General features: G+C 70.9%; 102 protein-coding genes, 1 pseudogene and 1 riboswitch (1 of these 104 only partly in view). Of the genes and pseudogenes, 40 read left to right on the forward strand and 63 right to left on the reverse strand.

Annotated features, from left to right (window positions below; translation table 11 throughout):
• The 6 genes from ACGFK0_RS15635 to ACGFK0_RS15660 all read right to left on the reverse strand — a co-directional run.
• A partial coding sequence (locus ACGFK0_RS15635) for a DUF222 domain-containing protein (protein ID WP_392905169.1) occupies positions 1–495 on the reverse strand: 495 nt, incomplete at its 3' end.
• A gap of 803 nt (positions 496–1,298) precedes the next feature.
• A complete protein-coding gene (locus ACGFK0_RS15640) occupies positions 1,299–3,260 on the reverse strand; it encodes a protein kinase (RefSeq protein WP_392905171.1) in 1,962 nt (653 codons plus the stop codon).
• 53 nt (positions 3,261–3,313) lie between these two features.
• Positions 3,314–3,535: a hypothetical protein gene (locus ACGFK0_RS15645; RefSeq protein ID WP_392905174.1), complete on the reverse strand. Its 222-nt coding sequence runs from the start codon at positions 3,533–3,535 to the stop codon at positions 3,314–3,316.
• 61 nt (positions 3,536–3,596) lie between these two features.
• Positions 3,597–4,586, reverse strand: coding sequence for a malate dehydrogenase (locus tag ACGFK0_RS15650; RefSeq protein ID WP_392905177.1), 990 nt, complete (start codon positions 4,584–4,586; stop codon positions 3,597–3,599).
• 290 nt (positions 4,587–4,876) lie between these two features.
• A complete protein-coding gene (locus tag ACGFK0_RS15655) occupies positions 4,877–6,094 on the reverse strand; it encodes an NADP-dependent isocitrate dehydrogenase (protein WP_392905180.1) in 1,218 nt (405 codons plus the stop codon).
• 152 nt (positions 6,095–6,246) lie between these two features.
• Positions 6,247–6,732 (reverse strand): DUF3017 domain-containing protein, encoded by a 486-nt coding sequence (locus ACGFK0_RS15660; RefSeq protein ID WP_392905183.1) that lies wholly within the window; start codon positions 6,730–6,732, stop codon positions 6,247–6,249.
• A gap of 406 nt (positions 6,733–7,138) precedes the next feature.
• Here ACGFK0_RS15660 and ACGFK0_RS15665 point away from each other — a divergent pair, with 406 nt between their 5' ends.
• On the forward strand, positions 7,139–7,852 hold the full coding sequence (locus ACGFK0_RS15665; protein WP_392905185.1) for an FHA domain-containing protein: 714 nt from the start codon (positions 7,139–7,141) through the stop codon (positions 7,850–7,852).
• 179 nt (positions 7,853–8,031) lie between these two features.
• Here ACGFK0_RS15665 and ACGFK0_RS15670 read toward each other — a convergent pair whose 3' ends face one another.
• Positions 8,032–8,883: a bifunctional methylenetetrahydrofolate dehydrogenase/methenyltetrahydrofolate cyclohydrolase gene (locus ACGFK0_RS15670; RefSeq protein WP_392905188.1), complete on the reverse strand. Its 852-nt coding sequence runs from the start codon at positions 8,881–8,883 to the stop codon at positions 8,032–8,034.
• Between the two features lie 64 nt (positions 8,884–8,947).
• Positions 8,948–9,033: riboswitch (ZMP/ZTP riboswitch) on the reverse strand.
• A gap of 95 nt (positions 9,034–9,128) precedes the next feature.
• On the opposite strand from ACGFK0_RS15670, the gene ACGFK0_RS15675 reads away from it, so the two are divergent.
• Positions 9,129–9,734, forward strand: coding sequence for a GNAT family N-acetyltransferase (locus tag ACGFK0_RS15675; RefSeq protein ID WP_392905190.1), 606 nt, complete (start codon positions 9,129–9,131; stop codon positions 9,732–9,734).
• Between the two features lie 43 nt (positions 9,735–9,777).
• Here the strand turns inward: ACGFK0_RS15675 and ACGFK0_RS15680 are convergent, their stop codons facing one another.
• The 3 genes from ACGFK0_RS15680 to purN form a co-directional block, all read right to left on the reverse strand.
• Positions 9,778–9,957 (reverse strand): hypothetical protein, encoded by a 180-nt coding sequence (locus tag ACGFK0_RS15680; RefSeq protein WP_392905192.1) that lies wholly within the window; start codon positions 9,955–9,957, stop codon positions 9,778–9,780.
• A 186-nt stretch (positions 9,958–10,143) separates the two neighbouring features.
• Positions 10,144–11,706 (reverse strand): bifunctional phosphoribosylaminoimidazolecarboxamide formyltransferase/IMP cyclohydrolase, encoded by a 1,563-nt coding sequence (gene purH / locus ACGFK0_RS15685; protein WP_392905194.1) that lies wholly within the window; start codon positions 11,704–11,706, stop codon positions 10,144–10,146.
• Positions 11,687–12,373, reverse strand: coding sequence for a phosphoribosylglycinamide formyltransferase (gene purN / locus ACGFK0_RS15690; protein ID WP_392905197.1), 687 nt, complete (start codon positions 12,371–12,373; stop codon positions 11,687–11,689). The genes purH and purN overlap by 20 nt, the downstream gene beginning before the upstream one ends.
• A 132-nt stretch (positions 12,374–12,505) precedes the next feature.
• On the opposite strand from purN, the gene ACGFK0_RS15695 reads away from it, so the two are divergent.
• Positions 12,506–12,976: a hypothetical protein gene (locus ACGFK0_RS15695; protein ID WP_392905199.1), complete on the forward strand. Its 471-nt coding sequence runs from the start codon at positions 12,506–12,508 to the stop codon at positions 12,974–12,976.
• 13 nt (positions 12,977–12,989) lie between these two features.
• Here ACGFK0_RS15695 and ACGFK0_RS15700 read toward each other — a convergent pair whose 3' ends face one another.
• The 3 genes from ACGFK0_RS15700 to sucC form a co-directional block, all read right to left on the reverse strand.
• Entirely contained in the window at positions 12,990–14,786 is a 1,797-nt protein-coding gene (locus ACGFK0_RS15700; protein WP_392905201.1) for a DUF6350 family protein, read from the reverse strand.
• Between the two features lie 131 nt (positions 14,787–14,917).
• The gene (sucD, locus tag ACGFK0_RS15705) at positions 14,918–15,823 is read right to left on the reverse strand and encodes a succinate--CoA ligase subunit alpha (protein ID WP_392905203.1); all 906 of its coding nucleotides are present in this window, start codon (positions 15,821–15,823) and stop codon (positions 14,918–14,920) included.
• A 3-nt stretch (positions 15,824–15,826) separates the two neighbouring features.
• Positions 15,827–17,002 (reverse strand): ADP-forming succinate--CoA ligase subunit beta, encoded by a 1,176-nt coding sequence (gene sucC, locus ACGFK0_RS15710; RefSeq protein WP_392905205.1) that lies wholly within the window; start codon positions 17,000–17,002, stop codon positions 15,827–15,829.
• Positions 17,003–17,294: 292 nt separating this feature from the next.
• Between sucC and ACGFK0_RS15715 the strand changes: the two genes are divergently transcribed.
• The gene (locus tag ACGFK0_RS15715) at positions 17,295–18,851 is read left to right on the forward strand and encodes a glycoside hydrolase family 15 protein (RefSeq protein WP_392905208.1); all 1,557 of its coding nucleotides are present in this window, start codon (positions 17,295–17,297) and stop codon (positions 18,849–18,851) included.
• A 115-nt stretch (positions 18,852–18,966) separates the two neighbouring features.
• Here the strand turns inward: ACGFK0_RS15715 and ACGFK0_RS15720 are convergent.
• A pseudogene (locus tag ACGFK0_RS15720) lies at positions 18,967–19,511 on the reverse strand (GNAT family N-acetyltransferase).
• A gap of 347 nt (positions 19,512–19,858) precedes the next feature.
• Between ACGFK0_RS15720 and ACGFK0_RS15725 the strand changes: the two are divergent.
• The gene (locus ACGFK0_RS15725; RefSeq protein WP_392905210.1) at positions 19,859–20,494 is read left to right on the forward strand and encodes a hypothetical protein; all 636 of its coding nucleotides are present in this window, start codon (positions 19,859–19,861) and stop codon (positions 20,492–20,494) included.
• Positions 20,495–20,507: 13 nt separating this feature from the next.
• On the opposite strand, the gene pcrA is transcribed toward ACGFK0_RS15725, so the two are convergent.
• The gene (pcrA, locus tag ACGFK0_RS15730; protein ID WP_392905212.1) at positions 20,508–22,763 is read right to left on the reverse strand and encodes a DNA helicase PcrA; all 2,256 of its coding nucleotides are present in this window, start codon (positions 22,761–22,763) and stop codon (positions 20,508–20,510) included.
• A 354-nt stretch (positions 22,764–23,117) separates the two neighbouring features.
• Here pcrA and ACGFK0_RS15735 point away from each other — a divergent pair, with 354 nt between their 5' ends.
• The gene (locus tag ACGFK0_RS15735; protein ID WP_392905214.1) at positions 23,118–24,578 is read left to right on the forward strand and encodes a hypothetical protein; all 1,461 of its coding nucleotides are present in this window, start codon (positions 23,118–23,120) and stop codon (positions 24,576–24,578) included.
• 34 nt (positions 24,579–24,612) lie between these two features.
• Positions 24,613–24,966 carry a hypothetical protein gene (locus ACGFK0_RS15740; protein ID WP_392905216.1) on the forward strand — a complete coding sequence of 118 codons (354 nt, stop codon included), beginning with the start codon at positions 24,613–24,615 and terminating at the stop codon, positions 24,964–24,966.
• A gap of 32 nt (positions 24,967–24,998) precedes the next feature.
• Here the strand turns inward: ACGFK0_RS15740 and dhaM are convergent, their stop codons facing one another.
• From dhaM to dhaK, 3 genes are read right to left on the reverse strand one after another with little or no spacing between them, the layout of a single operon-like run.
• Positions 24,999–25,385, reverse strand: a complete 387-nt coding sequence (dhaM, locus tag ACGFK0_RS15745; protein WP_392905219.1) for a dihydroxyacetone kinase phosphoryl donor subunit DhaM — start codon at positions 25,383–25,385, stop codon at positions 24,999–25,001.
• Between the two features lie 5 nt (positions 25,386–25,390).
• Complete coding sequence (gene dhaL / locus ACGFK0_RS15750; RefSeq protein WP_392905221.1) at positions 25,391–26,047, reverse strand: dihydroxyacetone kinase subunit DhaL; 657 nt, start codon at positions 26,045–26,047, stop codon at positions 25,391–25,393.
• On the reverse strand, positions 26,044–27,039 hold the full coding sequence (gene dhaK / locus ACGFK0_RS15755) for a dihydroxyacetone kinase subunit DhaK (protein WP_392905224.1): 996 nt from the start codon (positions 27,037–27,039) through the stop codon (positions 26,044–26,046). The genes dhaL and dhaK overlap by 4 nt, the downstream gene beginning before the upstream one ends.
• Before the next feature lie 112 nt (positions 27,040–27,151).
• On the opposite strand from dhaK, the gene ACGFK0_RS15760 reads away from it, so the two are divergent.
• The 3 genes from ACGFK0_RS15760 to ACGFK0_RS15770 all read left to right on the forward strand — a co-directional run bounded on the left by ACGFK0_RS15760 (position 27,152) and on the right by ACGFK0_RS15770 (position 29,538).
• Complete coding sequence (locus ACGFK0_RS15760; protein WP_392905226.1) at positions 27,152–28,117, forward strand: nucleoside hydrolase; 966 nt, start codon at positions 27,152–27,154, stop codon at positions 28,115–28,117.
• Between the two features lie 149 nt (positions 28,118–28,266).
• Positions 28,267–28,950, forward strand: coding sequence for a PIG-L deacetylase family protein (locus ACGFK0_RS15765; RefSeq protein ID WP_392905967.1), 684 nt, complete (start codon positions 28,267–28,269; stop codon positions 28,948–28,950).
• A gap of 132 nt (positions 28,951–29,082) precedes the next feature.
• Positions 29,083–29,538 (forward strand): SRPBCC family protein, encoded by a 456-nt coding sequence (locus ACGFK0_RS15770; RefSeq protein WP_392905229.1) that lies wholly within the window; start codon positions 29,083–29,085, stop codon positions 29,536–29,538.
• Positions 29,539–29,672: 134 nt separating this feature from the next.
• On the opposite strand, the gene ACGFK0_RS15775 is transcribed toward ACGFK0_RS15770, so the two are convergent.
• The 3 genes from ACGFK0_RS15775 to ACGFK0_RS15785 all read right to left on the reverse strand — a co-directional run bounded on the left by ACGFK0_RS15775 (position 29,673) and on the right by ACGFK0_RS15785 (position 32,524).
• The gene (locus ACGFK0_RS15775; RefSeq protein ID WP_392905232.1) at positions 29,673–30,431 is read right to left on the reverse strand and encodes a DUF4190 domain-containing protein; all 759 of its coding nucleotides are present in this window, start codon (positions 30,429–30,431) and stop codon (positions 29,673–29,675) included.
• Between the two features lie 247 nt (positions 30,432–30,678).
• Positions 30,679–31,308, reverse strand: coding sequence for a LuxR C-terminal-related transcriptional regulator (locus ACGFK0_RS15780; RefSeq protein WP_392905234.1), 630 nt, complete (start codon positions 31,306–31,308; stop codon positions 30,679–30,681).
• Between the two features lie 13 nt (positions 31,309–31,321).
• On the reverse strand, positions 31,322–32,524 hold the full coding sequence (locus ACGFK0_RS15785) for a PspC domain-containing protein (protein WP_392905968.1): 1,203 nt from the start codon (positions 32,522–32,524) through the stop codon (positions 31,322–31,324).
• Between the two features lie 195 nt (positions 32,525–32,719).
• Between ACGFK0_RS15785 and ACGFK0_RS15790 the strand changes: the two genes are divergently transcribed.
• The 3 genes from ACGFK0_RS15790 (at position 32,720) to ACGFK0_RS15800 (ending at position 35,061) form a co-directional block, all read left to right on the forward strand.
• Positions 32,720–34,048, forward strand: coding sequence for a PspC domain-containing protein (locus tag ACGFK0_RS15790; RefSeq protein ID WP_392905237.1), 1,329 nt, complete (start codon positions 32,720–32,722; stop codon positions 34,046–34,048).
• Entirely contained in the window at positions 34,041–34,292 is a 252-nt protein-coding gene (locus tag ACGFK0_RS15795; protein ID WP_392905240.1) for a hypothetical protein, read from the forward strand. The genes ACGFK0_RS15790 and ACGFK0_RS15795 overlap by 8 nt, the downstream gene beginning before the upstream one ends.
• A 70-nt stretch (positions 34,293–34,362) precedes the next feature.
• A complete protein-coding gene (locus ACGFK0_RS15800; protein ID WP_392905242.1) occupies positions 34,363–35,061 on the forward strand; it encodes a TetR/AcrR family transcriptional regulator in 699 nt (232 codons plus the stop codon).
• Here ACGFK0_RS15800 and ACGFK0_RS15805 read toward each other — a convergent pair.
• Complete coding sequence (locus ACGFK0_RS15805; protein WP_392905244.1) at positions 34,998–35,489, reverse strand: cysteine dioxygenase; 492 nt, start codon at positions 35,487–35,489, stop codon at positions 34,998–35,000. The genes ACGFK0_RS15800 and ACGFK0_RS15805 overlap by 64 nt on opposite strands.
• A 268-nt stretch (positions 35,490–35,757) precedes the next feature.
• Between ACGFK0_RS15805 and ACGFK0_RS15810 the strand changes: the two genes are divergently transcribed.
• The 6 genes from ACGFK0_RS15810 (at position 35,758) to ACGFK0_RS15835 (ending at position 42,031) form a co-directional block, all read left to right on the forward strand.
• Positions 35,758–36,063, forward strand: coding sequence for a hypothetical protein (locus tag ACGFK0_RS15810; RefSeq protein ID WP_392905247.1), 306 nt, complete (start codon positions 35,758–35,760; stop codon positions 36,061–36,063).
• Between the two features lie 411 nt (positions 36,064–36,474).
• Positions 36,475–36,966 (forward strand): (2Fe-2S)-binding protein, encoded by a 492-nt coding sequence (locus ACGFK0_RS15815; RefSeq protein WP_392905249.1) that lies wholly within the window; start codon positions 36,475–36,477, stop codon positions 36,964–36,966.
• Positions 36,963–39,386 (forward strand): xanthine dehydrogenase family protein molybdopterin-binding subunit, encoded by a 2,424-nt coding sequence (locus ACGFK0_RS15820; RefSeq protein ID WP_392905252.1) that lies wholly within the window; start codon positions 36,963–36,965, stop codon positions 39,384–39,386. Before ACGFK0_RS15815 ends, ACGFK0_RS15820 begins: the two co-directional genes overlap by 4 nt.
• Positions 39,383–40,240 carry an FAD binding domain-containing protein gene (locus tag ACGFK0_RS15825; RefSeq protein WP_392905255.1) on the forward strand — a complete coding sequence of 286 codons (858 nt, stop codon included), beginning with the start codon at positions 39,383–39,385 and terminating at the stop codon, positions 40,238–40,240. The genes ACGFK0_RS15820 and ACGFK0_RS15825 overlap by 4 nt, the downstream gene beginning before the upstream one ends.
• Positions 40,241–40,445: 205 nt before the next feature.
• The gene (locus ACGFK0_RS15830; protein ID WP_392905258.1) at positions 40,446–41,237 is read left to right on the forward strand and encodes an SRPBCC family protein; all 792 of its coding nucleotides are present in this window, start codon (positions 40,446–40,448) and stop codon (positions 41,235–41,237) included.
• 92 nt (positions 41,238–41,329) lie between these two features.
• Positions 41,330–42,031: a class I SAM-dependent methyltransferase gene (locus ACGFK0_RS15835; protein ID WP_392905260.1), complete on the forward strand. Its 702-nt coding sequence runs from the start codon at positions 41,330–41,332 to the stop codon at positions 42,029–42,031.
• Here the strand turns inward: ACGFK0_RS15835 and ACGFK0_RS15840 are convergent.
• The 6 genes from ACGFK0_RS15840 to ACGFK0_RS15865 form a co-directional block, all read right to left on the reverse strand.
• Positions 41,984–45,607: a CDP-glycerol glycerophosphotransferase family protein gene (locus ACGFK0_RS15840; protein ID WP_392905262.1), complete on the reverse strand. Its 3,624-nt coding sequence runs from the start codon at positions 45,605–45,607 to the stop codon at positions 41,984–41,986. The two genes, ACGFK0_RS15835 and ACGFK0_RS15840, sit on opposite strands and share 48 nt — an antisense overlap.
• A 21-nt stretch (positions 45,608–45,628) precedes the next feature.
• Positions 45,629–49,072, reverse strand: coding sequence for a CDP-glycerol glycerophosphotransferase family protein (locus tag ACGFK0_RS15845; RefSeq protein ID WP_392905265.1), 3,444 nt, complete (start codon positions 49,070–49,072; stop codon positions 45,629–45,631).
• Between the two features lie 143 nt (positions 49,073–49,215).
• On the reverse strand, positions 49,216–50,145 hold the full coding sequence (locus tag ACGFK0_RS15850) for a LysR substrate-binding domain-containing protein (protein WP_392905267.1): 930 nt from the start codon (positions 50,143–50,145) through the stop codon (positions 49,216–49,218).
• Positions 50,146–50,257: 112 nt separating this feature from the next.
• Positions 50,258–51,541 (reverse strand): PQQ-binding-like beta-propeller repeat protein, encoded by a 1,284-nt coding sequence (locus tag ACGFK0_RS15855; protein WP_392905269.1) that lies wholly within the window; start codon positions 51,539–51,541, stop codon positions 50,258–50,260.
• Complete coding sequence (locus ACGFK0_RS15860) at positions 51,534–52,754, reverse strand: PQQ-binding-like beta-propeller repeat protein (protein WP_392905271.1); 1,221 nt, start codon at positions 52,752–52,754, stop codon at positions 51,534–51,536. The genes ACGFK0_RS15855 and ACGFK0_RS15860 overlap by 8 nt, the downstream gene beginning before the upstream one ends.
• Before the next feature lie 35 nt (positions 52,755–52,789).
• Positions 52,790–54,595 carry a DUF6745 domain-containing protein gene (locus ACGFK0_RS15865; protein ID WP_392905273.1) on the reverse strand — a complete coding sequence of 602 codons (1,806 nt, stop codon included), beginning with the start codon at positions 54,593–54,595 and terminating at the stop codon, positions 52,790–52,792.
• Between the two features lie 241 nt (positions 54,596–54,836).
• Between ACGFK0_RS15865 and ACGFK0_RS15870 the strand changes: the two genes are divergently transcribed.
• Complete coding sequence (locus tag ACGFK0_RS15870) at positions 54,837–55,766, forward strand: ankyrin repeat domain-containing protein (protein ID WP_392905275.1); 930 nt, start codon at positions 54,837–54,839, stop codon at positions 55,764–55,766.
• Positions 55,767–55,833: 67 nt separating this feature from the next.
• Here the strand turns inward: ACGFK0_RS15870 and ACGFK0_RS15875 are convergent, their stop codons facing one another.
• Genes ACGFK0_RS15875 through ACGFK0_RS15885 form a run of 3 tightly spaced genes read right to left on the reverse strand, consistent with a single transcriptional unit; the run spans position 55,834 to position 57,536 of the window.
• A complete protein-coding gene (locus ACGFK0_RS15875; protein WP_392905279.1) occupies positions 55,834–56,076 on the reverse strand; it encodes a DUF397 domain-containing protein in 243 nt (80 codons plus the stop codon).
• Positions 56,051–56,248, reverse strand: a complete 198-nt coding sequence (locus tag ACGFK0_RS15880; RefSeq protein ID WP_392905281.1) for a DUF397 domain-containing protein — start codon at positions 56,246–56,248, stop codon at positions 56,051–56,053. The genes ACGFK0_RS15875 and ACGFK0_RS15880 overlap by 26 nt, the downstream gene beginning before the upstream one ends.
• The gene (locus ACGFK0_RS15885) at positions 56,226–57,536 is read right to left on the reverse strand and encodes a Scr1 family TA system antitoxin-like transcriptional regulator (protein WP_392905284.1); all 1,311 of its coding nucleotides are present in this window, start codon (positions 57,534–57,536) and stop codon (positions 56,226–56,228) included. Before ACGFK0_RS15885 ends, ACGFK0_RS15880 begins: the two co-directional genes overlap by 23 nt.
• Before the next feature lie 408 nt (positions 57,537–57,944).
• Between ACGFK0_RS15885 and ACGFK0_RS15890 the strand changes: the two genes are divergently transcribed.
• Entirely contained in the window at positions 57,945–58,499 is a 555-nt protein-coding gene (locus tag ACGFK0_RS15890) for a peroxiredoxin (RefSeq protein WP_392905287.1), read from the forward strand.
• A gap of 2 nt (positions 58,500–58,501) precedes the next feature.
• Positions 58,502–59,044: a carboxymuconolactone decarboxylase family protein gene (locus ACGFK0_RS15895; RefSeq protein ID WP_392905289.1), complete on the forward strand. Its 543-nt coding sequence runs from the start codon at positions 58,502–58,504 to the stop codon at positions 59,042–59,044.
• Between the two features lie 210 nt (positions 59,045–59,254).
• Here ACGFK0_RS15895 and guaA read toward each other — a convergent pair whose 3' ends face one another.
• The gene (gene guaA, locus ACGFK0_RS15900) at positions 59,255–60,862 is read right to left on the reverse strand and encodes a glutamine-hydrolyzing GMP synthase (RefSeq protein WP_392905969.1); all 1,608 of its coding nucleotides are present in this window, start codon (positions 60,860–60,862) and stop codon (positions 59,255–59,257) included.
• Between the two features lie 220 nt (positions 60,863–61,082).
• Between guaA and ACGFK0_RS15905 the strand changes: the two genes are divergently transcribed.
• Entirely contained in the window at positions 61,083–62,042 is a 960-nt protein-coding gene (locus ACGFK0_RS15905) for a zinc metalloprotease (protein ID WP_392905292.1), read from the forward strand.
• Here the strand turns inward: ACGFK0_RS15905 and ACGFK0_RS15910 are convergent.
• Positions 62,030–62,761, reverse strand: coding sequence for a DNA alkylation repair protein (locus ACGFK0_RS15910; protein ID WP_392905295.1), 732 nt, complete (start codon positions 62,759–62,761; stop codon positions 62,030–62,032). The two genes, ACGFK0_RS15905 and ACGFK0_RS15910, sit on opposite strands and share 13 nt — an antisense overlap.
• A gap of 147 nt (positions 62,762–62,908) precedes the next feature.
• Here ACGFK0_RS15910 and ACGFK0_RS15915 point away from each other — a divergent pair, with 147 nt between their 5' ends.
• Positions 62,909–63,811, forward strand: a complete 903-nt coding sequence (locus tag ACGFK0_RS15915) for a zinc metalloprotease (RefSeq protein ID WP_392905297.1) — start codon at positions 62,909–62,911, stop codon at positions 63,809–63,811.
• 155 nt (positions 63,812–63,966) lie between these two features.
• Here ACGFK0_RS15915 and ACGFK0_RS15920 read toward each other — a convergent pair whose 3' ends face one another.
• Together ACGFK0_RS15920 and ACGFK0_RS15925 are read right to left on the reverse strand one after the other, a co-directional pair.
• Positions 63,967–65,718, reverse strand: a complete 1,752-nt coding sequence (locus ACGFK0_RS15920) for an FAD-dependent oxidoreductase (protein WP_392905300.1) — start codon at positions 65,716–65,718, stop codon at positions 63,967–63,969.
• A gap of 9 nt (positions 65,719–65,727) precedes the next feature.
• Positions 65,728–67,308 (reverse strand): succinic semialdehyde dehydrogenase, encoded by a 1,581-nt coding sequence (locus ACGFK0_RS15925; RefSeq protein WP_392905303.1) that lies wholly within the window; start codon positions 67,306–67,308, stop codon positions 65,728–65,730.
• A 279-nt stretch (positions 67,309–67,587) separates the two neighbouring features.
• Here ACGFK0_RS15925 and ACGFK0_RS15930 point away from each other — a divergent pair, with 279 nt between their 5' ends.
• Positions 67,588–68,235, forward strand: coding sequence for a TetR/AcrR family transcriptional regulator (locus ACGFK0_RS15930; RefSeq protein ID WP_392905305.1), 648 nt, complete (start codon positions 67,588–67,590; stop codon positions 68,233–68,235).
• 138 nt (positions 68,236–68,373) lie between these two features.
• Here ACGFK0_RS15930 and ACGFK0_RS15935 read toward each other — a convergent pair whose 3' ends face one another.
• The 3 genes from ACGFK0_RS15935 to guaB all read right to left on the reverse strand — a co-directional run bounded on the left by ACGFK0_RS15935 (position 68,374) and on the right by guaB (position 73,170).
• Positions 68,374–70,107, reverse strand: a complete 1,734-nt coding sequence (locus tag ACGFK0_RS15935) for a glycerol-3-phosphate dehydrogenase/oxidase (RefSeq protein WP_392905307.1) — start codon at positions 70,105–70,107, stop codon at positions 68,374–68,376.
• 97 nt (positions 70,108–70,204) lie between these two features.
• Positions 70,205–71,320, reverse strand: a complete 1,116-nt coding sequence (locus ACGFK0_RS15940; protein WP_392905971.1) for a GuaB3 family IMP dehydrogenase-related protein — start codon at positions 71,318–71,320, stop codon at positions 70,205–70,207.
• Between the two features lie 353 nt (positions 71,321–71,673).
• Entirely contained in the window at positions 71,674–73,170 is a 1,497-nt protein-coding gene (guaB, locus tag ACGFK0_RS15945) for an IMP dehydrogenase (protein ID WP_392905310.1), read from the reverse strand.
• A gap of 231 nt (positions 73,171–73,401) precedes the next feature.
• Here guaB and ACGFK0_RS15950 point away from each other — a divergent pair, with 231 nt between their 5' ends.
• Complete coding sequence (locus ACGFK0_RS15950) at positions 73,402–73,791, forward strand: DUF5319 domain-containing protein (protein WP_392905312.1); 390 nt, start codon at positions 73,402–73,404, stop codon at positions 73,789–73,791.
• A 21-nt stretch (positions 73,792–73,812) separates the two neighbouring features.
• Here the strand turns inward: ACGFK0_RS15950 and ACGFK0_RS15955 are convergent, their stop codons facing one another.
• The 4 genes from ACGFK0_RS15955 to groES all read right to left on the reverse strand — a co-directional run bounded on the left by ACGFK0_RS15955 (position 73,813) and on the right by groES (position 77,761).
• Complete coding sequence (locus ACGFK0_RS15955; RefSeq protein ID WP_392905314.1) at positions 73,813–74,748, reverse strand: hypothetical protein; 936 nt, start codon at positions 74,746–74,748, stop codon at positions 73,813–73,815.
• A complete protein-coding gene (locus ACGFK0_RS15960; RefSeq protein WP_392905973.1) occupies positions 74,745–75,332 on the reverse strand; it encodes a sigma-70 family RNA polymerase sigma factor in 588 nt (195 codons plus the stop codon). Before ACGFK0_RS15960 ends, ACGFK0_RS15955 begins: the two co-directional genes overlap by 4 nt.
• A gap of 406 nt (positions 75,333–75,738) precedes the next feature.
• Entirely contained in the window at positions 75,739–77,364 is a 1,626-nt protein-coding gene (groL, locus tag ACGFK0_RS15965) for a chaperonin GroEL (RefSeq protein WP_392905317.1), read from the reverse strand.
• An 85-nt stretch (positions 77,365–77,449) separates the two neighbouring features.
• Entirely contained in the window at positions 77,450–77,761 is a 312-nt protein-coding gene (gene groES / locus ACGFK0_RS15970) for a co-chaperone GroES (protein ID WP_205717442.1), read from the reverse strand.
• Positions 77,762–78,003: 242 nt separating this feature from the next.
• Here groES and ACGFK0_RS15975 point away from each other — a divergent pair, with 242 nt between their 5' ends.
• The 3 genes from ACGFK0_RS15975 (at position 78,004) to ACGFK0_RS15985 (ending at position 82,702) form a co-directional block, all read left to right on the forward strand.
• Positions 78,004–79,224, forward strand: coding sequence for an SAM-dependent methyltransferase (locus ACGFK0_RS15975; RefSeq protein WP_392905320.1), 1,221 nt, complete (start codon positions 78,004–78,006; stop codon positions 79,222–79,224).
• Between the two features lie 672 nt (positions 79,225–79,896).
• Positions 79,897–81,546 (forward strand): hypothetical protein, encoded by a 1,650-nt coding sequence (locus tag ACGFK0_RS15980; protein WP_392905322.1) that lies wholly within the window; start codon positions 79,897–79,899, stop codon positions 81,544–81,546.
• A 211-nt stretch (positions 81,547–81,757) separates the two neighbouring features.
• Positions 81,758–82,702: a phosphotransferase family protein gene (locus tag ACGFK0_RS15985; RefSeq protein WP_392905324.1), complete on the forward strand. Its 945-nt coding sequence runs from the start codon at positions 81,758–81,760 to the stop codon at positions 82,700–82,702.
• Here ACGFK0_RS15985 and tsaD read toward each other — a convergent pair.
• The 8 genes from tsaD to ACGFK0_RS16025 all read right to left on the reverse strand — a co-directional run bounded on the left by tsaD (position 82,699) and on the right by ACGFK0_RS16025 (position 90,678).
• Positions 82,699–83,733 (reverse strand): tRNA (adenosine(37)-N6)-threonylcarbamoyltransferase complex transferase subunit TsaD, encoded by a 1,035-nt coding sequence (gene tsaD, locus ACGFK0_RS15990; RefSeq protein WP_392905327.1) that lies wholly within the window; start codon positions 83,731–83,733, stop codon positions 82,699–82,701. The genes ACGFK0_RS15985 and tsaD overlap by 4 nt on opposite strands.
• Positions 83,730–84,200: a ribosomal protein S18-alanine N-acetyltransferase gene (gene rimI / locus ACGFK0_RS15995; protein ID WP_392905974.1), complete on the reverse strand. Its 471-nt coding sequence runs from the start codon at positions 84,198–84,200 to the stop codon at positions 83,730–83,732. The genes tsaD and rimI overlap by 4 nt, the downstream gene beginning before the upstream one ends.
• A gap of 20 nt (positions 84,201–84,220) precedes the next feature.
• On the reverse strand, positions 84,221–84,901 hold the full coding sequence (tsaB, locus tag ACGFK0_RS16000) for a tRNA (adenosine(37)-N6)-threonylcarbamoyltransferase complex dimerization subunit type 1 TsaB (RefSeq protein ID WP_392905329.1): 681 nt from the start codon (positions 84,899–84,901) through the stop codon (positions 84,221–84,223).
• A 67-nt stretch (positions 84,902–84,968) separates the two neighbouring features.
• The gene (locus ACGFK0_RS16005) at positions 84,969–86,144 is read right to left on the reverse strand and encodes a hypothetical protein (protein WP_392905332.1); all 1,176 of its coding nucleotides are present in this window, start codon (positions 86,142–86,144) and stop codon (positions 84,969–84,971) included.
• Between the two features lie 130 nt (positions 86,145–86,274).
• The gene (gene tsaE, locus ACGFK0_RS16010) at positions 86,275–86,739 is read right to left on the reverse strand and encodes a tRNA (adenosine(37)-N6)-threonylcarbamoyltransferase complex ATPase subunit type 1 TsaE (RefSeq protein ID WP_392905334.1); all 465 of its coding nucleotides are present in this window, start codon (positions 86,737–86,739) and stop codon (positions 86,275–86,277) included.
• Positions 86,740–86,741: 2 nt separating this feature from the next.
• Positions 86,742–87,809 (reverse strand): alpha/beta fold hydrolase, encoded by a 1,068-nt coding sequence (locus ACGFK0_RS16015; protein WP_392905337.1) that lies wholly within the window; start codon positions 87,807–87,809, stop codon positions 86,742–86,744.
• Positions 87,810–87,820: 11 nt separating this feature from the next.
• Positions 87,821–88,945: an alanine racemase gene (gene alr / locus ACGFK0_RS16020; RefSeq protein WP_392905341.1), complete on the reverse strand. Its 1,125-nt coding sequence runs from the start codon at positions 88,943–88,945 to the stop codon at positions 87,821–87,823.
• A gap of 245 nt (positions 88,946–89,190) precedes the next feature.
• Positions 89,191–90,678 carry an NAD(P)H-hydrate dehydratase gene (locus ACGFK0_RS16025; RefSeq protein WP_392905343.1) on the reverse strand — a complete coding sequence of 496 codons (1,488 nt, stop codon included), beginning with the start codon at positions 90,676–90,678 and terminating at the stop codon, positions 89,191–89,193.
• A gap of 256 nt (positions 90,679–90,934) precedes the next feature.
• On the opposite strand from ACGFK0_RS16025, the gene ACGFK0_RS16030 reads away from it, so the two are divergent.
• From ACGFK0_RS16030 to ACGFK0_RS16040, 3 genes are all read left to right on the forward strand, one after another.
• Positions 90,935–91,795, forward strand: a complete 861-nt coding sequence (locus ACGFK0_RS16030; RefSeq protein ID WP_392905346.1) for a helix-turn-helix domain-containing protein — start codon at positions 90,935–90,937, stop codon at positions 91,793–91,795.
• A gap of 38 nt (positions 91,796–91,833) precedes the next feature.
• A complete protein-coding gene (locus tag ACGFK0_RS16035) occupies positions 91,834–92,055 on the forward strand; it encodes a DUF397 domain-containing protein (RefSeq protein WP_392905348.1) in 222 nt (73 codons plus the stop codon).
• Between the two features lie 245 nt (positions 92,056–92,300).
• Positions 92,301–92,507, forward strand: a complete 207-nt coding sequence (locus tag ACGFK0_RS16040; RefSeq protein WP_392905350.1) for a DUF397 domain-containing protein — start codon at positions 92,301–92,303, stop codon at positions 92,505–92,507.
• A gap of 161 nt (positions 92,508–92,668) precedes the next feature.
• On the opposite strand, the gene ACGFK0_RS16045 is transcribed toward ACGFK0_RS16040, so the two are convergent.
• The 3 genes from ACGFK0_RS16045 to glmS form a co-directional block, all read right to left on the reverse strand.
• Positions 92,669–93,658 (reverse strand): ABC transporter permease, encoded by a 990-nt coding sequence (locus ACGFK0_RS16045; protein ID WP_392905352.1) that lies wholly within the window; start codon positions 93,656–93,658, stop codon positions 92,669–92,671.
• 7 nt (positions 93,659–93,665) lie between these two features.
• Positions 93,666–94,613 (reverse strand): ATP-binding cassette domain-containing protein, encoded by a 948-nt coding sequence (locus ACGFK0_RS16050; protein ID WP_392905354.1) that lies wholly within the window; start codon positions 94,611–94,613, stop codon positions 93,666–93,668.
• 101 nt (positions 94,614–94,714) lie between these two features.
• On the reverse strand, positions 94,715–96,559 hold the full coding sequence (gene glmS / locus ACGFK0_RS16055; RefSeq protein WP_392905357.1) for a glutamine--fructose-6-phosphate transaminase (isomerizing): 1,845 nt from the start codon (positions 96,557–96,559) through the stop codon (positions 94,715–94,717).
• A 137-nt stretch (positions 96,560–96,696) separates the two neighbouring features.
• Between glmS and ACGFK0_RS16060 the strand changes: the two genes are divergently transcribed.
• Positions 96,697–97,902 carry an RNA-guided endonuclease InsQ/TnpB family protein gene (locus ACGFK0_RS16060; protein ID WP_392905359.1) on the forward strand — a complete coding sequence of 402 codons (1,206 nt, stop codon included), beginning with the start codon at positions 96,697–96,699 and terminating at the stop codon, positions 97,900–97,902.
• Positions 97,903–97,927: 25 nt separating this feature from the next.
• Positions 97,928–98,872: a type I pantothenate kinase gene (coaA, locus tag ACGFK0_RS16065; protein WP_392905361.1), complete on the forward strand. Its 945-nt coding sequence runs from the start codon at positions 97,928–97,930 to the stop codon at positions 98,870–98,872.
• Between the two features lie 70 nt (positions 98,873–98,942).
• On the opposite strand, the gene ACGFK0_RS16070 is transcribed toward coaA, so the two are convergent.
• Together ACGFK0_RS16070 and ACGFK0_RS16075 are read right to left on the reverse strand one after the other, a co-directional pair.
• Positions 98,943–100,313: an alkaline phosphatase PhoX gene (locus ACGFK0_RS16070; RefSeq protein ID WP_392905364.1), complete on the reverse strand. Its 1,371-nt coding sequence runs from the start codon at positions 100,311–100,313 to the stop codon at positions 98,943–98,945.
• Between the two features lie 140 nt (positions 100,314–100,453).
• The gene (locus ACGFK0_RS16075; RefSeq protein WP_392905367.1) at positions 100,454–100,939 is read right to left on the reverse strand and encodes a MarR family winged helix-turn-helix transcriptional regulator; all 486 of its coding nucleotides are present in this window, start codon (positions 100,937–100,939) and stop codon (positions 100,454–100,456) included.
• Positions 100,940–100,989: 50 nt separating this feature from the next.
• Here ACGFK0_RS16075 and ACGFK0_RS16080 point away from each other — a divergent pair, with 50 nt between their 5' ends.
• Both ACGFK0_RS16080 and ACGFK0_RS16085 read left to right on the forward strand, forming a co-directional pair.
• Positions 100,990–101,583, forward strand: coding sequence for a YitT family protein (locus ACGFK0_RS16080; protein WP_392905370.1), 594 nt, complete (start codon positions 100,990–100,992; stop codon positions 101,581–101,583).
• The gene (locus ACGFK0_RS16085) at positions 101,568–102,446 is read left to right on the forward strand and encodes an LLM class flavin-dependent oxidoreductase (protein WP_392905372.1); all 879 of its coding nucleotides are present in this window, start codon (positions 101,568–101,570) and stop codon (positions 102,444–102,446) included. The genes ACGFK0_RS16080 and ACGFK0_RS16085 overlap by 16 nt, the downstream gene beginning before the upstream one ends.
• Positions 102,447–102,467: 21 nt before the next feature.
• On the opposite strand, the gene ACGFK0_RS16090 is transcribed toward ACGFK0_RS16085, so the two are convergent.
• The 4 genes from ACGFK0_RS16090 to ACGFK0_RS16105 are packed head-to-tail and all read right to left on the reverse strand — an operon-like array spanning position 102,468 to position 106,001.
• Positions 102,468–103,184 carry an ABC transporter permease gene (locus ACGFK0_RS16090; RefSeq protein ID WP_392905375.1) on the reverse strand — a complete coding sequence of 239 codons (717 nt, stop codon included), beginning with the start codon at positions 103,182–103,184 and terminating at the stop codon, positions 102,468–102,470.
• Positions 103,181–104,128 carry an ABC transporter ATP-binding protein gene (locus tag ACGFK0_RS16095; protein WP_392905378.1) on the reverse strand — a complete coding sequence of 316 codons (948 nt, stop codon included), beginning with the start codon at positions 104,126–104,128 and terminating at the stop codon, positions 103,181–103,183. The genes ACGFK0_RS16090 and ACGFK0_RS16095 overlap by 4 nt, the downstream gene beginning before the upstream one ends.
• Before the next feature lie 53 nt (positions 104,129–104,181).
• Positions 104,182–105,060, reverse strand: a complete 879-nt coding sequence (locus ACGFK0_RS16100; protein ID WP_392905380.1) for an ABC transporter permease — start codon at positions 105,058–105,060, stop codon at positions 104,182–104,184.
• Positions 105,057–106,001 carry an ABC transporter ATP-binding protein gene (locus ACGFK0_RS16105; RefSeq protein ID WP_392905383.1) on the reverse strand — a complete coding sequence of 315 codons (945 nt, stop codon included), beginning with the start codon at positions 105,999–106,001 and terminating at the stop codon, positions 105,057–105,059. The genes ACGFK0_RS16100 and ACGFK0_RS16105 overlap by 4 nt, the downstream gene beginning before the upstream one ends.
• Positions 106,002–106,172: 171 nt before the next feature.
• On the opposite strand from ACGFK0_RS16105, the gene ACGFK0_RS16110 reads away from it, so the two are divergent.
• On the forward strand, positions 106,173–106,865 hold the full coding sequence (locus ACGFK0_RS16110; protein ID WP_392905386.1) for an HNH endonuclease family protein: 693 nt from the start codon (positions 106,173–106,175) through the stop codon (positions 106,863–106,865).
• On the opposite strand, the gene glmM is transcribed toward ACGFK0_RS16110, so the two are convergent.
• From glmM to rplM, 3 genes are all read right to left on the reverse strand, one after another.
• Positions 106,862–108,205, reverse strand: coding sequence for a phosphoglucosamine mutase (gene glmM, locus ACGFK0_RS16115; RefSeq protein ID WP_392905388.1), 1,344 nt, complete (start codon positions 108,203–108,205; stop codon positions 106,862–106,864). The two genes, ACGFK0_RS16110 and glmM, sit on opposite strands and share 4 nt — an antisense overlap.
• 239 nt (positions 108,206–108,444) lie before the next feature.
• Entirely contained in the window at positions 108,445–108,963 is a 519-nt protein-coding gene (gene rpsI, locus ACGFK0_RS16120; RefSeq protein ID WP_392905391.1) for a 30S ribosomal protein S9, read from the reverse strand.
• Positions 108,964–109,063: 100 nt separating this feature from the next.
• Entirely contained in the window at positions 109,064–109,516 is a 453-nt protein-coding gene (gene rplM, locus ACGFK0_RS16125; protein WP_358448831.1) for a 50S ribosomal protein L13, read from the reverse strand.
• A 602-nt stretch (positions 109,517–110,118) separates the two neighbouring features.
• Here rplM and ACGFK0_RS16130 point away from each other — a divergent pair.
• The 3 genes from ACGFK0_RS16130 to ACGFK0_RS16140 all read left to right on the forward strand — a co-directional run bounded on the left by ACGFK0_RS16130 (position 110,119) and on the right by ACGFK0_RS16140 (position 113,884).
• Positions 110,119–111,042, forward strand: coding sequence for a CAP domain-containing protein (locus ACGFK0_RS16130; protein ID WP_392905394.1), 924 nt, complete (start codon positions 110,119–110,121; stop codon positions 111,040–111,042).
• 118 nt (positions 111,043–111,160) lie between these two features.
• Complete coding sequence (locus ACGFK0_RS16135) at positions 111,161–112,198, forward strand: hypothetical protein (protein ID WP_392905396.1); 1,038 nt, start codon at positions 111,161–111,163, stop codon at positions 112,196–112,198.
• A gap of 24 nt (positions 112,199–112,222) precedes the next feature.
• Positions 112,223–113,884: a hypothetical protein gene (locus tag ACGFK0_RS16140; protein WP_392905398.1), complete on the forward strand. Its 1,662-nt coding sequence runs from the start codon at positions 112,223–112,225 to the stop codon at positions 113,882–113,884.
• On the opposite strand, the gene truA is transcribed toward ACGFK0_RS16140, so the two are convergent.
• Positions 113,881–113,889: the 3' portion of a tRNA pseudouridine(38-40) synthase TruA gene (gene truA, locus ACGFK0_RS16145; protein WP_392905401.1), read on the reverse strand. 879 nt of this gene lie beyond the right edge of the window; only the last 9 of its 888 coding nucleotides appear in the window; its start codon lies beyond the right edge, outside the window; its stop codon occupies positions 113,881–113,883. The two genes, ACGFK0_RS16140 and truA, sit on opposite strands and share 4 nt — an antisense overlap.

Genomic DNA, 113,889 nt, shown 5'->3' on the forward strand with positions numbered 1-113,889 from the left:
GATCTTGTTGCCGAATGCGGCGACCTTCCCGGCGGAGAATCCCTGCCCGGCGAGGTCGAGCAGGATCTGTTCGGCCGCCGCGCAGTCCTCGTCGTGCAGGCGGACGACCGCACCGGCGATGGTGGCGGCGTACCCGTGGGACAACTCTCCGGCGGCCAGTCTCCGGGTGAGTTCGGGAAGGCGGTCGCGTTGACGGGCCAGGTTGATGCGCTCCTTGGCGCGCGCCTCGCGCATTCCCATGTGAGAGCGTAGCCATGCGCGCGTGGATGGCAGGCCCCAGCGGCGCATCTCTCCCGAGGCGTCCACCCGCCCGATCAAGAGGGCGAGGGCGCTTTCGTGCAGGTCGGTGGCGCGGGCCAGGGTTTCGGCGTCTTGCATGCAGGCGGCCGCCGATGCGGGCGCGTCCCGCTGTGCGAGCTCGGCCGCGATCAGCGCCGCCGCGTCCACCAGCTCACCGGTGGACATCGACGCCACGTCGATCCCAGTCGAACACATGACTCCATGTTATCGAACACTCACACTCCGTCTCACAGTTTCCGGGTGAGAATATTGACACCCTCCGGACAGCCGACAACCGAGCCAGATCAGGCATTTGTCCTGCGCCTGAGGGAACCACCGGGACACGATGCCTCGGGGGCCGTGGCTCGTATCGGTCCGGCCCAGCGTGGTCGCGCCGTCCACAACGAAGGCTCCTTCTCCTGGAGGAGCCGTCGACCTCGCCCGAGCGCGCGTTCGCCTACGGCGAGGCCCGGCGTGGGTTCGGGGGCGAGACTCTGATCACCTCAGATTCGCAACTGGAGAGGTCCTCGCCGAGGAGGGCAAGGTCACCATCAGCCCGCACGGGATGGAGAAACTCCGCGAAGCCATCACCGCCGACCGCTTCCCGCATCTCGCCCCCATCATGGCGGCCGGAGGCTACGTCACCGGTGACGAGCCGGCGACCGAACCGGGCCTGGACCCCGAGTACGAGTTCGGCCTCGACATGCTCATCGCCGGCTCGAATCCCTGGAACAGCGACGCCACCCGAAGTAGACCGACCGCCTCCCCAGGGTCAGGGGAACGTCCTCGCTTGCGCGCACGTCTGATGCACCCTCGACCACGAACCGATCTTGGAGCGCGGACGATGAGCTTCGACCTTTGCGTGTGGCGCGAGAACCGCCCCATCCGGTTCGCCGGGCTGGAGCACCGGACCGGGCTCACCACCACCGACCTCACCCCAACCGGGTCCCGGAAGTGCAGGGCTCACTCGCCAGATGAACTGCCTCGAAAGCATCAGCGCCTCGTGGACAGTGTTCGTGTCATGAGACCTCCTCCAGTCGCCACAACCGCACGGTGTCGTCGTGACTGCCGCTGGCCAGGAGCTTGCCGTCCGGGCTGAACGCCACCGAGTTGACGCGAGCGGTGTGGTCGGTAAGGGAACGGCCGATGGGGCGGCGGGAAGCCACGTCCCACAACCGCACGGTCTCGTCACTACTGGCGGTGGCCAGAACCTTCCCGTCCGGACTGAACGCCACAGAGCCGATGCCGTCGTGGTGACCGGTGAGGGGGTGGCCGATAGGGGTGCGGGTGGCCACGTCCCACAACCGCATCGTCCCGTCATCGCAGCCGGCGGCCAGGAGCTTCCCGTCCGGGCTGAACGCCAGGGAGTAGACGTAGCCGGTGTGGCCGGCGAGGGGGCGGCCAGTAGGGGTGCGGGTAGCCACGTCCCACAAACGCACGGTGTCATTTTCGTCGGCGGCCAGAATCCTGCCGTCTGGGCTGAACGCCACCGCGAAGACGAGCCCGTGGGGGCCGTGCTTGACTCGGGGGCGGCCAATGGCTGTGCGGGCTGCCACGTCCCACAACCACACTGTGTCGTCATCTGCGACGGCCAGGATTTTGCCGTCTGGGCTGAACGCCAGGGAGTGGACGGAGTCGGTGTGGCCGGTGAGGGGACGGCCGACGGGGATGTGGGTGGCCACGTCCCACAACCGGACGGTGGTGTCATTGCCCCCGACAGCCAGGAGCTTGCCGTCCGGGCTGAACGCCACCGCGTTGACAGTGTCCGTGTACCCGGTGAGGGGCCGGGCGATGGAGCGGCGGGTGGCCACGTCCCACAACCGCACGGTTTCGTCGTTGCTGCAACTGGCCAGGAGCTTGCCGTCCGGACTGAACGCCACCGAGCGGACGGCGCCGGTGTGGTTGTTGAGGATCTGAGGGGCGTTGCTGTCTTCCCTGGTGAGGATGTCGCGCGTGGCGGCCGGCAGGATGGCGACCAGGCCTGCGGTCCCCAATCCGGCGCCGAGTACGGTGAGCAGGTGGCGGCGGGTCAGGATCCGGTGCGGCGCGGCAGCGACGTGGATCCGCGTTGGGGCGTCGAAGCGGGCCGACGTGGGGGGCGGAGTCTGCGGGGGCGCCTGGCTGGGGGCGGTCGCGCCGGTCTCGATGGCCTGTCGCATCGCCGCGGCGTCCCGGTAGCGCTGCTGCGGGTCTTTGGCCAGCGCGGTCGCCAGCACCTGATCCCAGAAGAAATCCAGAACCGAGTTCAACTGTGAAGGCGGCGGCGGGGTCTTGTTCAGGTGCTGGAAGAGCACGACGCTGTGCGAGTCGCCCGTGAAGGGCGGTCGGCCGGTGAGCATCTCGTACAACACGCATCCGGTGGAGTACAGATCGGAGCACGCATCGGCGGCCTCGCCATCGGCCTGCTCGGGCGACATGTAGGACGGGGTGCCGATCACCAATCCGGTGGCGGTCAACCGGGTCGCGGTCTCCGACATGAGCTTGGCGATCCCGAAATCCAGCACCTTCGCTCGCATCCGGCCGCCGACGCGGCGAACCATGATGTTGACGGGCTTGATGTCGCGGTGCACCACCCCTCGCCCGTGGCTGTGCTCCAACGCCTCTAGGACCGCCACCGCGATCTGCCCGGCCTCTGCAGGGGTAGGCGGCGCCTCGCGCAGCAGATCGGCCAGCGTCCTTCCCTCCACCAGCTCCATGACCAGATACGGAACCGGCCTTTCACCCTCGTCATCCTCGCCGCTGTCGTGGATGACCGCGATATTGGGATGCGACAAGCCCGCCACCGCCCGCGCCTCCCTCCGGAACCGGGCCCGGAAACCCTCGTCGCGCAGCATCTGAGCAGGCATCACCTTGACGGCCACGAGCCGATCCAACCGCTGGTCACGCGCCCGATACACCACCCCCATACCGCCGCGCCCCAACGGCTCCAGGAGCTCATAACGCCCCGACAACACCCCCACCACACTCTCCCTGCCATCCACCCCCTAATCATGATCAAAACCCCGACGATCCACCAGCCGTACGCGCCGGGTGTTTACTCGCGTTCGGAGAGGTCGGTGCCGGTTCGTTCGAGGACCGGGCTTGCCGTCCGGTCGGAGGTCAGGAAGGCTAGCGCGCCCAGGGCCAGGAGGCCCGTGAAGAAGCCGCTCACCCGGCGGGCCGCCTCCACCTCACGGACGAACCGCCGCCGAAACCCTGGATCTTCCGCGAGCCCGGCCCAGACCACCTTCACCGCGACCGCACGCCCTCCATCCATCCATAGCAAAGAAGAAAAGAGCCCCGGACCACACACCGGTCCGGGGCGCACCTTGGGAAACTCAGATGAGGCCGAGCTTGCGGACGGCGTCGCGCTCCTCGGACAGCTCGTTCACGGACGCGTCGATGCGGGTGCGGGAGAAGTCGTTGATGTCCAGGCCCTGGACGATCTCCCACTTGCCGTTCTCGGTGGTGACCGGGAACGACGAGATGAGGCCCTCGGGCACGCCGTAGGAGCCGTCCGACACGACGGCCATGGACGTCCAGGTGCCGTCGGCGGTGCCGTTCACCCAGGTGTGCACGTGGTCGATCGCGGCGGACGCGGCGGACGCGGCCGACGACGCGCCCCGCGCCTCGATGATGGCGGCGCCGCGCTTGGCGACGGTCGGGATGAAGTCGTTCTCCAGCCACGCCTGGTCGTTCACCGTCTCGGCGGCGTTCTTGCCGGAGATCTCGGCGTGGAAGATGTCCGGGTACTGGGTGGCCGAGTGGTTGCCCCAGATCGTCAGCTTGCGGATGTCGGCGACCGACACCCCCGCCTTCTTCGACAGCTGCGCGAGGGCGCGGTTGTGGTCGAGGCGCGTCATCGCGGTGAAGCGGCCGGCCGGGACGTCCGGGGCGTGCTGCTGCGCGATCAGGGCGTTGGTGTTGGCCGGGTTGCCGACCACCAGGACCTTGATGTCGTCGGCGGCGCCGGCGTTGATGGCCTCGCCCTGCGGCTTGAAGATGCCGCCGTTGGCCTCCAGCAGGTCGCCGCGCTCCATGCCCTTCGTCCGGGGCCGCGCCCCGACCAGCAGGGCCACGTTGGCGCCGTCGAACGCCTTGGTCGCGTCGTCGAGGATGTCGATGCCGGACAGCAGCGGGAACGCGCAATCGTCCAGTTCCATCGCGGTGCCCTCGGCGGCCTTCACCGCCTGCGGAATCTCCAACAGCCGCAGGCGTACGGGTACGTCCGCGCCCAGGAGGTGCCCGGACGCGATGCGGAACAGCAGCGCGTAGCCAATCTGGCCCGCGGCGCCGGTAACGGTAACGGTGACTGGGGTGCGAGTCATGCGTCCTTCTCCTGCTGCTGGTGACCTGGAGCCCGCCGCCGCGCGGGATCTCTCGCCGTCGAGATATTTCCGTGCCACAGGCTATCGCGCACCCCCTACCCGCCATCGCCCAGGTGCACCAACCGGCATGGCGAACACGCGAAAGGCCGCCCCGGACGCATCCGGGACGGCCTTAACCCTGCGTGCGCGGGGAGCACAGCGTCCGGGCGAACTCGCTCACCTCGGGCTGGGGGTCACCCTCGCATCAGCAAGGAGCATTCGCACGAACACTAACAGTGCTGAGAGGCGTATCAGCCGTTGATCTTCTTCTGGAGGTTGGTGTCGAGGGCCTCCAGAAATTCCTGCGTGGTCAAGAAGGGCGTGTCGCGGCCGACGAGGAGGGCCAAGTCCTTGGTCATCTGGCCGCTCTCGACGGTCTCGATGCAGACCCGCTCGACCTGCTGCGCGAAGTTGGTGACTTCGGGCTGGTTGTCGAGCTTGCCGCGGTGCTCGAAGCCGCGGGTCCAGGCGAAGATCGACGCGATGGGGTTGGTCGACGTCGGCTTGCCCTGCTGGTGCTGCCGGTAGTGCCGGGTCACCGTGCCGTGCGCGGCCTCGGCCTCGACGGTCTTGCCGTCGGGGGTCATGAGGACGGACGTCATGAGGCCGAGGGAGCCGAAGCCCTGCGCGAGGGTGTCGGACTGGACGTCGCCGTCGTAGTTCTTGGCGGCCCAGACGAACCCGCCCTCCCACTTGAGCGCCGCCGCGACCATGTCGTCGATGAGGCGGTGCTCGTAGCTGAGCCCCTTGGACTCGAACTCGGCCTTGAACTCGCTCTCGTAGATCTCCTGGAAGAGGTCCTTGAAGCGGCCGTCGTAGGCCTTGAGGATCGTGTTCTTCGTCGACAGGTACAGCGGCATCCCGCGCTCCAGCGCGTACCGCATCGTCGCCCGCGCGAAGTCGCGGATCGAGGCGTCGTAGTTGTACATGCCCATGGCGACACCGCCGCCGGTGAACTTCGCGACCTCCATCTCGATGGGCTCGCCGCCGTCCTCGGGGGTGTAGGTGAGCATCACCGTGCCGGGGCCGGGGACCACGAAGTCGGTGGCCTTGTACTGGTCGCCGTGCGCGTGGCGGCCGATGATGATCGGCTTGGTCCAGCCGGGGACGAGCCGGGGGATGTTGGAGCAGATGATCGGCTCGCGGAACACCACGCCGCCCAGGATGTTGCGGATCGTCCCGTTGGGGGACCGCCACATCTTCTTCAGGCCGAACTCCTCGACGCGCGCCTCGTCGGGGGTGATGGTCGCGCACTTGACACCGACGCCGTGCTCGCGGATCGCGTTGGCGGCGTCGATCGTGACCTGGTCGTCCGTGGCGTCACGGTGTTCCATTCCCAGGTCGTAGTACTTAAGGTCCACATCGAGGTAAGGCAGGATCAGCTGGTCCTTGATGAATTTCCAGATGATCCGCGTCATTTCGTCGCCGTCGAGTTCGACGACCGGGCCCGCTACTTTGATCTTGGGCATGCTGCTGCTGTCCCTTTCCTACACCTGGCCAGCGGTGAGCCCTCACATCCCCGGTGGGCGTGGCGGTGTCGGGCCGCCGGGACACCCCGGACGCAAGGGACTCGGTCCTTGTAAGGCTCAACTGGCAAGGCTAGCCGAGGCGTTCGGGAGGTCTAGACCTGACCCGGCGGTTCCGGACGTCCATGACCGCCCTCACCTGGGGCGACGTCTCCGCCCTGCGGACCGGCCCGGCGTCCGGTGATGAGAAGCTTCACACCGCGCGCCACCAGGGTGAGCAGGATCAGCACCCCGAAGGCGCCCGCGAGGACGAGCCCGGTCTTGTTCATCGGCGGCACGCTCAGCGACACGAACGCGACCATTTCGCCGAGGATCACGAGCGTCCAGCAGTCGATGGACCTGCTGCGGACGGCGAGCGGGCCGAGCTGGGACTCCGGCAGCAGGAGCCGGGCGAGCGCGCCGATGAGCAGCGCGGCCGCCATCAGGCCCGATCCCTTGCGGAAGTAGTTGAAGGCGCAGAGCGTGAGGCCGGCGCCGACGCCGCTGAGCACGATCAGGTAGGGCAGTTGCGCGAGCCAGTGCGGCGCGGCGCCTCTGCCGCGCGGCGCCCTGCGCCTCCGCCGGTGCACCTCGGTGCTCATGGTCCGTCCTCCAGCCCCCACCCGCCGCCATTCAACGGACGAGCTCCGCTCGGCTCACCGTCCTCCAGCCCCCACCCGCCGCCATTCAACGGACGAGCTCCGCTCGGCTCACGGTATCGGCATCCGGGGCTCGGCACGACTCGTCCGGTGGGCCTCTTCCGGTGGGCGGCGTTCGTCCGCCGCCGCACATCGCGGGGATCATCCGCAGGTCCGGGGGTGCCGGGCTTGTCGGACGGGACGGAAAAGTGGGCGGGACGGAAGGGGCCGCAGGGATGCCCGAGAGGCCCGAATGCCCTGCGCCATCGGTGCTACTCGCCAGTAGGAGGGTGTGACGGTGACGCGCCCGGGTAACCCGGCAGACAGGGGTCGCTAACTAGCTGGGAGGACTGCCGTGGAGGGGCCGTTCATGCGGATCGAGGACAGCGGGCTGGTGGTGCCGCTGCGCCCCGACGTGACGACGGTCGGGAGAGGGAGAGGAGTCGACGTACGCCTCGACGACCCGAGTGTGTCCCAATTGCACGCAGAGATCGTCCGACGTGGTCCGTACATCTACGTGGTGGACATGGGCCTGTCCCGTAACGGGACCCGAGTTAACGGCAGGCCGATCGCCCGCCGTGTCCTGGAGGACGGTGACGTCGTCAGCTTCGGCACGGCGCGCTGCCGGATGGGGGGCATCCCCCGTGAGGAGGTCGACCCGGACGTCGAACTGAGGCGTGCCGTCGCACCCGAGCTCACCCGCCGCGAGGTCGACGTGCTGACCTCGCTCTGCCGTCCCGCACTCTCCGACGAGGCGTTCGTGGCCCCCGCCACGGCACGCGACATCGCCGGCGAGCTCGTGGTGACGGAGGCGGCCGTCAAGCAGCATCTGCTGCGCCTCTACCAGAAGTTCCGGATCCCCGAGGGCGCCAACCGGCGCACGCGGCTCGCCAACGAGGTCATCGCCATGGGCCTCGTCCGGCCGCTGCCGCCGGTGCACGTCCCGCAGGGCCGCCCGCCGATGGACGGGCGGGTCCCGGGGGTCCGCGGCACGGCCGAGACCCGCAGGACGGGCACGGGACACGGCCATGCCACCGCCCCGAATCGTGCGGCGCCGAGCGCGGCGGGACGGAGGGCGAGCTGAGATGAACCTGCGGTCGCCCTCTCCGGCAGCGCGACACGAGGGCGATCGCTGAACCGGCCCGTACGGGGCCGCGCATGTGACGGCGCGGCTCCGTCCGGCGCAGTATCGGCGGAGGCCGCCACCGGGGTGCTGGTGGCGGCCTCCGCTTGCCGGGCACGGGACGTGCGTCGCGCCGCGTGTCAGGCGGGCCGCCGCTCGGCGGCCTCCACGACGTTCGCGAGCAGCATCGCGCGGGTCATCGGGCCGACGCCGCCCGGGTTCGGCGCGACCCAGCCGGCGACGTCGCGGACGTCGGCGGCGACGTCCCCGGCGAGCTTGCCGTCCACACGGGACACGCCGACGTCCAGGACGGCGGCGCCCGGCTTGACCATGTCGCCGGTGATGAGGCCGGGGACACCGGCGGCGGCGACGACGATGTCGGCCTTGCGGGTGTGCTCGGCCAGGTCGCGGGTGGCGGTGTGGCAGAGGGTGACGGTCGCGTTCTCGGTGCGGCGGGTCAGCAGGAGGCCGAGCGAACGTCCGACGGTGATGCCGCGGCCGACGACGGTGACCTCGGCGCCCTTGATCGGGACGTCGAAGCGGCGCAGCAGCTCGATGATGCCCTTCGGCGTGCACGGCAGCGGGCCGGGCTGCATGAGGACGAGCCGCCCGAGGTTCGTCGGGTGCAGGCCGTCGGCGTCCTTGGACGGGTCGATCCGCTCCAGGACGCGCTGCTCGTCCAGGCCCTTCGGCAGCGGAAGCTGGACGATGTAGCCGGTGCAGGCCGGGTCGGCGTTCAGTTCGGCGACGGCGCGTTCGACGTCGTCCTGCGCGGCGGTGGCGGGCAGGTCGCGGCGGATGCTCTCGATGCCGACCTCGGCGCAGTCGCGGTGCTTCATGCCGACGTAGGAGTGGCTGCCGGGGTCGTCGCCGACGAGGACCGTGCCGAGGCCGACGGTCACGCCGCGGTCGCGGAGCGCCTCGACGCGTACCTTGAGGTTCGAGCGGATCTCGGCGGCCGTGGCCTTGCCGTCCAGAATCTGTGCCGTCATGCGTTCCTCCGCGTGGGGTCTCACCAGGGCCCGGGCCCGGCTTGGAGCCCGGCCGCCATGGGGTCCCGTCCACCCAGGCGCGCGGTGTCCGGACTGTCGTTCGCTCCCCGGTGGTGATCCACCTTGACCGCGCCAGTCGCGTGAAGAATCCATGGTATCCGGCCCACCCGCGGCCGAGTGGCACGCGGAAATCAGCGTCAGGTGGCTCTGCCGGGTACCGCCCCCGTGCTTTTAGCGTGATCCGCATGAGTCATGGCACGCGTCACGAATGGTTCGAGCGCCCCGTCCTGAGCGGGCGGTACGTCCGGCTGGAGCCGCTGTCCCCCAGGCACGCCGAGGGGCTGTTCGAGGCGTCCAAGGACCCCGCCGTCTGGACGTGGCTGAGCGAGCGGCAGCCCGCGACCGCGGACGACATGTGCGCACTGGTCGGCAAGGCCCTCGCGCGCCACGAGAAGCGCTTCCAGCTTCCGTGGGCGCAGATCGACGCGCAGACCGGGGAGGTCGCCGGGATGACGTCGTACTACGAGGTCACGCCGTCCCATCGGGCACTGTGCATCGGGCACACCTGGCTCGGCGCGCGGTGGCACCGGTCCGGTGTCAACACCGAGGCGAAGCTGCTGCTGATGGGACGCGCGTTCGACGAGCTGGGCGCGATCCGGGTCGGCTGGCACACCCACGCGGGCAACGGGCGGTCACGTGCGGCGATCGAGCGTCTCGGGGCGACGTTCGAGGGGATCCACCGCAAGCACCGGATCCGGGAGGACGGGTCGATCCGCGACACCGCCGCCTACGGGATGACGGACGACGACTGGCCCGCCGCGGCCGAGGCGCTGCGGGCGCGGCTCCGCTGAAACACCCGCCATCCGTCCGGGGCCGCCGGGTCTTCGGGGTCGGTCAGTCCTCGGAGGAGCCCTGCCGCCAGGCGATCAGGCGGTCGGTGCCGTGCCAGCCGAGCTGGGCGGCGAGGACCGCCGCGAGGAAGGCGGCGAGCAGGCCGATCATCTGCCGAGACTCCATCAGCAGCGTGTCCGCCCGGTAGACCACGCCCAGCATGAGCGACAACAGCACGTCCATGGCGCCAGCCCTTCAACAATGGAACGGTCGCGCCGGAGTCAAGAAGCGGTCATGAGGCGCGGCCCAGCCGAGGCTACCCGCACCGAACCGGGAAGGCGACGACTCAAACCCGATGCGGCGGTGTTCTCCGCCACACCGGGTCCGCGCCCGATCAGCGCCCGATCAGCGCCCGACCAGCGGGGCTGCTCAGTGGAAGAAGTGGCGCACGCCGGTGAAGTAGAGGCTGATTCCGGCCTTCTCCGCGGCGGCGATCACCTTGTCGTCGTTGACGGACCCGCCGGGTTCCACGATCGCCCGCACACCCGCCTCGGCGAGCACCTCAAGGCCGTCCGGGAAGGGGAAGAACGCGTCGGACGCGCCCACGGCGGACGCGGCCCGCTCCTCCCCGGCCCGCGCGACCGCGAGTTTGGCGGAGTCGACGCGGTTGACCTGGCCCATGCCGACGCCGACGGTGGCGCCGTCCGCGGCCAGCAGGATCGCGTTGGACTTCACCGAGCGGACGGCCCGCCAGGCGAACGCGAGGTCGGCGAGCACGGCCTCGTCCGCGGCGGGGCCGGTCTTCAGCTCCCAGGTGGACGGGTCGTCGCCGGCGGCGTCCACGCGGTCGACGCCCTGCAGCAGGACACCGCCGTCGATCCGCCGGTACTCGGCCTGGTTCGCGGGGCCCTGCGGGCAGCGCAGCAGCCGGATGTTCTTCTTGCGGGTCAGGACGTCGAGGGCGCCGTCCTCGAACGCGGGCGCGACCAGCACCTCGGTGAAGATCTCCGCGACCTGCTCGGCCATCGCGACGGTGACCGGCCGGTTCACCGCGATCACGCCGCCGAACGCCGACAGCGGGTCGCAGGCGTGCGCCTTGCGGTGCGCCTCGGCGACGTCCGCGCCGACCGCGATGCCGCACGGGTTGGCGTGCTTGATGATCGCGACGGCGGGTTCGGTGAAGTCGTGGGCGGCGCGGCGGGCGGCGTCCGCGTCCACGTAGTTGTTGTACGACATCTCCTTGCCGTGCAGCTGCTCCGCCCCGGCGAGACCGCCGCCGGACGCGTCGGTGTAGAGGGCGGCGCGCTGGTGGGGGTTCTCGCCGTAGCGGAGGACGTTCGCGCGCTCCCACGTCACGCCGAGGAAGTCGGGCCACTGCGCTTGCGCGGCCGTCTCGTCCGGCGCGTAGCTGCTCGCGAACCACGACGCCACGGCCACGTCGTAGGACGCGGTGTGCGCGAAGGCCCGCGCGGCCAGGCGGCGCCGCTCCTCCAGCGTGAAACCGCCGCCCTTCACGGCGTCCAGGACGGCGCCGTAGGCGGACGGGTCGACGATGACGGAGACGCTCGCGTGGTTCTTCGCGGCGGCGCGGACCATCGTCGGGCCGCCGATGTCGATCTGCTCGACGCACTCGTCGGGCCTGGCGCCCGAGTCGACCGTGTCGGCGAACGGGTACAGGTTCGCCACGACCAGGTCGAACGGCTCGACGGCCAGGTCGTCCAGCTGCTGGAGGTGGTCCTCTTTGCGGCGGTCGGCGAGCAGGCCCGCGTGCACCTTCGGGTGCAGGGTCTTGACCCGGCCGTCCAGGCACTCGGGGAACCCGGTGAGCTTCTCGACCCTCATCACCGGGACGCCGGCGGAGGAGATCCGCCCCGCCGTCGACCCGGTCGAGACGATCTCCACACCCGCCTCGTGCAGGCCGCGGGCCAGCTCCTCCAGCCCGGTCTTGTCGTACACGCTGATCAGCGCGCGCTTAATCGCCACCCGACTCACCGGCCGAGCTCCCCTCTTCATCGGACGAACCACTCTCGGACGCATCACCACAGGTCCTGCACTTCATCGAGACCCGCCTGCCGTGCGCGGTCCAGCCGTCGCGGGCGAGCCGTCCGACGACGTCGACCAGGAGCCGGCGCTCCACCTGCTTGATCCGCTCGTGCAGGGAGTCCTCGTCGTCATGCCGGCCCACGGGAACGGTCTCCTGGGCGATGACGGGTCCGGTGTCCACGCCTTCGTCGACGAAGTGAACGGTACAGCCCGTCACCTTCACGCCGTACGCCAGGGCGTCCCGTACGGCGTGGGCGCCGGGGAACGACGGCAGCAGCGCCGGATGGGTGTTGACCGTCCGGCCGCCGAACGCGGCCAGGAAACGCGGCCCGAAGATCTTCATGAACCCGGCGGAGACCACCAGGTCCGGTGCGTGCTCGGCGACCGCCTCCGTCAGCGCCGCGTCCCATTCGTCGCGAGACGGGAAATCGGGGATGCGGACGGTGAAAGTGGGCAGACCTGATCGTTCGGCGCGGGCGTTTCCGCCGGTATCGGGACGGTCCGCTCCCACGGCCACCACTTTCGCCCCGTAGGCTGGATCCGCGCACGCGTCGAGCAGCGCTTGTAGGTTGGTCCCCGCGCCGGAGACGAGGACGACGAGCCGGGCGGACACCATGACTCCCTGGTGGACGGTGGGGTTGTGTTCGGGCCACCACGAAGCCTATCGGGCCAGTTCGGCGCACCCGGAAAGCAGACCACGCGGAGAGCGGACCACGCCGACATCCGCCCCAGGCCAGGAGGAACGAACGTGAGCGAGCAGCCGGGCCCTCCGGCCCCGCCCGAAGACCGCCCCGACGGGCGGCCGGCGGGGCAGCCGCCCGCGGGACCGCCCAAGTCTCGGCAGACCGGCTGGCGGGCACTGTGGCTCGGCGGCATCGCGCTGCTGACCGCGTTCTTCTTCTACCCGCTCGGCCTCGTGCTGGGCATCGCCGCGCTCGTCGTGGGCATCCGGGCCCGCCGGGCCGCGCGGCGCGGGGGCGACGCCGCCCCCGGCGCCGTCCCGGGCATCGTGCTCGGCTCGGTCGGCCTGGTGTTCTCGGTGCTGTCGGTCTCGATGACGGTGTTCCTGTGGTCGGAGCTGAGCGGCTACCAGAACTGCCTCAGCACGGCCAACACCGGCGCCGACAAGCAGTCCTGCCGGGACGAGTACTACCCCAAGATCGAGGACAAGCTCGGCCTGCCGCGCGGCAGCATGGACCAGTACGGCGACCTGCTCTGACCGCCGGCGGGCGCTAGTCGTCCCGTTCGGGCTCTTCGCGCAGGACGTAGATGGCGCCGCCGCGGTTCTCGGTACGCCCGGGGTCCTCGCGAGGGAGCGGGACGGGCGGCTCCCCCGGGCCGGGCTCGTCCGCCGGGCCGCCCATGCCGGCGGGGTCGACCGGATCGTCCATGAGGTGGCCTTCGACGACGACGGTGCCGTCGCTCGGCGGCGGCAGCGGCGGTTCCGGCTTCCGCCGGGGCCGCTCTTCGGCCAGGTCCGGCAGCGGATCCGCCTTCCGGCGGGCGGGACGGCGCGGCGCGAGGACGGGATCGGCCTCCTCGAACTCCAGCGGATCCGGCGCGTACGGGGCCCTGGGCGCGGGCCGGGGCGCGCTCTGGTGGTCACCGGGGACGGGCGCTGACAGCGGCACGGGCGCAGGAGCCCTCCGCGCACGCCGCGCCGGGCTCTTCTCCGGCCGTTTCCTGGAGCGCTTCCCGGGCTTGGACGCCGCGCGGGCGGGACGGCGCAGGATCATCGTGTTCGCCGCCCATGCCGCGATCGCCGCGGAGATGCCGACCTCAAGGGCCGCCAGCAACCCGACCTGCCAGGCCGAGGGACCCACGGTCGCCATCCGGCCGCCGCCGAGCGGCCCGCCCGACAGCGCGCTCAGCAGCGCCACCACGGCGCCGGTGAGCGCCCCCGACACGAAACCCCACATCGGTGCGCCCTCCGACACGGGGGCGGGCAGCGAGCGGATCGTGAGGGCGCCGCCCACCGCGCCCGCGACGAACGGCGCGGCCAGCGCGAGCAGCGAGATCGCGGGCGCCGGGCCGGGGTCGGGCAAGGCCGCGAGCGGAGGGAACGCCGGGACGGCGTCCAGAAAGACCCCGGTCGGCGACACGCTCGTCCCGGAGCCGACGGAGAAGCCCGGCCCCACCGCGTACGCCATCCCCCAGATCACCGCGTTCGGCAGGAACGCCAGCTCCACCAGCAGCAGCAGGACGCCGCCGACGACACCGGGGGCGAGGAGGTCGTACAGGTGGTCGGCGTCCGGCATGTTCACGGCGAGGGACGCGCCCACGAGCAGCGCCCCCGACGCCAGCAGCACGGCCAGTGCCCCCGCCACGCCGATCACGAGCGAACGCGGCCGGTCGGGCAGCAGCCGCAGCAGCGCGCCGAGCCCGGACCGGACCCGCTCCCCGCGCGCCTGCGCCGCCACCTGCGCCGCGACGACGGCCCGCGCGGCGCCCAGCCCGCCCGCGATGACCGCGACGAGGAAGCCCCCGACGAGCGCCTGCCACGCCGACGGCCGGACCTGCGGGGACGCCGCCGCCAGCGCGAGCAGACCGGCCAGCCCGGCGTACGGGGCCGCCAGCGCGACCGCGACGTGCACGACCGCCTTCCGGGGACGATGCGTCAGCCCGGCCACCCGGATCATCCACCCGCCGCCGCGGTACAGCAGGGCCCCCGGCAGGACGAGCACACCGAGCGGCAGCAGCCCCACCCGTCCCTGCCCGTAGGAGAAGCCCGCGTGGTGGGAGACGAGCCAGAAGTTGACGGCCGTCCGGAACACCCCGGACAGGCCGTCGCCGAGAGCGGTCTTGGGCGCGGCGATCCACCCGATCAGCGTGACGGTGGTGAGCACGGCCAGCCCGATCCCGATGCACCACAGCGCCGCCACGAGCCCCGTCACGTACAGCGGCCTGGCCGCCGGCGGCACCGGCTGCCCGCCTCGCCCCGGACGCCGCGGCGCCCGTCCCGCCGCGCCTTCCGACGCCTCGTCTCCCGGCGAGGGGACCGCACGCCGTCCAGGGCTCGCTTCGCTCACGCGCTCCATGCTGGCACCACGCCCGCCCCCCAGACGCCCCCCAGCCCGGCGTGTCGCCTTTGTCGTCCAGCCCCGGACACGAAAGACGCCCGGGCCGAAAGCGGCTCGGGCGTCTTTCGCGAAGCGTGGGATCAGAGGTTCTTCATGATCTCCCGCATGAGGACCGCCGTCTCGCTGGGGGTCTTGCCGACGCGGACGCCGACCTTCTCCAGGGCTTCCTTCTTCGCCTCCGCCGTGCCGGACGAACCGGACACGATCGCACCGGCGTGGCCCATGGTCTTGCCCTCGGGGGCGGTGAACCCGGCGACGTAGCCGACGACCGGCTTGGTCACGTTCTGCTCGATGTAGGCGGCCGCGCGCTCCTCGGCGTCACCGCCGATCTCGCCGATCATGACGATGGCGTCGGTGTCCGGGTCGTCCTGGAACGCCTTGAGGGCGTCGATGTGGGTCGTCCCGATGACGGGGTCTCCGCCGATGCCGACGCAGGTGGAGAAGCCGACGTCGCGCAGCTCGTACATCATCTGGTAGGTCAGCGTGCCCGACTTCGACACGAGGCCGATGCGGCCCGGCGTGGTGATGTCGGCCGGGATGATGCCCGCGTTCGACTTGCCGGGGGACGCGATACCGGGGCAGTTCGGCCCGATGATGCGGGTCCCCGTGGTTCCGGAAGACGCAGCGCCCTTCTTCTCCGCGTACGCCCAGAAGTAGGCGGTGTCGTGGACGGGGATGCCCTCGGTGATCACGACGCAGAGGGGGATCTCCGCGTCGATCGCCTCGACGACGGCGTCCTTGGTGAACTTCGGCGGGACGAACACGACCGACACGTCCGCGCCGGTCTGCTCCATCGCCTCCTTGACGGTGCCGAGGACCGGGAGGGTCGTGCCGTCGAACTCGACGGTCTGCCCGGCCTTGCGGGCGTTCACGCCGCCGACGACCTTGGCGCCGGACGCGAGCATCCGGCGGCCGTGCTTGGTGCCCTCGGAGCCCGTGATGCCCTGAATGATGATCTTGCTGTTCTCAGTGAGCCAGATGGCCATCGCTCATGCACCTGCCGCGAGTTCCGCGGCACGCTTGGCCGCGTCGTCCATGGTGTCGACCTGCTGTACGCCGTTCAGCGCCGCGTCGCTCAGGATCTTGCGTCCGAGTTCGGCGTTGTTGCCGTCCAGCCGGACGACGAGGGGGCGGTTGACGGCCTCGCCGCGCTCGGCCAGCAGCTGGTAGGCCGAAACGATGCCGTTGGCGACGGCGTCGCACGCCGTGATCCCGCCGAAGACGTTCACGAAGACGGACTTCACGTCGTCGTCCGACAGGACGATCTCCAGCCCGTTCGCCATCACCTCGGCGGACGCGCCGCCGCCGATGTCGAGGAAGTTCGCGGGCTTCTGGCCCTCGAACTGCTCGCCCGCGTAGGCGACCACGTCCAGGGTGGACATGACCAGCCCGGCACCGTTGCCGATGATGCCGACGCTGCCGTCGAGCTTGACGTAGTTGAGGTCCTTGGCCTTCGCCGCCGCCTCCAGCGGGTCGGCGGCGCTCTTGTCCTCGTACTTGTCGTGGTCCTGGCGGAAGGTCGCGTTGTCGTCCAGCGTGACCTTGCCGTCGAGGGCCTTCACCTGGCCGTCGGCGGTGAGGATCATCGGGTTCACCTCGACGAGGGAGGCGTCCTCGTCGGTGAACACGGCCCACAGGCGCTCGATGAGCTCGGCGGCGCCGTCGAGGGCCTCCTCCGGGAGCCGTCCCTGCTCGGCGATCTCCCTGGCCTTGGCCCGGTCGACGCCGTCCAGCGGCGAGACCGGCACCATCGCCAGCCGGTCGTGCGGCACGTCCTCGATCTCCACGCCGCCCTCGACGGAGCAGATGGTGAGGAAGGTGCGGTTGGCGCGGTCGAGCAGGAACGAGAAGTAGTACTCCTGCGCGATCGCGCTTCCCTCCTCGATCAGGACCTTGTGGACCGTGTGGCCCTTGATGTCCATGCCGAGGATCTGACCGGCGAGCGCTTGCGCCTCGTCCGCCGAGTCGGCCAGCTTCACGCCGCCGGCCTTGCCGCGGCCCCCGGTCTTCACCTGGGCCTTGACCACGACCTTCGAGCTTCCCGCGGCGAACAGCTCCGCCGCGATGGCCCGGGCTTCCTGGGGAGTATGGGCGACCTTGCCGGTGGGCACCGGTACCCCGTACTCGGCGAAGAGTTCCTTCGCCTGATGTTCGAACAGGTCCACGAGGCGTCCTTATAAGGGATCGACAGCCGAATGACCACGCGAGTGGGGGTTACACGGTATTCCGTGCGGCCGGCACTCTGCGGTCCGCTCCGTCGATGCAGCCTAGTCAACCCGCCAACGTGGTGATGCCGCCGGGTCCAGATGTCCGGGAGTGTCACCAAAACGAAGGTGTGCTCATCCTCCAGGAGGGCACGAGTGGCTCGTGAGGAGGATGAACCAATTGACTTAGTTTGATGTACTTATTTCGTCTTCGGTGGCCAGCCGGACGGAAGATGCGGTAGGGGGCGAACGCATGGCGATGGCGGAGGAACGGGACACGACCGTCGCGCCCCACACCACCGCCGAGCCCCTCCCCACCGGGATCACCTCGGCCGGGATCCCCTCGCCGCCCACGCACGGTTCACCGCGCCGCAGGCGGCCGCGGAGGCGTGGCGGCGCACGCAGGCTCCGGCGCGTCACCGCCCTGCTCATCGTGGCCGCCCTCATCGCGACCGGCGGCGCCACCGTCCCGGACCGCACCGCGCCGGGCTGGGCGAGCCCCGGGCTCGTCGGCGGTGGCGGCTGGCCCTTCGCCGGCGTCCCGCTGCCGCCCGTCCAGGCGGAAGGGGCGTCCTACCTGCCGGACAGCTCGGTCGTCCGGCTCGCGGACGGGCGGATACGGCTCATCCCGTCCGGCGGGGAGCGGCCCGTCACCGTCAAGGCGTCCGACCCCCGGGTGGACCAGGCGGTCCGGTCCGACAACGCCTGGCTGTCGCAGGGCACGATCCCGTCCGGCGGGCTGGACCCGGCCACCGGGACCGACATGGGCTACCGCAACATGGCGGCCCGCGCGCTGCTCGACCTGCGGCTCCTCACCCGCCCGAACGGGGCGTCCCTCGCGTCCTGGTACACCAAGTGGCGGTACTGCTGGCCCCGCGACTCCGCCTTCGCCGTCGCCGCGTTCACCGTGACCGGGCACCCGGCCGAGGCCCGCCGCGTCCTGCGCTTCCTGTCCCGGGCCCAGACCGAGAACGGCATGTGGGCCGCCCGCTACAACCCCGACGGGACGGCGGTCGCCGACGGCCGGGCACCGCAGCTCGACTCGCTCGGCTGGGTCCTGTGGGCCACGTGGTTCCACCGCGTTCAGGGCGCCGGGCGGCTCGACGAACTGCCCGAACTGTGGCCGATGGTGCGGCGCGCCGCCGACCACCTGGCGCGCTCGCTGGACGCCGAGGGCCTGCCGCCCGCCTCGTCCGACTACTGGGAACGCGACCACCGCCGCGAAGAGGACCCGCGCCGCCCCACGCTCGGGGTCGTCGGCCCGGTGCTGGCCGGCCTGCGCGCCGCCGCGGACCTCGCCGGACGCCGCGGCGAAGGCGGCGACGCCGCGCGGTGGCACCGGGCGGCGCAGCGCGTCTCCGCCGCCGTGGACCGCCAGTTCGCCCCGTACGGCTACCCGCGTTCGCCCGTCCCCGGCGGGCTGATGGACGCGTCGGTGACGTTCATCGCGCCCCCGTTCGCGGCCGCCGACCCGGACGTGACCGCCGCGATCGCCGTCGCGGCCCGCAAGACGGCGCTGCCGAACGGCGGAGTCCTGCCGGGCGAACGCTGGTCCGGCGACCCCGACGTCGCCTGGACGCCGGAGACGGCGATGTTCGGCCTCAACGCGGCCGCGTCGGGCCGGACCGGCGACGCGCTCGGCCGGCTGAGCTGGCTGTCCGCGCACCGCACGTCCCTGGGCGTCCTGCCGGAGAAGGTCGGCCCGACCGGCGAGCCCGCCGGCCCCGCACCTCTCGGCTGGACGGCGTCACTCGTCCTTCTCAGCCTCTCCGCCCTGGAACGGCCCCTGCCCGTCCCGCCCGCGCGCTGACCGGCCGGGGGCGCGCCGGCCGGACCGGCGACGCGTCTGAGTCACGCCGAGCCGCGTGTACTCGCCCAGCCGTGCGGCCTGCTCAGGCGGCGGCCTGCTCAGGCGGGCGGCCGGTTCAGGCGGGCGGCCATTCATCGGCGAGGACGGCCCAGACCTGGGTGTCACGCCGGTCGCCGTCCAGCACGAACGACTGCCGGTGGACGCCCTCGCAGGTCATGCCGAGCCGTTTCGCCACCGCCGCGCTGGCGGTGTTGCGCGGGTCGCAGAACCACTCCACCCGATGCATCCCGCGCACCCCGAACGCCCAATCGATCATGTGCCGACCGCGACGGTGACCAGCCCGCGTCCCCGCACCTCGCCCCCGAGCCACACACCGGCCTCGCAGACGCCCATCTTGGCGTCGAACGTCCGGAACACTGTCCCGCCCTGAAGAACCCCGTCCACCCAGATGCCGTAGATGCGGCCTTCGTCCCTGGCCTGTTTGACCGCGTACGATTGCAGGAACTCACGGGCCGTCGACTCGTCCACGACCGTGCGTCCCCACGGGATGTAGTGGTCGATGTCCTTGCGGACCCGGTCCGCGTGCTCGGCGAACTCGGCCGCCTGCCACGGCTCCAGCGGACGTAGCTCGGCGGCGTCGGCGAGCTGGCGAGCGAACATGGGGGGCCTCCCGGATACAACCCGTGATCCGACGCCACGAACCGGACGTCCTCGGCACGGCTTCGTTTCAAGGAACGATCTTTACAGCATGAGGGTGACATCCGCGCCTGGGAGCATGGCGGCGGTGCCGTCCTGGTACGTGTCCGTTCGTTGGACGCGGTCCCGGTGAACCTTCTCGGGTGCCGCGCACGTGCAGCAGAGTAGGGCGTTCCCCCGCTCTCGACGGCCTCGGCGTCGGCGGGCCGGGGGAACGCTCCGGCCGACGACGGCCGCGGCGCGAGGAGCTCAGCGTGGAACGTGAGTTTGCATCGGAGAGGCGGCCGGGACAACAGCGGCCGAAGCACGCCATGCCACCGCAGGAGCACCTCTGGCCGCCGAGCGCCCGGCCTTTCGTCGCGTTCGGCGTGGCGACCGCCCTGGCCGCCTGCTCCCTGGTGTGGGCCGTATCCGATGATCACGATCGGCCTCCGGGGACACCGGTGCTCGTCCCGCCCGCGGCCGCCTCACCGAGCCGGGAGGCGTCTCCGGCGATCCCCACGTCGTCGGCCACGCGGGCGAGCCTCTCGCCGTCGCCCTCCCCGGTGAGGCCGTCCAGGCGTGCCGTGAAGGTGGACCTGACCGACCCGGACGACGGTGACACGCTGTTCGACGACGAGGACTTCACCGTCGAGGGGACCGTCAGCGGTATCGGTGACGACGATCTGCGCATCTTCATCTTCGAGGAGGACGACGAGACGTTCCATCTCGCCGACTACGGCCCGGAGGACGTCGGCGGGGACGGGCCGTGGGACATCCGCTCCGCCGGCATCGGCCCTGATTTCGGGCGCGACGGCGACACCTACCTCATCCAGGTGGTCCTCGCGGACCGGTCGTGCCGCCGGAGCCTGAACGGGCTGGAACTCGGCCGCGACCGCTATCCCGACTTCCGCGACCTCCCGGACGGGTGCCGGGTCAAGGACCAGGTGCGCGTGAAGGAAGACTGATCGGAACCCGCGGTCAGAGCTTCTCGATGGTGGCGTAGCGGAGGACGAGGGTCCTGACGCCGTATTCGCCGCCGAAGTCGACGCTGGCCTTTTCGCCCTCGTTGTAGACGGAGACGACGGTGCCCAGGCCGAAGGCGTCGTGGGTGACCTTGTCGCCCGGGGAGAGGGACGGGACGGGGCGGTTGCCCGGGGAGCGCGTCCCTGGGCGGGAGGCCATCTGGGCCATCGCCGATCCCGAGGTGGACGAAGCCTCGCGTTCCCATTCGACCAGGCTTTTCGGGACTTCGCCGAGGAAACGGGACGGCGGGTTGACCTGCGGAGCCCCCCACGAACTGCGCATTGTGGCGCGGGAGAGGTAAAGGCGCTGGCGGGCGCGGGTGATGCCGACGTAGGCCAGGCGGCGTTCCTCTTCGAGTTCCTTGGGGTTGCTCATGGCGCGCAGGTGGGGGAAGACGCCGTCCTCCATGCCGGTGAGGAAGACGACGGGGAATTCGAGGCCCTTGGCGGTGTGCAGCGTCATGAGGGTGACGACGCCGTGCTCGGTCTCCTCGGGCTGCTCGCCGGGCGGGACGGGATTGCCCTTGGCGCCTCCGGGAATGGAGTCGGCGTCGGCGACGAGGGCGACCTGCTCAAGGAATTCGGAAAGGCGGCCTTCGGCGGGTTCGCCGTCGAGGCGCTCTTCGAATTCACGGGCGACGGCTTCGAGTTCCTGGAGGTTCTCGACGCGGGTCTCGTCCTGCGGGTCCTTGGACGCCTGGAGTTCGGCGAGGTAGCCGCTGGCCTTGAGGACCTCGGCGACGAGGTCGGCGGGCGTGAGGGACTCGGCGGCGGCGCCGAGTTCGTCGAGGAGGGCGACGAAGTCGCGGACGGCCTTGATGGAGCGGGTGGCCATGCCCGGGACGTCCTCGGGTACCCGCAGCGCCTGCCAGAACGAGATGCGCTCGCGGGACGCGTACGCCTCGACGCACGCCTCAGCACGGTCGCCGATGCCGCGTTTGGGGACGTTCAGGATGCGGCGCAGGGAGACGGTGTCCTCGGGGTTGGCGAGGCAGCGCAGGTAGGCGAGCAGGTCGCGGATCTCCTTGCGCTCGTAGAAGCGGACGCCGCCGACGACCTTGTAGGGCATGCCGACGCGGATGAACACTTCTTCGAAGACACGCGATTGCGCGTTGGTGCGGTAGAAGACGGCGACGTCGCCGGGGCGGGCCGCGTCGTCGTCGGTGAGGCGGTCGACCTCGCGGGCGACGAACGCGGCCTCGTCGTGCTCGTTGTCGGCCACATAGCCGGTGATCTTGGCGCCTTCGCCCTGGTCGGACCAGAGCTTCTTCGGCTTGCGGTCGGCGTTGCGCTCGATGACCGCGTTGGCCGCCGACAGGATCGTCTGCGTGGAGCGGTAGTTCTGCTCCAGCAGGATCGTGGTGGCGTCCGGGTAGTCGCGTTCGAACTCCAGGATGTTGCGGATCGTCGCGCCGCGGAACGCGTAGATCGACTGGTCGGCGTCGCCGACGACGCACAGTTCGGCCGCGCCGATGCCCTCGACCGGGGCGGTCAGCTCCCGGACGAGTTCGTACTGCGCGTGGTTGGTGTCCTGGTACTCGTCCACGAGGACGTGCCGGAACCGGCGCCGGTAGTGCTCGGCGGCCTCCGGGAAGACCTGCAGCAGGTTGACCGTCAGCATGATCAGGTCGTCGAAGTCCATGGCGCCGGCCTGCTGGAGCCGCGCCTGGTACATCTCGTACGCCTCGGCGAGCGTCTGCTCCATGTGGGTGGACGCCCGGTCCTTGAACGTCTCGTAGTCGATCAGCTCGTTCTTCAGGTTGGACACCTGGGCGCTGAACGACTTCGGCGGGTAGCGCTTGGGGTCGAGGTCGAGCTCGCGGCAGACGAGCGCCATGAGCCGGTTCGCGTCGGCCTGGTCGTAGATCGAGAAGCTGGTGGGGAACCCGAGGCGCTTGGCCTCGCGGCGCAGGATCCGGACGCAGGCGGAGTGGAACGTCATCACCCACATGGCGCGCGAGCGGTGGCCGACGAGGGCGTCGACGCGTTCCTTCATCTCGGCGGCGGCCTTGTTGGTGAACGTGATCGCCAGGATCTGGCCGGGGTGCGCGTCGCGTTCGCCGAGCAGGTGGGCGACGCGGTGGGTGAGCACCCGGGTCTTGCCCGAGCCGGCGCCCGCGACGATCAGCAGGGGGCCGCCGGAGTGCACGACGGCGGCGCGCTGCTGCGGGTTGAGGCCATCGAGCAAGGGGTGAGCTTCGGTCTTCGACATCACGTGCGAGTCTACGGCGCGGCGGGGACGTTTTCGGCGCGTCCGCCCCACCCGGCCCGGCGGCCGTGTGCGGAGCGGCCGTGCGGCCGTGTGCGGGGCGGCCGTGCGGCCGCGTGCGGAACGGTCCCGCGGCTGCATGTGGACAGATGAGGCGTCTTTTGGACTTCCCGGGTTGACTGGATCTCCTGACCGGCGGAGCGTTTTTCTGGAAGAGGGCGGATACGAGACGGGCCGGACCGACCCGGACCGGCTCGTCCCGCCGGAGTGCACAACCCCGTACCGCATCCCCGCATGTCCGCCCACAGCAGCGCAGAGTCAGCAGGACTCGCGCACTGTCAGGGGAAGGTGGCTTCGATGACGATCCACCAGCACGACATCCAGGCACAGCGGGACGCCGAGCACGCGGCGGCGGAGGTTCCCGCGCAGTGGCCGGGGCGGGGGCCCCAGGCCGCGGTTCAGGGGCAGGCCGCCCCGCCCGTACCGCGTCCGGTGCCGGTCCCGGTGCCGCCGCGGACCGGCCACCGGCTGTTCGTCTACAAGCAGGACCCGTCGGTCACCGAACTGGGCGCCCGGCTGGCCTTCATCCCGACCGTGGTGCTGAACGGCCCGGCGGACGCGCGCGTCAAGATCGAGTTGCCGGGCGTCACCCCGGTCGCGCGCAACATCAGCGGCGACTTCGTGTTCGACGCCGGCACCGCGCAGTTCGACTGCGCGCACACGTTCGCCGTCGTCCGGCAGGCGATGGCGATGTTCGAGCGCCACAACGGCGGCACCCCGATCCCGTTCGCGTGGAACGTCGGCGGCAACACCGACCCCATCACGGTGTTCCCGCACGCCGCGACGGGCGCGAACGCGTTCTACAGCCGAACGGCCCAGGCCCTGAAGTTCTTCTTCTTCACCCCGGAGGGGCAGGTGCCACCCAGGGTCGTCCACACGTGCCGGTCGCTGGACATCGTCGCGCACGAGACGGGCCACGCCCTGCTGGACGGGTTGAAGCCGGGCTGGCTGTCGGCGGGCAACCCGCCGCAGACCGGCGGCCTGCACGAGTCGTTCGGCGACCTCACGGCGATCTTCCTGGCGCTGGCCCAGCCGGACCAGGCGGACGCGCTGGTGGCGCTCACCAAGGCGAACCTGCACGACAAGTCGTTCCTGGCCGACCTCGCCGAGGAGTTCGGCCAGGCGCTCGGGATGCCGGCGGGGCTGCGCAACGCCGACAACGACCTGAAGCTGAGCGACGTCGGCAACGAGGTCCACGCGATCTCCCAGGTGTTCACCGGTGCGATCTACGACGTGCTCGCCGACGTCTACGCGTTCGAGCTGAGCAGGCAGCAGCGCACGAAGGACCCGGCGCTCGTGCTGATCGAGGTCGCGTCGGGGCTGTGCAAGCTGGTGTTCGACGCGATCGTCGCGTCCCCGGCGACGGGCGCGGGGTACGCGGACGTCGCGAACGGGATGCTGCAGATCTCGGCGACGCGCGGCGACCCGGCGATCTACCGGACGTTCGTCCGCAACCGGTTCGCGGTCCGCGAGGTCACGACGGCGGCGACGCCGCTGACCGACCTGATGAGCGGGCAGATGAGGATGACGGACGCCGCCTACACCGGGGACGGGCAGGACGTCACCGAGGTCGAGCCGTACGACGGGCGGTCGGCGAGCCTGCGGGCCGAGCAGGACAGGTCGCGCTGCTGCGGCACGATGCAGATGCCCGAGTACGAGGTCGTCGCGCCCGAGAAACTGGCCATGGGGGGTTCCCTGGAGGACGATGACATCCTCCGGGAGGATCTCGACGAACTGCGGCGCGTCTTCGGCACGTAGCCCGGAACCGGCGCCCGCGGGGAGGTGCGCGACGATGCGAGTGAAGATCGAGAGTACCGGCGGGTTCACCGGCCGGCGGGCCGTCGTCGCGCTCTACGACACCGCCGCGCTCCCCGCCGGGCCCGCCGTGCGGATCCGGGAGGCGGTGGACGCCCTCGCCGCCGCGCAGGCGCGCGGCGACGAGGGCGGGGAGGTGGGCGCCGACCTCCCCGCGTACCGGATCACCGTCACCGAGGGCGGCGACGCCTTCGAGGGCGGCGGGTCCGGCGAGGAGAGCCGCGTGTTCGAGGTGCGCGGCGACCCGTCGAAGGGCGTGACGTCCGTCCTCGGGACGCTCCTCTCGGGCTCCGGCGCGGCGGACCGGCCTCCCGGCCCCGACGCGACCTGAACCGCCGGTCAGCGGGTCAGCCGGTCAGCGGGTCAGCGGGTCTTGCGGTGGTCGTAGGCCGACTCGGCCGCGGCGTGCACGGCGGCCAGGTCGGCGCCCGCCGCGGCCATGGACGCCGCGGCGACCGCGCCCTCGACCAGCGGCGCGTCCGCCAGCAGCACGTCGTCGCCGTCGGTGTCCTCGATGAGCATCATGGCGGTGAGGACGGAGCTGCCCAGGTCGGCGAGCAGCAGGACGCCGTCGCCGCCGTCCGCCGCGGCGACGGCGCTCTCCACGAGGTCGACGCTCGTGCCGAGCCCTCCCCCGGAGTCGCCTCCCGCGGGCTCCACGACGGCCTTGCCGACGCCCATGGCCCGCGCCACCTCGACGACGCCTTCCGCGAGCGTCCGGCTATGGGAGATCACGACGATCCCGACCATCCGCCTCACCCCTCCCCTGCAGCGGCTTCGGCCGCGACGACATCGGCCAGGGCGCGCAGGATAAGGGCACTGGACGCCGCACCCGGGTCCATGTGCCCGATACTGCGCGCACCCAGGTAGCTGGCCCGGCCCTTGCGCGCCTGCATCGGGACGGTCGCGTCCGCGCCCTCGGCCGCCGCGCCGGCGGCGGCGCGGACGCAGCCGGGGAGGCCGGCGCCGTCCGCCAGCGCCGCCTCGTACGCCGCGACGGCGGGCGCCAGCGCGTCGACCATCGTCTTGTCGCCCTCGACGGCCTTCCCGAGGTCCTGGACGCCGTCCAGCGCGGCCCGGAGCGCGTCCCCGAGCGCGGCGGCGCCGACGTCGGCGGTGTCGCCGAGCGCCTTGCCCGCGCGGCGCAGCGCCGTCCCGTAGAGCGGGCCGGACGCGCCGCCGGTCTTGGACACGATGGCCCGCCCGGCGGCGATCAGCACCTTGCCGGGCGGAACGTCCTCGGGCGGCGCCCCGCCGGACAGGGCTTCGGTGGCGGCGCGGAAGCCGCGGTCCATGTTGTGGCCGTGGTCGCCGTCGCCGATGGCGGCGTCCAGCCGGGTGAGCCGGTCGGCGTCGGCGGTGACGAGTTCGGCGGCGTGCCGGATCCAGGAGGCGAGATCCTCCGCGTTCACCGGCCCCACCGCAGCCCGGGCGTCTCGACGGGCGCGTCCCAGAGGCGGGTCAGCTCGGGCGTCAGCCGGCACACACTGATCATGCAGCCGGCCATCTCCAGGCTCGTGACGTACGGCCCGACCAGGGGGCGGACGACGGTCGCGCCGTGCCCGTCCAGCCACTCGGCCGCCGCCGCGTACGCGACGTACTGCTCGATCAGCGGGGTGCCGCCCATCCCGTTCACCAGCACCAGCACCTCCGACCCGGACAGCGGCATGTCGGCGTCGATCGCGCTGAGCGAGGCGTCCACGATCTCCGCCGCGGTGCCGACCTTGACGCGTTCGCGGCCGGGCTCGCCGTGGATGCCGATGCCGAGCTCCATCTCGTCCTCGCCCAGCTCGAACGTCGGCGTCCCGGCGGCGGGGACCGTGCACGACGACAGCGCGACCCCGAACGACCGGCTGCGCTCGTTCACCTCCCGCGCCACGGCCGCGACGGCATCGGCCGATGCCCCTTCTTCGGCGAGCGCACCGGCGATCTTCTCGACGAAGAGCGTGGCGCCGGTGCCGCGGCGTCCCGCCGTGAACGTGCTGTCCTCGACGGCGACGTCGTCGTCGAGGACGACGGACACGACCTCGATGTCCTCGTCCTCGGCCAGCTCGGCGGCCATCTGGAAGTTCATGACGTCGCCGGTGTAGTTCTTGACGAGGTGGACGACGCCGGCGCCGCCGTTCACCGCCATCGTCGCGGCGATGATCTGGTCGGGGACCGGGGACGTGAAGACCTCGCCGCAGCAGGCCGCGTCGAGCATCCCGTGGCCGACGAACCCGGCGTGCAGCGGCTCGTGGCCGGATCCGCCGCCCGACACCAGGGCGACCTTCCCGGCGCGCGGCGCGTCCGCCCGCACGACCGTCCCGTTCCCCGGGTCGACTCGGAGCGAGGGATGCGCGGCGGCCAGGCCGCGCAGCGCGTCGGAGACCACGTCCGCCGGGGCGTTGATGAGTTTGCGCATGTCTCATGCTCTACCCCGGCGCGGGCCCGCGTCCCAGACCCAATCGCCGATCATCGCCGGCGGCCCCGGTTTCCGGGTGCCATGGCGGGCCGCGCGGCATTAGGTTGCCTCCGTGACGAGAGCGCGAACGATCCTGTACGACTGCGACACCGGCATCGACGACGCGATGACCCTGCTGTATCTGGCTTCGCTCGTCCGGGCGGGCGACATCGAGCTGGCCGGCGTCGGCACGGTGCACGGCAACATCGATCCGCTGACCGGTGCGCTGAACACGCTGCGCGTGCTGGAACTCGCGGGGATCAAGGCGGGTGAGCAGGGGGTGCCGGTCGCGGTCGGCGCCGCCAGGCCGATGGCGCAGGACGTCCACTACGCGCTCGACTGGCACGGGACGGACGGGCTCGGCGACACGCGTCTGCCCGACCCGGCGGGGCGCCCCGTCGCCGAGCCGGCGTCCACGCAGATCGTCCGGCTGGCCCGCGCCATGCCGGGGGAGCTGACGCTGCTCGCGACGGGACCGCTGACCAACCTCGGGGCGGCGCTGCTGCTGGACCCCGAGCTGCCCTCACTCGTCCGCGAGGTCGTCGTCATGGGCGGCGCGTTCGACCACCCCGGCAACATCACGACGCACGCCGAGGCGAACATCTGGCACGACCCGGAGGCCGCCGATCTGGTGTTCGCGGCGGACTGGCCGGTCGTGCTGGTGCCGCTGGACGCCACGCACCCGACCGCCGTCCACGACGACTGGCTCGAACGGCTCGCGGCGCACGACGCGGCGGCCGCCCGTTTCGCCGTCCGCATCCTGGAGTTCTACGTCGGCGCCTACACGCCCACGCTGCGCCGCCGCGGCGCGGTCATCCACGACGCGCTCGCCGCGATGCTCGCGGTGGATCCGGAGCTCGGCGAGTACGCGCAGCGCGCCGTCCGTGTGGAGCTGCGGGGCGAACTGACGCGCGGCACGACGGTGTGGGACGCCCGCTCCCTGCCCGCCGAGGACACCCGCCGCCCGGTCAAGGTCGCCGTCGGCAGCGACGTCCCGGCCTTCCGCGAACGCCTCCTCACCGCCGTCCTGTCCCTCTGACTCCCGTCGACCGGAGGGATCGGCCGCATCGGCCCGGCCGCCGGCGGAAACTTGATCTTCGGGCGTGCCGGTGACCTTTCGCAGACCTTATCGTTGAAACTGTGACCAACGTTCTGGACGACAGTCAACTTCAGCGGATCCTCGCTGTGATGGCGCATCCCGACGACGTCGACTTCGGTGCGGCGGGGGCGGTGGCGGGCTGGACCGACGGCGGCATCGAGGTCGTCTACCTCATGGTCACCGACGGCGACGCGGGCGGGTTCGACGACAACGTCACGCGCAAGGAGATGGCCGCTCTCCGGCGCGAGGAGCAGCGCGCGGCGGCCAAGTGCGTCGGTGTGAGCGACGTCCGGTGGCTCGGCTACTCCGACGGACGGGTCGAGGCGACGCTGGACCTGCGCCGCGACATCGCGCGCGTGATCAGGCAGGTGCGGCCGGACCGGGTGCTGATGCCGAGCCCCGAGCGCAACTACGAGCGGATCTACCCGAGCCACCCCGATCACCGGGCGGTCGGCTCGGCCGCGCTCGACGCCGTCTACCCGGATGCCCGCAACCCGTACGCGTTCCCGGAACTGCTCGCCGACGAGGGCCTGGACGCCTGGACGGCGCGGGAGGTGTGGCTCACCGGCGGACCCGTCGCGAACCATTACGTCGACATCACCGACCGGTTCGACCGGAAGCTGAACGCGCTGCGGGCCCATGTCAGCCAGACCGGGCACATGGGCGACGGGCTGCCGGAGATGCTGCGCGGCTGGCTGTCGGCCAACGCCGCGGCGGCGGGCCTCCCCGAGGGCCGTCTCGCCGAGTCGTTCCAGGTCATCGACACGGCCTGAGCGGACACGCCTGAGCGGACACGCCGGAGCGCCCGCCCCGGGATCGTCACGTTCCAAACTCAATCGCTCACAAGCCGTAATCGCCTCCCGATCGGGCATGTACCCGCATGTGACGGAACTCGGGGGGTTGTCATGCCGCATGAGATCGAGGCCACCGCCACCTCCGGCGCCGCGCCGGAAGTGATCTTCAAGCATCTGTGCGTGGCGGAGGCGTGGGGTGAATGGGGCGGGTTCTGGGTCCGCGGGAGGCGGGAGTCCGCGGGCGAGGACCACCCGAACGGGATCGGCGCCGTCCGGTGCGTCCCGCCCTGGCGTGAGGAGGTCGTCGCCTGGGATCCGCCCCGGCACTACGGCTACATCGCGCTGGCGGGGCCGCCGCCCCGTCGCTTCCGGGCGGACGTCACGCTGGAGCCGCACTCGGCGGGGACCCTGATCCGCTGGCGCGGGGCGTTCGACGGTCTCCCGGGCACGGGGCCGTTCACGCGGACCATGCTCCGGCGCCGGTTCGGCGCGTACGCCCGCCGGGTGGCGTGGCATTCCGAGCGTTGCGAGCCCGGCTGCCCGGCGCGCCTTCCGGGTGCGCTCTGACGCAGGCGCAGACCGGCCGCACGCGTGGCGCGGGACGAGGGGCGGGAGCGGGCTGTGCGAGCGGAGTTCGTCCGTTGGACGGTGGCGGGTGGGGGCTGGCGGACGGCGGGCCGGCCGCCCGTCGGCTCGGACCGTCAGGAGCGCAGCGGCCGCGTGAGCTTCGTGCCCTCGTTGGCGGACACGGCGACGCAGGTGACGTCGCGGTCGCCCTGCCGCCACGATTCGGTCGTGGGGTAGTAGTACGACGTCGCGAGGGAGCGGGCCGCCGGGTCGCGGCTGAGCTTGCTCCGCATGCGCGGCCGGCAACCGGACGAGGCCAGCGTGTTCATCTGCTGGTCGGTCGGCGTGATGCTGCCGGGCAACTGGAAGATCGCCACGACCTCACCGTCATGCGGGCCCTTGCAGGAGACGATCTTGACGCTGTCGACCTCGACCGGCTCCCCGTCGACGGGGGCGTTCGTGGCGCCCTGGTCGTCGTTGATGCAGTCGCCGACCTTCATCCTCTTGGCGTCCACCTCTTTCGACTCGGGCTCGGACGTGCCGGGCGGGCTGCCGAGGTCGCCCGAGGACGAGCCGGTGACGGCGCTGCGCAGCGCGAAGCTCGCGATGCCTGCGACGAGCCACAGGCACGACAGGACGATGCCGGCGACCGCGAGGCCACGGCCCCTGGCACCGCTCCGCGTGATCTCACGGAGGGCGATGATCCCCAGGATGATCCCGAGGATGCCCAGGCAGCCGAGGAGGCCGGTCACGAAGGCGGCGATGGCGAGGCCGCTCGTCTTGTCGCTACGGGGTCCGTACGGCGCCCCGTAGTCGGGGCCGCCGGGCATGGGAGGCCCGTAGCCCGGACCGGCCGGCATGGGCGGGGGCCCGTAGCCGGAACCGGGGGACATGGGCGGAGGTGACGGCGGCGCCTGCGGTGGAGGCGGGACCTGCGGCGGGGGAGGGGGCGGCGCCTGGGGCGCCGGGGAGCCGGGGCCCGGAGGCCCGGACCAGGGGGGAGGGTAACTCATGGGGAACTGTCCCATACCCGGCAGGGAGCACGATCATGATGTGCGGAAATCCAAGATGACGATTCCCTCACACTTATCAGCAGAAGGTTACCTAGGTGCCGCGATAGGGCATAGAGAACGTTCGCCCTCAGACCAGCCGGCGGGCGGCGGCCCAGCGCGACAGCTCGTGCCGGTTGGACAGCTGAAGCTTCCGCAGCACGCTGCTCACGTGCGTCTCGACCGTCTTCACCGAGATGAACAGCTCCTTCGCGATCTCCTTGTAGGCGTAGCCGCGCGCGATCAGCCGCAGGACGTCCCGCTCCCGCTGGGTGATCTGGTCCAGTTCGGGGTCGACCGCGGGCGCGTCCGTCGCGGCGAACGCGTCCAGCACGAACCCGGCGAGGCGCGGCGAGAACACGGCGTCGCCGTCGGCGACCCGGCCGATCGCGTCGGTCAGCTCCGGCCCCGAGATGGTCTTGGTGACATAGCCGCGCGCCCCGCCCCGGACGACACCGATCACGTCCTCCGCGGCGTCCGACACCGACAGCGCGAGGAACTTGGACGAGACGGCGCCGTGCAGCCGGCGCAGCACCTCGATGCCCCCGCCGCCGGGCAGATGCACGTCCAGCAGCACCACGTCCGGCTGCGTCGCGCGGATCACCGAGACGGCCTCGTCGACGTCGCCGGCCTCCCCGACGATCTCGACGCCGCCGCCGAGTTCGGCCTTGACGCCGGTCCGGAACATCTGGTGGTCGTCGACCAGCACGACCTTCTTCACCGGTTCGCTCCGCTCATGTCTTCTTGATCTCCAATCGCACTTCGGTGCCCTCGCCCGGCTCGGTACGGACGGTGGCCTTGCCGCCGTTGCGCTCCATACGTCCGATGATGGACTCCCGGACGCCCATCCTGTCCTCCGGAACCTGGTCGAGGTCGAATCCCTTGCCGCGGTCGCGGACGAAGATGGCGATCTCGTCGCCCTCCACCTCGGCGTACACCGACACCGACGGGGCCTCGGCGTACTTGGCGGCGTTCACCATCGCCTCCCGTGCGGCCTGCAGCGCGGCGCCGAGCGGCTCGTCCAGCGCCGTGTCGCCGACGCAGACGATCTCGATCGGCACGCCGTGGTCGTCCTCGACCTCGCCCGCCGCCTCCCTGATCGCGGCGGCGAACGTCTGGTCGGGGTCGGCGCGCGGCTGGTAGAGCCACGTCCGGAGCGTCCGCTCCTGGGACCGGGCGAGGCGCTGCACCTCGCGGGTGTCGTGCGCGTTCCGCTGGATGAGGGTCAGCGTGTGCAGCACCGAGTCGTGGATGTGCGCGGCCAGCTCGGCGCGCTCCTGGGAGCGGATCCGCTCGTGCCGCTCGGCGTCCAGGTCCTGCCAGAGCCGCACCACCCACGGCGTCACGATCACCGCGACCCCGGTGAGGATGATCAACATGGCGATGACGACGGACCGCGCCTGGGCGGCCTCCACGTTCTGCACCACGACGCCGCCGATGCCGCCGACGACCAGCAGCACGCCGAGCAGGCTCCGCAGCCACCGCTGCCGGAGCGGGAGCGTCCAGCGCTGCCGCTGGTCGCGGTCGGCCTGCTGCCACAGGATCGCCGCGCCGACACCGCAGATGGCGAACGGCCACAGCGCCCACTGGACGACCCCGGCCGCGCCCCACGGCAGCACCGACAGGCCCACCGTGACCGTCGCGTAGACCAGCAGTTTGCCCCAGTCGCGGCCACGGAGCCGGCCGGGCGCCCGGTCGGACTTCTCCGGGGCGGGCACCAGGATCCAGAACGCGGCGTACACGGCGACGCCGAGCCCGCTCGTCATCGTCAGCAGCACGAACGCCGCGCGGACGATCACCACGTCCACGCCGAGGTGCCCGGCCAGGCCGCGGCACACACCGGCGACGAGCCTGCCGTCCGCGGCACGCTCCAGCCGCGGCGCCGCCGCCGGCGCCGCGCCCGCCTCCGCCCGCGTGCCCGCCTGCGCGGGCGGCAGCCCCGGCGGCGCGGTGCCGGGCTGCCCGGCCGTCTGTTCGCTCACCGCCGTCCTTCCCAAGGTTCTGCCACGTTGTCGATCGTCACACGCGCGGCCTCGAACCGCATCAGGGCCTCACCCCCAGGCTCACCTCAGGGTCGGATCAGGGACGTCCCCGATACCGTGCGCGGGACGCGGCACGTCACGATGGTGGGCATGAGCGAGGAGCACGACTCCAGGAACGACACCGAGGCCGGCGGAGGCACCGGCGGCTACGAGCGGCTGGCGCGCGATGCCGAACGCCGCGTGCTGGCCGGCGTGTGCACCGGGCTCGGCCGCTACACCGGCGTCGATCCCGTCGTCTACCGGGTGGGGTTCGCGCTCCTGGTCCTCGCACACGGGCAGGGCATCTTCCTCTACATCGCGGCCGCGCTGCTGATGCCCGCGAGCCCGGGCGAGTCGTCGCTCGCGGAGCAGTTCTTCAAGCGGTGGTTCGACGGCGCGGCGGTGCTGACGATCCTCGGCGCGCTGCTGGCGGCGGGCGTCGTGTTCAGCCTTTTCGGCGGCGTCCCCACCGACGCGATCGCGGTTCTGGTGGTGTTCGGGCTGGTGCTGCTCGTCGCTCACTCACGGGGCGTGAACCTGGTGGCGGCCGCGCGGTCCGTCCCGGAACGGCTGTCCGGGCATGCGCCCGAGCCTTCCGCGGCCTGGACGCGTTCCGAGAGCGTCACCGTCGGCAGCGTCTCCCTGTACAAGGACACGCGGTACAAGGACACGCGCACCGGCACCATGCCGCGAACCGGCGGCGGCCTGCCCGAGGGCATGATCGACCTCGCCGCCTACAGCGCCGCGCACTCGGCCGCGCAGGCCGGCGCGCTCCCGGACGACGCGCTCCCGGACGACGCGGCGCCACCCGCGAAGCAGGACGGCTGCGGGCGCTCCCCCGCCGCGACGATCACGCTGCTGGCCGCCATGGCCGCGGGCGCGGCGATGATCCCGGTCGCGCAGCCCTACCCCGCCCCGGACTCCTGGCTGATCGTCATGGCACCCGCGCTCGCGGTCGTCGGGTTCGGCCTCGTCCTCGGCGGCTGGTTCCGGACGCGGGGCCTCGCGACCGCCGGTACCGTGCTGACGCTCGCCATGCTGACCACGGTGGTCGCGGGCGAGATGCCGCGCAACGCCGAGTACGGGGAGGTCGAGTGGCGTCCCCTGGACGCCGCGCAGACCGGCCAGGCGTACAAGGTCGGCGTCGGGCAGGGGACCCTGGACCTCACCGCCCTTCCCGTCGTCCCCGGACAGCGGGTCACGATCAACGCCGAGGTGATGCTCGGCGAGCTCGAGGTCAAGGTGCCGCCCGCCGCACGCGTCATGGTGGACGCGAAGATCGCGCTCGGCGACCTGCGCGTCGGCAGCAAGACGACCAGCGGACCGAACGTCAGGAGCACCGAGGTCATGGAGCCCGAGGGAAGACCCGGCCAGAACCCGCCGGTGATCGTCCTGCGGATACGCGGGAAGGTCGGAGACGTGGACGTGCGCCGTGGCTGAGCGGGCGGAAGCCGGGCGGCCGGGGGCCGGACGAGACGCGCGCAGGCGGCGGCGCCGGTTCGATCCGGCGGGGCCCGTCACCGGGGTGTTCTTCCTCGTCCTCGCGGGCCTGTTCCTGGCGGACGGCCTGTCCGACGAGCGGATCCTGGCCCCGTCGACGCTGGCCCCCGTGGTACTGATCGGCCTCGGCCTGGTCGGGACCGTCCGGGTGCTGACCCGCTCGCGCCGCCGCGAACTGCGCTGACCCGGTCTCCCCGCGCGCGACGGCCGGGAAGTAGCCTGACCCCGACGGCAGGTGATCGGAGCGAGGTCGGATGTCAGGTCAGCCGGGGACGCCGGAGGCGAGCCGCACGGACGTGCTGCCCGGCTCGCGCTCGGCCCTGGACCCGGGGCGGGCCATCAAGCCCGGGAGGCACGGCCTGTCCCCCGAGACCGTCGCCGGCATCCAGCGTGAGCGGCTCATCGACGCCTTCGTCCAGGTCGTGTCGGAACGCGGCTTCGCCCACACCACGATCAGCCGGGTCACCGAGGGCGCGGGCGTCACGAAGAAGACCTTCTACGCGCACTTCATGGACCTGGACGACTGCTTCCTCGCCGCCTACCAGCGCGGCATGGACATCCTGCTCGCCCGCATGACGGAGGTCTTCGAGGCCGCGCCGACGTGGCCGGACGGGATTCACGCGGCGCTGCGCACCATGCTCGCCGCCCTCGCCCGCGAGCCGCGGTTCGCGCGGGCCTCGCTGGTGGAGGTGAACGCGGCGGGGCCGCGGGTCCGGCAGGCGCGCATCGACAACCTCACCCGGTTCCGCGCCTTCTTCGACGACCCGTCGGTGGCCTCCGTCCCGGTCGCCGTGGTGGACGCGATCGTCGGCGGCATCTACAGCGCGATCCACGTCCAGATGGAGACGGGCGAGGCGGAGGAACTGAATTCGCTGCTGCCGTCGCTCACCTACTTCGTGCTGCTTCCCCTCGTCGGCCGCGAGGCGGCGTCCCCGTACCTGTCCGAGGCCTGACGCGTCGTCTCCGAAGGGGCCGTCGCGGCGGCGTGCAGGCTGACGGCGAACGCGGGCCCCGGGTTCGTCAGTGCGCGCGGCCCCCCGTGCACCCGCACCCGGTTGGCGCGCAGCGGACGTTCGGTGACGCCGTCCGGCGTGATCGTCACCTCCGCCAGCTCACCCGCGATCAATGTGCTGACCTGCCCGTGGATCGTCCCGCCGTGGCCGGGCGGCCACGTGGTGAGCCACACCTGGTCGTCGAGCCGGACGTGCACCGGCCGTTCGGCGTCGAAGCCGGCGAGCCGCCACCACTCGCCGGGCCGCCCGGCGAGGTCGCGGACCCGGCCGGCGAGCCGCCCCACCGTGGGAGGACGGGCGGTGGCGGCGCGGCCGTGCGGATCGTCCTGGCCGCGCATGGTGAGATCGGGAACCACGGAAAGGTCCACGGGAAAGGTCCTTCGTGTACGTGTGTCGGCTGGAAAGAGACGGGAATCAGCGACAACACGGACACAGCGCGCTGGCCACGCGGCAGAAGGCCACGGGGCTGTTGATGAAGACTCGCGCTGACACGCACATAAGAAGACACTCTGTAACCAACGGTCGTCAAGTTGAACACCCGGATGCCGCCCGGACGTGAGCCGCCGCCCCGACTTCCGGGACGCCCACACGGTCCGCGGGCCTGTCCTCACGGCCGCGCATGGCACCATCGTCGGCGTGAAACGCACCTACGTCTTGCTGGGGCTCTGCCTCGTCCTGTCCGCTTGCTCGAACGGCGAGGGGAACCGAAAGGCCGACTGCGCGAAGATCTCGTCGGCCCTTTCGGAGACGCCGGACCCGAGCGCGGACCAGGTGCTCGCCGCTCTGCGCGAGGTCCGGCCGAAGCTGAAGGACGACGACCTCGCAGATCAGGTGGACACCGTCATCGCCTCGGGCGGCAAGGACCGGATGTCGGACGAGGAGACCCTGCGGTTCGCCGAGGCCGCCGAGAAGATCCGCGACGCCTGCGATCTCAGCGGCTGAGGACCAGATACGCGATCCAGGTGAGGACGAGGGTCACGGCCAGCGATCCCAGACATCCCAGCCGAGATGAGAAGAAGAAGAACATAGGCGCCCCCTACCCCGGAATCCCCGCTCATCGCCTGCCCGGTATCGGTCCTCGGCCGGGGCGGTACGGCGGTGGGGCGGAGTCTCCGACAACGGCATCGTCGGGCCTGCGACCGGGCGGGTTCTGCTTCGTGTGCCCTGGCGGCCATCATTCACTCAGACGTCGGTAAATAACCGACGCCGGGGGCTAGTACGGAAATCAACCGCGGCATAAGTTCGTATGGTCGCCTTCCACGGAGGGGGCCCCGATGACGTGGCCGGACCAGCGAGCCCCACCTGGGGGCGTGTCTCTCGAAGTCCACCCTGAGACGTCCCTGGGAGAAACTCATGCCACGTATCCGTGTCGAGGTCGATGGCGCGACGTATGAAGACGACGTCGAACCGCGCCTCCTTCTGATTCACTATCTGCGCGAACGGCTGGGGAAGGTCGGCACTCCCGTGGGGTGCGACACCAGCAACTGCGGAGCCTGCACCGTCCTGATGGACGGGATGAGCGTGAAGAGCTGCTCGGTGCTCGCCGTCCAGGCGGACGGCAGTGACGTGACGACCATCGAGGGCCTGGGCGTCGACGGCGGCACGCATCCGATGCAGCGCGCGTTCCACGAGGAGCACGCTCTCCAGTGCGGGTACTGCACCCCCGGCATGATCATGGCGTCTCTCGATCTGCTGCGGGAGAACGCGGACCCGTCCGAGGACGAGGTCCGGGACGGGCTGGAGGGGAACCTGTGCCGGTGCACCGGCTACCAGAACATCGTCAAGGCCGTCCGGCGTGCCGCGAGTGAGATGCGCGACCCCGCGGGACAGGAGGTGACGCCGTGACCGCGGTCGAGGGCGAAGCCGTGACCACGCGGGAGATCGGCTCCCCGCGCAGGCGGTCCGAGGACGCCCGGCTCATCACCGGCCGGACGAAGTGGACCGACAACATGACGCCGGCGGGGACGCTGCACGTGGCTTATCTGCGCAGCCCGTACGCACACGCGCGGATCTCCCGCGTCGACACGTCCCAGGCGAAGAGCAGTCCCGGGGTGGTCGCCGTGTTCAGCGGCGAGGATCTGGCCGACGAGCAGGGGTCGCTGCCGTGCGCGTGGGTCGTCACCGACGACATGAAGCATCCGGACCATCCGCCGATGGCCGTGAGGGAGGTCCGGTACGTCGGTGAGCCGGTGGCGTGCGTGGTGGCCCGCGACAAGTACGCGGCCGTCGACGCCCTGGAAGAGATCGACATCGACTACGAGCCGCTGCCCGCGGTCGTGAACATGGAGGCGGCGATAGCGGGAGGCGCCGACCTCGTCCACGAAGACCTGGGGACGAACAAGTCCTACACGTGGGTGTTCGAGAACGGGGATCTGGACGCCGCGATGCGGGACGCCCCGGTCGTCATCGAACGCAAGTACGTCCAGCAGAGGCTCATCCCTACGGCGATGGAGCCGCGGTCGGTTCTGTGCGTCCCGGACGGAGACGACTTCACTCTGTACTCGGCCACGCAGATCCCGCACATCCTGCGGCTGATGCTGGCCACCGTCACCGGGATCCCCGAGCACCACATCCGGGTCGTCGCACCCGACGTCGGCGGCGGCTTCGGCTCCAAGCTGCAGGTGTACGGGGAGGAGGTCATCGCGCTGCTGCTCGCCCGGCGGCTCGGCCGCCCGGTCAAGTGGACGGAGTCGCGCAGCGAAGGCAACATGACCGTCCACCACGGACGCGACCAGATACAGCGGCTCACGCTCGCGGCAGAGCGGGACGGACGGATCCGCGGCCTGAAGGTGGATCTGCTGGCGGACATGGGCGCGTACCTCATGCTCGTCACTCCGGGCATCCCGCTGCTGGGCGCGTTCATGTTCAACGGCATCTACAAGATGGACGCCTTGTCGTTCACCTGCACGGGTGTCTTCACGACGAAGATGCCCACGGACGCCTACCGGGGTGCGGGCCGGCCGGAGGCCACGTTCGCGATCGAGCGGATGATGGACGACCTGGCGGCCGAACTCGGCGTCGACCCCATTGAGGTGCGGCGCCGCAACTGGATCGCGCACGAGGAGTTCCCGTACGAGACGATCGCCGGCCTCACCTACGACTCGGGCAACTACGAGGCGGCGACGGACAAGGCGCTGGAGTTGTTCGAGTACGACAAGCTGCGCGCCGAGCAGGCGGACCGCCGTGAACGGCAGGATCCGGTGCAGCTGGGCATCGGAGTGTCCACGTTCACCGAGATGTGCGGGCTCGCGCCGTCCCGTGTTCTGGGTTCGCTGTCCTATGGTGCGGGCGGCTGGGAGCACGCGTCGGTGCGGATGCTTCCGTCCGGCAAGGTGGAGGTGGTCACCGGTTCGTCCCCGCATGGTCAGGGCCATGCGACGGCGTGGGCGCAGATCACCGCCGACCGGCTCGGTGTGCCGTTCGAGGACGTGAAGGTCCTGCACGGCGACACGGCCATCTCGCACAAGGGCATGGACACGTACGGTTCGCGTTCACTGGCCGTAGGCGGTGTCGCGCTCTATTCGGCGTGCGAAAAGGTGGTCGACAAGGCCCGCAAGGTCGCGGCGCATCTGCTGGAGGCGTCCGAACAGGACCTCGACTTCAGCGGCGGACGGTTCAGCGTCCGCGGCGTCCAGGAGGAGGGCAAGACGCTCCAGGAGGTCGCGCTGGCCGCGTTCGCCGCGCACGACCTGCCTGACGGCATCGAGCCGTCGCTGGACTCCGACGCCACGTTCGACCCGGACAACTTCTCCTTCCCGCACGGCACGCACCTGTGCGCCGTCGAAGTCGACACCGAGACGGGGATGGTGAAGATCCGCAAGTACGTGGCGGTGGACGACGTCGGGAACGTCGTGAACCCGCTCATCGTGGAGGGGCAGGTGCACGGCGGCCTCGCGCAGGGCATCGCGCAGGCCCTCTACGAGGAGGCCGTCTACGACGCGGAGGGCAACCTGACCACGACCACGATGGCCGACTACCTGATCCCGTCGGCGGCGGACCTGCCCACGTTCACGACCGACCGGACGGAGACGCCCGCGACGTCCAACCCGATGGGCGTGAAGGGCGTCGGCGAGGCCGGCACGATCGCCTCGACCCCCGCGGTCGTCAACTCGATCGTGGACGCGCTGCGCCCGCACGGCGTACAGGACGTGGCGATGCCGTGCACGCCCGAACGCGTCTGGCGCGCGCTGCGCGCGGAATCGAAACCGCAGGCCGCGCAACCCGGTGCGGGCGGCGGACTCGGATCGGCCGGAGGTGCCCAGTGATCCCCGCGACGTTCGACTACACCCGTCCCGCCTCGGTGGACGACGCCGTCCGGGCGCTGTCCGACGGGGGCGACGACAGCAAGGTGCTCGCCGGCGGGCAGAGCCTCATGCCGCTGCTGCGGATGCGGCTCGCCATCCCGGAGTCGCTCATCGACGTCGGCCGGATCGACGCACTCCGGGAGATCCGCGAGGAGGGCGACTCACTGGTCATCGGCGCGATGGCGACGCACCATCAGGTGATCCGCGATCCGCTGGTCCGCGAGCACGCGCCGCTCATCGCGGTGACGACGGAGACGGTCGCCGACCCGGCCGTCCGGCATCGGGGCACGTTCGGCGGGTCGCTGGCGCACGCGGACCCGGCGGGCGACCTGCCGGCCGTCGCGCTGGCGCTGGACGCGGTGTTCCTCGTCCGGTCCGTGCGCGGCGAGCGGGAGATCCCCGCGACCGAGTTCTTCGTCGACTGGATGACGTCGGCGATGGAGCCGGACGAGCTGCTCGTGGGCGTCCGCGTACCGAAGCTGGGGTCCGGCTGGGGCGTGCACTACGAGAAGTTCCACCGGACGGCCCAGGCCTGGGCGATCGTCGGTGTCGCGTGCGCCGTCCGGCGCAACGGTGACGGGATCGAGGAGGCGCGCGTCGCGCTGACCAACATGGGGCCCGCCCCGGTCAGGGCCGGCGCGGTGGAGATCGCGATCAGGGGCGGGTCGGCGTCGGACGACTCGTTCAGGACCGCCGCGGCGCAGGCCGCGGCGGGCACCGAGCCACCCACCGACCTGCACGGTTCGTCGGAGTACCGGACCCATCTGGCGACGGTGCTGACCGCGCGGGCACTGAGCGCCGCGGCCGGTGCCTGAGGGCCGGTGCTGAAAGGCGGGCGCTGACGGCCGTGCGGCCGGATCTCCGGACCCCCGGGGATCCGGCCGCATGGCCGACCCGTCGCGGGGTACCGGCCGGGTACGATCCCTGGTCCCGGGCGGGGTGATCGGCCCCACTGGCGACGCGATGGGCGTCAGCCGTAGGGTCGCGGACAAGGTCTCCGGACGATAAGGACATTTGATCATGGAACTCGACCACGATTTCACCGTCCCCGTACCGGTCGATCAGGCCTGGTCGGTGTTGCTCGACGTGGAGCGCGTCGCGGCGTGCATGCCCGGCGCGACCCTGGACTCGATCGAGGGCGAGGAGTTCAAGGGCCGGATGAAGGTGAAGGTCGGCGCGATGACCATCACCTACCGCGGTTCCGCGCGCATCGTGTCGGCCGAGGAGTCGTCACGCACGGTGACGATGGAGGCGTCCGCGAAGGAGGCCCGCGGCTCGGGGACGGCGTCGGCGACCGTCCAGGCGAAGCTGCACGAGGAGGGTGACACGACCCGGGTGACCGTGCACACCAAGATGAACGTGACGGGACGGCCCGCCCAGTTCGGGCGCAACATCCTGTCCGAGGTCGGCTCCAAGATCATCTCCCGGTTCGCCAAGGCGCTGGAGGAGGAGCTGGAGTCGTCCGGCACGACCCCGGCCGCGGCCGCCGAGAGCCCGGCCGCGGCGGCGAAGCCGGAGCCCGCCGACAAGCCGGGCCCGGCGACCGCGGAGGTCGTCGAGCCCGTCCCGGCCACCGCACCCGAGAGCCCCGGCGACCCGGAGCGGGCTGCCGCTCCGGCGGCGGAGAAGGCCGCGCCGGCGGCGGAGAAGCGTGAGCGGCCGCTGCGGGTGGCGCGGGAGGACGACGCGATCGACCTGCTGGAGGTCGCGGGCCCGTCGGTCGCCAAGCGGGCCGTCCCGGCCGTCGGCGGCCTGGTCGCTCTGCTGCTGGTGTTCCGCTTCCTCACCCGGCGCCGCCGCCGGAAGCGCTGACGTCCGGCCGGGGGTCAAACACCGGTCAACGATCGGTCACCGGACGGCGACGTCGGTGGAACGCGCCGCCGCGCATGCCGTCGGCTTGTCCCGTGGACACCATCGAGCTTCAGCGGATCACGCGGATCGAGAACGACAACTGGTGGTACCGCGAGCGCCGCAAGATCCTGTCCGCGGAACTGCTGCGGTTCAGCGAGCCGGGGACGGCGGTCGACATCGGAGCCGCCGCGGGAACGGGTTCACGGGTGCTTGCCGAGCACGGCTGGCAGGCCACCGCGATCGACCTGAGCCCTGACGCCGTGGCGCTGGCGCGCGCGCACGGCGTCGAGGCGTACGAGGGCGACGCGCGCTATCTGCCGCTCCCCCCATGCCACTACGACCTCGCGCTGGCCCTGGACGTCCTGGAGCACATCGAGGACGACGAGCGGGCGGCGGCGGAGATCACGCGGGTGCTGAAGCCGGGCGGGACGGCGCTGCTGTCCGTCCCGTGCGACATGGCCCTGTGGTCGGCGCACGACGTGGCGCTCGGGCGGGTCCGCCGCTACACGCGCCGCACGCTCGCCGAGCTCGTCGAGGGCGCCGGACTGGTGCTGGAGCGGGTGTGGAGCAGGGGCGTCCTGCTCCGGCCGTTCCTGCGACGCCTCAGGCACCGGACGGCGCGCCGCGAGGACCTGGCCCCGCTGCACCCCCTCGCCAACGAGGCGCTGCGCGCGACCGCCGCGCTGGAACGCCGCCTGCCTCTGTCGTCATGGCCCGGCGCCTGGCTCTTCGCCCGCGCCCGCCAGCCCGGCTAGGACATCGCCGAAGATGTGGTCCACGGCTCTGGCGGACGCTTGGCCGTCGTCGTGCGGGCAGTGGTTCACGAAGAAGCGGTCGTAGGCGTCCGCGTAGCGCTCTTCGGTGTCGGGCGCCCGCCTGACCGCTTCGGCGACCTCGGCGGACGTCGTCACGACGGGTCCCGGCGCCTCGGCCTCCAGGTCGAGGCAGAAGCCGCGCACGTGGTCGCGGTAGCGCTCCAGGTCGTAGGCGAAGAGGACGATCGGCCTGCCCAGGATCGCGTAGTCGACCATGGCGGACGAGTAGTCGGTGACGAGCACGTCGGCCGCCATGTACAGCTCGGCGATGTCCGGATACCGGGACACGTCGATGACGAAGTCGCCCGTGGTGGAGCCGCCCGTGGTTGGGGCACTGGTCGAAGAAGGGTCCCGGTCGGTGATGAGGGGATGTGGCCGCAGAAGCAGGACGTGGTCTTCGCCGAGGGCCTGGCGCAGGGTCTCCACGTCCAGTTCGAGGGAGAAGCCGTAGCCGCCGGGTGCGTGGTGCCGGTCGTCCCGCCATGTGGGCGCGTAGAGGACGGCCTTCTTGCCGTCGGGTATCCCCAGGCGCTTGCGGATGCGGGCCCCGATGCTCTCCCACTCGGGTGTGCTGAGGATGTCGTTGCGCGGGTAACCCGTCTCCAGGATCTCCCCCTCATACCGGAGGGCCCGGCGCATGACCTGGGTGGCGAACGGGCTCGGAGACAGCAGCAGGTCCCACCGCGCCACCTCCCGTTCCGTCCAGTCGAAGCGTTCCGTGCGCTGGTACGGCATGTCGCTGAGGTCGTGGGCGAGACGCTTCAGCGGTGTGCCGTGCCAGGTCTGGACGTACGTCTGGCCCGCGCGCTTGGCGTACCAGGACGGCAGCCCCACGTTGGTGACGACGTAGCGGGCGCGCGCGAGGACGCGGTAGTGCTCGCGGCTTCCCGCCAGGACCGTCCGGGCCTTCCCTTCGACCGCGAACTGGCCGTCCCGGGAAATCCACACGCATTCCAGGTTCGGCTTGCGCCGGATGAGTTCCTCGTAGATGGCTTTCGGGTTGCAGCTGTACCGGGTCCCCTCGTGGCTGTCGAACACGACGACGTCCGCGATGGGGCTCCGCAGGTAGACGGGGTAGTCACGCTGCTGGAGGAGCAGTTGCGCGTGTCCGCCGCGCTCGTCTTCGTTGAGGGTGAGACGGCTGTGAAGCAGGAACGCGTCCGTCTGGTGTACGTCGACCTCGAACTCGTGCGTTCCCACGAGCTGCCGGCCGGTCAGGTCCGGGATCGCCTCACGTTCGACGACGACGGCCACTTCTCCGGAACGCGCGCGCGCCAGCAACTCCCATGTTCCGCTGGGCAATGGCAGGTCCGTCCCGAACACGGCCAGTGCCGCGGGTGTGAACGCGGCGGTGAACCGGCACCCGTCCCACGTGACGGGGACGCGGTGCTGGTCACCCGACCGGAACCGCCGCAGGACGAAGTGGGAGGGCCGTTCCTCGGGGTCCGCGAAGTCGCCGCTCAGCGTGAGGAGCCCGTTCTCGTCCCACTCGGCCGCGGTCACGACCGGCCGGAAGCTGCGCTCCACACCGCGCAGGTTGCCGAACGCCGTCCGCGTGAGGGCGAACTCCCTGCCACACTCGCAGGCCGACCCCGTGCAGGCCGACCCTGTGCAAGGCGGTAGGGCGTACCGGACGGCGGGGACGTTGCTCGCGACGGTCAGCCTCAGCGGCCCGCCCTCGCCGGTCAGCCTGATGTCCCAGTCGATGGCGTCCAGCAGGTGTCCGCAGGAGGAGGGGCGGCAGGACGAGCAGCAGATCGACCCGTCCTCCAGAGGCAGTCGCGCCTTGAAGTCGAATCCGGTGCCCTCCGCCATGCGAAGCACGGCCGACTGGCGGAGCGTCACCTCTCCGCGGATCTCCGCGCCCCCGTGCCGGCGTGCCGCGACCATGGCCACCCCCGCGCCCAAGGCTCGCCTGGTCCAGCCGGTCAGCTCCAGATGGTCGCCGTCGCGCCGGATGCCGGTGACGACGGCCTTGGCCCGCTTGACGTGGACGACGAACACGTCGTCGTCGCCGGCCGCCGGTTGAACGGCCACGTGCTCGTCCACCTGCCGTGCGGCCGTCCACCGCACGGCCGGGGCCATCGCGATGAGCCGCTGGACGGCCTTGCGTCCCGCGGTCGACACCTCGGCGTACAGCTCGTAGGTGGCCGTCCGCCACTCGTCGCCGTCCAGCAGGTACTCGGGCTCCACCCGGACGGAGAACCCGGACCAGTCGTAGGAGACGAGCGACTGGCCGGACTGGGCCGTGGCGTCGGCGCAGCGGATCCGTTCCACCGGCAGCCGGATCTCCTTGCCGGTCCTGACGTCGCGCATCCAGACGCGGATGCGGGAATCCGCCACCGACGACACGTCCAGCCGGTCGAAGTGGGCGTGCCCCTCGACGATGAGTGTGTCGACGTCCCATTCCACACGGTCGACGTCCGCCCAGAGGAGCAGTTCGTCGGTGACGTCGTACAGGTCCTCCGGGATGGCACGGTCCAGGTCGTCGAAGAAGGGGTACCGGGCGTACCAGCGCTGGCGGAGGCGGCCCCGCTGCACGAGCGGGACGTCCCGCAGCCCCTCCGCCTCGAAACGGAGTACTTCCAGCAGTTCGGGCAGCATCCGCTCACCGAGCAGATACGTCTCCAGCCGCCTGATCGACACGAGCCGTTCGGCGGCGGAGCGGTCGCCCCCGGCGACGACCTCGGCACCCAGCTCGACAAGGCGTTCCCGTTCCTCCCCGGTGGCCTCGGGCAGGGCGAGCATCAGCGCGCGGACGTCCAGGTCCAGCGCGTACATGTCGTGGACGGCCAAAAGCTCCGGCGCGTGGTCTTCGACGAATTCCCGCACCTTCGCCAGGGTCGCCATCCGTTCGGTGACATCCGTGGCCTCGTGACGGATCCGTTTAGCCGTTCCCGGACGCTCGCGCAAGAAGTAGGTGGTCGTGTCGAGCACGTCCATCGCGGAGGCCAGGATCTGGGTCTGCATGGCCGTGAGCACGTCAGAGGCCGTCGGGACCGTGAAGCGGTACGTGTCCCAGAACGCGCGCCGGAACACCTTGTTGCACACCATCCTGTCCTGCAGGAGCGCAGGGTGGCGGGTCACATCCGTCGACTTCACCGTTGTCGCGTAGGGAACGCTGTGCAGCGGGGACTGCCGTGCCTGCGTGCCGTCCAGGCACATGACGTTCCCGCCGACGAGGTCCGATCCGGTCGACTCCAGCGTGCCGACCATCAGTTCGTAGGCGTACGGAGGCGCGGCGCCCTCGCCATCGGCGAACGCCAGGTACCGGCCCTTCGCCTGCTCCACGCCGGTGTCCCCGGCCGGCATTCCGCCGGACGGGCGGAGCAGCGTGAAACGGTCGTCGCGTTCGGCGAACTCTTCGGCGACGGCCGCGCCGCCGTCGCTCGACCCGTCGTCCACCATGAGCACCTCCAGGCCGCGCAGGGTCTGCCCGGCGAGCGACGCCAGGCAGCCGGCGAGGTGCTCCTCGGCGTTGCGGAAGGGGACGACGATGCTTATCTGGGGTGACAACTGCGGCTCCGTGGTGGGGTTTCAGGTGGCGGGCTGGAGGACCCGGTCGAGCACGCGGGAGGCGGCGTGGCCGTCGTCGTGCGGGCAGTACCGGGCGGCGAACACTGCGCGTGCGTCCCGGAAACCGGCATCGAGCGCGCCCGGCTCGCGCAGGGCGTCGACGACCTCCTGCGAGGTGCTCAGCAGAGGCCCCGGGGCCTCCGCGTCGAGGTCGAAGTAGAAACCGCGCACGTGGTCGCGGTAGCGCTCCAGGTCGTAGGTGAAGAACACCATCGGGCGGCCGGTGACGGCGAAGTCGAACATGGACGACGAGTAGTCCGTGACGAGCACGTCGCTGATGAGGAACAGTTCGGAGATGTCGGGGTAGACGGACACGTCCATCACGCAGTCGCCCGGCCGGAGCTTCGGGCGGTCGGTGACGAGATAGTGGGTGCGCAGGAGGAGGACGTGGTCGTCCCCCAGGGCGGCCCTGAACCGGTCGATGTCGAATTCGAGGCGGAACGCGCGCTTGCCGACCGCGTGGTGGAAGTCGTCCCTCCACGTCGGCGCGTACAGGACGACCCGCTTGCCCTCCGGGATGCCGAGGCGCCGCCGCACCGCCGACGCGATCTCCCCCCGGTGCGGGCTGTTCAGGACGTCGTTGCGCGGATAGCCGCTTTCGAAGACCGGCCCGTCATAGCGGAAGGCACGCCGGAACAGCGGCACGGAGAACGCGTTCTGGGCGAGAAGCAGATCCCAATGGGGAACGTCGTACTCCATCCAGTCGACGCCCTCGGTGCGCTTGTACGGCATCGTCTTGACGTCGTATCCGAGTTTCTTCAACGGCGTCCCATGCCAGCACTGCACGTACGTCTGGTCGTCGCGCTTGGTGAACCAGTCCTTCTGTGACCAGTTGCCGAAGACGTAGCGCGCGCGGGCCAACGCCTCGTAGTGCTCGCGCGTACCGGCCAGGACGGTCCGGGCGCCCGTGGGTTTGCCGAACTGGCCGTTCTCGGTGACCCACACGCATTCGATGTCGGTTCCGCGCCGCCGAAGCTCGTCGTAGATGCCGCGCGGGTTGCACGAGTACTGGCGGCCCCTGTAGGCGTCGAACACGGCGAGTTCACGCACGGGCAGGTTCAGGTGGCGGCGGTAATGCCCGGACCGTATGCGGCTTTGCGCGTAGGCCCCGCGTTCGTCGTCGTCCAGTGCCGTCTCGATGCGCAACTGCAGCTGGTCGGTCTTGTGGGCGCGGACCCCGATCCTGTGCAGACCCGCTTCGAACGGCTCCGGCAGCGTGCGCAGGGTGTGCCTTCTGACGACGACCGGCTGCTCCTTCCCGTCGAGGGCGGCAAGGACGTCCCAACGGCCGGCGACAAGCGGACGCGACAACCCGAGCACCGGCATACGCGCCGGGGAGAACGACGCCGTGAACCGGTGCCCTTCCCAGCGCAACCCGACCGTGTGCTCCTCGCACGACCGTCGCCGCCGGAGCACGAGCGCTTCGGGCCGTCCCGCCCCGTCCGTGCATGTCCCCGCCAGGTGAAGGGCGCCGTCGGGCGACCAGGACACCTCGTCCACGGCCAGGACCCGTCCGCGGACGACGATCCTCAGCGTGCTCCGCCGTGTCCTGGCGAGTTCCACCTCCCCGCCCGGGATCGGGAACGCGGTGCCGGCCGGATCCTCGTCCAGGTAGGGCTTGACCCCGTCCGGCAGGGTGATCTCCCAGTCGCCGGGACGTCCGGCCAGCCCGGCGACCGGCAGCCTGGCACGGAACCCGTTGTCCCCTACCGGCTCGACCGGGCCGGTCACCGTGGCCCGTCCCGCTTTGGGCGCGGCGATGATGCGCGGCTCGTCGCCGAACGGGGCGAGGCTCCAGCCGTCCAGCCACAGCTCGCCGCGCTCCAGATGGCCTCCGACGACGGCCGCTGGCGTCCGCCGCACCTGCACGACGAACCGGTGCCTGCCCGCGACGCCCTGCACGAGCACGCCCGGCGCGCATTCCCGGTCGTCCGGCCACTGCAGCGCGGTGAGCCGCGGGTTCGCGAACGTGGCCCGCCGCCGCAGCCCCCGGTTGGCGACCTCGACGCACGGCACCCAGTCGACGTCCCGCCAGCGCCCGAACAACTTCAGCGACGCCGGGTCGATGTCCGCGACGAACCCGGACCAGTCGTAGGAGACCGTCGACTGCCGCGACCTCGCGGTCACGTCCGGCCTCCGGACCCGGGTGACCGGCACCCGCATGAGCCCGCGCCGGTTCGCCGCCACCAGCCACACCCGGATGCGGGAGCCGTCCTCGGTCGAGGAGTCCAGATGCCGGATGTAGGCGTGCCCCTCGATGCGGAGCCGCCCGTCGACCCACGTGGCCCGGTCGATCGCCGCGACCGGCGTCAGCTCGTCGGTCACGTCGTACAGGTGCTGCGGTACGGCGCGCTCCTCGTCCTCGAAGAACGGGAACTCCGCGTACCACCGTGGCCGCAGGCCCCGCCGCACCCGCGGCGCGTCCGCCGCCTTCCGGAGGTGGACGAAGCGCAGCACCTCCAGCAACTCCGGCAACATCCGCCGGGACAGCAGATACAGCTGGAGGCGCGTCATCGCGGGAAGCCGCTTCAGCACGCGCGGGCTTATCCGCTCCGCCAGCTCAGCACCGGTCGCGACGAGTTCCTCGCGATGCACGTCATGCGTCCTGGGCAGAGCCTCAAAGAGCGTGCGAAGCTCGATTGCGACCAGTGCGTGCTCGTCATAGGCGTTCAGGAGCTGGGGCGCGTACTCGGCCATCCCGTCCCGCAGGACACGCGCGGACGCCAGACGCTGGGTGATGTTGTCCCAGTCATAGCGGTCCTCGGTGATGGACCCCTGCCGCTTGCGCCAGAAGTAGACCGTCTCACTCAACACGTCCACAGAACGGGCTCGGGCATGCGCGCGCACTGTCACAGGCGGGTCCTCGTAGAAACCCGTGGGGAACTCCAGCCCCTCCCGCTCCCAGAAGTCGCGCCGGTACACCTTGTTCCACGGCGTCCTGTCACGCATGAGGTCCGGCTTGGACGACACATGCGTCCCGGTGCAGGATTCGGTGAACACACCGTCGTGCAAGGGCGACTGCCATTTCCGGTCGTCGTCCATCCGCAGGACGTTGCCGGACGCGATGTCGGACCCCGTCCGCTCCAGCGATCCGACCAGCCGCGCGTAGGCCCTGCGCTCCACAACGTCGTCGGCGTCGGCGAACGCCAGGTACTCGCCGCGCGCCTGCCGCACCCCCGCGTTGCGGGCCGGCCCGGGCCCCTCGTTGTCCCGCGTCACCAGCCGGAACCGCGGGTCCCGGCCGCACATCTCCTTGGCGATCACGGCGCCGTTGTCGGTGGACCCGTCGTCCACCATGATCACCTCAAGGTCGCGCAGCGTCTGCCCGGCCAGCGACTCCAGGCACTCCCGCAAGAACTCCTCGGTGTTGCAGAACGGCACGACGACGCTGAGCTTCGGGGACATGGGGCCTCCTCCTCGCCCCACCGAGCATGGTGACGTCACGCCACCACATGAACACGCATCGCGATTGCCAGTCCGTCCCCTGACGCAGACTTGACCCCGCCTGGCCCGGCGTTTACGGTCCCCTGACCGTCCGCCCGGTGGGTCTAGGCGGGACGGATGCCAGGCGCGACCCCCGAGTCGGCGACGGCCTCCCGGACGCTCTCCGCGAGCACCTCGAACTCCCCCGCACGCGGCGACGTCGCCCGGAATCCGAGCCCTATCCGCCGGAACGGCGCGGGCGAAGCGAACCGGTGCAGGCTCAGGTTCGGCGCGCGACGCGTCTCCACCTCCAACGCGGTCTCCGGCACGAGCGTGACCCCGAGCCCGCCCGACACGAGCTGGACGAGCGTCGCCAGGCTCGTCGCGTACGTCGCGGCGGCCCGCGCCCCCACGTCGCGGCACACGTCGAGGGCCTGGTCCCGCAGGCAGTGCCCCTCGTTCAGCAGGATCACGTCCAGGTCGTTCAGCGTCTCCGGCGCGACCTCGCCCCCGGCGACCTCGAACTCGGCGGGCGCGACGAGCACGAAGTCCTCGTCGTACAGGACGAGTTCGGTCACACCGGCGGCGGGCACGGGCAGCGCCAGCAGCACCACGTCGAGCCGCCCCGCGAGAAGCTCCGCGACGACGTGCTTGGTCTTCTCCTCGCGCACCGACAGCTCCAGCTCCGGAAACTCCTTGGCGAGCCGTGGCAGCACAACGGGCAGCAGGTACGGCGCGACGGTGGGAATCACGCCCACCCGAAGCTGCCCGACGAGCGGCCCCCGGACGGCCCTGACCTCCTCGACCAGCCGGTCGAGTTCCGCGAGGACGACCGCGGCACGCCGCGCCACCCGCTCCCCGGCGGGCGTCAGCAGCACCTTCCGCGTCGTCCGCTCGACCAGCCGGGTTCCCAGACCTTCCTCAAGCGCCGCCACCGCCCCCGACAACGCGGGCTGGCTCATCCGCAGCGCGGCGGCCGCGTCCCGGAAATGCAGATGTTCCGCAAGCGCCGAGAACGCCCGCAGCTGCGCCACCGTCGGTCTGTTGATCGCCATCCCGACCGCAACTTTACCGAACGGTAATCACACACAGTGACCCACCCCAGGTCATGGAGAGGTGGCGTTCACCACTGTGCGTCGTCCGCCGCGAGGACCACCGCGCTCCAGCTCACTCGGGAGGCTTCGCGAAGGCACGGAACACGATGTCGTCCTTTTCCCCGCGCGTGACCGACGTCTCGTTCATGAAGAGCCGGCCCTGCGCGTACTGCCGGCCGTATCTGCTGCGCAGCCAGAGGCCGACGTCGCTGGGCAGGCGCCACATGATCGAGGTCCTGCCGGTGGCGGCGTCGACCGACACGAGCCGGGGCGGCTCGCTCCCGCCGCCGCCCTTGCCGCCTGCGCCCGGCTTGCGGGGCTGGGCGGCGATGAGCCGGTCGCCGTCGATCGCCAGTGGGTACAGGTGGTTGCGGTCCGGGTTGTCGGTCGCCCACCGGGCACGGCCGGTGGCCAGGTCATAGGAGACAATCGGCACGGTGCGCCCGTTCCGCTTCGCAGGCCGCTCACCCGATCTGACGTAGAGGCTGTCGTCGGCGACCACGACGCCGACGCAGCGATTGAGGTCCTGGCGGCCATCATGGCAACGCGCCTCTTCGCCGCCGGCGATGTCGAGGCCCGCGACCTGCCTCCCCGACGGGTCGAGCACCGCGAACCGCGACACGCCGCGGCCCGTGGAGCGAAGCCCGAGGACGACGTGACGGGTCGACGCCATCGCCTCGACCTTGTAGGCGGGGGGCACGTCGTGGCTCCACCGGTACCGGCCACTGCGCGGGTCGAGCCGGTGCACGCTGCGGGACTTGTTCTCGCAGGTCTGCCGGGCCAGCAGCACCGGGCCGCCGGACAGGCCGTCGATCGCGCAGTCCGCGCCGCGGCTGTCGATGGTCCACAGCGGGCGTCCGTCGTCCAGCCGGAAGGCGGCGGTGCTGTAGCGCCAGTCCGCCACCACGACGCCCTCGCCGATGACGATCTCCCCCGACCAGTGCCGGTCGGTCGGGCTGATCGCCTGCTCCCAGACCTTCGTGCCGGTCTTCACGTCGATCACGGCGACCCGGTTGCAGCCCAGTTCCCGCTTGCCGAACCGGACCGCGACCCGGCCCCCGGAGGGACGGGATGAGACCGCGCACACCTTGTCGGGCAGCGGCACCGTCCAGCGCGGCTCGCCGGTCGCGGGGTCGTACCCGGTCACGTCCCGGGCCCGTGCCATCGCCAGCGTCGGGCCGGTCGCCCAGACCGTCGGTGTCACGGGCTCGCCGCCGCCGACCGCCCGGCCTTCCAGGCTCCACAGCACCGCCTCCTCCCCGATCCCGCAGGCCGCGACGGGCAGCAGGGAGGCCAGGACGGCCAGAAGCGCCGACCGCCGTCCGAAGCGGCGCGCCGGGTTCCCGGGCTCATCCATCGGTGTCCCCGTACGCGCGGAGTGCGACCTTCTCCCTGCCCGTCACCAGCGTCTTGGTCAGGAAGAACCGGCCGTGTGCGTACTGGCGGTCGGCGCCGCTGCGCAGCCGGAAGTCCGCCTTCCTGGTGAGGCTCCACATGATCGACGTCTTGCCGGTGGCGGCGTCGACGGACACGAGCCGGGGAGCCTCGCCTCCCTCACCGGCCGTCGCGGGCTGGGCGGCGATGAGCCGGTCGCCGTCCATCGCGATCGGGAACAGGTGGTTGCCGTCCGGGTTCTCGGTCACCCACCGGGCGCGGCCGGTGGCCAGGTCAAAGGAGACGATCGGCGCGAACGTCCGCTCCTTGTCGTCGTTCCCCGGCCGGTCGCCCGACCTGACGTAGAGGCTGTCGCCGGTGACCACGATGTTCCTGCACCGGCTGTACGGCTCCGGGATGGAGCAATTGAGCGAGCTCTTGAAGTCGACATCGATGCTCGTGACCTGCACACCGGACGTGGTGAGGACCACGAACCGCGACACGCGCCTACGCTGGTCGTTCCGGCGGAGCCCGAGGACGACGGGACGCGTCGACACCATCACCTCGACCACGTATCCCAATGGTGCCTCGTAGCTCCACAGCGCCCGGCCGGTGTTCGGGTCGAGCCCTTCCACACGGCGGACCTTGAGCCTGTCGGCGTCGCAGGACCGCCCGGCCACCAGCATCGGACCACCCGCCAATCCCTGGAACGCGCAGTCCACGCGGTCGCTGTCGACGTTCCACAGCGGGCGTCCGTCGTCCAGCCGGAAGGCGGCGGTGCCGTAGAGCCAGTCCACCACCACGGCACCCGCGCTGATGACCGCCTGACCCCGCATGAACCGGTCGGCAGGGGTGATCGGCTGCTCCCAGACCTTCCTTCCGGCGGTCAGATCGATCACCGCGACCCGGTCGCAGCCCGGCTTGCCCTGGCCGAACTGAACGGCGACCCGGCCGCCGGCGGGACGGGGCGAGGCCGCGCACACTTCGCCGGACAGCGGCACCGTCCAGCGCGGCTCACCGGTCGCGGCGTCGTACCCGGTCACGTCGCGCGCCCGGGTGATCGCCAGAGTCGGCCCGGTCGCCCAGACCGTCGGCCGCACCATTTCACCGCCGCTGATCGTCCGGCCGTCCAGGCTCCACAGCAGCGGGTCGTTCCAGAACCCGCAGCCGCCCACGGGCAGCAGCAAGGCCGCCACGACGAAAAGGGACGCCCACCGTCGGCGGCCTGGCCTCAGCACCGGAACCACGTACTGGGACGGTACTCGTACGCATTGCCCTCGTCCGTCATCACCAGCGTGAGGGCGGCCGCCATCGCCTTGGCCTGCTCCCGCCGCGCCCGGTACTCCTCCGGCGACAGCGGCCGCAGGCCCAGTTCCCGTGCGGCCTCGTCGTCCGCCTCCTCCGGGTCGCCGCCATCGGGGTCGGCGCTCACCATGAATTCAAGGGCCTCCGTGAGGTCGCGGCCCATCACCTGGTAGCCGCCTTCGGAGTCGGCGTAGATCACCGGACGCCGAGGTCCGTCACCGCAGAGGAAATAGGTGCCGCCGGTGCCGCTCCCGCCGATCGGCTCCAGCCGCGCACCACAGGCCAGGTGGACCTCCTCGACGTGCTCGATGTGCGAGATGTGGGACATTCCGAGCTCCAGCCCGGCCAGCGTGTCCAGCAGCGACTCGCTCCGCCGGATGCGCGCCAGCAACTCCGGTTCCGGCGCCGGCCCCTCCGCACCGTTTCCGAGCCACGACGCGGCGGCCACCGGGTCGGTCGCGTCCATCGGCACCAGCAGCGCCGTCCCGCTGCGGCCGCCTCCGGCGCGCAGCACCACCCGGGCCGGGCCCCCGAACACCGCCGCCGGGACGTCGTAAAGCGCCAGCTCGCAGCCGGGATCGGCGGGATCGGTCACCGCCTCCCCGACCCGCGTCAGCGGCGCCTCTGCGGCGAACCGCGCCCAGCCCAGACGTTCCAGCGCGCAACGACGCCAATTCGGGACGACGCGCTCGGCGCAAAAGGTGGCCGCGTACGACGCGGCACCGAACTGCTCCGCCGCACGCCCCTGCAACTCCTCATCGGACGCGTGAGCGATGTCGGCGGCGCTCCACCCGGGGTCGATGAGGTCGGGCGGCACAAGCCGGCCCCGCCAGCAGTACTGCGCGAAACCGTCCCGGTAGCGCACGGCCGGGCCGTCGCCACGATGCAGCCGACCCGAGTCGTCGGTGTGGACCTCGGCCGGATGAGGGGTCAGCACCGCGACGTCGTTGAGCGCCCACCACCATCCGACCACCGACGCCATGCGCAGCCGCGCCTGGAGCGGCCCGGTGCCACCCCCGCGCACCGCCGCCAGGATGAGCAGCGCATGGTTCTCCGGAGCGCGCACCGCGGCCCATACCTGCCGCCACTGCTTCCAATGCTCAGGACGCGGCGCTTCGGCACACGACCGCAGCGCGTCCTTGGCCGCCTCCCACTGCCCAGCGGAAAACGCCGGTTCCAGCTCCTCAAGCAGGCGCGCATGGGCAGTGGCGCTGGCAGCGGCGAAACGTCCGGGATCGGATGGCGACAGCGCCTCCTCCTTGAACCGGGCCGAGACCCCGCTGTTGATCGCCCACGCGGGCTCACCGACACGCGCGAGAACGGCCCGCAGATCAGGTTTCTCCATGTCGTAGGAGAGCTTGTAGGCCGAGAGGACGTCCGGCAGCCGCCACCTGGAGGCGAAGGGCTCGTTCTCCTCGAAGTCGGACGGCTCGTGGCGGTCGAACGTCCCGTACGTCCCCTCCAGGCGGGCAGTGGTCGCGCCGACCCATGCCTTATGCGCGTCCGGGTGCCGGTCGCCGTCGAGATGCTCGTGCCCGTAGAGGAGGGTCCGCGCCGCGATCGCGCCCGCCAGCGGGGAGTCCAGCCAGATCACGGCCTTGGGCCGCCCCCACCCCCGCTGGTCGTACACCTCGGCGAGTGCCCGCTCGGCATCCCCCCGATCCGGCTCGGCGACGCGCGCCTCCCACTCACCGCACAGCTCATCGACGAGCCGCCGCTGCTCAGCGCTCAACCGGTCCATTGGCGTTCCCCAGGGTTCGACGGACGAGACACCACATATGAGACGCCCGCCACCCTCCCGGTTCCGCCCAACCAACAACAAGATCACCGACCCCCACGCCGCTGACCGGACGCGCCCGGCCCGCACCCCCGGCGAGACGGCCATCCTGCCTTGAAGTCAATCGATGCGCAGGCTGAACACCGCCGTCACATCGGCACGAAATGTCCGACCTGCAGGCCACAATCCGCTTGCCATGGACACCAACGAATGGGCGAACACGACATGGCGGGACCCCGCCCAGGTCCGTGCACACCTCGAAGCGGGCGCCGACCCGGACGCCCTCATATTCGGGTACCAGCGTCCATTGGACTTCGCTGTGGAGCGCGGCACGCCCGAAGTGGTCGCGGAACTGGCCAGGCACGTCAGGGACGTAGACGCCGAACACCAGGGCCGAACCGCCCTCTGGCGGGCCGTCTTCGACAAGCGTCCCGACAACGCCCGTGCCCTGGTCGAAGCCGGCGCCGACCCGTGGCGCCCTATGATGGCCGGCTGGTCACCCGGCCGACTCGCGTTGGCCGGTCCGCACCCGGACCTGTTCTCCCCGCTGTGCGCCGAGCTTTCGGCCGCCGAAGCCGCAGCGGTGGCGGAAGCCCCCCGCCTGATCAGGGCGTTGAGCGACATCTACTACGACGGCTTCAACCTGGCCTGTGTCGCCGATATCACCACAGATGAGGCCGCCCGGCGCCTGGAGGCGGCCACGGTCGAAGCGCCGGAGTACGGGGAGGACGAAGTCTTCGGCGACTACGACGACTCGGTCGTCGGCGCGATCGACGTGCCGGGCGGGTGCGTCATCGTCCAGCCATGGGCCTATGGGGCATCCATGCCCGGCGTCAGCAAGGCCCTTTCGACAGGGACCGTGTGCTACGCCATGTACGCCAACCCGAAGAGCGGAAACCAGGGAAGCGTCGCCCGAGACGGCGTACTCGAAGGCTGGGACCTGCATCCCGGAGGATGGGCCGGCGCCGACGACACGGCCGAGGAAGTCCTTCTCACCTACCTTTACCAAAACCAGGCCGAGGCGTTCTGCTTCGCCTACGCAGGACTGCGACCGACCGACTCCCGCGCGATCATCGGCCCCGCCGACATGTGGCTCCAACTCCCCGAACGCGACTACTGGCACTGACCCGACGGTCCTTCCTTCGCGCCATCGACCCGCACACGGAAGACGCCCCCGGCTCCGACCGCGCCGGTCAAAGATCCAATCCACCCGCCTTGATCCGGGCGAGCAAGGCGGCCAAGTCGTCCCTGGAGACAGGCAGGTGGGGGGTCGACAAGCTCTTGCTGTCCCGGACCCCCACGGCGCCGTCCAAGGAGGCGAGTTCCACGCAGTCGGTCGTACCGCCACCTTGGCTGTAAGTACTCTTGCGCCACTTGAGATCACACCGGGCCGTGCCGTCCACGTCAGCCTTACCGATCACAGAGATCGAGGTCACCAGACTTGATCCGCGTGATCAGGCCGGCCATCTCGTCCCTCGTGATCGCCAAGTGCGGACCGGCAGGTGCCTTACTGTCCCGGACGCCGACAAGCTGTGCGAGGTCCGCTACCTCAACACAGTCAGAGGTTCCGTGAGTTTGGCTGTAGCTACTCTTGCGCCAAGCCGTCATTGATTTCAACCATCCGTGATAGGTACTGCCGCGACTGATCCTCGTTCCAAGCACGCGCTGCGAGACGCTGGAAGCGCCTCGCAACCTCAGCCGCTTCCGTTTGATCATCGATGACTCGGCCCATGCCCAGCGCGTTTCCAGAGTGAGCCGCCAAGCGGCGCCCCGGGAGCGTGAAGCACCAATACGAACCATCCACGCCGGTGTGCGGCGCAGCCGACAGCGGAAGTATACGGACTGAGACATGGTGTAGCTGGCCCATTTCAGCCAGCTTGTCCCACTGGTCGGCCATGACCTGGGAACTTCCCATCGAACGAAGAGCGATCTCATCGAGCACAACCCATAGGTCGGGCCGACCGTCCAGGATCGCCGCCTGAAGATCCATCCGCAGCGCGACGGCGATTTCGACGTCCTCAATGAGTCCGGCTGCGTGACCTGCTTCCAGTAAGCACCTTGCATAGCCCTCCGTCTGCAACGGAATGGGAACGATGCTGCTGGAGAAGATGCAGTGCTCGACGGCCTTGCGCTGGTAGCGGTCGAGGCGGGATGGGGCGTTTGCGTCGATTCCGAGCTTTGCGTAGCCGAGCCAGATTGTGAACACATTGCCGGTGTTCCACTCTTTGTCCAGAGCGGCACACTCCCTGGTGCCGAACTGCTTCTCGCCGGTCTCGTATTTGGAAACCTGGCCGATCGAGCAGTTGAGGATCTTGGCGACATCGGCCTGTGTCACATTGTGCTGGACCCGAAGGAACCGCAGGTAGTAGGCCATGAAGGCGTAGATGGACTCGTGCGGGTCGGGGGAAGGCCTGACCATGATCGCACACCTCCGCACGTCATCGCTTTTCTGATGTTGTCGGCAACAATGACAAGCGTGGGTCGCTTTAGTCAACCTGTTTCGCAGCACACAAGAGGTCCATAACAAAGGCGAACACGAGAAATGAGTAGCGACAAAATTCGCAAGGCTGACTTCATAGACGAAACGGACCCGCTGCCGGCCGTCCAGCCCGGGACCGGGCGATGGGCCGAGCCTTACCGCCCGCTTCACCGTCCCCGTGAGTTCGGCCATGACGACGTCGCCCTGCTCGACCATGCGCACGACCTCCAGGTGGGGCGGGTTGAGGAGCTCGGGCGGGCCGTCGATGGCCTTGTCGTAGGCGTCTTTGCCGGTCAGGTGGAATCCGCCGAAGACGGTCCACTCGATGTCGTCGGTCAGGCACGACAGGATCTGCGCGTGGTCGTTCTTGCGGAAGCCGTCCAGGTAGGTGTTGACGGTCTCGATGTTCCGTGACATGTCCGCTCCTCGAATCGGGTGCCGTCCATGGGGCCGCCACGCGAACCGGCGGCTCCCCTGGTAGGTCGGAGCGGCCGAAGCATTCTCGACACCGCTCCGTCCACCCGCCCCGACCACCCGGACCCGGTTCCCCTTTACACTTGCCCGCTACGGAGAGCGAGGCCGGTTTTGGGCGGATCGGTGTGACGTTCATCTACTGGACGGTCGTTAGAATTCGCCGACCTGGCACTTCGCTGCTGGTCATCGCGATTGATAGGTGTCTCATATCAATCGATTGGGATACATCGATTTCTCTTCTTAACGGGACTGCGGCACGCTGCGTGACATCGGCTGCCGAGGCGGAAGCCCGCGGCCCCTCCTGCGCCTCTCATGCGGAGGCGATCCCTTTCTCGTGACGAAGGAGCATGCGTGCTTACTGTCGGTGACACGTTCCCCGAGTACGAACTCACCGCCTGCGTCTCGCTGGACGCGGACAACGCGTTCGAGACGATCAACCACAAGTCCTACGAGGGCAAGTGGCGTGTCGTGTTCTTCTGGCCGAAGGACTTCACTTTCGTCTGTCCGACCGAGATCGCCGAGTTCGGCCGTCTCAACGAGGACTTCGCCGACCGCGACGCGCAGGTGCTCGGCGCGTCCGTCGACAACGAGTTCGTCCACTTCGCCTGGCGCAAGGACCACCCGGACCTGCGCGAGATCCCCTTCCCGATGATGGCGGACCTCAAGCGCGAACTGTCGTCGGCGCTCGGCATCCTCACCGAGGACGGCGTGGCGCAGCGCGCGACGTTCATCGTCGACCCCAACAACGAGATCCAGTTCGTCATGGTGACCGCGGGGTCCGTCGGCCGGAACGTCAAGGAGGTCCTGCGGGTGCTGGACGCGCTGCAGAGCGACGAGCTGTGCCCCTGTAACTGGAACAAGGGCGAAGACACCCTCGACGCCGCCAAGCTGCTGGCCGGGGCCTGACCATGAGCGTCGACGCGCTGAAGAGCGCCCTCCCGGCGTACGCCAAGGACACCAAGCTCAATCTGGGGTCGCTGACGTCCACCTCGCAGCTCACCGAGCAGCAGCTCTGGGGGACGGTGCTGGCCTGCGCCCTCACCACGCGGAGCGCCACCGTCATCCGGGAACTGGCCGAGGAGGCGGGCGACCACCTGTCCGCCGAGGCGTTCGAGGCGGCCAAGGGCGCCGCGTCGATCATGGCGATGAACAACGTGTACTACCGCGCCACCCACCTGATCGGGGACGAGACGTACGCGACGCTGCCCGCCAGGCTCCGGATGTCGATCATCGGGAAGCCGGGCGTGGACAAGGTCGACTTCGAGCTGTGGTGCCTCGCCGTGTCCGCGATCAACGGCTGCGGGCGGTGCCTGGAGTCGCACGAGAAGGTCGTCCGCGACGCCGGCCTGTCGCGCGAGCTGGTGCAGGAGGCGCTGCGGATCGCCGCGGTCGTCAACGCCGCCGCCGCGACCCTGGACGCCGAGACCGCCCTGGCCCCCGCCACGGTCTGACCCGGCGAACACCGGGGCGCGCCCGGCGGACCTGATCGGCCGCCGACCGAGTGGCCCCTGAGCCGATGAAACGCTCGGCTGGGCATCCCAGCCGAGCGTTTCGCGTGTTCCGGCCGCCGTCAGCATCGGGCCGCGCCGCCCGGGGTGCGTTCACCGGAGCCGCCCCTGACCGGGCAGCGCTCGACGGCGCTGCTCAGGGGCGCGGTGGGGTCATTCCCATTCGATGGTGCCGGGGGGCTTGGACGTGATGTCGACGGTGACCCGGTTGATCTCGCGGACCTCGTTGGTGATGCGGGTGGAGATCCGCTGGAGCAGGTCGTAGGGCAGCTTCGCCCAGTCGGCCGTCATGGCGTCCTCGCTCGTCACCGGACGCAGGACGATGGGGTGGCCGTAGGTGCGGCTGTCACCCTGCACTCCCACGGACCGGACGTCCGCCAACAGGACCACGGGGAACTGCCAGATGTCGCGGTCAAGGCCGGCGTTCGTCAGCTCTTCGCGGGCGATGGCGTCGGCGTCGCGGAGGATGTCCAGGCGGTCGCGGGTGACGGCGCCGATGATGCGGATGCCGAGGCCGGGGCCGGGGAACGGCTGGCGCCACACGATCTCGGACGGCAGGCCGAGTTGCTCGCCGAGCGCGCGGACCTCGTCCTTGAACAGGTTCCGCAGCGGCTCGACCAGCTTGAACTGGAGGTCTTCGGGGAGGCCGCCGACGTTGTGGTGGGACTTGATGTTGGCCGCGCCGGTACCGCCGCCCGATTCGACGACGTCCGGGTAGAGGGTCCCCTGGACGAGGAACTCGACCGGTTCGGTCGCGTCATCCGCACCCGTCGACGTGGACGACCCGGAACCGCCTTCGACGATCTCGCGGGCGGCCTCCTCGAAGACCCGGATGAACTCCCGGCCGATGATCTTGCGCTTCTCTTCGGGGTCGGTGACGCCGTCGAGGGCGGCGAGGAACCGGTCCTGGGCCTCCACGACGTGCAGGTTCACGCCGGTGACGGCGACGAAGTCCTTCTCGACCTGCTCGGGTTCGCCCTTGCGCAGCAGGCCGTGGTCGACGAACACGCAGGTCAGCTGGTCGCCGATGGCGCGCTGGACGAGGGCGGCGGCGACGGCGGAGTCCACGCCGCCGGACAGCGCGCAGATCGCCCGCTTGTGCCCGACCTGCTGCTGGACGGCCGCGATCGACTCGTCGGCGATGTTCACCATCGTCCAGTTCGGACGGCAACCGGCGCCCTCGTAGAGGAAACGCCGCAGAAGCTCCATCCCGTGCTCGGTGTGCAGGACCTCCGGGTGGAACTGGACGCCGAAGAAGCCGCGCTCAAGGTCTTCCATGCCCGCGACCGGCGTCACGTCGGTGCTGGCCGTCACGGTGAAACCGGACGGGGCCCGGCTGACGAAGTCGCGGTGCGACATCCACACCGCCTGCTCATGCGGCAGACCGGCGAACAGCATGCCCGGGGACGTGACGGCCACGGTCGCGCCACCGTATTCGGCGACATCGGAGTTCTCGACCGTCCCGCCTAGGGCCTGCGCCATCACCTGGTGGCCGTAGCAGATCCCGAGCGTGGGGACGCCCAGGTCGAACAGCCCGTCCGGCGCGATCGGGGCGCCCTCCGCGTACACCGACGCAGGGCCGCCCGACAGGATGATGGCCTTCGGCCGCTTGGCGAGCATCTCCGCCGCAGGCATGGTGGACGGCACGATCTCGCTGAACACGTGACACTCGCGGACGCGACGCGCGATCAGTTGCGCGTACTGCGCCCCGAAGTCGACAACGAGAACGGTGTCAAAGGACTGGTCTGCGGCCACCAACAACGCCTTTCGCACGGCCGGAAGGGTTCCCCCAGTCTACGGGGGCGGCTGCCTGCACCGATGCGCGCACCCGCACCTACCGCTGTCACATGATGCGATTGACCGATAACGGTCGGCATCCATTTACCTTGATCACACTCCCCGGACCACTCCGCTCTGATACCTGTTGGTGACGCCTTGTGCTCGCCTGGTTCCCGTCCGCGACATCCTCCTTAGGAGTGCCGTGAAGCTGCTCGCCGCCGCCGCCCTGATCGCCGCGTTCGTCCCCGCCATGCCGTCCGGGCCGCCCCCGGCGACCGCGGGCCCGGCGACCGCACGCCTGGACGACTGCGCGCACGCCGAAGCACGGCTGCGGCCAGGGCCGCATGGCCACGAGCACGGCCACCGGCAGAACGACCTGACCCCCGCGGAGGCCGCCACCGTAGAGCAGCGCCTCAACCGGATACTGGACGACCTGGGCCTGCGCCCGCCCGGTGAAACGGACGGCCGGTCGGCCGCCACCGACCTCCGCGCCGCACCGCGGATCAGCATTCCGGTCTACTTCCACGTGCTTCACAACGGCGCGAGGGGCAATGTGTCCACCGCGATGGTCAAGCGCCAGATCAGTACGCTGAACGCCTCCTACGGCGGCCGGAACGGCGGCGCCGACACCCGTATCTCCTTCGAACTCCGCGACGTGAGCCGTACGGACAACGCGGCCTGGTTCAACGACCCCGAAGGGTACGAGAGGACGTACAAGCCGAGGCTGCGCGAAGGCGGCAAGGACAGCCTGAACCTCTACAGCGCCTACATCGGCGGCGACCTTCTCGGCTGGTCGACGTTCCCCTGGAAGTACGAGTCCGAGCCCAAGATGGACGGCGTGACCATCCACTACGGCAGCATGCCCGGCGGCCCCATCGAGAACTTCAACAAGGGGTTCAGCGCCACACACGAGGTCGGCCACTGGCTCGGGCTCTACCACACGTTCCAGGACGGCTGCGGCGGCGAAGGCGACCGGGTCGCGGACACCCCGGCCCAGCGCGACCCCACGAACGGCTGCCCGACCGGCAAGGACACCTGCCTCTCACCTGGGGACGACCCCGTGCACAACTACATGGACTACAGCTACGACACGTGCATGACGTCCTTCACCGCCGGCCAGGGCTCACGCATGCACAAGGTGTGGCAGGCCTACCGCCGCTGAGCCGCGAGCAGCCGTTCGGCGTCTTCTCCGGGAAGCCGCCGGACGGCCTCCCTGAGCGTCACTCCCGAAATGACCGCGATCCGCGCCTCGACCCACTCGGTCACCCAGCCCGGGTCCTTCTTGGACAACTCCCGCAGCACCCACCCGAGGGCCTTGCGGATGAAGAACTCGCGTTCGCCGATCAGCGCGTCCCCGAAGCGGTCGATCCGGCCTAGATCGGGCTCGCCCACCCGCACGCCCGCCAGCAGAGCCAGTACGGCCGTGCGCCGCATCCACATGTAGGGGTCGCTGACCCATGCGTCCAGTGCCGTCCCCAGGTCCGGGTACCGGACGACCAGCCTGCCGACGACCTTCTCCGCGACGCCGTCCACGTACACCCAACTCGCCGAGTCGCGGACGAACCGTTCAGCCAACGCCAGGTCGCCTGGCCCCAGCAGCGCCGCCCGCTTGACGAGCACCTCTATCGCCGCCATACGAGCCTCATGCACGGGACGTCCCTCCTGGGTCACACCCCAGAGGGCCTCGGCGAGAGCGAGCACCTCGTCCCGCGTGGGCAGGGCCTTCACCGCCGACACGGCCACCTTGCGCACCGCCGGCACAGGCACACCGATGTGCACGAAGTCGCTTTTCAGGTAGCGCTTCTCATTCTCGGCCCGCACCGGATCGCCCTGCGCCCGCAGTTCCGCCAGGACCCGCGCCGCCTCGCCCTCCACAACCATGCGGAACACGCTACGCCGCCACACCCGGGCGCCAGATTCGTCCAGGTTTGCTAAAGACAACACCCCTATTGGCATTCACCCTAAATCCAGCGATGACTCCGCTCCCTTGCGCGCGCTCCCCCGCTCGCGCCGCCCCCAAGGAGTTCCATGAACCGCGCCGGAATCGCCACCGTCCTCGGCATGCTCGCCGTCTTCACGGCGTACGCGCCCGCCGCCCAAGCCGCCCCGTCCGCGCCTCCCGCCACGTCCACGCCATCCTCCGAATGCGCCGACCAGCCCGCCGACGCCCGCGTCCGCGCCGGTGCCCACATCACCGAACGGAACCAGCCCGGGACGGCCCAGATCGCCGCGATGGAAAAGGACTTCCAGAACCGCATCAGCAGTCTGAGGACAACTCGCGCCGCCGCGGCCATCACCGTCCGCGTGCACTTCCACGTCGTGTACGGCAGCGCGGGCAACGTCTCGGACGCGACGCTGAACCGGCAACTCGACGTCCTCAACGACGCCTACGCCGGCAGCGGCATCTCGTTCACGCTCTCGGAGATCAAACGGACGAACAACGCGTCCTGGTTCTCCAACCCACAGGGCAACGAACGCCAGATGAAGAACGCCCTGCATGCCGGCAACGCACAAGACCTCAACTTCTACACCGCCGACCTGGGCAGCAGCCTCCTCGGCTGGGCCACGTTCCCCAGCAGCTACCGCTCCCAGCCCAGCATGGACGGCGTCGTCGTCCACTACCAGAGCCTTCCGGGCGGCTCGATCGGCAACTACAACGAAGGCGACACCGGCACCCACGAAGTCGGCCACTGGATGGGGCTGTACCACACGTTCCAGGGCGGCTGCCGCGGCCAGGGAGACCGCGTCTCCGACACCCCCGCCGAACAGAGCCCCGCCTCCGGCTGCCCGACCGGCCGCGACACCTGCTCCTCCACCGGAGCCGACCCCGTCCACAACTTCATGGACTACAGCTACGACGCCTGCATGTACGAGTTCACCCCAGGCCAGGCCGACCGCATGCAAGCCCAGTGGTCCGCCTACCGCGCCTGACCCGCCACTGAACACCCGCGCCCCCGGGCGCGGGTGTTCATGCCCGTGCGGCGGCGGGTTCGCCGCCGATTTTCCACAGAATCGCGTTCTAGTGCCGACGCCGTCCCCGGGACTCGACAATCCGAAGAGTCGAGTCCGGGAAGGGGGCGGCCGTGTCAGGTGATGTCGACGATCGGCAGCTTGAGGGCGGCGGGGGCGCCGGCGGGAACGACCGGGTTCTTCGGCGCGACGGGGGCGACACGGCGGTACGGGTTGCCCAGGGAGGGGCGAGGGTCGTCCTCGGACCGGTTCGGCCAGAACGACATCGCACGCTCCGCTTGGGCGGTGATGGTCAGCGAAGGGTTGACGCCCAGGTTGGCGGAGACCGCGGAACCGTCCACGATGTGCAGGCCGGGGTGCCCGAAGACGCGATGGTAGGCGTCGATCACACCGGACTCGGCGGAGTCGCCGATGGCGCAGCCGCCGAGGAAATGCGCGGTCATCGGGACGTCGAACAGGTCGCCCCAGGAGCCGCCGGGCATGCCGCCGATCTCCTCGGCGATCAGGCGCGTCGCCTCATGGCCCTCGGGGATCCACGTCGGGTTGGGCTCGCCGTGGCCGGCGGACGCGCGGACGTCCCAGCCGAACGGGCCCCTCTTCGGCCGCAGGGTGATCGAGTTGTCGCGGGTCTGCATGACGAGCGCGATCACCGTCCGCTCGGACCAGTGCCGGACGTCGAACAGCTGCACCAGGTCACGGGGGCGGCGGACGACCTCGCGGGCGAACTTCAGGATCCGGGGGCTGTGCCTCTCGCCCGGCCGGTCGCCGTCCACGAGGAGGGTCTGCAGGCCGGCGAGGAGGTTCGAGCCGCGCCCATAGCGGACGGGCTCGACGTGCGTGTCCGGCGTCGGATGGAACGACGACGTGATCGCGACGCCCTCGGAGAAGTCGGGGCCGGGCCTGCCGTTGCGGCGGCCGCCGCCGAGGATCGCCTCGGAGTTGGTGCGGGTCAGCGCGCCGAGCCGGTCCGACAGCCGCGGAAGCGCGCCGGTCGACCTGAGCTTGTGCAGCAGCTTCTGCGTGCCGTACGTACCGGCGGCGAACACGACCTGCTCGGTCGTGAACGTCTTGCGGTTGCGGCCGAACGAGCCGGTCCGGACGATCTCGACCTCGTACCCTCCACCGCGCAGGGGCGTGACCGACGTGACGCGGCTGAGCGGCATCACGCGGGCGCCGGCCTTCTCGGCCAGGTAGAGGTAGTTCTCCGTGAGCATGTTCTTCGCGCCGTGGCGGCAGCCCACCATGCACTCGCCGCACTCCAGGCAGCCGCGGCGGCGCGGGCCCGTCCCGCCGAAATACGGATCCGCGCTCTCGATGCCCGCGCCACGGCCGAAGTAGACGCCGACGGGTGTCTTGACGAAGGTGTCGCCCTTGCCCATCCGGTCGGCGACCTTCTTCATGACCTCGTCGGCGGCGGTCGTCGTCGTGTTCTGGACGACGCCGAGCATGCGTTTCGCCTGCTCGTAGTGGGGCGCCAGCTCGTCCTGCCAGTCGGTGATGTGCGCCCACTGCCGGTCCTTGAAGAACGGCTCCGGCGGGACGTACAGCGTGTTGGCGTAGTTCAGCGACCCGCCGCCGACACCGGCGCCCGCCAGCACCATCACCCGGCTCGACTTGGCGCCGCGGATGAGGTGCATCCGCTGGATACCGGTGAGGCCGAGCGCCGGGGCCCACAGGTAGCGGGCGACGCGCCAGTTCGTCTTGGGCAGCTCCGGATACCGGGATCCGGGCGCTCCGGACGGGTTCGTGTCGAAGCGACGGCCCGCCTCGATCACGCCGACCCGGTAGCCCTTCTCGGTCAGCCGCAGGGCCGACACGCTGCCGCCGAACCCGGACCCGACGACGAGCACGTCGAAGTCATGCTTCATGGGCGTTCCCTACTTGATCCGCAGCTTCTTCATCAGCTTGATGCCGTTCGCCATGAAGCCGGCGAACCTGTCGTAGCCGATGGAGCCCGGAGGTTCGAGGTCCATGAAGTGCTGGCTCGCGACGGTCTGCACCTCGGTGAACTTCAGCAGGCCCTCGGAGCCGTGGCGGCGTCCCACCCCGGACTGCTTCATCCCGCCCATCGGGGAGTCGTAGGACGCGTAGGCCGCGCCGTACCCGTCGTTGATGTTGACGGTTCCCGCCTGGATGCGGGCGGCGAGGCGGCGGCCGTTCGACGTGTTCTTCGTCCACACCGACGCGTTCAGCCCGTACGGGGTGTCGTTGGCGCGGGCGACGACGTCGTCCTCGTCCTTGTACTTGTAGACGGCGACGACCGGGCCGAACGTCTCGTTCGCGCACAGGTCCATGTCGCCGCTGACGTCGGCGAGGATCGTCGGCTCGTAGCACAGCGGCCCGACGTCCGGACGGGCCTTGCCGCCCGCGAGGACGGTCGCGCCCTCCTTGACGGCCTGGTCAACGTGCCGGGTCACCGCCTCCAGCTGCCGCTGGTAGGTCAGGGAGCCCATCTCGGCGTCGAAGTCCAGGCCGGTGCCGAGCTTCATGTCTTTCACGACCTCGACGAACCGGGGGACGAACCGGTCGTAGATGTCCTCGTGGACGTACATCCGCTCGATCGAGATGCACAGCTGCCCGGCGTTGGTGAAGCAGGCACGGACGGCGCCCCGCGCGGTGCGCTCGACGTCGGCGTCCGGCATCACGATCATCGGGTTCTTGCCGCCGAGCTCCAGCGAGTACGCCACGAGCCGCGGCGCGACCCGCTCCGCGATGGCCTTGCCGCCGCGCGTGGACCCGGTGAACGAGACATAGTCGGCGTTGTCGATCAGCGGGTCGCCGATCTCGGCCGGGTCGCCGACGACGATCTGCCACACGTCACGCGGCAGGCCGAGCTCGATCAGCAGGTCCAGTACCCACAGGCTGGACAGGCACGTCTGGGTGTCCGGCTTGTGGATCACCGCGTTGCCCGCCATCAGCGCGGGCGCGATGTCGCTGGCGCCGAGCGCGAACGGGTAGTTCCACGGCGCGATCAGGGCGACGACGCCCTTCGGGTGCCGCAGCTCCCGCACGCGGGTGACGCCCGGCATCATGCCCTGCCTGCGCCTCGGCTTCAGCAGCTTCGAGGCCCGCCGGGCGTAGTAGAGCGAGCACAGCGCCACGTCCAGGAACTCCTCCAGCGCGTGGCGGCGGGCCTTGCCGGTCTCCAGCTGGATGACGTCGAGGATCTCCTCGCGCCGGTCGACCAGGGCGTCGGCGAGCCGCAGGAACGGCTTGACCCGCTCGCGCACCGGCCGCAGCGCCCACGCCCGCTGCGCCTCCCGCGCCCGCTCGTACGCCGCGCGGACGTCGTCGGCGCCGGAGATCGGAACGGTCGCGAGGGGCTCACCGGTGAACGGGGTGGGGATCGTCGTGGTGTCGGCGCCGCCCGAGGCGACATGCGAGGCCAGCCGGTCAATCAGAGTTTGGGGGAGCTTGTGCTCTGCCACGCCTTTGGCAGGGACCGTCGGGGATGCCATACCGGCAGCGTATGACCCCCTGGCCACTTTTGACTACCCGCAGGTAACGCTCCGGTTCTGGTGGTTTGCCGCACACCTCCCGGTTTTCCGTCCCGCACTGATGATCCACTGCCGAACGGACCGTTCCAAGGCAGGCGAAGTTGTACAACCGGGGGACTGACCATGTCCGATCGGTGTATTCCGAAGAGCAGGAGGAGAATCTCGGCGCGCGACCCGCCGCCGGGCGTCCGCTGCCGCGCCCGGAACCGCGGGACGCCGTACACAAAAGGGGAGCACCATATGACGGACCGCGTGCATCGGCCCGAGGGTGACACGGCGGGCGCGCCCCGCCCCCCGCGCCCGTCCGGCGGCGGCGTCCCACCGCGCCGCGACCGCCGCGCGCAGACCCGCACCGCCTTACTCACCGCCGCCGAACGACTCTGGGCCGACCACGGCATCCACGGCGCCTCACTCGACGACATCGCGGCGGCCGCCGGGCTCACCAAGGGCGCCGTCTACTCCAACTTCGCGGGCAAGACCGACCTTCTGCTCGCGCTGATGGAGCGCTTCACCACCGACCGCAACGTCGACGTCTGCGACGAACTCCGCGCAGCCGAGGAGGACATCGACCACACCGCCCGCTCCTCGCCCCGCCGCGACACCGACGACCACGCCCGCCGCCTCGCCCTGCTCCTGGTCGAGTTCTGGCTCTACGGCATGCGCGACTACGCCGCCGGCTGGCGCATCGCCGACTGGTACGCCGAACGCCGCGCCCGGATGGCGAGCGAACTGGAGACCACCGGCGAGATTCCCCCCGACGAACGCGCGACCTTGGCCCTGGCCCTCGACTTCGGCCTGGCCTTCCAGCACCTCCTGGACCCGGCCCGAGTCCCCGCCGACCTCTACGCCACCGGCAAAAGCCTCATGCTCGGCCGCGAACAAGCCTGATCCAACGCCCCTCAGCCCACGCGAGCGAGCAAGAACCTGATCGCGCAGCGAGCCGCCAGGCGAGTCCGGAGCGATGCAGCGATCGCACCGCAGTTCCCGCCGAAGGAGGGCCTCCAAGGCCCGACGCCAAGGGAACTGCTAGGCGGTCGGAACGATGTCGGGGGCACCTCGGCGGTGGGCGTCGGCCTCCTGGTCGCCATCCTGGCTTTGGGAGGCGCGTTCGGCTTCCACGCGCTTGCGGTAGTACTCGATTTCGCGGTCGCGCTGCTTCTTGGACCAGCCGAGGACGGGGGCGAGGAGGTCGGCGGCCTCCTGGACAACGCCGAGGCCGCGGTCCCAGGTTTCGATGGAGATGCGGGTGCGGCGGGCGAGGACGTCGTTGAGGTGGCGGGCGCCTTCGTGCGTGGCGGCGTACACGACTTCGGCGCGGAGGTAGTCGTCGGCGCCGGTGAGGGGCTTGGCGAGGTCGGGCTTCTCGGAGATCAGTTCCAGCAGGTCGTCCACGAGGGTGCCGTGGCGGCCCAGGAGGTGCTCGATGCGGGCGACGTGGAGGCCGGAGCGGGTCGCGAGGCGGTGCCGGGCGTTCCACATGGCCTGGAAGCCGTCGCCGCCGACGAGGGGGACGCGGTCGGTGCAGGATTCGGGGATCTTGCCGTCGAGTCCGTGGGCGACGGCGTCGATGGCGTCCTTGGCCATGACGCGGTAGGTGGTGTACTTGCCGCCCGCGACGAGGACGAGGCCCGGGACGGGGTGGGCGACAACGTGTTCGCGGGAGAGTTTCGACGTCTCCTCTGTCTCGCCGGTGAGGAGGGGGCGGAGGCCCGCGTAGACGCCCTCGACGTCGTCATGGGTGAGGGGGGTGTTGAGGACCCTGTTGACCTGGTCCAGGACGTAGTCGATGTCGGCCTTGGACGCGGCGGGGTGGGCCTTGTCGAGGTCCCAGGCGGTGTCGGTGGTGCCGATGATCCAGTGGCGGCCCCACGGGATGACGAACAGCACGGACTTCTCGGTGCGCAGGAGGATCCCGGTCGCGGAGTGGATGCGGTCCTTGGGGACGACGAGGTGGATGCCCTTGGACGACTTCACGTGGATCTGCCCGCGGCCGCCGACGAGTTCCTGGATGTCGTCCGTCCACACGCCGGTGGCGTTGACGACCTGCTTGGCGCGGACCTCGCTGGTCGTGTTCCCCTCAAGGTCGCGGATGCGCAGCCCGGTGACGCGTTCGCCTTCGCGCAGGAAACCGAGGCACTGGGTGCGGGACGCGATCTGCGCGCCGTACTCGGCCGCCGTCCGCAGGGCCGTCATGACGAACCGGGCGTCGTCGACCTGCGCGTCCCACAACTGGATCGCGCCGGTGAAGGAGTCCTTGCGCAGGGACGGCGCGAGCCGCAGCGCGCCGCGCCGGCTGAGGTGCCGGTGGTGGGGGACGCCGCGAGTGCTGCCCATCTGGAACGCGAGCACGTCGTACAGCGCCACGCCGGCGCCGAGATACGCGCGCTCCCAGACGCGGTGCGTGGTGGGCAGTAGAAACGGGACGGGTTTCACCAGGTGCGGGGCGATCTGCTGCAGCAGCAGACCGCGTTCCGTCAGGGCCTCCCGGACGAGGTCGAAGTTGTACTGCTCCAGGTAGCGCAGCCCGCCGTGGATCAGCTTGGACGAGCGGGACGACGTGCCGGACGCGAAGTCGCGCGCCTCGACCACGGCGACCGACAAACCCCGGGTGGCGGCGTCGAGCGCGGCGCCCGCGCCGACGATGCCGCCGCCGACCACGACGACGTCGAACTCCTCACGGGCCATGTGGTCGAGCGCCGCGGCGCGCTCGGCGGGGCCGAGGCGGGAGCTGCCAAGGCCTGTCACAGGTGATCCCGTCATCGCGATTCCCCCCACAGCGGTTCTGTTTCCGAGCTTTCCTACCCAAGGGTAGGGACGGGTCCACCCCGGGAACGACCGAATCCGCGGTGGTTCGATCTCAGTCGGTGGACCGGCGGGGAGCCACCACGACCTGTACCCGCTGGAACTCCTTCAACTCCGTGTAGCCGGACGTGGCCATCGCGCGGCGCAGGGCCCCGATCAGGTTCATCGACCCGTCCGCGACATGTGACGGACCATGCAGGATCTGCTCCATCGTCCCGATCGTCCCGATTTCGAGGCGGGTGCCGCGGGGGACGTCGCCGTGGTGGGCCTCGCTGCCCCAGTGGTAGCCGCGTCCCGGCGCCTCCGTGGAGCGGGCGAACGGCGAGCCGACCATGACGGCGTCGGAGCCGCAGGCGAACGCTTTGGCGATGTCGCCGCTGTTGACCATGCCGCCGTCGGCGATCACGTGGACGTAGCGTCCGCCGGACTCGTCCATGTAGTCGCGGCGGGCGGCGGCGACGTCCGCGACCGCCGTCGCCATCGGCACCGCGACACCGAGGACGGTCCGGGTGGTGTGCCCGGACCCGCCGCCGAACCCGACCAGCACGCCCGCGGCGCCGGTGCGCATGAGGTGCAGCGCCGCCGTGTAGGTGGAGCAGCCGCCGACGATCACGGGTACGTCGAGGTCGTAGATGAACTGCTTCAGGTTCAGCGGCTCGGCGCGTCCCGACACGTGCTCGGCGGACACGGTGGTGCCGCGGATCACGAACAGGTCGACGCCCGCGTCGATGACGGCCTTGTGGAACTGGGCGGTGCGCTGCGGCGACAGCCGCGCGGCCACGGTGACGCCCGCCTCGCGGATCTCCTGGATCCGGCGGCCGATCAGCTCCTCCTTGATCGGCTCGGTGTAGATCTCCTGGAGCCGCTGTGTGGCGCGCACGTCGTCCAGCGACGCGATCTCCGCGAGCAGCGGCTCGGGGTTCTCGTAGCGGGTCCACAGCCCTTCGAGGTCGAGGACGGCGAGGCCGCCGAGCCGCCCGACCGCGATCGCGGTGGCGGGGCTGACGACGCTGTCCATCGGCGCGACGACCAGCGGCATCTCGAACCGGTAGGCGTCGATCTGCCAGGCGACGCTGACCTCCTCGGGATCGCGCGTCCGGCGGGACGGCACGATGCCGATGTCGTCGAACGCATACGCCCGGCGGCCGCTCTTGCCCCGGCCGATCTCCACCTCAGCAGCCACTGCGCCCTTCCTCTTCCTTGCCCGACGGCCCGGCTCGTCCCGAGCGGATCACCGTGCACGGCCCCCGCTCGGTGTTCCCGCCGACCGCAGGAACAAGCCCCGAAGAGCTTACGTCAGCCCCCACCGGCCACGGCACACACGCCGCCCCCAAGGGAAACCGGAACCGCCCGACACTGGAGCCGCCCGACCTTGGGGCCGGCCGGGCGCGGTACACATCGCGCGCGCGGCGCGGTGGCCGCCCGCGACATGGCGCCGCCGTCCATGGCCGCCACCGTCCACGCGCCCCGGCGCGGCGGCGCGGGCCTTGCCGGCCGCCGGGGCGGGGAGCGGGTTCAGCGGGTTCAGCGGCCCTGGTAGTTGGGCGCCTCTACGGTCATCTGGATGTCGTGGGGGTGGCTTTCGCGGAGGCCGGCGGGGCTGATGCGCATGAGCCGGCCGCGTTCCTGGAGTTCGGGGATCGTGCGCGTCCCCGCGTACCACATGGACTGGTGCAGGCCGCCGATGAGCTGGTGCGCGACGTTGGCGAGGGGGCCGCGGTAGGGCACCTGGCCCTCCACGCCCTCGGGGATCAGTTTCTCCTCGCTGCTGACGTCGGCCTGCGCGTAACGGTCCTTGGAGAAGGAGGCGCCGCGTTCCCGGTTGCGCATCGCGCCGAGCGAGCCCATCCCCCGGTACGACTTGTACTGCTTGCCGTGGACGAAGATCAGCTCGCCGGGGGACTCCTCGACACCGGCGAGCAGGCTGCCGAGCATCACCGTGTCGGCGCCCGCGACGAGGGCCTTGGCGATGTCACCGGAGTGCTGCAGGCCGCCGTCGCCGATCACCGGGACACCGGCCTCCTTCGCCGCGCGGGCCGCCTCGAAGATCGCGGTGATCTGCGGGACGCCGACGCCGGCGACGATGCGGGTGGTGCAGATCGAGCCGGGCCCGACACCGACCTTGACGGCGTCGGCGCCCGCGTCCGCCAGGAGCTGGGCGCCCGCGTAGGTGGCGACGTTGCCGCCGACGACCTCGACGGCCGCATTGGCCTTGATCGCGGCGATCGTGTCGGCGACGCCCTTGGAATGGCCGTGCGCGGTGTCCACGATGATCACGTCGGTGCCGGCCTCGATCAGCGCGCGGGCACGGCGGATCGCGTCCTCGCCGACGCCGACGGCCGCGGCGACGAGCAGCCGGCCGTCCGCGTCCTTGGTGGAGTGGGGGTACTGCTCGCTCTTGGTGAAGTCCTTGGTGGTGATGAGGCCCTTGAGCCGCCCGTCGGCGTCCACGAGCGGGAGCTTCTCCACCTTGTTGCCCCGCAGCAGGCGGAACGCCTCGTCGCGCGTCACGTCCACGGGCGCCGTGATCAGCGGCATCGCCGTCATGACCTCGCGGACCGGACGGGACAGGTCGGACTCGAAGCGCATGTCCCGGTTGGTCACGATGCCGACCAGGACGCCTCGTACGTCGGTGACCGGCACGCCCGAGATCCGGTAGCGGGCGCACAGTTCCTCGACATCGGCGAGCGTCGCGTCCGGCAGGCACGTCACCGGGTTGGTGATCATCCCGGCCTCGGAGCGCTTGACCCGGTCGGCCTGCTCGGCCTGCTCCTCGATCGACATGTTGCGGTGCAGGACGCCGATGCCGCCCTGCCGCGCCATCGCGACCGCCGTGCGGGCCTCGGTCACCGTGTCCATGGCCGCCGAGGCGAGCGGGATGCGCAGCGTGATGCCCCGGGTCAGCCGGGTCGTGGTGTCGGCCTCGCCGGGCTGAAGGTCGGAGTAGCCCGGCAGCAGGAGCACGTCGTCGAAGGTCAGGCCCTGCGGGAGGAACTTGTCGGGCTCGGCGGCGGGATTCATGACTACCTTCCCGTAGTGGTGGAGGCATCGAGCCAGGTCACGGCGACCCTGTTCCCATGGTAGAGCGTGGGCCGCCGCCGGGGCCGGGTGTTGCACACGGCGGGCGCGTGGTCTTGATGACATCACGCAACAAGCGGGACGGCGCCGTGCATTCCCACTTTCTGTGATCGTTCGCGCACGGAGAAGACCGGGGGTGCACCGCCCCGGGCATCAGGCAGTAGCGTGGGTGGTGTGCACGACGATGCTCCGCTCGACCCGTTCGCCGGAGACCCGGAGGACCCGGCGGCGTCGCTCGGCGACCCCGGTGAAGAGGCCGCTCCGCTGAGCGTGGCGGAGCGCGAGGACGTGCTGGCCGACCTCGCCGACCTGGAGGTCTTCCGCGCACTGCTGGAGCCGCTCGGGGTGCGAGGGCTCACCGTCGACTGCGGTGACTGCGGCAGGCTCCACTACATCGACTGGGATCTCCTGCACGGCAACCTGCGCCACCTGCTCGACGAGGGCCTCCCCCGCGTGCACGAGCCCGCCCTGGCCCCCGACCCCGTCGACTACGTCAGCTGGGAGTACGCCCGAGGCTACGTCGACGGCGTGATCGACAGCGAAGAGGGCCGCGACGAGAACTGACCGGCCCGTCGGCGCGCACGATCAGTCGTCGCGGTTGTAGGGGTTCTGGTGCCGGTTCATGCGTTCTTGGGTGCGTCTGCGGATGTCGTCTATCTGGCGGCCGATGTCGCCGTCGTCGTCGGAGGCGCCGTCCGTCCCGGCGGCGGGGGTGGAGTAGATGGTCGTGGACGGGGTGTCCGGGTGGCGGGGGCGCGGCCCGAACGGGAACGGAAGCCTCGGCCGCGGCCTGGCCTCCCGGTCCCCGGGGTCCCCGGGGTCGCCGGGGTCGCCGGACGGCGTCGGCGCCGGTCCCCGCCGTTCCGGTTCCGGGGCGGGCCGGACGGGTGGCCGCGGGCGCTCGTAGGTCCCGGCGTCGGTGTCGGCGCGGACGGTCTTCTCCGTGTCGTCGGCGGCATCGGAGGAGGCGGTGGTGCCTGGAGCGGCCGGAGCGGCGGACGGATGGTCGGTCGCCCCGCTGCCCGCCGCGGCGACGCCGGTACTGGCGAGGACGGCCCCGGCCACGCCGAGCGCGACGATCGTGCCGCGGCCGCGGCGCCGTGGGCCGCCGGGGCCGGACGGCGCGGGCGGGCGTGGCGGGGCCGCTCCGGGACCGGCTTCGGAACCGGCGCCGCTTTCGGAGCCCGGGTCGTCCACGTCGGCGATCAGGGCGCGCAGCAGCCGCACCGCCGGGTCGGGGTCGTCGGCCTGGCGCGGGCGTCCGGCCTCGGCGCGGTCGCCCTCGGAACGGTCGCCGCCGGGACGGTCAGCCGGGCCGGGGGCGGAACGCGGCGCCGAGCCGGCAGCGCGCCACGCCGCCAGCGAATCGATGATGGCGTCGGTACGGCGTACCGCCGCCAGATCCGCGGGCAGGGCGGCGGCCTGCGACCGGCTCGCGGGCGCGCCGGAATCGCCGGGGTTCGGAGGGTCGGCCGGGTCCGGGGCGCCGCGCAGGCCGGTGAAGGGGCCGCGCTCCGTCAAGCGATCGACTCCTCTCTCGCCATCGCCCGGAGCCGGGCCAGCGCCCGGTGCTGCGCGACCCGTACCGCCCCCGCGGACATGCCCAGCACATTTCCGGTCTCCTCGGCCGACAGGCCCGCCACCACCCGCAGGAGCACGAGCTCGCGCTGGTGGTCGGGAAGGCGCGTCAGCAGGTCGCGGGCGCGCTGCGCCTCGATGTAGCGGACCACCGTCTCCTCGGGCCCGGGCCGGTCGTCGGGGCCGTCCGGAAGGTCCTCGGTGGGCACGGCCGCGCGGACCGCGCTGCGCAGCGCATCGGCGATCTTGTGGGCGGCGATGCCGAAGACGAAGGACGCGAAGGGCCGCCCCATGTCCCGGTAGCGGGGAAGGGCGGACAGGACGGCGATGCAGACTTCCTGGGCCACGTCGTCGGCGATGTGGTACTGGCCGGAGACCCGTCCGAGCCGGGCCCGGCAGTACCGGACGATCATGGGGCGCACCTCGCCGATGAGGACTTCGATGGCCCCCGGGTCGCCCTGGACGGCGAGGTTCGTCAGCTCTTTGAGGTCGCCGTCACCCGTTTGTGCCGCGCGCAGCACCCGGATCCCACGGCCGGTGTCGTGGGACGGTGGAGGGCCGGGCCCTCCCGAGGGGTCGATAGCGCGCGCGGCCATGGTCCCGGCGTAGCTTCCCTCGGTCACGTCAAGCATGATGCCCAGCACTCCCGGGCGTGTCTGCACCGTCCTCTACAACGGAATGGTCACAGTGCTGGAGCAATCCTGGCGAAACTACACATCGCTGTCGGCCGACCTCGTTGAGTTCCTGGATTCATCTAGCCGCTTTCGTCTCAAAAAGGCTGAAACAGCCAGAAACAGCTCATTGAGCTCGCTACAGCTCAAGTGTCGACACACGACAAGACCCCCGCCCGGATGGACGGGGGTCTGTCAGCGTTCTCCTGACGGGACGAGACGGGATGAACCGCACGCCCGCCCGGCCGGGCGACCTCAGAACTCAGTGGCCGTGCCCGTGGCCGTGACCGTGGCCGCCGGCGGCCTCTTCCTGCTCCTCCGGCTTGTCGACCACGAGCGCCTCGGTCGTGAGCAGCATGCCCGCGATCGAGGCGGCGTTGGTGACCGCGCTGCGCGTCACCTTCACCGGGTCGATGACGCCCTGCGCGATCAGGTCGCCGTACTCGTCGGTGGCGGCGTTGTAGCCGTGGCCCGCGTCCAGCCCCCGCACCTTGGAGACCACGACGTAGCCCTCCTGGCCGGCGTTCTCGGAGATCCAGCGCAGCGGCTCGTCCAGCGCGCGGCGGACGGCCTCCGCGCCGGTGGCCTCGTCACCGGACAGGCCGAGGGTGTCGAAGCCCTTGGCGGCGACGTGCACCAGGGCGCTGCCGCCGCCGGCCACGATGCCCTCCTCGATCGCCGCGCGGGTCGCCGAGATGGCGTCCTCGAGGCGGTGCTTCTTCTCCTTCAGCTCCACCTCGGTGGCGGCGCCGACGCGCAGCACGCAGACGCCGCCGGCCAGCTTGGCCAGCCGCTCCTGCAGCTTCTCGCGGTCCCAGTCGGAGTCGGAGTTCTCGATCTCCACCTTGATCTGGTTGATCCGCGCGGTGATCTCGTCCGCGGAGCCCTCACCGTCGACGACGGTGGTGGCGTCCTTGGTGACCGTGATCCGGCGGGCGCGGCCGAGGTCCTCCAGCCCGATCGAGTCGAGCTTGAGGCCGATGGCCTCGCTGACGACCTGGCCGCCGGTCAGGGTGGCCATGTCGCCCAGCATCGCCTTGCGTCGGTCGCCGAAGCCCGGCGCCTTGACCGCGACGGACGTGAACGTGCCGCGGATCTTGTTGGCGACCAGCAGCGCCAGGGCCTCGCCCTCGACGTCCTCGGCCACCACGAGCAGCGGCTTCTTGGTCTGGGCGACCTTCTCCGCCAGCGGCAGGAACTCCTGCACGTTGGAGATCTTGCCGTCCACGATGAGCACGTAGGCGTCCTCCAGGACGGCCTCCATGCGCTCGGGGTCGGTCACCATGTGCGGCGACAGGTACCCCTTGTCGAACTGGAGGCCCTCGGTGAACTCCAGCTCCAGGCCCATCGTGTGGGCCTCCTCGACGGTGATGACACCGTCCTTGCCGACCTTCTCGAACGACTCCGCGATCAGCTCGCCGATCTGCGGGTCCTGCGCGGAGATGGTCGCCACGTGCGCGATCTCGCCCTTCTCCTCGACCTCGCGGGCCGACTTGAGGAGCTGGTCGGACACGTACTGGGCGGCCGCGTCGATCCCGCGCTTCAGCGAGAGCGGCGAGGCGCCGGCCGCCACGTTGCGGGTGCCTTCGCGGACCATCGCCTGCGCGAGGACGGTCGCCGTGGTGGTGCCGTCGCCCGCGATGTCGTTGGTCTTGGTCGCCACTTCCTTGGCGAGCTGGGCCCCGAGGTTCTCGTAGGGGTCCTCCAGCTCCACCTCGCGGGCGATGGTCACGCCGTCGTTGGTGATCGTCGGCGCGCCGAACTTCTTGTCGATGACGACGTTGCGGCCGCGCGGGCCGATCGTCACCTTGACGGCGTCCGCGAGAGCGTTGACGCCGCGCTCAAGAGCCCGGCGAGCGTCCTCCTCGAATTCCAGGATCTTCGCCATGCGGATACTCCTCTTTCACGCGATCCGCCCCGGCAGCCCCGCTGAAGGCGGCGCCGACCGGGGCGGGTGCATCACGTCTCGGTGATTACTTCTCGATGACCGCGAGCACGTCGCGGGCCGAGAGGACGAGGTAGTCCTCGTTGTTGTACTTGACTTCGGTGCCGCCGTACTTGCTGTAGAGCACGACCTCGCCGACCTTGACGTCGACGGGGACGCGCTCGCCCTTGTCGTCGACGCGACCCGGGCCAACGGCAAGGACGGTGCCCTCCTGGGGCTTCTCCTTGGCGGTGTCCGGAATCACCAGGCCCGACGCGGTGGTGGTCTCGGCCTCAAGCGGCTGGACGACGATACGGTCCTCAAGCGGCTTGAGAACAACCTTGGTGGCGGTCGTCACGATCTGACCTCCCCTTCGATTGGTCCTCGGCCGGCCACGGTGGACCGGCCAGCACATGTGACAGAGAGGCGACCCTGGACCGGCCTGCCGTCGCGGGTGCCAGACCGACCTTGTCGCTGTGTTGGCACTCTAGCTAGGAGAGTGCCAGTCATGGAGACTATTCCGTGCCCGGTACCCCGTCAACACGGACACGGGCGCACACGGCACCTGCCGCTCCCCGTTCACCGGAAGCTAACTTTCCCACCATGGACATCGCGTCGTTCCGAGCTTTGGAGTCACCGGCGGGCCAGGCGCTGCTCAGCGAGACGTCCGGTCTGGACGTGAGCGAGGACGCGCTGCTCACGACCGCGTCCCGGCTACGCGAACGGCACGACCCCGCGCTCGTCTCGGCGGCGCTCACCCAGGTGCGGCTGCGTGAGCGGGCCCGGGCCAAGTTCGGTGACGACGCCCGCCGCATGTACTTCACCCAGACGGGGCTGGAGCAGTCGACCCGCGCCAGCGTGGCCTCACACCGTGCCCGGCGGTTCGCCGACCGTCTTCCCGGCGCGCGTGTGCTGGAACTGGGGTGCGGGATAGGAGCGGACCTCATCGCACGTGCGCGGAAGGGCCTCGCCGGAGAAGGTGTGGAACTCGACCCGCTGACCGCTGAGGTGGCCAAGGCGAACATCACCGCCCTGGGGCTGGACGACCTCGCCTCCGTACGCGTGGGGGACGCGACCGAAGAGAACCCGGACGGCTTCGATGCGCTGTTCGCCGATCCTGGGCGGCGCACTGCACGAGGCCGGGTCTTCGACCCCCGCTCCTATGAGCCGCCACTCGACGTCGTCCTGGATCTGGCCCGCCGGGTACCCACCGCCTGCGTGAAGGTCGCGCCGGGGATACCGCATGAGGCCGTCCCGGACGGCGCCGAAGCAGAGTGGGTCTCGCTCGGCGGCGATGTCAAGGAAGCGGCCCTGTGGCTCGGCGCGCTCTCCGGGGACGTGCGCCGCCGAGCCACCCTGCTCTCCTCCGACCTCGATCCGCAGATGTGGACGCTCACTCCCCAAGGCCATGACGACCCGGACGTGCGCGCCTGGGGCCGTTACCTGTACGAGCCCGACGGCGCCGTGATCCGCGCCCATCTCGTCGGTGAGGTCGCAGACCAGGTGGGCGGCGGGCTGGCCGACCCGCACATCGCGTACGTCACGTCCGACGAGCTGCGCCCCACGCCGTTCGCGTCGGCCTACGAGGTCGAGGACGTCCTGCCGTTCTCGGTCAAGCGCCTGCGCGCGGAACTGCGCCGCCGCGGCACAGGGGTGCTCACCGTGAAGAAGCGCGGCTCGGCGATCGACGTCGACCGCCTGCGCCGCGACCTGGGCTTCGCCGGGCGCCGCGCGGCCCGCGGCGCCCCCGGGCTGACGCTGGTGCTCACCCGCGTGGGACGCGACCCGGTCGCCCTCCTGACCCACCCCGTCCCGCGGAGCTGACCCACACCGTCCCGAGGGGCCGACCCTGCCCGCCCCGAGGGGCTGACCCGCCCGGAGCGGGGCCGGGCGCGGATCGAGTCCAAAGATCTTCCCCGCGGCGGGGCAACGCCAAGCGGAAGCGGGCGACGCGCCACGGCCGTGCAAATCATTCGCGCTTTCCGGCATTGCGGTCACCATGGATTGCGGGCACCCGGCAAGGACATGACGCGGCCGGTGAATCGTTTCGCCGGAGGCGGCTGCGGCGGAAACACCAAGGCAGGTTCAGCGAGGGGGACTTCGGCACCCCCGAATGCGTCATCAAAATGGCCCGATTCCCGCCGGGGGGCATCACGTCCCGTGCACACGTGTCGGCCGCCGCGTATTCATTCCGTGTTCGCGAACTGCCGATGTTGGACGAGATGTACGGACAGAACACCGGGCGGACACCGTCCCGTCCAGCCCCGGTCGCCGAGCACATCCCCACGATCTTCCCCGATGGCCGCGAAGCGGTAAATTCCCGCGCGCCCGGGGGATCATTCGCTATCCGCCCCAGCCGGATAACCGGTGCATTCCACAGAACTCGCTACGTTCTCTGCTACCCGTTATAGGCACTGTCCACACGCACTACAGTGGCGTCTCCAGAGATTCATTGCCGTGCGTCATTTCTCGCGCCGGCACACGAAGGAGCATCGGGTGGAAACGAATCACAACTTCCTGCAGACGGGGGGTCAACCGGTCTCGGATCGGATGCGGGAGTTGCTCGCCCGTGCGGCGCAGGACCACGTCTATGAACAGCGCTCACAGGGTCAGGTCCTCGACGAGATTCGCCAGCGGCTGGAAGGCATGGAGTGGCTGCTCCGCGAGGTCCGCGAGCGGGAGCTCACCGGGCTGACCGGGCAGCTCGACAGCGTCCGCGGGCAGGTCGACGAGCTGGCCGGCAAACCCCCGGAATGGGCCGAGGGGCTGGCCGAGCACATCGAGGCGTTCGGCGACCGGGTCAAGCCCGTCGCCGAACTGCCCGCACTGTGGGCCGACGTCGGCGTCGTCGCCGAGAACGTCGACGAGGGCCTGACCCGCATCCAGGCCGTCCTCGACTCCGCGCAGCACATCACCGACGCCACGCAGCAGGCGTCGCAGCGCATGGACGAGATGACGAAGCGGCTCGACAAGCTCCAGGGCAGCATGGAGGCCGCCTCCGTCCGCTTCAACCGGCTCGACAAGTCGCTGGCGGAACTCGGCCACCGGTCCGAGCGGCTCGAACACTCGATCAACGGCGTCACGGCGCGGGTCGACCAGGCGCTCGGCGAGATGGCCGAGCGGATGGAGCAGGGGCTTGAGGCGGTCGGCGGCCGGGTGGAGGGCGTCGGCGGCCGGCTCGACGGGCTGGACGGGCGGCTGGACGGCGTCGACGGCCGGCTCGAAGGGCTGTCCGGCAAGATGGACGGCCTCGACGGCCGGTTCGAGGGCATCGACGGCCGCATCGACGGCGTCGGCGAGCGGATCAGCAGGCTTCCCGCCACGCTGGAGATCGGCGAGCTGCACCGGCTGCTGAACGAGATCGCCCAGCGTCCGGCGGCCGAGTACGGCGACCGGTTCGACGCGCTGGAGAAGCACCTCGCCGACGCGGTCGACCCGCTGATCGAGGAGCTGCGCGCCCGGCCCGACCGCGACGAGGTCAAGGCGACCATGTCGCAGATCGCCGAGACGGCCTACAGCGACGTCGCCAAGCGCATGGACGAGTTCTCCCAGCGGTTCGAGGACGTTCACGACGACGTCCGCAAGCGCATCGAGGGCATCCACGAGGAGGTCGCCAAGCGGGTCGACGGCGCGCTGGAGGAGTTCACCACGCAGGTCGACATCGTCTCCCGCCGCATCGAGTCGGTGCACACCGACGTCACCAAGCAGGTCGAGTCCGTTCACCACGAGGTGTCGCGGCAGGTCAGCGGCGTCCACGATGACTTCGGCAAGCGGATCGGCGACATCCACACCGACGTCACGCGGCAGGTCGGCAGCATCCACGAGGACGTCGCCAAGCAGGTCGGCAACATGCAGGAGGACGTCGCGAGGCAGGTCGGCGGCGTCCACGACGAGTTCGCGCGGCGCGTGGAAGGCATGCAGGACGAGGCGGGCCGGCGGGCGGAGGCCGCGGCGGCCGAGTTCGCCAAGCGTTTCTCCCACGTCGAGGACGAGGTCGGCCGTAAGGTCGACGGCGTCCACGACGATGTCTCCAAGCAGGTCAACGCGGTGCACGAGGACGTGCTCAAGCGGCTGTCCACACTTGAGGAGACGATGCTCGCCCTCGCCGAGGCACTGCTGCGCCCCCGCCGCGAGAGCAAGGACTGACCGGCACCGCCGGGTGGGCCGCCGTCGGCGGGCCCACCCGGTCCGCGCCCGGTTCCCGTCCGGCAGGTGGATACCCCGCGGAATCCGCGAAGTTTGTCCGGCAAAGCACCGCGGCGACCGAAGGTGTTTGTTCGCCACAGCGCGATGACGTGCTTTTTGTTACGTTCCGTCTTCATAAAATCACTCCCCATACTCTTCGGAATCCGTTTTCATGGATCAGGTGACCCACACACCGGCTCCCTGCCTCACGACCGGCACCCCACCCGGCGACGCCACCCTGCGGTGGGTCGAGGAGTGCCTCGGCAAGGGCGCCGAAGTCCGGATGGTGCGGCCGCTCCCCGGCGGCACCGCCCACGCCAACCACGCCCTGCTCGTCGAAAGCCGCTCCGGCAGCCCCCACCGCCTCGTCCTGCGCCGCTGGACGCCCCGCGGCCCGGCGCCCGGGCGGCGCCGCCGCTACAGCGCCACCGAGTTCTCCCCCGAACGCGAGATCGCCGCGCTCGCCCTGCTCGCCGGCTGCGAGATCCCCACCCCCGCCCTCGTCGCCGCCGACCCCGCCGGCGCCTACTGCGACGTCCCCGCCCTGCTCGTCACCCGGCTCACCGGCCACCCGCCGCGCCCGTCGCCCGACGACCTGCCCGAATACCTCATCCAGCTGGCCGCCGCGCTGCTGCCGGTGCACGCCCTGAACGGGGCGTCCACCATGCCGCCGTACGTCCCCCACAACCGGCTCGACGTGCGGCTCCCGCCCAAGCACGCCCTGCGTCCCGGCCTGTGGGAACGCGCCCACGAAGTCGCCGCCCGCCCCGCCCCCGACTCACCCGTCCGCTTCATCCACCGCGACTACCACGCCGACAACACGCTCTGGTCCTACGGCAGGCTCACCGGCGTCGTCGACTGGTCCGACACCTCGTCCGGGCCCATCGCCGTCGACATCGCCCGCATGCGCCGCGGACTGGCCCTCCGCTACGGACCGCCGGTCGCCGACCGCTTCCTGTCCATCTTCGACCAGGTCTCCGGCGGCTACCCACACGACCCCTACTGGGACATCCGCACCCTCTTGGACCTGCTCCCCGAAGACGACAACCGCGCCCTGGACGAAGCCGAAGTCCCCCTCTACGAGGACTACCTGGCCCAGCTCCTGGCGCAGTGTTAAAGGGTTATGGCCTCGATGGGGAGGCTGGAGTCGGCGGGAAGCCGAAGGTCGGACGGGGCGGCGCCCGAGGTGACGAGCTCTGAGCCCAGCGCGGCCACCATCGCGCCGTTGTCGGTGCAGAGCTTCGGGCGGGGGACGCGCAGGCGGATGCCGGCGGCCTCGCAGCGGTCCGCCGCGAGGGCCCGCAGCCGCGAGTTCGCGGCGACGCCGCCGCCGATCAGGAGGTCGTGGACGCCGTTGTCCTTGCAGACCTTCAGCGCCTTCTGCGTCAGGACGTCCACGACGGCCTCCTGGAACGACGCCGCCACGTCCGAGACCGGGACCGGCTCGCCGGCGCGCTCCCTGGCCTCCACCCAGCGGGCCACCGCCGTCTTCAGGCCGGAGAACGAGAAGTCGTAGGTGCCGTCCTTGTACTTCCCGCGCGGGAACGCGATCGCGGCCGGGTCGCCGTCGCGGGCCATCCGGTCGATGATCGGGCCGCCGGGGAAGCCGAGGTCGAGGACGCGCGCGACCTTGTCGAACGCCTCGCCCGCCGCGTCGTCCACCGTGCTGCCGAGCGACCGGACGTCCGCCGCCACGTCCGGCACCAGCAGCAGCGACGAATGGCCGCCGGACACCAGCAGCGCCACGCACGGCTTCGGCAGCGGGCCGTGTTCGAGCTGGTCGACGCACACGTGAGCGGCCAGATGGTTGACGCCGTACAGCGGCTTGCCGAGCGACAGCGCGTACGCCTTGGCGGCGGCCACACCCACCATCAGCGCGCCCGGCAGGCCGGGGCCCGCCGTCACCGCGAACGCGTCCACGTCGGTGAACGCGACGCCGGCGTCCGCGAGCGCCCGCTCGACGGTCGGTGTCATCGCCTCCAGGTGCGCGCGCGACGCGACCTCCGGCACGACGCCGCCGAACCGGGCGTGCTGGTCCACGCTGGAGGCGATGGCATCCGCGAGCAGCGTCTTGCCCCGGACGATGCCGACGCCGGTCTCGTCGCACGACGTCTCGATGCCGAGGACCAGCGGCTCGTCCCGAATCACTTTCTCTCCCTACTGAACCCCATGGGCGGACGGGTGCGGAGCTTGCGGCACATGACGATCGCGTCCACGTTCGAAGGCTGGTAGTAGCGCCTGCGGATACCGACCTTGTCGAAGCCGAACCGCTCGTAGAGCCGGCGGGCCCCGTCGTTGTCGGCGCGGACCTCCAGGAACACCGCCTCGCTGTTGCGGCGGACGGCCTCGTCCAGCAGCTCGGTGAGCAGCGCGGCCCCGACGCCGCTCCCCCGCTGGTCGGCGCGGACCCCGATGGTCTGCACGTCGGCCTGCCCACCGGCCGCGGCCAGGCCGGCGTAGCCGACGATGTCGCCGCCGGACGCCTCCGCGACGACATAGTGCCGCGTCCGCGGCTGGTCGGCGAGCTCGGCGTTGAGCATCTCCGCGCTCCACGCGTCCTCGGGGAACAGCGACTGCTCCAGCAGGTGGACGGCCGGCAGATCCGCGCCGGTCATCGTTCGCAGGACGACTCCGCTCACGCCCGCGTCACCCTCTTGCGCGGCCCCGGCTCCTTGGCGTCCGGTCTGCGCAGGTAGAGGGGCTCGGGCGGCAGGAGCTCCGGTCCCTTCATCCCGGCCAGGCGCGCGACGGCCAGCTCCGCCAGCGCACCGGCGGTCGGCAGCAGCGGCTCGTGCTCCGAACCGCCGAGGACGTCCGGGTAAAGGGCCGCGCCCTCACCGACGACGGGGAGCCCGGGGGGCGCCCCGTCCAGCACGTCGGACGGCGGCCCCACGGCAGGCCCGGTGGCGCGCGCGCCGCACGTGTCGTACCGCGCCCAGTAGACCTCTTTGCGGCGGGCGTCCGTGGCGACGGCGAACGGCTCGACCCTGCCGGTCGCCCACGCGATGATGTCCAGCGTGCAGAAGCCGTGCACCGGGATGCTCAGCGCCTCCCCCATGGAGCGGGCGGTGACGAGCCCGACCCGAAGCCCCGTGTAGGGCCCCGGCCCCACTCCGACGGCGATCGCGCTCAGATCACCCGCCGCCGCCCCGGCCTCCGCCATTACCCCCGCGATGGACGGGGTGAGCAGCTCGGTGTGTCTGCGCCGGTCGACCGCCTCGGCCACGCCACGCGGGACGGCGCCTTCACCCGGTGTCCACTCGTACAGCGCCACGGTGATCGCGGCGGTCGCGGTATCGAAAGCCAAGACCAGCACGGGTTGAAAGCCTACAGGTCAGAGCCCGCCGCGGAACCGCCCGGCCGGGACGGGCGGCTCCGCCGGATCAGGACTGGTTGAGGGCCTGGATCACGGTCTTGGCCACTTCGACGGCTCCGTTCTTGGCGTCGTCCCAGGAGAGCGGGTCGCCGTCGTTGGAGCCGGAGTAGTGGATGGTGATGAGGACGTTGCCCGCGCGGACGTTGCCGATCGCCTCGCCGGCCCCCTGCCCGTCGTCGACGCTGTAGACGACGTAGGCGTCGTCGCCGACATCGTCGAGGCGGATCTTCTCCTTGAGCTCCTGGCCGGGCAGAAGGGCCTTGCCGGACTCGTCGGCGGAGCGTTCGGAGCCGAACTTGGCGCCGGCGGTGTCGGTGGCCGTCTGGCCGCCCTCGGCGGCGATCGCGCGGAGCTCGACGGTGAGCTGACGCTTGTTGTCGCCCGCGTAGGCACCCCAGACGCACTGGTTCTGCCGGTCGCTGCTCTGGTAGTTGTCGGCCTCGTTGCGCTCGGAGTCGGGCGCCAGCCGGTCGATGACGTCCTGGCCGATGATCGTGCAGGAGTCGGGGACGGCGGAGCGCTCGCCCTTGGACATCGGCGAGCTCTCGGTGGCGCCGCTGCCGACGACCTGGCCGCCGTCGTCGTCGCCGCTCGCGCCGACGCCGCTCAGGACGACGAACGCGGCGAGGACGCAGACGGCGATCGCGGCGCCGATGCCGCCGAAGACGACGGCCCAGCGCCTGCCGGTGCGGCGATCGCGCACGACGCGGTGGCTGCCGGTCCGGTATCCGCCGCTGGCGGACCGGTAGGAACCGCTGCCCGTCCGGTAGCCGCCCGTGTCGCTTCGGAATCCGCCGGTGTCGCTGCGGTACCCGCCGGTGTCACTCCGGTACCCGCCGGTGTCCCGGCCGTACTGGCCGCTCCCGGTCTGGTACGGGCCGGTCTCCCTCTGGTAGGGACCGCTACCCGATCGGCCGGCGCCATAGCGGCCACCGGACTCGTAACCACCCGACTCGTAGGCACCGGACTGGTACGCGCCTGACTCGTACGCGCCGGACTGATACCTGCCGGACTCGTACCCGCCGGTTCCCGAGGAACCGCGGGGCTCCTGGCCCGGGTACGGCGCGTACTCGTCGCCACCCGCGCCGTATACACCGCCGTCCTGCCGGTAACCGCCGTCCTGGCCACCGTCCGAACCGCGGTAGCTGTCGCGGTGACTACCGCTGCGATGGCTACCACTCACCGGATCCCACTCCTGCTTGCGGAAATCAATAAGTCGTGAAGGTGAGGCTCGTTCCGGCAAAGAGTACGACATGCAGCCGTAAAGTGGACCACCCCAAGTTACAAAAAACGCAGAAGTTGTTCGGACCCAGTCATCTAGCGCCAAGTTCCAGGTCGGACCAGCGATGACCGATGCCGACGATCCTTACTTCACGTTCCTCGCCGGGCCCGTCCCCACGCGAAATGATCACATCCAGCCGGTCCTCGGCGAGCCCCTCCGCGAGCCCTTCCCCCCATTCCACGATCGTCACCGATTCGTCGAGGGACGCATCAAGATCGAGGTCGTCCAGCTCCGCGAAACCGCCGAGCCGGTAGGCGTCCACGTGCACCAGCGGCGGCCCGCCGGCCAGCGAGGGATGCACGCGCGCGATCACGAACGTGGGCGAAGTGATCGGCCCGCGCACCTTCAGGCCCTCGCCGACGCCCTGCGCCAGCGTCGTCTTGCCCGCGCCCAGGTGCCCCGTCATCACGAGCAGGTCACCGGGACGGAGCACGCCGGCAAGACGTACGCCCAGCTCACGCATGTCCTCAGCCGTGGAAACAGTGAGCGAAATCACATTCACGCGGTGCGCTCCTTCTTGTACCTCGGCCGGACGCGCTCGACCAGCCGGCGCAGCCCGCCGGTGACCACGCCCGGGTACTCCAGCGGCAGCACGTGCCCGGCCTCCTCCACCTCGACCATCTCCGCGTCCGGCAGCGCGTCGGCGATGCGGCGGCCGTGTTCGGCGGGGGTCAGCCTGTCCTCCCCGCCGCAGAGCACCAGCGTCGGCACGTTGCCGAGGACCTCAAGGCAGGCGACCTTGTCGTGCGCCATCAGCTCCGGGTAGAACTCGGCGATCACATCGATGGGCGTCGCCCTGATCATCTGTTCCAGGAAGTCGACCACGGTGGGGCTCACGTGCTTGTCGGCGAACGCCATCTTCCGCGTCACGACGAACGCCAGGTCGGCGCCCAGCCCGCGGGCCCGTTCCACCAGCTCGGCGCGGCGGCCGAGGCCGCGCAGCGTCCGGGGGGCCAGCGGCCTCACGACCTTGGCCAGCACCAGCGGCAACCCCAGCGTCATCTCCGCCAGGTCACCGCAGGACGTGTTGATCAGCGCGACCCCGACGACCTGCCGGTCGAACAGCTCCGGATGCCGGTCCGCCAGCGCCATGATCGACATGCCGCCCATCGAGTGCCCGACGAGGATGACGGGCCGGTCCGGGTGAACCGTCGCCTTCAGCACGGCGTGCAGGTCGTCGCCGGTCTGCTCGATCGTCGCGTGCGTGGGCTCGCTGCGTCCCGAACGGCCGTGGCTGCGCTGGTCCCAGAACACCATCCGCAGGGATCCCTGCAGGTCACGGCGCTGATAGTGCCAGGCGTCCTGGTTGAGGGTGTAGCCATGGCAGAACACGATGGTGAGGTCGGCGTCGTCCGGGCCGTCCACCTCGACGTGCAGGAGGAGGCCGTCGTCGGACTGCACGGTCAGCTCCCGGCCGCGCAGCTCGCCGAAGGGCTCGCCGGCGTCCGGATCCGGCCGCAGCCGTACCCGGCCGACGACGGCGTGCCGCACGCCGACGGCCGCGCCGACCCCGGCGCCCGCGACGGCACCGGCGACGCCGAGCCTGCGCCTGCTTCTGCTGTCCATACACGCGCCCCCTACAGCGCCCCTCCCGGGTACGCCCTCGGTACCCGGGACCCGATGCGGGTGACGATCTCATAGGAAATCGTTCCCAGTGCGTCCGCCCACTCCTGCGCGGTCGGCTCACCACGATCGCCCGGCCCGAACAGGACGATCTCGTCGCCCGCCGAGAGCCGGTCGTCGCCGAGGTCGATGACGAACTGGTCCATGCAGACCCGCCCGGCGATCGTCCGGCGCCGCCCGCCCGCGAGCACCTGCAGCAGGTTGGACCCGTGCCGGGGGATCCCGTCCCCGTACCCGGCGGGCACCACGGCGAGGGTCGTGTCCCGTTCGGTGTGGTACGTGTGACCGTATGACACTCCGCTGCCTGCCGGGACCCGCTTGACCAGCGCCGCGTCCGCCACGAGCGTCATCGCGGGACGCAGCCCGAACGTGCCGAGCGACGGCACCGGCGTCAGCCCATAGGCGGCGATCCCCGGCCGGACGAGGTCGAACCGGGCCTCGGGCGACGTCAGCGTGGCCGCCGAGTTCGACAGGTGCCGTACCTCGAACCGTGCCCCCGCCTTCTCCGCGTACCCGGCCATCTCGGTGAACGCGCCGATCTGCGCCGCCACCGACGGATGGCCCGGCTCGTCCGCGCAGGCGAAGTGCGACATGACCCCGGCCACCCGCACCCGCCCCGCCGACTCGGCCTTCAGCGCCGCGTCGACCAGCGCCTCCCAGTCCCGGCCCCGCACCCCGCCGCGGGACATGCCCGTGTCGGCCTTGAGGTGAATCCGTGCCGGGCGCCCCGCCCGCTCCGCCGCCCGCACGACCTCGTCGAGCAGCCACACCGCGCCCACGGTGAGGTCGACGTCCCTGGCGACGGCGTCCCCGTACGGCTCACCGGGCACCCCGAGACACACCAGCGTCCGGACGGTGAGACCCGCGTCCCGCAGCCGCAGCGCCTCGGCCAGCTTCGCGACGCCCAGCCACGAGGCTCCGCCGGCGAGCGCGGCGCGGGCCGCCTCGACCAGCCCGTGCCCGTACGCCTCGGCCTTCACCATGGCCATGACCTCGGCGCCCCCCGCGCGCTCACGCAGCAGCCCGATGTTGTCGCCAATGGCACCGAGATCGATTCGCGCCTCCGCCGGAACCCTCATGGTCACCAGTCTGCCGTGTTTATTTGCAGTGCGATCGCTGCATCGCTCCGAACTCGCCTTGGCGGCTCGCTGCGCGATCAGGTTTCTCGCACGCTCGAAACCTGCCTTCGGACGCGATCGCGGCGGTCCAGGTTGTCGCGGGGTTGCGGCGGTGGCCGAGGTCGGCGGTCCGTACGCACGATCGCGACGGCCGGAAAGCGTAAGGGCAGTGGTCAATTCCGGCAAAGCCGTTCGCCGAGAGGTCTCTAGGACTCGACGCCCTGGTTGAGGTTGCGGAAGGCCACGGGGAGGGCGGTGATCACGTCGTGGGCGCTGATGGGGGAATCGGGGCCGGGGTCGGGGGCGGCGGCGAGGCGGGCGGCGAGGCCGTGGAGGTAGGCGCCGGCGGCGGCGGCGTCGATGGCGGGCATTCCGCCGGCGAGGAGGGCGCCGATGAGGCCGGACAGGACGTCGCCCGTGCCGGCGGTGGCCAGGCGCGGGGTGCCGGTCGGGTTGACTCGGACGGGACGGTCCTGCTCGGCGACCAGGGTCGTGGAGCCCTTGAGCAGGACGGTGGCGGACAGTTCGGCGGCGGCGCGGCGGACGTGTTCGAGGCGCCTGGCTTCGATGTCCTCGCGGCGGGCGCCGATGAGGCGCGACAGCTCACCTGCGTGGGGCGTGAGGACGGTCGGGGCGGCGCGGCGCAGCAGGTCGCGGCGGCGGGACAGGACGGTGAGGCCGTCGGCGTCCACGAGCGCGGGCAGCTCGGTGGTGAGGACGGCCTCCAGGAGCGACTCGCCGGCGTCGCCGGTGCCGAGGCCGGGGCCGACGACCCACGCCTGGACACGGCCGACGCGGTCGAGGATCGCGGGACCGCCGGAGCCCGGCTCGATGACCGTGGTGACGGCCTCGGGCCAGCGGTGCCGGACGAGTTCGACCGGGTGGGCGACGGAGGCGAAGCGGACCATGCCGGCGCCGCCGCGGACGGCGCCGCCCGTGGTGAGGACGGCGGCTCCGGTGAACTCGTCGCCGCCGGCGAGGACGCCGACGACGCCGCGGCGGTACTTGTCGGACTCGGAGCCGGGCTCGGGCGGCTGGACGTCGTCCGGGCGGGCGGCGACGACGTCGGGGTCGGGGAGGTCGGGGCCGAGTCCGATGTCGACCAGTTCGACCACACCGCAGTGGGACGCGCCCGGGTCGATCAGGAGGCCCGGCTTGTGCGTCCCGAAGGTGACGGTCACGTCGGCGTGGACGGCGGCTCCGTCGACGCGGCCGGTGCTCGCGTCCACGCCGCTCGGGACGTCGCAGGCGACGACGAGGCCGGTCGACGCGGAGGCCAGCGCGGCGTACCGGGCGTGGGGTTCGCGGAGGCCGCCCGTCCCGCCGATTCCGGTCAGCCCGTCGATGATCAGGTCGGCGTCGTCGATGGCGGCGGCCTCGCCGCCGGGCAGGACGCGGCCGCCGGCGGCGCGCAGGGCCGCGAGACCGCCGGGGTGGATCTTGGAGCCGGCCTGGACGACCTGCACGCGGGAGCCGCGCCGGGCGAGGCGGGCCCCGGCGTAGAGGGCGTCGCCGCCGTTGTCGCCGCCGCCGACGAGCAGGACGACGCGTGCCCCGTACACGGCGGGCAGGAGCCGGGTGCAGACGGACGCGAGGCCGGCGGCGGCGCGCTGCATCAGGGCACCGGCGGGGAGCCGGGCCATCAGGGCCTGCTCGGCCGTCCGTACCTTGCCGACCTCGTGCGCGTACCTCATCCGCGGCTCCCCAAGTCGATCACACACGTAGCGTGCCACGCGGAGGCTCTCCGCAATCCCGCTTCCCCGTTCTCGCAGGGTGACGGACCCGCGCGAGTGGCATTTGTACGTTGCACTGCAAGTTTCGGTGTCATGTGCGGGAGAGAACCATCGGCCGTAGAATCTTCCTCATCCGGTCCGATGTATTCGCACTGCGGCACTCCGGTGCGGCAGAATGCGCCCAGATCAGTCCGCCGGGACTGGAGAGGCCCGATCAATGAGCACTTCCCGAGGTCCCTCCGTCCGGCAACGGCGGCTGGCGGCCGAACTTCGGAGACTGCGCGAGCGGAAGGGGCTCACGGGAGACGAGGTCGCCGATCGGCTGACCTGGTCGACCGCCAAGGTCAGCCGGATCGAGAACGCGCGGACCGGCGCGAAGATCAGCGACGTGCGACGTCTCCTCGACCTGTACGAGATCGACGATGCCCGCCGCGACGACCTCGTCTCCCTGGCGCACGACGCCGCCCAACGGGGATGGTGGGAGGAATACCGCGACCTGCCGAGCGAACTCGCCGACTTCATCGCGCTGGAGTCCGAGGCCACGGCCGTCAGGGAATGGGGCAGCACCGTCTTCCCCGGCCTGCTGCAGACCGAGAGTTACGCGCGGCACGTGATCGGTGGCTGGAGCGACCTCGCGACCCTGCCGCCACAGGAACTCGAACGCCGGCTGGACGTGCGAATGCGGCGGCGGGACCTGTTGCACCGGGCCCATCCGCTGGAACTGTCGGTCGTTCTCGACGAGGCGGTTCTCAAGCGCCGGATCGGGGACCAGAAGGTGATGCGCGAGCAGCTTGAACATCTGTGCCGGATGACCGAGCTTCCGCATGTGAAGGTACAGATCCTGCCTTTGGACGTGACACACTCGGTGTTGGCGGAGTCGTTTATCCTGCTGGAATTCTCACCGGTGCACGACATCGTTTTCCCTGATATCGTGCACACCGAATCCCTGACAATCAGCCACTTTGCGGATGAGACTGTTACGTATATGTACAGGCTCGCCTATACAAGCTTGGCCACTCAGGCCTTGGACGCCTCCGAATCACGGCGACGCATCACCGAGGCCAGAGACGCCTGGTGAGGCCCGCAAAGGGGCTCAATCCTTGTGAAAGGCACCGAGTGTCCCCTTTCGCCACTCCTGCTCCGCAATGGAGGAGAAGCGCCCACTGCGGGGCGAGTAACACGTGCGTCGAAGTCGCCACACTGGACGGTTCGTCCCATTCCATTGGGGCGCGTGACGCCAAGCACGGCACGCAGAGCCCGGTCCTGTCGTTCTCCCAGGGAGAGTGGCAGGAGTTCGTCGGACGAGCCAAGAAGGGCGAATTCGATTTGCGCCGATGAGACGCGGCCAGAGCCCGGCCGCCGCCCGCTGAGGGCACGGTAGGGCGCCGCGGTGGACGAGCCGGGTCCACGCCGGACTCGGCTCGTTGCTCCCCCAGCCGAAACTCTGCTTCTACCTCGTCACTCCTGTCACCCGCGCACCGTACTGACCGCAGGTGATCAGGAGTTTTTTGCGATCTTGTTACCTTGTGTCTGGCACCGGCAGCGCGGCCGAGAGCAATGCAACTTTCAAGGCAGGAGCCGGCATGAGTTTGGTCCATGGGACACTGCCCGCCCGATGGAGAAGGAGCTCCCGATGCGCCAGCAACGGCTGCGTCGAGGTCGCACGACTGGACGACGAGGCGATATCCGTGCGGGACACCGAGGACACCGCCACTCGCCTCGCGTTCGGCCTCGATGAATGGCGCAGGTTCACCGAGCACATCAGGGCGGGCCGTTTCGACCGCCCCTGAAAGCGTCTCTGCAAGTTTCACTTCGACTGAGAATTCCAGCTCAATCGGAGAATTGCACGCAGTGTCGATAAATGCGTTCGGCCGCGGTTGGCGCTGAACATTTTCACGTCGGTCGCGGTGCTGCCGGGCTATTTTGTCTTCGTGATCGTACCGGCCCGGTTTCAGGCCACGCGGACGCCCTTCGGAACGCGGTAAAGGGGCGTGCGCAGCCGGGTGGCCGTCAGGCAGATAGCACCGGCGGCGAGAAACAGGTCGAACAGCAGCCCGTACTGCCAGACGGAACCGCCCTCGCCCCGGTCGGATCCGTGGTGGCCGCCGTCCCCTTCGCGGATGTCGCGCACCTCGCGGCTGAGCCCGCCGAGCGGATCGTTCGACGGCGACCGCATGTACCTCACGTCGCCGGCGATGATCTCGCGCTCGGGCAGCCTCGGCGCCGCGTCGGCCAGGACGACCACGGGGTTGGGCGCGAGCAGCCACCAGACGCGCTCGGTGTGCTCGATCGTCTCCCCGTGGACGCCGTACGCGGACTCCACCCGGCGGTGCTCCGCGGTGACCGGAACCGCGATCATGAACAGCAGCGGCGTGCCCGCCAGCAGCCCGAAGACCGTCAGGTACGACATCAGCACCGAGGTGATGCTCCGCGCCAGCAGCGCCGACCACGCCTGCGACACCGCGCAGACCACGCCGATGAGCAGGGCCATGACGGTGAGGACGACCAGGGCGCGCCCCACGCCGACCGCGCCCTCGGCCACCGGCCACAGCACGCACGGCAGCGTCAGCAGCAGCGTGACCAGGCCCGTCCCCCACGCGGCGGCGAGCTTGCCGAGCGCGATCTCCCAGGGCGTGAGCCGGGTGACCTGCAGCGTGGCGAGCGTCCCGCGCTCCCGGTCCCCGTTGATCGACTGGCCGCTGAGCGCGGGGGTGATCAGCAGCGTCAGCACGAGCACGCCGAACAGGACGCTGCCGAACATCGGAACGCCCGGCTCGCCGAACTCCCTCGACGTGTCATCGGCCTCCAGCGCCAGCCGCAGCAGCAGCCCGAGCCCGTTGACGGTGACGAACCAGATGGCCAGCAGCGTCTTCCAGCGGCCCGTCCGCAGCCGGGTCCTGATCTCCTGCCGTGCCACCAGGCCGATTCCGCGCGCGGTCATGGCGGGTTCACCTCCGGTTGCCGGTCATCGCCAGGTAGGCCGATTCGAGTGCGCTGCCCGCGGGTGCCAGGCCGGTGACGGGCACGTCCGCGGCGACCAGGTCGGCCAGCAGCCCGGCCGCCTCGGTCTCGGTGAGCGGGCCGACCTCGGCGCCGCCCGGCAGGTCGCTGAGGGGTTCCAGGTCCGTCCGCCCGCCGAGGGTCCGGGTCAGCGCGTCGGCGAGCAGGCCCGGGGCGAGCGAGCGGATCCGCCAGCGGACGCGGGCCGCCATGCCGGCGAGGTCCGCCATGGCGTGGTCCCCCGCCGTCCGGCCGTGGTCGACCAGGACGACCCGGTCGGCGATCTCCTCCAGCTCGCTGAGGATGTGGCTCGACACCAGCACCGCGACCCCGTCCGCCGCTAGCGACCGCAGCAGGTCGCGCAGCTCGATGCGCGAGCGCGGGTCGAGGCCGGACGCGGGCTCGTCCAGCAGCAGGACCCGGGGCTGGTGCACGAGGGCGCGCGCCAGCCCGAGCCGCTGCTTCTGCCCGCGCGACAGGGCGTGGACGGGCTGCCCGAGGCGGTCGTCCAAGTGGACGAGGCTGAGCAGCGCCCTGAGCCGCCGGAGACGCTCCGCCTTCGGCAGCCCGTAGGCGTCGGCGAAGAACGCCAGATACTCGTCCACGGTGAGCTGGTCGTACACGCCGAACGTGTCCGGCATCCAGCCGAGCGCGTCGCGGGCCCTGCCGGGCTCGGTGAGCGCGTCATGCCCCGCGATCCGCACGGTGCCCCGGTCGGGCGCCAGCAGCGTCGCGAGGATGAGCAGAAGCGTCGTCTTGCCCGCGCCGTTCGGCCCGACAAGCGCCGTGACCTGCCCGTACGGGACGGTGAGGTCGAGGCCGCGCAGGGCCTGCACGGGCCCGAAGTCCCGCACCACCCCGCGTGCCTCGATCCCGAGATCGTCGTGTCCTGACACCCGTCACCTCCCGACGCGGGGCCGATCCCGATTTTCTTGGGACGCGCCCCACCGCCGGGAGGTTCCGGGACGACCCGGACGACGCAGGTGAAGCCGGGCGGCTACTCGACCGTCACGGACTTGGCGAGGTTGCGGGGCTGGTCGACGTCATGGCCCTTCGCGGTGGCCAGTTCGCACGCGAACACCTGCAGCGGGACGGTCGTGACCAGCGGCTGGAGCAGCGTCGGAACGGCGGGCACGCTGATCAGCGTGTCGGCGTACGGCTTGACCGACTCGTCGCCCTCCTCCGCGATCACGATGGTGCGGGCGCCCCGCGCCCGGATCTCCTGGATGTTCGACACGATCTTGTCGTGCAGGACCTCCCGCGCGCGCGGCGGCACGACGACCACCACCGGCAGGCCCTCCTCGATGAGCGCGATCGGGCCGTGCTTCAGTTCCCCGGCGGCGAAGCCCTCGGCGTGCATGTACGCGAGTTCCTTCAGCTTCAGCGCGCCTTCGAGCGCGACGGGGAAGCCCACGTGCCGGCCGAGGAACAGCACGCAATGCTCGTCCGACAGCGACCGGGCCAGCTCGCGGACCGGCCCCATCGTCTCCAGGACCTTCTCCACCTTCTCCGGCATCCGCTCCAGGAGCTGCACCATGGCGAACACCTCGTCCCCCCACTTGGTGCCGCGCACCTGCGCGATGTAGAGCGCGATGAGGTAGACGGCGACGAGCTGGGTGAGGAACGCCTTCGTCGACGCGACCGCGATCTCCGGCCCGGCGTGCGTGTACAGGACGCCGTCGCATTCGCGCGGCAGCGTCGAGCCGTTGACGTTGCAGATGCCGAGGAGCTTGGCCTTCTGCTCCCGCGCGTGCCGGACGGCCATCAGCGCGTCCATCGTCTCCCCCGACTGGGAGATCGCGATGACCAGCGTCGTCGGGGACAGGATCGGGTCCCGGTAGCGGAACTCGCTGGCGAGCTCCACCTCGCAGGGCAGCCCCGCCCAGTGCTCGATCGCGTACTTGGCGATGAGCCCGGCGTGGTAGGACGTCCCGCACGCCACGATGATGATCTTGTCGACCTCGCGCAGCTCCCGGTCGGGGATGCGCATCTCGTCCAGGTGGAGCCGGCCGTCGGTGCCGATCCGGCCGAGCAGGGTGTCCGCGACGGCCCGCGGCTGCTCGGCGATCTCCTTGAGCATGAAGTAGTCGTAGCCGCCCTTTTCCGCGGCCGACACGTCCCAGTCGACGTGGTACTCCTTCACCTCGGCGGGACGTCCTTCGAAGTCGGTGACGGTCACCCCGCCGGCGCGCAGCTCGACGACCTGGTCCTGGCCGAGCTCGATCGCGTCCCGGGTGTGCGCGATGAACGCCGCGACGTCGCTGGCGAGGAAGTTCTCGCCGTCGCCGACCCCGACGACCAGCGGGGAGTTCCGGCGGGCGCCCACCACGAGGTCGGCGTCGCCGGTGTGCACCGCGACGAGCGTGAACGCGCCCTCCAGCCGGCGGCAGACGCGGCGCATCGCCTCGGCGAGGTCGCCGCCCGCCTTCAGCTCGTCCTCCAGCAGGTGCGCGACCGCCTCGGTGTCGGTGTCGGAGACGAGCCCGTGCCCGGCCTCCTGCAGCTCCGCCCGCAGCTCGGCGAAGTTCTCGATGATCCCGTTGTGGATCACCGCGACGGACCCGGTGCAGTCGACGTGCGGATGCGCGTTCCGGTCGTTCGGCGCGCCATGCGTCGCCCACCGCGTGTGCCCCATGCCGAGTGTCCCGGCGGGCGGCGGCTCCTCCTCCAGGGCGCCCCGGAGGTTCACGAGCTTGCCCGCGCGCTTGGCCGTCGCCAGCTTCCCGTCGGCCAGCACGGCCACCCCGGCCGAGTCGTAGCCGCGGTACTCCAGCCGCGCCAACCCCTCCACGACCACGTCCAACGCCGGCCGGCCGCCTACGTACCCCACGATTCCGCACATGGCGGCAACTCTATTCGGTGTCCTCCCCAGGACCTACCTACAAGGGGCCGTAGACGATGGCACAGCCCGCACGCCCGAGGGGGACCGAGGAAGCGAACCACTTACCGATCATGGTTCGGTCATGTAAGGTTTCGGTCATGCGCACGGCGTACAAGGTACGGGTCTACCCCACTCCGGATCAGGCTGCAGCCCTGAACCGCACCTTCGGCTGTGTGCGCCTAGTGTGGAACAGGGTGCTGGCCTGGCGGCATGGCCGCTACCACACAGAAGGTGTTTCCACGTCCTACCCTGAGTCCGATCGGTATCTGACCGACCTCAAACGCGATCCCGGGCTGACATTCCTGACGGAAGTGTCGTCCGTGCCATTGCAGCAGGGGCTGCGGCATCAACACACCGCGTTCGTCAACTTCTACGCTGGGCGCGCTCGCTACCCCCGCTACAAGTCACGGCATGGTCGCCAGTCGGCGACCTACACCCGCTCGGCGTTCCGCTGGAGGGAGGGGCGGCTGTATCTGGCCAAGATGCTGGACGCTCCCTTGGAATTCGTATGGTCATGGCCCGATGTGGACCCGGCCACCCTCGCTCCGACCACAGTGACGATCTCCCGCAACCCCGACGGCCGCTTCTACGCCAGCTTCGCTATAGAGACCGACTCAGAACCCGAAGCGTTCCCGAGGACCGGCAGCGCCGTCGGGGTCGATCTCGGAGTAAGGGAGTTCGCGGTCCTGTCGACCGGCCAGAAGATCGCCAACCCACGCCCGCTGGCCAAGCGGGAACGCAATCTTGCCCGTTACCAACGGCGCATGGCCCGTAAGCAGCACGGATCGGCGAACCGCGCCAAGGCCAAAACCAAGGTCGCCCGTGCCCACAGCAAGGTTCGTGATACCCGCAAGGACTTCCTGCACCGCACCTCAGCACAGATCGTCCGCGACCACGACGTGATCGTGGTTGAGGACCTCAACGTGCGGGGGATGGTCCAGAATCGCACGCTGGCCAAGTGCATCTCCGACTGCGGATGGGGCGAGTTCCGCCGCCAGCTCACTTACAAGAGTCAACGGGCCGGCCGGACTCTGATCGTGATCGATCGCTGGTATCCGTCCTCCAAGACATGCTCGGCGTGCGGATTCCTGCTCGCCGAGCTCTCTCGCGAAACCCGGACGTGGCGATGCCCGTCCTGCGGCACCCGGCACGACCGGGATGTCAACGCCGCGAAGAACATCCTGGCGGCTGGTCAAGCCGTGTCGGCCTGTGGAGCTGATGTGAGACCGCGAGGGACCCCCCTTCGGCCATCGGCCGCGAAGCAGGAAACCTCACCCGTGAGGGGGAGAATCCCCCTCTTATGAGGGGGAGGAAGTCAATGTTTCAGTCATGACGAGCGGCGGATGGGACAGCGTGCCGAGCCCCTACGTGGAACTCTCCCGTGAAGCCTGGCGCGGCCTGCGCGAGAACACGCCCCTGCCGCTCACGCCCGGTGAGTTGGAGGCACTGCGCGGGCTCAAGGACCCGATCGACATCACCGAGGTCGAGGAGGTCTACCTTCCGCTGTCCCGGCTGCTGAACCTGTTCTTCCTGTCGGACGGGCGCCTGCGCGACACCGTCAGCGGCTTCGTCGGCGGCGAGGTGCAGCCCACCCCGTTCATCATCGGGATCGCGGGCAGCGTCGCGGTCGGCAAGTCCACCACGTCCCGGCTGCTGCGCACGCTGCTCGCCCGCTGGCCCGAGCATCCGACGGTGGAGCTGGTCACCACCGACAGCTTCCTGTACCCGAACGCGATCCTCTCCGAGCGCGGCATCATGGACCGCAAGGGCTTCCCCGAGTCCTACGACCGCCGCTCCCTCGTCCGGTTCGTCTCCGCCATCAAGTCGGGCGCGGACGAGCACGCGATCCCGGTGTACTCGCATCTGGAGTACGACGTCGTCCCGGGTGCGACGCAGACCGTCCGGCGTCCCGACATCCTGATCGTCGAGGGCCTGAACGTCCTGCAGGCGCCGCCCGCCGGCAGCCTCGGCGTGTCCGACTTCTTCGACTTCTCCATCTACGTGGACGCCCGCGTCGAGGACATCCGGCAGTGGTACATCGACCGGCTGTTCGCGCTGCGCCGCACCGCGTTCACCGACCCGCGCTCGTACTTCCACAAGTACGCGCACGAACTGGACGAGGACGAGACCGCCGCGTTCGCGCAGCGCGTCTGGCGGGACGTCAACGAGATCAACCTCGTCTCCAACATCCTGCCGACCCGCGCCCGCGCCACCATCGTCCTGCACAAGGACAGGGAGCACTCCGTCCAGCGAGTCCGCCTGCGGCGCATCTGAGCCCGGCGACTCGCGGCGAGCCGGTGCCGTCCGGTTCGTATGACCCCCGGCATGCCGCGAGTGAGCGGGGTCAGTAGCGGTTCCAGGGGCCGGTGATCGCGAACGTCGTGCCCGGATCGTAGACGTTCACGTACATCGTCCGGCCGCCTCCGCAGAACGTGACGCCCGCGAACTCGCCCCACTCGGGCTCGGCGTCCGTCCCGATGTTCTGCCGGTTCCGGGCCATGGCGTACACCTCGCGGCGGCGGGTCACCCCGTACACGTGCTGCGCGCCGCCGCCGTCCTCGCACACCATCAGCCCGCCGTGCGGCGCGAGGCAGATGTTGTCGGGCGACTCGCCCGGCATCTGCACGTCGGTGTCCGGGCCGAACACGATCACGAGGGTCAGCCGCCGGCTCCGCGGCTCGTACGACCACACCTGCCCGAAGTGATCGGCGCCCGACCCCTCGTCCTTACGCGCGAAGCTCGTCACGAAGTAGACGCGGTCGCCGCCCCAGTAGCAGCCCTCCAGCTTCTGCGCGTGCGTGACGCCGCCGCGCCCGAAGTCCTGCAACCGGATCGGGGTCTCCTTCGCGAGCGGATCGGGCACCCGCTCCCATCCGACGTGGTGGAACACGGTGCCGGGCTCCTGCACCACCGACAGGTCCGGGACGCCGGGGACGCGCATCGCCTCCAGCCGCCCGCCGGCCCGCAGGCTCCCGAACCCGCCGCGAGGGCTCCTCGGCCGGAACCGGTAGAACAGCCCGAATGGGCTGTCGAACGCGTCCTCGGTCTCGTACACGGTCCCGTCGCGCGGGTCGACGGCGATCGCCTCGTGCTGGAACCGCCCCATCGCGGTCAGCGGCTCGGGAACGGTGCGGCCCTGCCGGTACGGGTCGACCTCGAAGATGAACCCGTGGTCCTTGGTGAAGTCCCCGGTGCCCGCCTTGTCCTCGTTCTCCTCGCAGGTCAGCCAGGTGTGCCATGGGGTCGGGCCGCCCGCGCAGTTCACCGCCGTCCCCGCGATCGCGACCCGCTCGGTCTGCACCCGCCCGCCGTGGCCGACCTCCAGCGCGGTGCAGCCGCCGAGGGCCCCCGGGTCGTAGGTGACGCCCTTGACCGGCGGCACCCGGTGCTCGGCGTCCGGGCGGTTCTCATGGTTGCGGACGAGCCAGGTGCGTCCCCTCGCGGGGAAGGCGGCCATGCCGTCGAAGTTGCTCGGCACCGTCCCCTCCCCCGAACGCAGCGGCTCCCCCTCGCGGGACAGGACGGTGTATCGGAACCCGCGCGGCAGGTCCAGCACACCCTTCGGGTCGGGCACCAGCGGCCCGTACCCCTCACGGCCGCCGATCGGCGCGGCGGCCGCGTCACCGGCGAACAGTTCCTCGACGGCGCCGGTGAAGGCGATCCCCACCCCCACCGCACCCGTCCCGGCCAGGACCCGGCGGCGCGAGACCGACATGAGCACACTCCCTGGTGGACGATCAAAGACCTTCCACGGCCGTTGTAACACGCGTCACAGCACAGGCATATGGCAGACCTGCACAGTCCCCCCGAACCCGGAGCGCCCCGGCCGCGTCCGTGGATCGACACAGATTCCGGTCATGAGACCGGGCCCGATCGCTGTGATTCCACGTCGACGAGGTGGGCGACGACCGTGTCGGTCATGGCGGCGAGGGCGTCCACCTGCTCGGGGGTCAGCAGGTCGATGAGGTGGCGCCGCACGGACGCCACGTGACGAGGTGCGGCCTCCTCGATCGTCCGGCGGCCCTCGCCGGTGAGGACGATGACCGCGGCGCGGCCGTCGGCGGGACTGGTGTCGCGGGCGACCAGCCCGCGCCGCTGCATCCGGGTCACATGGTGCGACAGGCGGCTCGGCGACCAGCGCATGTGCGCGGCGAGGTCGGTCAGCCGCATCCGGGCGCCGGGCGTCTCGGAGAGGTTCGACAGCACGTCGTAGTCGGCCTCCGACAGGCCCGAGTCGGCCGCCAGGTCGCCGGCGAGCTGCCGGTCGAGCAGCAGGGACAGGCGCCGGTAGCCGCGCCAGGCGCGGTCTTCGGCGGGGGTGAGCCAGCGCGGTTCGTCCATGGCGCCATCTTATTTGACATGTCATGTACCGCCTCCGTATTTTTTTTGACATGTCAAATAAGTGGCGGCGGCTGGGCGGCCTGTACGCCGGGCTCGTCCTCTTCGGCGTAAGCATCGGGCTGATGGTCCGCGCCGGACTGGGACTCGACCCGTGGGACGTCCTCCACCAGGGCCTCGCCGGACGGACCGGCCTGCCGCTCGGCTGGATCGTCAACCTCACCGCCGTCCTGGTGCTGCTGCTGTGGTTCCCGCTGCGCCAGCGGCCCGGGCTCGGGACGGTCAGCAACGTGATCGTCGTGGGCCTCGCCGTCGACGCGACCCTGGCGGCCGTCGCCGAACCGCACCATCTCGGCTGGCGGGTCGCGTTCCTCGTGACCGCCATCGTCGGCAACGGCGCGGCGACGGGCCTGTACATCGGCGCGGGCCTCGGTCCCGGGCCGCGGGACGGGCTCATGACCGGCCTCGCCGCACGCGGCCACTCGATCCGGGTCATGCGCACCGCGATCGAGGCCACCGTCCTGGTGCTCGGCTGGCTGCTCGGCGGCACCGTCGGAATCGGGACCGTCCTCTACGCGGTGAGCATCGGACCCCTCGCCCAGTTCTTCATCGCCAAACTGGAGGTACGACCATGCGCTACGGCCTGAACATCTCCACCTCGGCCGCCCCCGGCGCCGACCCGGCCGCCGACGCCCGCAAAGCCGAGGAACTCGGCTTCGACTTCGTGTCCGCCTCGGATCACCCCTGCACCGCGCACCCGACCATGGAGACCTGGACGATGCTGTCGTGGATCGCCGCGGCGACGTCCAGGATCGGCGTGGCCACCCGCGTCCTGGGCGTCCCCTACCGCAACCCCGCCATGGTCGCGAAGATGGCCGAGACGCTCGACCGGCTGTCCGGCGGGCGGCTGGTGCTCGGGCTCGGCGGCGGATACTCCGACGACGAGTTCCGCGCCTTCGGCATGCGCGTCCCCACCCCGCGGGACAAGATCGACGGTCTTGAGGAGGCCGTCCGCATCGCCCGCGGCCTGTGGTCCGAACCGGCCTTCACCTTCCGGGGCCGGCTGCACCACACCGACGCGGCCGACCTGGAGCCCAAACCCGGGCGCCGCATCCCGATCTGGCTCGGCACCTTCGGGCCGAGGGCGCTCGACCTCACCGGACGGCTGGCCGACGGGTGGATCCCGTCCCTCGGCTTCGCCCCGCCCGACAAGGCCAGGGCCATGCGAGAGCGCGTCCTGGCCGCCGCCGAAGCCGCCGGCCGGGACCCCGCCGACATCACCTGCGCCTACAACGTCGGCGTCCGCGTCGGCGAGCACGCCGGCGACGAGCCCGGCACGGTGAGCGGCCCACCCGACGCCGTCGTCGAGAGGCTCCTCGGCTTCGCCGCCATGGGCTTCACCACGTTCAACTTCATGCCCACCGGTCCCGGGCCCGGCGAGCAGGCCGAGCGGCTCGCCCAAGAGGTCCTCCCCGAACTCCGCAAGGAGACGACGGCCCCGACCGCGTGACCTCCCACGCCCGCGCCGGCGTCAGTCGGCGCTGGCGACGGGGAGGGTGCGGAGGCGGAAGGTCGCCAGGAGCGTCGCGGCGACGGCGACCAGGGCCAGCAGCGTGACGGCCAGGGGCAGGCCGACCGTCGACGTCACCGGCGACGCGTCCGTGAGGGCGTCGGTGAGCGACAAGGACCACTGCTGGACGGACGCCGACTTGGCGCCCGGCGCGAAGCTGCCGAGGAGGGTCTCCCAGACCAGCGCGTACAGCAGACCGATCGTGACGGCGTTGCGGCTCATGACGCCGAGGGCGACGAACACCGCGCTGTAGGTGACGCCGCCGGCCAGGACGCCGATCGCGAAAGCGGGCGTCACCTGCGCGGTCGTGCCGATCAGGACGAGACCCGCCAGCAGCGTCGGGACGACCGCGAACACCGTCACCAGGACGATCGCGACGACCAGCTTGGTCAGCACGACCACCTCGCGCGGGATCGGCTTCGTCAGCACGTACATGATCTGGCCGTCGTCGATCTCCGGCCCGATCACGCCCGTCCCGGCGATCAGCGCGAGCAGGGGCAGCAGGGTCGCGAGCCCGAAGTTCTGCAGGACGTGCGCCGAGAGGTCCAGGTCGTTGTTGCCGGTCGCGCGCAGGATGACCGACAGGACCAGCAGGAGCACCGGCAGGCCCAGCAGGAGCAGCGCCCGCTTGCGGCCGAGCATCGCCCGGAACGTGATCACCGCGATGGTCGGGTTCATCGTGCCACCAGGTAGGAGAAGACGCTTTCGAGGGACTCGTCCGCCGGGGAGACCTCCCAGAGGCGCACGTCCGCGTCGCGGGAGACCTGCGGGAGCAGCCAGGTGAAACGCTGGAAGTCGACGGCCTCGATCTGCAGGCCCTTGTCGGTGAGCTGCACGCTGCGGGCCGAGCCGTCCGCGATGATGGCGGCGGCGAGCCGGCGGTCGTCGGACGAGCGGACGAGGAATATGTGCGGCCGGTCGGTCATCAGCCGGCGGATCTTGCGGAAGTCGCCGGACGCGGCGTGCCGGCCGGCGACGATCACCTCGATGTGGCTGGCGAGCCGCTCCACCTCCTCCAGGATGTGGGAGGAGAACAGGATGGTGCGGCCCTCGTCGGCCATCCGGCGGATGAGGTCCATCAGCTGGAGCCGCTGCCGCGGGTCCATGCCGTTGAACGGCTCGTCCAGCAGCAGGACGGGCGGGTCGTGCACCAGGGCGGACGCCATCTTGATGCGCTGCTTCATGCCCTTGGAGTAGTTGCCGATCTGGCGTCCGGCGGCGTAGTCCATCTCCACCAGGCCGATCGCGCGGCGGGCGGCGGCGGACGGGTCGGGCAGCTTGTGCAGCTTCGCCATCGCGAGGATGAACTGCTCGCCGGTGAGGAAGTCGTAGGCGGCCTCCCGCTCCGGGACGAGGCCCAGGCTGCGGTAGACGCCCGGGTTCTGCCAGATCGGCGTCCCGTCCAGCGTGACGGTGCCGGACGACGCCGCGAGGAACCCGCCCATCATGTGGATGAGCGTCGACTTGCCCGCGCCGTTCGGGCCGAGGAGCCCGGTGACGCCCGGCCCGACCTTCATCGAGACGCCGTTGACGGCGACGACGTTGCCGTACCAGCGAGACACGTTCTCCAGAACCAGCTCACTCGGACGCCGCGCCACACCCCCCGGCTCGCTCCGCTCCATCGGATGCCCTGTGGGGGGACGACCCCCCACACCCCCCGGCTCGCTCCGCTCGTTCATGAGAGGCCCGCCTTCCGGAAACGGCGGTACAGGACCGCGATCGAGCCGGCGACGATGACGGCGCACAGCGCCAGCGCGACGACGCCGCCGGTGACGCCGGGCGCGATGCCGGGCGAGGACGACTCGGCGCCGAGCAACCTGACCTGGACGATGTCCACCAGGTTGAACGGGGCCGCCAGCCCGATCCAGCCCTGGAGGGTGAAGTTGGTCCGCGCCTCGGCGATCCCCTGGACGATGCCGACGAACGCGGTGCTGAGCATGTAGACGGCGATGACCGCGGCGACGCCGAAGCCGCGCCGCGGGGTGAACGCCGCGACCACCATCCCGATCGCCGACAGGACGAGCGCGTACAGCACGCAGCCGACCAGGGCGCCGAGGTACTCCAGGAGCTGCTGCCCCGAATCGGGCGCCTTGGCGACGAGACCGCCGACGTACAGGAGGGTGACGGGCGCCGCCATCAGAGCGAACAGCGCGGTCGCCATCGCGGCGCCCTTCGCCAGGACGAAGTCGAGGTGCCCGACGGGTCGCGAGAAGTACAGCGGGATGACGTGGAAGCGCACCTCCCGCGAGGCCAGCACCGGCGCCTGCGTGGCCAGGAAGATCGCCACGATGACCTGCATGACGTTGGCGTACGCGGAGTACGGGATCAGCGCGTCGTCCTCCTTGGTGAAGGCGAACGCGGCGACCGACCCGGCGGCGGGCAGCATCATGAGGCCCGCGACCAGAAACGGCATGATCTTCGCGCGGGCGGGCCGGCCGAGACCGAAGGCGGCGCGCAGGTTGTGGACGTACAGGGACCGCAGCACGTAGGCGCGGCCGTTGCGGCGGCCCTCGTAGTGGCGGTAGCCGATGTCGTGGATCGTGCTGGTGCTCATCGGTACGCCTCCTGCGGGACGGTTCCGGCCGCCTGCGCTCCAGGAGCGTCCGCCTGGAAGACCTCTTCGATGTGGTGGCGGCGCTGCTCCATCCGGATCAGCCGCAGCCCCAGGTCGGCGACGCCGTCGCGGATCAGGTCGTAGGTCGTCTCCCCGGCGATGTCGACGACGAGGAACCGGCCCTCCGGGTGGACGGACACGCCCTGGTCGTAGAGGTGCTGCCCGAGCGTGTCGCGTCCCTCGTCCACCTCGACGGTGAGGACGCCGCTGGCGGTCGTGTACGCCTCGACGGCCTGGGAGCGCAGCAGCTTCCCGCCGTCGATGATGACGACGTGGTCGCAGACCCGTTCCAGCTCGCCCAGCAGGTGGGACGTGACGAGGACGCTGATCCCGAACTCGGCGCCGATGCGGCGGATCAGGTCGAGCATCTCGTCGCGTCCGGCGGGGTCGAGGCCGTTGGTGGGCTCGTCCAGGAACACGAGCTTCGGGTCGTGGACGAGGGCCTGCGCGAGCTTCACCCGCTGCCGCATCCCGGTGGAGTACCCGCCGATGGGGCGGTAGCGCTCCTCGTACAGGCCGACATGCCGGAGCGTGTCGGCGGCGCGTTCGCGGGCCGCGGTCGGGGGCAGCCCGCACATCCGGGCCATGTGCACGACGAACTCCGTCGCGGACACGTCCGGGGGCAGGCACTCGTACTCGGGCATGAACCCGACGCTCTCCCGGATCCGCAGGCCCTCGCGCGCGATGTCGAGGCCGAGGACGGTCGCGGTGCCGGACGTCGGCGGCAGCAGCCCGAGCAGGATCTTGATGAGGGTCGACTTGCCGGCGCCGTTGGCGCCGACCAGCCCGACGACGCCCGGCTCGACGGCCACGGAGAGGTCGTCCAGGGCGGTCACCCGGGGGAACCTCATCGTCAGGCCCTGGGTGGCGATGATCGGCATGGTTACGAACCTAGCGTCTGGCAGGACGCGGCACGTCAACCTAAAGGGCGATACAGAGGGGCCATTGGTCCGCCGCCGGATCGACCTAAGTTCGCCCCCTGGTCCCACACCGATCCATGCGGTTTGATCGACTATCTGGGTAGATGTCGATAGATACCGGGTGGTGAGGGCATGGTGCGGACGGCCGTGCGTACGGCTGTGGCGGGCCTCGCGCTCGCCGTCCCGCTGGCGGCGGGCTGCGACGCCGGCGTGGGTCTCTCGGAGAGCGGTTCCCCGCCGTCGGGCGGTACCGGGTCCTCGGGCGGCGCCGGGCCCTCGTCCGGCGACGAGGCCCGTGCCCGCGCCGCCCTTTCCGGGCTGAAGATCGCGTCCGAGGGCGGCGGCGACGGCTACGAGCGCGAAAAGTTCGGGACGCGCTGGAAGGACATCGACCGCAACGGCTGCGACCAGCGCAACGATGTCCTCGCCCGCGACCTGGCGGACGTCGGCAAGAGGGGCGACTGCGTCGTCATGACCGGCCGCCTCCGCGACCCCTACACCGGCAAGGACATCACCTTCGCCAAGAAGGACGCCGCCGAGGTCCAGATCGACCACGTCTACCCGCTCGCGCTCGCCTGGCGGATGGGCGCCTCAGACTGGAGCGAGGACGAGCGGGAGAAGTTCGCCAACGACCACGGCAACCTCCTCGCCGTGTGGGGCGTGCCCAACCGGCAGAAGAGCGACTCCGGGCCCGGCGAATGGAAGCCGCAGAAGAGCTTCCAGTGCGCTTACGCGATCAGGTACATCGCCGTCGCCGACAAGTACGCACTGCCCGTGACCCGCGCCGACCACGCCGCCCTCCAGGACTTCCTCGGACGCTGTTAGCCCAGCGCGGTGCGGACGACGCCGGCGAGGTGTTCGGCGACCGACTGCGCCTGGTCCTGCGACGCCGCCTCGACCATCACGCGGACCATCGGCTCGGTGCCGCTGGGCCTGATCAGCACCCGTCCCGTGTCGCCGAGGCCCTCCTCGGCTGCGGCGACGGCCGCGGCCAGTTCCGGCGACGTCTTCGCCTGGGACTTGTCGACGTTCCGGACGTTGATGAGCACCTGCGGCAGCCGCGTCATCACCTTCGTCAACTCGTCCAGCGGACGGCCCCGGCGGACCATCGCGGCGAGCAGGTGCAGGCCGGTCAGGACGCCGTCGCCGGTCGTGGCGTGGTCCAGCATGATCACGTGGCCGGACTGCTCGCCACCGAAGCCGAAACCGCCCTCTTTCATCGCCTCCAGGACGTACCGGTCACCGACCGCGGTCTCCACCACGGCGATCCCGGCCTCACGCATCGCGAGCTTGAACCCGAGGTTCGACATCACGGTCGCGACCACGGTATCGGCGGCCAGCGACCCCGCCTCCCGCAGGTCCAGCGCCAGGATCGCCATGATCTGGTCGCCGTCCACGACCTCGCCGGACGCCGTCACGGCCAGGCAGCGGTCGGCGTCGCCGTCGTTCGCGATGCCCGCGTCGGCGCCGTGCTCCTCGACGGCTTTGCGCAGCGCGTCGAGGTTCGTGGAGCCGCAGCCGGAGTTGATGTTCAGGCCGTCCGGCGCCGTCCCGATCGTGAACACCTCCGCGCCGGCGCGGCGCAGCGCCTCCGGCGCCACATCGCAGGACGCGCCGTTGGCGCAGTCGACCACGACCCGCAGGCCGTCCAGCGACACCGGGAGCGTCGACAGCAGGTGCGCCACATACTGCTCGACCGCGCCGTGCGCATCCCGGACCCGGCCCACTCCGGCGCCGGTCGGCGGGTCCCACACCTCGCCGAGCCGCGCCTCGATGCGGTCCTCGATCTCGTCCGGCAGCTTGTATCCGCTGCGGTCGAAGAACTTGATGCCGTTGTCGGGGGCCGGGTTGTGCGACGCCGACAGCATCGCGCCGAGATCGGCGTCCAGTGCGTGCGTCAGATACGCGACGGCGGGCGTCGGCAGCACGCCGAGGCGCAGTACGTCCACCCCGGAACTCGCCAGGCCCGCCACCACGGCCGCCTCAAGGAACTCGCCGGAGGCCCGCGGGTCGCGCCCGACCACCGCGAGCGGCCGGTGACCTTTGAAGGCGCCCTGTTCGCCCAGCACCCGCGCCGCCGCGATGGACAGGTCCATGACGAGCGGGGCGGTCAGATCGCGGTTGGCGAGCCCTCGCACGCCATCGGTCCCGAACAGACGAGCCACAGTTCAACTCCCGATAGGACGAAAACCGCGCGGACGGGAAGCCGGGGTCACACCCCGCCGCGCCGCGCGGTGAGATCTGGTGGGCACCGAGTCTGCCATCCGTGTGCGGCGCACGCGGCCGCGATGACGGAGCCGGCCTCGGACGGAGCCCGGAGAACAGGACGAGCCGCCGCACCCGGTCCGCCGGCCCACGCGGGCCGGCGGTTGGAAACCACGGGTGCGACGGCTCGTACCGTCGATCAACGCTTGCTGTACTGGGGAGCCTTACGGGCCTTCTTGAGACCGGCCTTCTTGCGCTCCGGCACCCGCGCGTCACGGGTGAGGAAGCCGGCCTTCTTCAGCGCCGGGCGGTGCTCGATGTTCGCGAACTGCAGCGCGCGGGAGATGCCGAGACGCAGCGCACCGGCCTGGCCGGTGGTGCCGCCGCCGTTGACGCGCGCGAGCACGTCGAACTGTCCCTCCAGGCTCAGCAGCACGAACGGCTCGTTCACGATCTGCTGGTGGACCTTGTTCGGGAAGTACTGGTCCAGGGTACGGCCGTTGATCTTCCACTGGCCGGTGCCGGGGACGATGCGGACCCGTGCGATGGCCTGCTTGCGGCGGCCGGTGCCGGCGGCGGGGCCGGTCGCGACGGGCTGGCCGAGGAAGCTCTCTCCGGCGGCCTCGGGCGTCTCGGTGCTGTACTCGGACGGCGCGTCCTCGTACGACTCGACCTGCTCGGTGCCGGCCTCGGCGCCCGGCTCGGTGGTTTCGTCCACGGTTCTCCTTGGGTTTTCTAGCCAGGGCGGCTGGCCCGTCCTGCGGGTGCCCCGGCGGCCTCGGGTTCCAGGATGCGCACGATCGGCTCGTGCGCGGATGTCACTTGCTGATCTGGCTGATCTGGGTGATCTCGAACGGAACCGGCTTCTGCGCCTGGTGCGGGTGGTCCGGCCCGGCGTAGACCTTCACCTTGCCGAACATCTTCCGGCCGAGGGAGTTCTTGGGCAGCATGCCCTTGATCGCCTTCTCGACGGCGCGCTCGGGGTTCTTGGCCAGCAGCTCGGTGTAGGACACCGAACGCAGGCCGCCCGGGTAGCCGGAGTGCCGGTAGGCCCGCTTGCGCTCGGCCTTGTTGCCGGACAGCGACACCTTGTCGGCGTTCACGATGACGACGAAGTCACCGGTGTCGAGATGCGGAGCGTAGATCGGCTTGTGCTTACCCCGAAGCAGCTGCGCGACCTGACTGGCGAGACGGCCCAGCACGACATCGGTCGCGTCGATGACGTACCACTGACGCTGGACGTCAGCGGGCTTAGGGGTGTACGTGCGCACGGTCGTAGGCCTTCGTTTCTCGTCGACTTCTCAGCGGTTTCGGTCCTCGCCCACCCTTGCGGGCGGGTGATAGTTCTCAGCGGAATCCTGCTCGCGCCGATCAGAAACCTCGTCCGACCTGGCGCTCCGGGAGGCCGGCGCCCGTACCGGCGCCCACGCCTGCAGCGCGAGCACTCCGGGGCACACCGACACGTCGTCGCGTCGCCTGGACGCCCGCACCGCGCAGGCGTCGACGCACACAACAAAGACGCAGAATACCTGGCCGCGCAGAGAAGAGCAAAGCAGCGACGCGGCCGCCGCGGCGGGCCCGCGTACACGGCCGTCAAGGCGGTGACATCGCCTTCTCGACGGTTCCAGCCCTCCCGGTGGACGGTCGGCACCCTGATGATCACACTATGTAGTGGTTTCGATCTTTTTCGGGCGATCTCCGTTACCGGATGTACATAAGACGATATTGTCCCCGGCGACCAGGTCCACGCCGGCTCCGGCCGGCCCGCACACGGGAGCCCCCGCTGTCTACTCCCCGCAGACCAGGCGAACCCGCCGGACGCCGCCGCCCCGGACACACCGGGCGGGACGGCGCCGCACCCCGTGACGCCGCCATGCGCGGCCCCTACCCCTCGCGCGACGAACTCGTCGCCGGTGGGCCGCGCCGCACCGGTTCCCACGCGGGACCGCCTGCCGGCGGCGGCCGCCGGCCCCAGGGCGGCAGGCCCCCGGGCGGCCGGCCGCCGGGCAAGGGACGCAAGCGTTCCCGGGCGAAGGGCATGACCGGCATCGTGGTGGCCGTCACCGCGTCCGGCCTCGCCATCAGCACCGGCGTGGCGATCGACCGTTTCCTGCTGCCCGAACTCCGGTCCGAGCGGACGTCCGCGTCCGGGCCCGACACGCGGCCGTCCACCGTGATCCCGCCCGGTCCGCAGAGCGACCCGTCGACCACCCCCGAGACGGCCGGCGCGGGCGGTGCGCGGCCGTCCAGCGCCCCGGCGCCGACCGCGGACGTGCAGACGCCGCCGCTGAAGGCGATGCGCGACCCGAGCCGCCCGACCGCCGAGCCGTCCAAGTCCGGTGAGCCTCCGGCGTCGAGCAGCAAGCCGTCCAGTGGCGGCACCTCCTCCGGAGGCTCGGGTGGCTCGTCCACGGGATCGTCCGGCGCCGAGACGGCCGTGGTGTCGCTCACCAACTCCGAGCGCGCCAAGGCCGGCTGCAAGCCGCTGCACATCGACCAGCGGCTCGTCACCTCGGCCCGGAAGCACTCCGCCGACATGGCCGCCAACAACTACTTCTCGCACACGTCGCAGAACGGCGACAGCCCGTGGAAGCGGATGGAGGCCGCCGGCTACCCGAGCCCCGGCGCGGAGAACATCGCCAAGGGCTACCCCACCCCGGCGGCCGTGATGGAGGGCTGGATGAACAGCCCGGGGCACCGGGCCAACATCCTGAACTGCGACCTGCGCGCCATCGGCGTGGGCAAGGCATCCGGCTCCGGCGGGCCCCTGTGGACGCAGAACTTCGGCTGGAAGTGACCCGCCACCGCTCCGGCAGGTGACCTTCGGCAAATCACCGGCGTCCGATTCGCCCCCATGTCATGGTGGGTGTTCCGAAGGTCCAGAGTCCTGAACGAGGAACGGTAAGGTCCAACCCATGGGTTATCCGGGCGATCAAGGCAAGCCCGGCGGCCGGCCTCACCGGCAGCCGCCGCACACGCCGTACGGACCCGGAGCCGAAGCGCCGCCGTACGGCCATGCCGGCAACGAAGCCCCGTTCGCGCCACGCGATGCGGGGCCCGGCGCGATGCCGCCAGGCGGCGGCCCGCCGGGCGGGCCGTTCGGCGGCGAGCCCTTCGACGGAGACCAGTTCGACGGGGACCAGTTCGACGGGGACCGGTTCGAGGACCCCTACGGTGCCGCCGCGGGCCTGCCGCCCATGCCGTCCGGGCCGCCCCCGCCGGAACGGCGCCGCAACCTGCCACTGATCATCGGTGGCGCGGCGGTCGCGGGGCTCCTGCTCATCGCCGGCGGCATCGGACTGTCGTCGGTGCTGGAGGGCGACTCCGAGCCGGAGGACGCGAAACCGTCCCAGGCCGCGACGCCGACGCCCACGCCGAGCCCCACGAAGCCCGTCCTGGCGGCGGTCAAGCTCAAGAACCGCATCACCGACCCCAAGCCGCTGACGGCCAAGGAGGTCTTCGGCAACGGGAAGTTCGAGGCGCGCGGTCACAAGTACGTGCGGACGGCCGTCAGCTCCAAGAAGAGCTGCACCGGCGTCGTCGGCGGCAGGGCCCTGGAGAAGGCCCTCAAGCAGGGCGACTGCACGCAGGCGCTGCGCGCGACCTACGCGCTGACGAAGGGCCAGCTCATCGGCACCGTCGGCGTGTTCAACCTCGAGACCGAGGCCGCCGCCGCGAAGGCCGTGAAGGCCGCCGCCGACAAGGACGCCTTCCTGCAGGCACTGCCGGGCAAGGGCATCACCAGGACCAACGGCAGGGGCGAGGCGCTCGGCACCTCGCAGGCCCGCGGCCACTACCTGCTCATGACGTGGGTACAGCGGCCGGACGGCAAGAAGATCGCAAAGAAGTACCATGATGCCGTCCGCATCTTCGGTGTGGAGATGGTGAAGGGCAGCAACCTGGCGCTGGCCCTGCACTACAGGGAAACCGAAGGCAAGCCCCTCCAAAAGTGACCGGTTTGAATACCCTCTCTGCCTATGTCTGGACCTAGAGACACCCGGGACTCCGCCGAGCAGGCGGGGACGTCCGCCGTCCCCGCCGACTCGGTGCCGCCCAGCTTCGGCGGCGCGGTCCCCCCGGCCGACCCGCCTCCGGCGGACGCCGTGCCGCCCGCCGGCGAGGCGGAGCCCACGGCGTCCGCATCCATCCGGCTGCCCGCGTTCGGCCTGCAGGCCCCATGGTGGGCCGCCGAATCCTCGGAAACGGCCCCGCCCGCCGAAGAGGCGCCCGCCGAAGCCCCGGTCCCGGAGGAGGCATCCGCCGAGGCATCGGACGACGAGATCGTCTTCGGTGCCGGCGAACCCGCCGCGGACGGTCCGGTCGGCCCCGAGGCCACCGGTGTCCCGCCCGGGACGCTCGTCGCCGGAGTCGGCGTCCCCAACATCGACTCCCGCCGGGCCGTCCCCGCCGAGCCGATCGTCAAGCGCCCTTTGGCGGACGGCGACACCGACCCCGACGGTTTCTCCGCCGTCCAACCGGACGACGGCGCACCGGCGAACGCCGGCGATGAATCCCCGGACGCCCCCGAACACGAAAAGACAGAGGACGAAGCCGCAGTGGACGACACCGTCGTGAAGAACGCGGCGGAAGACCGCCCCTCCGAGGCGGCCCCGCTCTCCGAAGCGACGGCGGCCGCGACGGCGGAGACCGCGGAGCCCTCGGCCTTCGAGAAGGCCAAGCAGGCGGAGGACGCGTCCGCCGCTTCGCTCGGGCCGGTCCTCGAACCGGACGCGATCCTGCCGGTCGGCGTCACGCCGCCCACCGGCAGCGGACCGTTCCCGCAGGCCGAGCCGTCCGAGGAAGCCGCGGTGACCGCCGAGCAGGCCGCCGTGATCGCGCCGATCTACCACGTGGAGGGCGGCGTCCCGCTCGACACGCCGCCACCGCCCGGCGGGCCTCCCCCCGCCACGCCCAAGAGCGGCGGCGGCAAGCGCCGGCCGCTGCTGATCGGCGGTGGCGCGGCGGTGATCCTCGCGGCGGCCGTCGCCCTGTTCACCATCGGCGGGACGGACTCCAGCGGCGACCAGGCCACGGACGTGAAGGCCACCGAGTCACCGGCCGCGGCGAAGCCCACCCCGGCGGACACGCCGTCCCCCGCCCCGCCCATCCCCACCACGGGTGTGGACATCACCAACGAGCGGACCGACACCAAGCCGCTCGCGTTCAAGGACGTGTTCCCCACCGGGGTCGTCAAGCTCGGCGGGCGGACCTTCGCCCTCGACCGCTGGTCGCTCAACCGTGACGTGTCGTACGCGGCCAGGGGCTCCATGCTCCAGGTGCTCACCCAGGAGAAATGCCGCAAGATCATCCGTGCGACGTTCATCGACCGGTCCCGGTCGCTGGCCGTCACGTCCGGGATCGCGGTCATGCCGACGAAGGAGTCCGCGCTCAGGGTCAGCCAGGCCGGGGACCCCGCCCGGTACGAGTGGTTCCGCGGCATGGGCAGCAAGCACAACCCCGACCTGGACCGGGCGGGCGGGTACGCCGCCGCGACGGTCCGCGGACGGTACGTCGCCTACGCCTACGTCCAGTGGGCGAACGGCAAGAACGCCCAGCCCGGCGACCCGGTGATCAAGCAGGCGGCCCAGCAGTTCCTGGACTACGACCTCCGCCCGATCATGGCCCGCGCCCGCGGCTAGCCCCG

Source organism: Spirillospora sp. NPDC048823, assembly GCF_043198445.1.
Taxonomy (GTDB): domain Bacteria; phylum Actinomycetota; class Actinomycetes; order Streptosporangiales; family Streptosporangiaceae; genus Spirillospora.

What these genes read in the sequence shown, in the direction of transcription:
- ACGFK0_RS16140 (WP_392905398.1), top strand. Translation starts at nt 112,223, where the DNA reads ATGTCTGGACCTAGAGACACCCGGGACTCCGCCGAGCAGGCGGGGACG.
- ACGFK0_RS15935 (WP_392905307.1), bottom strand. Translation starts at nt 70,107, where the DNA reads ATGACGGGATCACCTGTGACAGGCCTTGGCAGCTCCCGCCTCGGCCCC.
- ACGFK0_RS16090 (WP_392905375.1), bottom strand. Translation starts at nt 103,184, where the DNA reads ATGAACCCGACCATCGCGGTGATCACGTTCCGGGCGATGCTCGGCCGC.
- sucD (WP_392905203.1), bottom strand. Translation starts at nt 15,823, where the DNA reads ATGGCCATCTGGCTCACTGAGAACAGCAAGATCATCATTCAGGGCATC.
- ACGFK0_RS16045 (WP_392905352.1), bottom strand. Translation starts at nt 93,658, where the DNA reads ATGACCGCGCGCGGAATCGGCCTGGTGGCACGGCAGGAGATCAGGACC.
- ACGFK0_RS16105 (WP_392905383.1), bottom strand. Translation starts at nt 106,001, where the DNA reads ATGCCGATCATCGCCACCCAGGGCCTGACGATGAGGTTCCCCCGGGTG.
- dhaM (WP_392905219.1), bottom strand. Translation starts at nt 25,385, where the DNA reads ATGGTCGGGATCGTCGTGATCTCCCATAGCCGGACGCTCGCGGAAGGC.
- guaB (WP_392905310.1), bottom strand. Translation starts at nt 73,170, where the DNA reads ATGAATCCCGCCGCCGAGCCCGACAAGTTCCTCCCGCAGGGCCTGACC.
- ACGFK0_RS15770 (WP_392905229.1), top strand. Translation starts at nt 29,083, where the DNA reads ATGCCGCATGAGATCGAGGCCACCGCCACCTCCGGCGCCGCGCCGGAA.
- ACGFK0_RS15790 (WP_392905237.1), top strand. Translation starts at nt 32,720, where the DNA reads ATGAGCGAGGAGCACGACTCCAGGAACGACACCGAGGCCGGCGGAGGC.
- dhaK (WP_392905224.1), bottom strand. Translation starts at nt 27,039, where the DNA reads ATGCGCAAACTCATCAACGCCCCGGCGGACGTGGTCTCCGACGCGCTG.
- ACGFK0_RS15765 (WP_392905967.1), top strand. Translation starts at nt 28,267, where the DNA reads ATGGCGCATCCCGACGACGTCGACTTCGGTGCGGCGGGGGCGGTGGCG.
- ACGFK0_RS15920 (WP_392905300.1), bottom strand. Translation starts at nt 65,718, where the DNA reads ATGAAGCATGACTTCGACGTGCTCGTCGTCGGGTCCGGGTTCGGCGGC.
- ACGFK0_RS16060 (WP_392905359.1), top strand. Translation starts at nt 96,697, where the DNA reads ATGCGCACGGCGTACAAGGTACGGGTCTACCCCACTCCGGATCAGGCT.
- ACGFK0_RS16025 (WP_392905343.1), bottom strand. Translation starts at nt 90,678, where the DNA reads ATGAGGTACGCGCACGAGGTCGGCAAGGTACGGACGGCCGAGCAGGCC.
- ACGFK0_RS16075 (WP_392905367.1), bottom strand. Translation starts at nt 100,939, where the DNA reads ATGGACGAACCGCGCTGGCTCACCCCCGCCGAAGACCGCGCCTGGCGC.
- ACGFK0_RS15985 (WP_392905324.1), top strand. Translation starts at nt 81,758, where the DNA reads ATGGATCAGGTGACCCACACACCGGCTCCCTGCCTCACGACCGGCACC.
- ACGFK0_RS15850 (WP_392905267.1), bottom strand. Translation starts at nt 50,145, where the DNA reads ATGGCGATCAACAGACCGACGGTGGCGCAGCTGCGGGCGTTCTCGGCG.
- ACGFK0_RS15680 (WP_392905192.1), bottom strand. Translation starts at nt 9,957, where the DNA reads ATGGACGTGCTGTTGTCGCTCATGCTGGGCGTGGTCTACCGGGCGGAC.
- ACGFK0_RS16135 (WP_392905396.1), top strand. Translation starts at nt 111,161, where the DNA reads ATGGGTTATCCGGGCGATCAAGGCAAGCCCGGCGGCCGGCCTCACCGG.
- ACGFK0_RS15660 (WP_392905183.1), bottom strand. Translation starts at nt 6,732, where the DNA reads ATGAGCACCGAGGTGCACCGGCGGAGGCGCAGGGCGCCGCGCGGCAGA.
- ACGFK0_RS15855 (WP_392905269.1), bottom strand. Translation starts at nt 51,541, where the DNA reads ATGGATGAGCCCGGGAACCCGGCGCGCCGCTTCGGACGGCGGTCGGCG.
- ACGFK0_RS16100 (WP_392905380.1), bottom strand. Translation starts at nt 105,060, where the DNA reads ATGAGCACCAGCACGATCCACGACATCGGCTACCGCCACTACGAGGGC.
- groL (WP_392905317.1), bottom strand. Translation starts at nt 77,364, where the DNA reads ATGGCGAAGATCCTGGAATTCGAGGAGGACGCTCGCCGGGCTCTTGAG.
- ACGFK0_RS15870 (WP_392905275.1), top strand. Translation starts at nt 54,837, where the DNA reads ATGGACACCAACGAATGGGCGAACACGACATGGCGGGACCCCGCCCAG.
- ACGFK0_RS15975 (WP_392905320.1), top strand. Translation starts at nt 78,004, where the DNA reads ATGGACATCGCGTCGTTCCGAGCTTTGGAGTCACCGGCGGGCCAGGCG.
- ACGFK0_RS16040 (WP_392905350.1), top strand. Translation starts at nt 92,301, where the DNA reads ATGAGTTTGGTCCATGGGACACTGCCCGCCCGATGGAGAAGGAGCTCC.
- ACGFK0_RS15775 (WP_392905232.1), bottom strand. Translation starts at nt 30,431, where the DNA reads ATGTCCCCCGGTTCCGGCTACGGGCCCCCGCCCATGCCGGCCGGTCCG.
- purN (WP_392905197.1), bottom strand. Translation starts at nt 12,373, where the DNA reads ATGGTGTCCGCCCGGCTCGTCGTCCTCGTCTCCGGCGCGGGGACCAAC.
- ACGFK0_RS15725 (WP_392905210.1), top strand. Translation starts at nt 19,859, where the DNA reads ATGCCACCGCAGGAGCACCTCTGGCCGCCGAGCGCCCGGCCTTTCGTC.
- ACGFK0_RS15880 (WP_392905281.1), bottom strand. Translation starts at nt 56,248, where the DNA reads ATGACGGCTTGGCGCAAGAGTAGCTACAGCCAAACTCACGGAACCTCT.
- ACGFK0_RS16110 (WP_392905386.1), top strand. Translation starts at nt 106,173, where the DNA reads ATGGTGCGGACGGCCGTGCGTACGGCTGTGGCGGGCCTCGCGCTCGCC.
- ACGFK0_RS15735 (WP_392905214.1), top strand. Translation starts at nt 23,118, where the DNA reads ATGACGATCCACCAGCACGACATCCAGGCACAGCGGGACGCCGAGCAC.
- ACGFK0_RS15925 (WP_392905303.1), bottom strand. Translation starts at nt 67,308, where the DNA reads ATGGCATCCCCGACGGTCCCTGCCAAAGGCGTGGCAGAGCACAAGCTC.
- ACGFK0_RS15800 (WP_392905242.1), top strand. Translation starts at nt 34,363, where the DNA reads ATGTCAGGTCAGCCGGGGACGCCGGAGGCGAGCCGCACGGACGTGCTG.
- ACGFK0_RS15830 (WP_392905258.1), top strand. Translation starts at nt 40,446, where the DNA reads ATGGAACTCGACCACGATTTCACCGTCCCCGTACCGGTCGATCAGGCC.
- ACGFK0_RS16080 (WP_392905370.1), top strand. Translation starts at nt 100,990, where the DNA reads ATGTCAAATAAGTGGCGGCGGCTGGGCGGCCTGTACGCCGGGCTCGTC.
- ACGFK0_RS16130 (WP_392905394.1), top strand. Translation starts at nt 110,119, where the DNA reads ATGCGCGGCCCCTACCCCTCGCGCGACGAACTCGTCGCCGGTGGGCCG.
- ACGFK0_RS16095 (WP_392905378.1), bottom strand. Translation starts at nt 104,128, where the DNA reads ATGGAGCGGAGCGAGCCGGGGGGTGTGGCGCGGCGTCCGAGTGAGCTG.
- pcrA (WP_392905212.1), bottom strand. Translation starts at nt 22,763, where the DNA reads ATGTCGAAGACCGAAGCTCACCCCTTGCTCGATGGCCTCAACCCGCAG.
- ACGFK0_RS15655 (WP_392905180.1), bottom strand. Translation starts at nt 6,094, where the DNA reads ATGCCCAAGATCAAAGTAGCGGGCCCGGTCGTCGAACTCGACGGCGAC.
- ACGFK0_RS16030 (WP_392905346.1), top strand. Translation starts at nt 90,935, where the DNA reads ATGAGCACTTCCCGAGGTCCCTCCGTCCGGCAACGGCGGCTGGCGGCC.
- ACGFK0_RS16015 (WP_392905337.1), bottom strand. Translation starts at nt 87,809, where the DNA reads ATGGACAGCAGAAGCAGGCGCAGGCTCGGCGTCGCCGGTGCCGTCGCG.
- ACGFK0_RS15915 (WP_392905297.1), top strand. Translation starts at nt 62,909, where the DNA reads ATGAACCGCGCCGGAATCGCCACCGTCCTCGGCATGCTCGCCGTCTTC.
- ACGFK0_RS15715 (WP_392905208.1), top strand. Translation starts at nt 17,295, where the DNA reads ATGGCGATGGCGGAGGAACGGGACACGACCGTCGCGCCCCACACCACC.
- ACGFK0_RS15895 (WP_392905289.1), top strand. Translation starts at nt 58,502, where the DNA reads ATGAGCGTCGACGCGCTGAAGAGCGCCCTCCCGGCGTACGCCAAGGAC.
- ACGFK0_RS16085 (WP_392905372.1), top strand. Translation starts at nt 101,568, where the DNA reads ATGCGCTACGGCCTGAACATCTCCACCTCGGCCGCCCCCGGCGCCGAC.
- ACGFK0_RS15815 (WP_392905249.1), top strand. Translation starts at nt 36,475, where the DNA reads ATGCCACGTATCCGTGTCGAGGTCGATGGCGCGACGTATGAAGACGAC.
- alr (WP_392905341.1), bottom strand. Translation starts at nt 88,945, where the DNA reads ATGAGGGTTCCGGCGGAGGCGCGAATCGATCTCGGTGCCATTGGCGAC.
- glmS (WP_392905357.1), bottom strand. Translation starts at nt 96,559, where the DNA reads ATGTGCGGAATCGTGGGGTACGTAGGCGGCCGGCCGGCGTTGGACGTG.
- ACGFK0_RS15650 (WP_392905177.1), bottom strand. Translation starts at nt 4,586, where the DNA reads ATGACTCGCACCCCAGTCACCGTTACCGTTACCGGCGCCGCGGGCCAG.
- ACGFK0_RS15740 (WP_392905216.1), top strand. Translation starts at nt 24,613, where the DNA reads ATGCGAGTGAAGATCGAGAGTACCGGCGGGTTCACCGGCCGGCGGGCC.
- ACGFK0_RS15675 (WP_392905190.1), top strand. Translation starts at nt 9,129, where the DNA reads ATGAGTCATGGCACGCGTCACGAATGGTTCGAGCGCCCCGTCCTGAGC.
- ACGFK0_RS15670 (WP_392905188.1), bottom strand. Translation starts at nt 8,883, where the DNA reads ATGACGGCACAGATTCTGGACGGCAAGGCCACGGCCGCCGAGATCCGC.
- ACGFK0_RS15845 (WP_392905265.1), bottom strand. Translation starts at nt 49,072, where the DNA reads ATGTCCCCGAAGCTCAGCGTCGTCGTGCCGTTCTGCAACACCGAGGAG.
- ACGFK0_RS15665 (WP_392905185.1), top strand. Translation starts at nt 7,139, where the DNA reads ATGCGGATCGAGGACAGCGGGCTGGTGGTGCCGCTGCGCCCCGACGTG.
- rimI (WP_392905974.1), bottom strand. Translation starts at nt 84,200, where the DNA reads ATGACCGGCGCGGATCTGCCGGCCGTCCACCTGCTGGAGCAGTCGCTG.
- ACGFK0_RS15645 (WP_392905174.1), bottom strand. Translation starts at nt 3,535, where the DNA reads ATGGATGGAGGGCGTGCGGTCGCGGTGAAGGTGGTCTGGGCCGGGCTC.
- ACGFK0_RS15885 (WP_392905284.1), bottom strand. Translation starts at nt 57,536, where the DNA reads ATGTCACGGAACATCGAGACCGTCAACACCTACCTGGACGGCTTCCGC.
- coaA (WP_392905361.1), top strand. Translation starts at nt 97,928, where the DNA reads ATGACGAGCGGCGGATGGGACAGCGTGCCGAGCCCCTACGTGGAACTC.
- ACGFK0_RS15930 (WP_392905305.1), top strand. Translation starts at nt 67,588, where the DNA reads ATGACGGACCGCGTGCATCGGCCCGAGGGTGACACGGCGGGCGCGCCC.
- ACGFK0_RS15910 (WP_392905295.1), bottom strand. Translation starts at nt 62,761, where the DNA reads ATGGTTGTGGAGGGCGAGGCGGCGCGGGTCCTGGCGGAACTGCGGGCG.
- ACGFK0_RS16070 (WP_392905364.1), bottom strand. Translation starts at nt 100,313, where the DNA reads ATGTCGGTCTCGCGCCGCCGGGTCCTGGCCGGGACGGGTGCGGTGGGG.